General features: G+C 65.7%; 108 protein-coding genes and 2 pseudogenes (2 of these 110 cut by a window edge). 70 read left to right on the top strand and 40 right to left on the bottom strand.

Annotated features, from left to right (window positions below; genetic code table 11):
• Positions 1-939 carry the 5' portion of an MFS transporter gene (locus M1D32_RS19635; RefSeq protein WP_458780268.1) on the bottom strand. 381 nt of this gene lie to the left of the window's left edge, so the window shows 939 of its 1,320 coding nt (coding positions 1-939); its start codon is at positions 937-939; the stop codon falls past the left edge of the window.
• A 232-nt stretch (positions 940-1,171) separates the two neighbouring features.
• Between M1D32_RS19635 and M1D32_RS19630 the strand changes: the two genes are divergently transcribed.
• The 17 genes from M1D32_RS19630 (at position 1,172) to M1D32_RS19550 (ending at position 16,987) form a co-directional block, all read left to right on the top strand.
• A complete protein-coding gene (locus tag M1D32_RS19630; RefSeq protein WP_458780267.1) occupies positions 1,172-1,996 on the top strand; it encodes an IclR family transcriptional regulator in 825 nt (274 codons plus the stop codon).
• A 145-nt stretch (positions 1,997-2,141) separates the two neighbouring features.
• The gene (locus M1D32_RS19625) at positions 2,142-3,023 is read left to right on the top strand and encodes a shikimate dehydrogenase (protein ID WP_458780266.1); all 882 of its coding nucleotides are present in this window, start codon (positions 2,142-2,144) and stop codon (positions 3,021-3,023) included.
• Positions 3,023-4,915, top strand: a complete 1,893-nt coding sequence (locus tag M1D32_RS19620; RefSeq protein WP_458780265.1) for a bifunctional sugar phosphate isomerase/epimerase/4-hydroxyphenylpyruvate dioxygenase family protein — start codon at positions 3,023-3,025, stop codon at positions 4,913-4,915. The genes M1D32_RS19625 and M1D32_RS19620 overlap by 1 nt, the downstream gene beginning before the upstream one ends.
• 41 nt (positions 4,916-4,956) lie before the next feature.
• Entirely contained in the window at positions 4,957-5,829 is an 873-nt protein-coding gene (gene pcaH, locus M1D32_RS19615; protein ID WP_458780264.1) for a protocatechuate 3,4-dioxygenase subunit beta, read from the top strand.
• 4 nt (positions 5,830-5,833) lie between these two features.
• Positions 5,834-6,400: a protocatechuate 3,4-dioxygenase subunit alpha gene (gene pcaG, locus M1D32_RS19610; RefSeq protein ID WP_458780263.1), complete on the top strand. Its 567-nt coding sequence runs from the start codon at positions 5,834-5,836 to the stop codon at positions 6,398-6,400.
• 23 nt (positions 6,401-6,423) lie between these two features.
• Complete coding sequence (locus M1D32_RS19605) at positions 6,424-7,902, top strand: lyase family protein (RefSeq protein WP_458782241.1); 1,479 nt, start codon at positions 6,424-6,426, stop codon at positions 7,900-7,902.
• Entirely contained in the window at positions 7,895-8,713 is an 819-nt protein-coding gene (locus tag M1D32_RS19600; protein ID WP_458780262.1) for an alpha/beta fold hydrolase, read from the top strand. Before M1D32_RS19605 ends, M1D32_RS19600 begins: the two co-directional genes overlap by 8 nt.
• Positions 8,710-9,162 (top strand): 4-carboxymuconolactone decarboxylase, encoded by a 453-nt coding sequence (gene pcaC / locus M1D32_RS19595; RefSeq protein ID WP_458780261.1) that lies wholly within the window; start codon positions 8,710-8,712, stop codon positions 9,160-9,162. The genes M1D32_RS19600 and pcaC overlap by 4 nt, the downstream gene beginning before the upstream one ends.
• Positions 9,159-10,373, top strand: coding sequence for a thiolase family protein (locus M1D32_RS19590; protein WP_458780260.1), 1,215 nt, complete (start codon positions 9,159-9,161; stop codon positions 10,371-10,373). The genes pcaC and M1D32_RS19590 overlap by 4 nt, the downstream gene beginning before the upstream one ends.
• A gap of 4 nt (positions 10,374-10,377) precedes the next feature.
• Positions 10,378-11,061, top strand: coding sequence for a 3-oxoacid CoA-transferase subunit A (locus tag M1D32_RS19585; RefSeq protein ID WP_458780259.1), 684 nt, complete (start codon positions 10,378-10,380; stop codon positions 11,059-11,061).
• A gap of 1 nt (position 11,062) precedes the next feature.
• On the top strand, positions 11,063-11,737 hold the full coding sequence (locus tag M1D32_RS19580) for a 3-oxoacid CoA-transferase subunit B (protein WP_458780258.1): 675 nt from the start codon (positions 11,063-11,065) through the stop codon (positions 11,735-11,737).
• 23 nt (positions 11,738-11,760) lie between these two features.
• Positions 11,761-12,564 (top strand): IclR family transcriptional regulator domain-containing protein, encoded by an 804-nt coding sequence (locus M1D32_RS19575; protein WP_458780257.1) that lies wholly within the window; start codon positions 11,761-11,763, stop codon positions 12,562-12,564.
• 53 nt (positions 12,565-12,617) lie between these two features.
• Positions 12,618-12,950 (top strand): MmcQ/YjbR family DNA-binding protein, encoded by a 333-nt coding sequence (locus tag M1D32_RS19570; RefSeq protein ID WP_458780256.1) that lies wholly within the window; start codon positions 12,618-12,620, stop codon positions 12,948-12,950.
• Positions 12,951-13,124: 174 nt separating this feature from the next.
• Positions 13,125-14,294, top strand: a complete 1,170-nt coding sequence (locus M1D32_RS19565) for a Re/Si-specific NAD(P)(+) transhydrogenase subunit alpha (RefSeq protein WP_458780255.1) — start codon at positions 13,125-13,127, stop codon at positions 14,292-14,294.
• The gene (locus tag M1D32_RS19560) at positions 14,294-14,614 is read left to right on the top strand and encodes an NAD(P) transhydrogenase subunit alpha part 2 (protein ID WP_458780254.1); all 321 of its coding nucleotides are present in this window, start codon (positions 14,294-14,296) and stop codon (positions 14,612-14,614) included. Before M1D32_RS19565 ends, M1D32_RS19560 begins: the two co-directional genes overlap by 1 nt.
• Positions 14,611-15,984, top strand: a complete 1,374-nt coding sequence (locus M1D32_RS19555) for an NAD(P)(+) transhydrogenase (Re/Si-specific) subunit beta (protein WP_458780253.1) — start codon at positions 14,611-14,613, stop codon at positions 15,982-15,984. The genes M1D32_RS19560 and M1D32_RS19555 overlap by 4 nt, the downstream gene beginning before the upstream one ends.
• An 82-nt stretch (positions 15,985-16,066) precedes the next feature.
• A complete protein-coding gene (locus M1D32_RS19550) occupies positions 16,067-16,987 on the top strand; it encodes a diacylglycerol/lipid kinase family protein (protein ID WP_458780252.1) in 921 nt (306 codons plus the stop codon).
• Here M1D32_RS19550 and M1D32_RS19545 read toward each other — a convergent pair whose 3' ends face one another.
• Positions 16,988-17,827 carry an ACT domain-containing protein gene (locus M1D32_RS19545; RefSeq protein WP_458780251.1) on the bottom strand — a complete coding sequence of 280 codons (840 nt, stop codon included), beginning with the start codon at positions 17,825-17,827 and terminating at the stop codon, positions 16,988-16,990.
• Positions 17,828-17,984: 157 nt separating this feature from the next.
• On the opposite strand from M1D32_RS19545, the gene M1D32_RS19540 reads away from it, so the two are divergent.
• The 3 genes from M1D32_RS19540 (at position 17,985) to M1D32_RS19530 (ending at position 21,178) form a co-directional block, all read left to right on the top strand.
• Entirely contained in the window at positions 17,985-19,052 is a 1,068-nt protein-coding gene (locus tag M1D32_RS19540) for an FUSC family protein (protein WP_458780250.1), read from the top strand.
• A 73-nt stretch (positions 19,053-19,125) separates the two neighbouring features.
• The gene (locus tag M1D32_RS19535; RefSeq protein WP_458782240.1) at positions 19,126-19,869 is read left to right on the top strand and encodes an IclR family transcriptional regulator; all 744 of its coding nucleotides are present in this window, start codon (positions 19,126-19,128) and stop codon (positions 19,867-19,869) included.
• 118 nt (positions 19,870-19,987) lie between these two features.
• The gene (locus tag M1D32_RS19530) at positions 19,988-21,178 is read left to right on the top strand and encodes a 4-hydroxybenzoate 3-monooxygenase (RefSeq protein ID WP_458782239.1); all 1,191 of its coding nucleotides are present in this window, start codon (positions 19,988-19,990) and stop codon (positions 21,176-21,178) included.
• 96 nt (positions 21,179-21,274) lie between these two features.
• Here the strand turns inward: M1D32_RS19530 and M1D32_RS19525 are convergent, their stop codons facing one another.
• Positions 21,275-21,814: a TetR/AcrR family transcriptional regulator gene (locus M1D32_RS19525; protein ID WP_458780249.1), complete on the bottom strand. Its 540-nt coding sequence runs from the start codon at positions 21,812-21,814 to the stop codon at positions 21,275-21,277.
• Positions 21,815-21,868: 54 nt separating this feature from the next.
• Between M1D32_RS19525 and M1D32_RS19520 the strand changes: the two genes are divergently transcribed.
• Positions 21,869-22,924, top strand: coding sequence for an FAD-dependent monooxygenase (locus tag M1D32_RS19520; protein WP_458780248.1), 1,056 nt, complete (start codon positions 21,869-21,871; stop codon positions 22,922-22,924).
• 76 nt (positions 22,925-23,000) lie between these two features.
• Here the strand turns inward: M1D32_RS19520 and M1D32_RS19515 are convergent, their stop codons facing one another.
• Positions 23,001-23,504 (bottom strand): GNAT family N-acetyltransferase, encoded by a 504-nt coding sequence (locus tag M1D32_RS19515; RefSeq protein WP_458780247.1) that lies wholly within the window; start codon positions 23,502-23,504, stop codon positions 23,001-23,003.
• A 145-nt stretch (positions 23,505-23,649) separates the two neighbouring features.
• On the opposite strand from M1D32_RS19515, the gene M1D32_RS19510 reads away from it, so the two are divergent.
• From M1D32_RS19510 to M1D32_RS19500, 3 genes are all read left to right on the top strand, one after another.
• Complete coding sequence (locus tag M1D32_RS19510) at positions 23,650-24,162, top strand: MarR family winged helix-turn-helix transcriptional regulator (RefSeq protein WP_458780246.1); 513 nt, start codon at positions 23,650-23,652, stop codon at positions 24,160-24,162.
• 73 nt (positions 24,163-24,235) lie between these two features.
• Entirely contained in the window at positions 24,236-24,559 is a 324-nt protein-coding gene (locus M1D32_RS19505; protein ID WP_458780245.1) for a hypothetical protein, read from the top strand.
• Complete coding sequence (locus M1D32_RS19500; protein ID WP_458780244.1) at positions 24,556-25,485, top strand: serine/threonine-protein kinase; 930 nt, start codon at positions 24,556-24,558, stop codon at positions 25,483-25,485. Before M1D32_RS19505 ends, M1D32_RS19500 begins: the two co-directional genes overlap by 4 nt.
• Here M1D32_RS19500 and M1D32_RS19495 read toward each other — a convergent pair.
• Positions 25,482-26,156 carry a histidine phosphatase family protein gene (locus M1D32_RS19495; protein WP_458780243.1) on the bottom strand — a complete coding sequence of 225 codons (675 nt, stop codon included), beginning with the start codon at positions 26,154-26,156 and terminating at the stop codon, positions 25,482-25,484. The genes M1D32_RS19500 and M1D32_RS19495 overlap by 4 nt on opposite strands.
• A gap of 103 nt (positions 26,157-26,259) precedes the next feature.
• Positions 26,260-27,702, bottom strand: coding sequence for an adenylosuccinate lyase (gene purB / locus M1D32_RS19490; protein ID WP_458780242.1), 1,443 nt, complete (start codon positions 27,700-27,702; stop codon positions 26,260-26,262).
• A 173-nt stretch (positions 27,703-27,875) separates the two neighbouring features.
• Between purB and M1D32_RS19485 the strand changes: the two genes are divergently transcribed.
• Positions 27,876-28,178, top strand: coding sequence for a hypothetical protein (locus tag M1D32_RS19485; RefSeq protein ID WP_458780241.1), 303 nt, complete (start codon positions 27,876-27,878; stop codon positions 28,176-28,178).
• Positions 28,154-29,542, top strand: coding sequence for a hypothetical protein (locus M1D32_RS19480; protein ID WP_458780240.1), 1,389 nt, complete (start codon positions 28,154-28,156; stop codon positions 29,540-29,542). Before M1D32_RS19485 ends, M1D32_RS19480 begins: the two co-directional genes overlap by 25 nt.
• A gap of 54 nt (positions 29,543-29,596) precedes the next feature.
• Here M1D32_RS19480 and M1D32_RS19475 read toward each other — a convergent pair whose 3' ends face one another.
• Positions 29,597-30,019 carry a phage holin family protein gene (locus tag M1D32_RS19475; RefSeq protein ID WP_458780239.1) on the bottom strand — a complete coding sequence of 141 codons (423 nt, stop codon included), beginning with the start codon at positions 30,017-30,019 and terminating at the stop codon, positions 29,597-29,599.
• 249 nt (positions 30,020-30,268) lie between these two features.
• On the opposite strand from M1D32_RS19475, the gene M1D32_RS19470 reads away from it, so the two are divergent.
• From M1D32_RS19470 to M1D32_RS19440, 7 genes are all read left to right on the top strand, one after another.
• Positions 30,269-31,639, top strand: a complete 1,371-nt coding sequence (locus tag M1D32_RS19470; protein WP_458780238.1) for a pectate lyase family protein — start codon at positions 30,269-30,271, stop codon at positions 31,637-31,639.
• A complete protein-coding gene (locus M1D32_RS19465; RefSeq protein WP_458780237.1) occupies positions 31,639-33,516 on the top strand; it encodes a pectinesterase family protein in 1,878 nt (625 codons plus the stop codon). The genes M1D32_RS19470 and M1D32_RS19465 overlap by 1 nt, the downstream gene beginning before the upstream one ends.
• A gap of 147 nt (positions 33,517-33,663) precedes the next feature.
• Positions 33,664-34,782: a histidinol-phosphate transaminase gene (locus tag M1D32_RS19460; RefSeq protein WP_458780236.1), complete on the top strand. Its 1,119-nt coding sequence runs from the start codon at positions 33,664-33,666 to the stop codon at positions 34,780-34,782.
• 149 nt (positions 34,783-34,931) lie between these two features.
• On the top strand, positions 34,932-36,209 hold the full coding sequence (pdhA, locus tag M1D32_RS19455; protein ID WP_458780235.1) for a pyruvate dehydrogenase (acetyl-transferring) E1 component subunit alpha: 1,278 nt from the start codon (positions 34,932-34,934) through the stop codon (positions 36,207-36,209).
• A complete protein-coding gene (locus M1D32_RS19450; RefSeq protein WP_458780234.1) occupies positions 36,209-37,189 on the top strand; it encodes an alpha-ketoacid dehydrogenase subunit beta in 981 nt (326 codons plus the stop codon). The genes pdhA and M1D32_RS19450 overlap by 1 nt, the downstream gene beginning before the upstream one ends.
• A 75-nt stretch (positions 37,190-37,264) precedes the next feature.
• Positions 37,265-38,776, top strand: coding sequence for a dihydrolipoamide acetyltransferase family protein (locus tag M1D32_RS19445; protein WP_458780233.1), 1,512 nt, complete (start codon positions 37,265-37,267; stop codon positions 38,774-38,776).
• 12 nt (positions 38,777-38,788) lie between these two features.
• Positions 38,789-39,406, top strand: a complete 618-nt coding sequence (locus tag M1D32_RS19440) for a phosphatase PAP2 family protein (RefSeq protein WP_458780232.1) — start codon at positions 38,789-38,791, stop codon at positions 39,404-39,406.
• A 13-nt stretch (positions 39,407-39,419) separates the two neighbouring features.
• On the opposite strand, the gene M1D32_RS19435 is transcribed toward M1D32_RS19440, so the two are convergent.
• The 6 genes from M1D32_RS19435 to M1D32_RS19410 all read right to left on the bottom strand — a co-directional run bounded on the left by M1D32_RS19435 (position 39,420) and on the right by M1D32_RS19410 (position 44,626).
• Positions 39,420-39,755, bottom strand: coding sequence for a hypothetical protein (locus tag M1D32_RS19435; RefSeq protein ID WP_458780231.1), 336 nt, complete (start codon positions 39,753-39,755; stop codon positions 39,420-39,422).
• Positions 39,756-39,911: 156 nt separating this feature from the next.
• The gene (locus tag M1D32_RS19430; protein WP_091419548.1) at positions 39,912-40,340 is read right to left on the bottom strand and encodes a universal stress protein; all 429 of its coding nucleotides are present in this window, start codon (positions 40,338-40,340) and stop codon (positions 39,912-39,914) included.
• A gap of 49 nt (positions 40,341-40,389) precedes the next feature.
• Positions 40,390-41,682: an aminotransferase-like domain-containing protein gene (locus M1D32_RS19425; protein ID WP_458780230.1), complete on the bottom strand. Its 1,293-nt coding sequence runs from the start codon at positions 41,680-41,682 to the stop codon at positions 40,390-40,392.
• A gap of 73 nt (positions 41,683-41,755) precedes the next feature.
• Positions 41,756-42,511: a GerMN domain-containing protein gene (locus M1D32_RS19420; protein ID WP_458780229.1), complete on the bottom strand. Its 756-nt coding sequence runs from the start codon at positions 42,509-42,511 to the stop codon at positions 41,756-41,758.
• Positions 42,512-42,680: 169 nt separating this feature from the next.
• Positions 42,681-43,925, bottom strand: coding sequence for a non-homologous end-joining DNA ligase (gene ligD / locus M1D32_RS19415; RefSeq protein ID WP_458780228.1), 1,245 nt, complete (start codon positions 43,923-43,925; stop codon positions 42,681-42,683).
• A gap of 143 nt (positions 43,926-44,068) precedes the next feature.
• A complete protein-coding gene (locus M1D32_RS19410) occupies positions 44,069-44,626 on the bottom strand; it encodes an NAD(P)H-dependent oxidoreductase (RefSeq protein ID WP_458780227.1) in 558 nt (185 codons plus the stop codon).
• A gap of 126 nt (positions 44,627-44,752) precedes the next feature.
• Between M1D32_RS19410 and M1D32_RS19405 the strand changes: the two genes are divergently transcribed.
• From M1D32_RS19405 to M1D32_RS19380, 6 genes are all read left to right on the top strand, one after another.
• Complete coding sequence (locus M1D32_RS19405; RefSeq protein ID WP_458780226.1) at positions 44,753-45,361, top strand: TetR/AcrR family transcriptional regulator; 609 nt, start codon at positions 44,753-44,755, stop codon at positions 45,359-45,361.
• A 348-nt stretch (positions 45,362-45,709) separates the two neighbouring features.
• The gene (locus M1D32_RS19400; RefSeq protein WP_458780225.1) at positions 45,710-46,693 is read left to right on the top strand and encodes an ABC transporter permease; all 984 of its coding nucleotides are present in this window, start codon (positions 45,710-45,712) and stop codon (positions 46,691-46,693) included.
• A 2-nt stretch (positions 46,694-46,695) separates the two neighbouring features.
• The gene (locus tag M1D32_RS19395) at positions 46,696-47,685 is read left to right on the top strand and encodes an ABC transporter permease (RefSeq protein ID WP_458780224.1); all 990 of its coding nucleotides are present in this window, start codon (positions 46,696-46,698) and stop codon (positions 47,683-47,685) included.
• The gene (locus M1D32_RS19390; RefSeq protein WP_458780223.1) at positions 47,682-49,916 is read left to right on the top strand and encodes an ABC transporter ATP-binding protein; all 2,235 of its coding nucleotides are present in this window, start codon (positions 47,682-47,684) and stop codon (positions 49,914-49,916) included. Before M1D32_RS19395 ends, M1D32_RS19390 begins: the two co-directional genes overlap by 4 nt.
• Positions 49,917-49,968: 52 nt before the next feature.
• Entirely contained in the window at positions 49,969-51,690 is a 1,722-nt protein-coding gene (locus M1D32_RS19385; protein ID WP_458780222.1) for an ABC transporter family substrate-binding protein, read from the top strand.
• A gap of 206 nt (positions 51,691-51,896) precedes the next feature.
• Positions 51,897-52,964: a Gfo/Idh/MocA family protein gene (locus M1D32_RS19380; RefSeq protein ID WP_458780221.1), complete on the top strand. Its 1,068-nt coding sequence runs from the start codon at positions 51,897-51,899 to the stop codon at positions 52,962-52,964.
• On the opposite strand, the gene ald is transcribed toward M1D32_RS19380, so the two are convergent.
• The gene (gene ald, locus M1D32_RS19375; protein WP_458782238.1) at positions 52,961-54,079 is read right to left on the bottom strand and encodes an alanine dehydrogenase; all 1,119 of its coding nucleotides are present in this window, start codon (positions 54,077-54,079) and stop codon (positions 52,961-52,963) included. The two genes, M1D32_RS19380 and ald, sit on opposite strands and share 4 nt — an antisense overlap.
• A gap of 232 nt (positions 54,080-54,311) precedes the next feature.
• Between ald and M1D32_RS19370 the strand changes: the two genes are divergently transcribed.
• Entirely contained in the window at positions 54,312-55,529 is a 1,218-nt protein-coding gene (locus M1D32_RS19370) for a PucR family transcriptional regulator (protein ID WP_458780220.1), read from the top strand.
• Between the two features lie 66 nt (positions 55,530-55,595).
• Here the strand turns inward: M1D32_RS19370 and M1D32_RS19365 are convergent, their stop codons facing one another.
• Positions 55,596-56,048, bottom strand: a complete 453-nt coding sequence (locus tag M1D32_RS19365) for a helix-turn-helix domain-containing protein (protein ID WP_458780219.1) — start codon at positions 56,046-56,048, stop codon at positions 55,596-55,598.
• A 101-nt stretch (positions 56,049-56,149) separates the two neighbouring features.
• On the opposite strand from M1D32_RS19365, the gene M1D32_RS19360 reads away from it, so the two are divergent.
• A complete protein-coding gene (locus tag M1D32_RS19360) occupies positions 56,150-56,932 on the top strand; it encodes an alpha/beta fold hydrolase (RefSeq protein ID WP_458780218.1) in 783 nt (260 codons plus the stop codon).
• Between the two features lie 34 nt (positions 56,933-56,966).
• On the opposite strand, the gene ptsP is transcribed toward M1D32_RS19360, so the two are convergent.
• Complete coding sequence (gene ptsP / locus M1D32_RS19355; RefSeq protein ID WP_458780217.1) at positions 56,967-58,652, bottom strand: phosphoenolpyruvate--protein phosphotransferase; 1,686 nt, start codon at positions 58,650-58,652, stop codon at positions 56,967-56,969.
• Positions 58,653-58,814: 162 nt separating this feature from the next.
• On the opposite strand from ptsP, the gene M1D32_RS19350 reads away from it, so the two are divergent.
• The 9 genes from M1D32_RS19350 to M1D32_RS19310 all read left to right on the top strand — a co-directional run bounded on the left by M1D32_RS19350 (position 58,815) and on the right by M1D32_RS19310 (position 68,385).
• Positions 58,815-59,543, top strand: a complete 729-nt coding sequence (locus M1D32_RS19350; RefSeq protein ID WP_458780216.1) for a TetR/AcrR family transcriptional regulator — start codon at positions 58,815-58,817, stop codon at positions 59,541-59,543.
• Positions 59,544-59,625: 82 nt separating this feature from the next.
• The gene (locus M1D32_RS19345) at positions 59,626-61,710 is read left to right on the top strand and encodes a PTS mannitol transporter subunit IICBA (protein ID WP_458780215.1); all 2,085 of its coding nucleotides are present in this window, start codon (positions 59,626-59,628) and stop codon (positions 61,708-61,710) included.
• Positions 61,710-62,873, top strand: coding sequence for a mannitol-1-phosphate 5-dehydrogenase (locus M1D32_RS19340; protein WP_458780214.1), 1,164 nt, complete (start codon positions 61,710-61,712; stop codon positions 62,871-62,873). The genes M1D32_RS19345 and M1D32_RS19340 overlap by 1 nt, the downstream gene beginning before the upstream one ends.
• A gap of 207 nt (positions 62,874-63,080) precedes the next feature.
• Positions 63,081-64,028 (top strand): siderophore ABC transporter substrate-binding protein, encoded by a 948-nt coding sequence (locus tag M1D32_RS19335; protein ID WP_458780213.1) that lies wholly within the window; start codon positions 63,081-63,083, stop codon positions 64,026-64,028.
• 26 nt (positions 64,029-64,054) lie between these two features.
• Positions 64,055-65,062 carry an ABC transporter permease gene (locus M1D32_RS19330; protein ID WP_458780212.1) on the top strand — a complete coding sequence of 336 codons (1,008 nt, stop codon included), beginning with the start codon at positions 64,055-64,057 and terminating at the stop codon, positions 65,060-65,062.
• A complete protein-coding gene (locus M1D32_RS19325) occupies positions 65,055-66,101 on the top strand; it encodes an iron chelate uptake ABC transporter family permease subunit (protein ID WP_458780211.1) in 1,047 nt (348 codons plus the stop codon). The genes M1D32_RS19330 and M1D32_RS19325 overlap by 8 nt, the downstream gene beginning before the upstream one ends.
• A gap of 40 nt (positions 66,102-66,141) precedes the next feature.
• Positions 66,142-66,900 carry an iron ABC transporter ATP-binding protein gene (locus M1D32_RS19320; RefSeq protein WP_458780210.1) on the top strand — a complete coding sequence of 253 codons (759 nt, stop codon included), beginning with the start codon at positions 66,142-66,144 and terminating at the stop codon, positions 66,898-66,900.
• 310 nt (positions 66,901-67,210) lie between these two features.
• A complete protein-coding gene (locus M1D32_RS19315; RefSeq protein WP_458780209.1) occupies positions 67,211-67,534 on the top strand; it encodes a helix-turn-helix domain-containing protein in 324 nt (107 codons plus the stop codon).
• 50 nt (positions 67,535-67,584) lie between these two features.
• Positions 67,585-68,385, top strand: coding sequence for an IS3 family transposase (locus tag M1D32_RS19310; protein WP_458780208.1), 801 nt, complete (start codon positions 67,585-67,587; stop codon positions 68,383-68,385).
• A 226-nt stretch (positions 68,386-68,611) separates the two neighbouring features.
• On the opposite strand, the gene M1D32_RS19305 is transcribed toward M1D32_RS19310, so the two are convergent.
• From M1D32_RS19305 to rraA, 3 genes are all read right to left on the bottom strand, one after another.
• Positions 68,612-70,051 carry a sugar porter family MFS transporter gene (locus M1D32_RS19305; protein ID WP_458780207.1) on the bottom strand — a complete coding sequence of 480 codons (1,440 nt, stop codon included), beginning with the start codon at positions 70,049-70,051 and terminating at the stop codon, positions 68,612-68,614.
• 211 nt (positions 70,052-70,262) lie between these two features.
• Positions 70,263-71,915, bottom strand: a complete 1,653-nt coding sequence (locus M1D32_RS19300; protein WP_458780206.1) for an MDR family MFS transporter — start codon at positions 71,913-71,915, stop codon at positions 70,263-70,265.
• A gap of 103 nt (positions 71,916-72,018) precedes the next feature.
• Positions 72,019-72,516 (bottom strand): ribonuclease E activity regulator RraA, encoded by a 498-nt coding sequence (gene rraA / locus M1D32_RS19295; protein WP_458780205.1) that lies wholly within the window; start codon positions 72,514-72,516, stop codon positions 72,019-72,021.
• A gap of 122 nt (positions 72,517-72,638) precedes the next feature.
• Here rraA and M1D32_RS19290 point away from each other — a divergent pair, with 122 nt between their 5' ends.
• The 5 genes from M1D32_RS19290 (at position 72,639) to M1D32_RS19270 (ending at position 77,165) form a co-directional block, all read left to right on the top strand.
• Entirely contained in the window at positions 72,639-73,925 is a 1,287-nt protein-coding gene (locus M1D32_RS19290) for an MFS transporter (protein ID WP_458780204.1), read from the top strand.
• 137 nt (positions 73,926-74,062) lie between these two features.
• Complete coding sequence (locus tag M1D32_RS19285; protein ID WP_458780203.1) at positions 74,063-74,671, top strand: TetR/AcrR family transcriptional regulator; 609 nt, start codon at positions 74,063-74,065, stop codon at positions 74,669-74,671.
• Positions 74,672-74,954: 283 nt separating this feature from the next.
• Positions 74,955-76,154: an NAD(P)-dependent malic enzyme gene (locus M1D32_RS19280; protein WP_458780202.1), complete on the top strand. Its 1,200-nt coding sequence runs from the start codon at positions 74,955-74,957 to the stop codon at positions 76,152-76,154.
• A gap of 94 nt (positions 76,155-76,248) precedes the next feature.
• On the top strand, positions 76,249-76,749 hold the full coding sequence (locus tag M1D32_RS19275) for a DUF456 domain-containing protein (protein ID WP_458780201.1): 501 nt from the start codon (positions 76,249-76,251) through the stop codon (positions 76,747-76,749).
• A 41-nt stretch (positions 76,750-76,790) separates the two neighbouring features.
• Positions 76,791-77,165 carry a nuclear transport factor 2 family protein gene (locus M1D32_RS19270; protein WP_458780200.1) on the top strand — a complete coding sequence of 125 codons (375 nt, stop codon included), beginning with the start codon at positions 76,791-76,793 and terminating at the stop codon, positions 77,163-77,165.
• Position 77,166: 1 nt separating this feature from the next.
• Here the strand turns inward: M1D32_RS19270 and M1D32_RS19265 are convergent, their stop codons facing one another.
• Entirely contained in the window at positions 77,167-77,373 is a 207-nt protein-coding gene (locus tag M1D32_RS19265) for a hypothetical protein (RefSeq protein ID WP_458780199.1), read from the bottom strand.
• A 150-nt stretch (positions 77,374-77,523) separates the two neighbouring features.
• On the opposite strand from M1D32_RS19265, the gene M1D32_RS19260 reads away from it, so the two are divergent.
• Positions 77,524-78,501: a hypothetical protein gene (locus M1D32_RS19260; protein WP_458780198.1), complete on the top strand. Its 978-nt coding sequence runs from the start codon at positions 77,524-77,526 to the stop codon at positions 78,499-78,501.
• Here the strand turns inward: M1D32_RS19260 and M1D32_RS19255 are convergent.
• Positions 78,498-79,162, bottom strand: a pseudogene (locus tag M1D32_RS19255) (LysE family translocator). The gene M1D32_RS19260 and the pseudogene M1D32_RS19255 sit on opposite strands and share 4 nt — an antisense overlap.
• 105 nt (positions 79,163-79,267) lie before the next feature.
• Between M1D32_RS19255 and M1D32_RS19250 the strand changes: the two are divergent.
• The gene (locus M1D32_RS19250) at positions 79,268-79,723 is read left to right on the top strand and encodes an Lrp/AsnC family transcriptional regulator (protein ID WP_458780197.1); all 456 of its coding nucleotides are present in this window, start codon (positions 79,268-79,270) and stop codon (positions 79,721-79,723) included.
• A 3-nt stretch (positions 79,724-79,726) separates the two neighbouring features.
• Here M1D32_RS19250 and M1D32_RS19245 read toward each other — a convergent pair whose 3' ends face one another.
• Positions 79,727-80,194 carry an Lrp/AsnC family transcriptional regulator gene (locus M1D32_RS19245; protein ID WP_458780196.1) on the bottom strand — a complete coding sequence of 156 codons (468 nt, stop codon included), beginning with the start codon at positions 80,192-80,194 and terminating at the stop codon, positions 79,727-79,729.
• Between the two features lie 332 nt (positions 80,195-80,526).
• Here M1D32_RS19245 and gluQRS point away from each other — a divergent pair, with 332 nt between their 5' ends.
• The 3 genes from gluQRS (at position 80,527) to M1D32_RS19230 (ending at position 82,436) form a co-directional block, all read left to right on the top strand.
• Positions 80,527-81,423 carry a tRNA glutamyl-Q(34) synthetase GluQRS gene (gene gluQRS, locus M1D32_RS19240; RefSeq protein ID WP_458780195.1) on the top strand — a complete coding sequence of 299 codons (897 nt, stop codon included), beginning with the start codon at positions 80,527-80,529 and terminating at the stop codon, positions 81,421-81,423.
• Positions 81,424-81,519: 96 nt separating this feature from the next.
• The gene (locus tag M1D32_RS19235) at positions 81,520-81,720 is read left to right on the top strand and encodes an AsnC family protein (protein WP_458780194.1); all 201 of its coding nucleotides are present in this window, start codon (positions 81,520-81,522) and stop codon (positions 81,718-81,720) included.
• A 62-nt stretch (positions 81,721-81,782) separates the two neighbouring features.
• Positions 81,783-82,436: an HD domain-containing protein gene (locus M1D32_RS19230; protein WP_458780193.1), complete on the top strand. Its 654-nt coding sequence runs from the start codon at positions 81,783-81,785 to the stop codon at positions 82,434-82,436.
• Here M1D32_RS19230 and M1D32_RS19225 read toward each other — a convergent pair.
• From M1D32_RS19225 to M1D32_RS19215, 3 genes are all read right to left on the bottom strand, one after another.
• Entirely contained in the window at positions 82,414-83,673 is a 1,260-nt protein-coding gene (locus M1D32_RS19225) for a low temperature requirement protein A (RefSeq protein WP_458780192.1), read from the bottom strand. The genes M1D32_RS19230 and M1D32_RS19225 overlap by 23 nt on opposite strands.
• An 18-nt stretch (positions 83,674-83,691) precedes the next feature.
• Positions 83,692-85,008 (bottom strand): ATP-binding protein, encoded by a 1,317-nt coding sequence (locus M1D32_RS19220; protein WP_430230616.1) that lies wholly within the window; start codon positions 85,006-85,008, stop codon positions 83,692-83,694.
• A gap of 149 nt (positions 85,009-85,157) precedes the next feature.
• Complete coding sequence (locus M1D32_RS19215) at positions 85,158-85,649, bottom strand: universal stress protein (RefSeq protein WP_458780191.1); 492 nt, start codon at positions 85,647-85,649, stop codon at positions 85,158-85,160.
• A 135-nt stretch (positions 85,650-85,784) separates the two neighbouring features.
• Between M1D32_RS19215 and ggt the strand changes: the two genes are divergently transcribed.
• Positions 85,785-87,623 carry a gamma-glutamyltransferase gene (gene ggt / locus M1D32_RS19210; RefSeq protein ID WP_458780190.1) on the top strand — a complete coding sequence of 613 codons (1,839 nt, stop codon included), beginning with the start codon at positions 85,785-85,787 and terminating at the stop codon, positions 87,621-87,623.
• A gap of 92 nt (positions 87,624-87,715) precedes the next feature.
• Here the strand turns inward: ggt and M1D32_RS19205 are convergent, their stop codons facing one another.
• From M1D32_RS19205 to M1D32_RS19190, 4 genes are read right to left on the bottom strand one after another with little or no spacing between them, the layout of a single operon-like run.
• Positions 87,716-89,227, bottom strand: coding sequence for an amino acid permease (locus M1D32_RS19205; protein ID WP_458780189.1), 1,512 nt, complete (start codon positions 89,225-89,227; stop codon positions 87,716-87,718).
• Positions 89,228-89,239: 12 nt separating this feature from the next.
• Positions 89,240-90,685: an aspartate ammonia-lyase gene (locus M1D32_RS19200; protein WP_458780188.1), complete on the bottom strand. Its 1,446-nt coding sequence runs from the start codon at positions 90,683-90,685 to the stop codon at positions 89,240-89,242.
• 7 nt (positions 90,686-90,692) lie between these two features.
• A complete protein-coding gene (locus M1D32_RS19195; RefSeq protein ID WP_458780187.1) occupies positions 90,693-91,748 on the bottom strand; it encodes an asparaginase in 1,056 nt (351 codons plus the stop codon).
• A gap of 26 nt (positions 91,749-91,774) precedes the next feature.
• Positions 91,775-92,482: a FadR/GntR family transcriptional regulator gene (locus tag M1D32_RS19190; RefSeq protein WP_458780186.1), complete on the bottom strand. Its 708-nt coding sequence runs from the start codon at positions 92,480-92,482 to the stop codon at positions 91,775-91,777.
• Positions 92,483-92,634: 152 nt separating this feature from the next.
• Between M1D32_RS19190 and M1D32_RS19185 the strand changes: the two genes are divergently transcribed.
• Together M1D32_RS19185 and M1D32_RS19180 are read left to right on the top strand one after the other, a co-directional pair.
• Positions 92,635-92,907, top strand: coding sequence for a type II toxin-antitoxin system Y4mF family antitoxin (locus M1D32_RS19185; RefSeq protein ID WP_458780185.1), 273 nt, complete (start codon positions 92,635-92,637; stop codon positions 92,905-92,907).
• Positions 92,904-94,154, top strand: coding sequence for a type II toxin-antitoxin system HipA family toxin (locus M1D32_RS19180; RefSeq protein WP_458780184.1), 1,251 nt, complete (start codon positions 92,904-92,906; stop codon positions 94,152-94,154). Before M1D32_RS19185 ends, M1D32_RS19180 begins: the two co-directional genes overlap by 4 nt.
• Before the next feature lie 18 nt (positions 94,155-94,172).
• On the opposite strand, the pseudogene M1D32_RS19175 reads toward M1D32_RS19180, so the two are convergent.
• Positions 94,173-95,104, bottom strand: a pseudogene (locus M1D32_RS19175) (hypothetical protein).
• Between the two features lie 13 nt (positions 95,105-95,117).
• Entirely contained in the window at positions 95,118-95,735 is a 618-nt protein-coding gene (locus M1D32_RS19170) for a uracil-DNA glycosylase family protein (protein ID WP_458780183.1), read from the bottom strand.
• Positions 95,736-95,917: 182 nt separating this feature from the next.
• Between M1D32_RS19170 and M1D32_RS19165 the strand changes: the two genes are divergently transcribed.
• The gene (locus M1D32_RS19165; RefSeq protein ID WP_458780182.1) at positions 95,918-96,424 is read left to right on the top strand and encodes a hypothetical protein; all 507 of its coding nucleotides are present in this window, start codon (positions 95,918-95,920) and stop codon (positions 96,422-96,424) included.
• Between the two features lie 34 nt (positions 96,425-96,458).
• Here M1D32_RS19165 and M1D32_RS19160 read toward each other — a convergent pair whose 3' ends face one another.
• From M1D32_RS19160 to M1D32_RS19140, 5 genes are all read right to left on the bottom strand, one after another.
• Positions 96,459-96,839: an RNA-binding S4 domain-containing protein gene (locus tag M1D32_RS19160; protein ID WP_458780181.1), complete on the bottom strand. Its 381-nt coding sequence runs from the start codon at positions 96,837-96,839 to the stop codon at positions 96,459-96,461.
• Between the two features lie 136 nt (positions 96,840-96,975).
• Positions 96,976-98,103, bottom strand: coding sequence for a sulfite oxidase (locus M1D32_RS19155; protein ID WP_458780180.1), 1,128 nt, complete (start codon positions 98,101-98,103; stop codon positions 96,976-96,978).
• 134 nt (positions 98,104-98,237) lie between these two features.
• Entirely contained in the window at positions 98,238-99,035 is a 798-nt protein-coding gene (locus M1D32_RS19150) for an SDR family oxidoreductase (protein ID WP_458782237.1), read from the bottom strand.
• Between the two features lie 66 nt (positions 99,036-99,101).
• Positions 99,102-100,106 carry an aldo/keto reductase family protein gene (locus M1D32_RS19145; protein ID WP_458780179.1) on the bottom strand — a complete coding sequence of 335 codons (1,005 nt, stop codon included), beginning with the start codon at positions 100,104-100,106 and terminating at the stop codon, positions 99,102-99,104.
• A gap of 27 nt (positions 100,107-100,133) precedes the next feature.
• Positions 100,134-100,925 carry a hypothetical protein gene (locus tag M1D32_RS19140; RefSeq protein ID WP_458780178.1) on the bottom strand — a complete coding sequence of 264 codons (792 nt, stop codon included), beginning with the start codon at positions 100,923-100,925 and terminating at the stop codon, positions 100,134-100,136.
• Positions 100,926-101,151: 226 nt separating this feature from the next.
• Between M1D32_RS19140 and M1D32_RS19135 the strand changes: the two genes are divergently transcribed.
• Positions 101,152-101,550 (top strand): YchJ family protein, encoded by a 399-nt coding sequence (locus tag M1D32_RS19135; protein ID WP_458780177.1) that lies wholly within the window; start codon positions 101,152-101,154, stop codon positions 101,548-101,550.
• On the opposite strand, the gene M1D32_RS19130 is transcribed toward M1D32_RS19135, so the two are convergent.
• The 3 genes from M1D32_RS19130 to M1D32_RS19120 form a co-directional block, all read right to left on the bottom strand.
• Positions 101,551-102,390, bottom strand: coding sequence for a hypothetical protein (locus M1D32_RS19130; protein WP_458780176.1), 840 nt, complete (start codon positions 102,388-102,390; stop codon positions 101,551-101,553).
• Positions 102,391-102,454: 64 nt separating this feature from the next.
• Positions 102,455-104,494, bottom strand: coding sequence for an acyl-CoA dehydrogenase family protein (locus M1D32_RS19125; protein WP_458780175.1), 2,040 nt, complete (start codon positions 104,492-104,494; stop codon positions 102,455-102,457).
• Between the two features lie 57 nt (positions 104,495-104,551).
• Positions 104,552-104,854: a hypothetical protein gene (locus tag M1D32_RS19120; RefSeq protein WP_458780174.1), complete on the bottom strand. Its 303-nt coding sequence runs from the start codon at positions 104,852-104,854 to the stop codon at positions 104,552-104,554.
• Positions 104,855-105,088: 234 nt separating this feature from the next.
• On the opposite strand from M1D32_RS19120, the gene M1D32_RS19115 reads away from it, so the two are divergent.
• The 4 genes from M1D32_RS19115 (at position 105,089) to M1D32_RS19100 (ending at position 111,754) form a co-directional block, all read left to right on the top strand.
• Positions 105,089-106,537 carry a DUF3375 family protein gene (locus tag M1D32_RS19115; protein WP_458780173.1) on the top strand — a complete coding sequence of 483 codons (1,449 nt, stop codon included), beginning with the start codon at positions 105,089-105,091 and terminating at the stop codon, positions 106,535-106,537.
• A gap of 1 nt (position 106,538) precedes the next feature.
• Positions 106,539-107,396 carry a DUF4194 domain-containing protein gene (locus tag M1D32_RS19110; RefSeq protein ID WP_458780172.1) on the top strand — a complete coding sequence of 286 codons (858 nt, stop codon included), beginning with the start codon at positions 106,539-106,541 and terminating at the stop codon, positions 107,394-107,396.
• On the top strand, positions 107,393-110,872 hold the full coding sequence (locus tag M1D32_RS19105) for an ATP-binding protein (RefSeq protein ID WP_458780171.1): 3,480 nt from the start codon (positions 107,393-107,395) through the stop codon (positions 110,870-110,872). Before M1D32_RS19110 ends, M1D32_RS19105 begins: the two co-directional genes overlap by 4 nt.
• Positions 110,873-111,067: 195 nt before the next feature.
• Complete coding sequence (locus M1D32_RS19100) at positions 111,068-111,754, top strand: hypothetical protein (protein WP_458780170.1); 687 nt, start codon at positions 111,068-111,070, stop codon at positions 111,752-111,754.
• A gap of 48 nt (positions 111,755-111,802) precedes the next feature.
• On the opposite strand, the gene M1D32_RS19095 is transcribed toward M1D32_RS19100, so the two are convergent.
• On the bottom strand, positions 111,803-112,297 hold the full coding sequence (locus tag M1D32_RS19095; RefSeq protein ID WP_458780169.1) for an FBP domain-containing protein: 495 nt from the start codon (positions 112,295-112,297) through the stop codon (positions 111,803-111,805).
• 359 nt (positions 112,298-112,656) lie between these two features.
• Between M1D32_RS19095 and M1D32_RS19090 the strand changes: the two genes are divergently transcribed.
• Positions 112,657-112,931, top strand: partial view of an iron-siderophore ABC transporter substrate-binding protein gene (locus tag M1D32_RS19090; protein ID WP_458780168.1) — the start only. Its footprint extends 817 nt past the window's final position; 275 of the gene's 1,092 nt are visible here — the first part of the coding sequence; its start codon is at positions 112,657-112,659; its stop codon lies off the right edge, out of view.

Raw genomic sequence — 112,931 nt, 5'->3', positions numbered from 1 at the left:
GAAGACGGGCTTGCGGCCGATCTTGTCCGCCAGCATGCCGAACAGCGGCTGGGTGCCGAGTGCCACGAGGTTGGCGCCCACTACCAGCCACAGGGTGGTGGTGCCGTCCACGCCGGCCACGGTTTTGGCGTAGCTGATGGCGAGGGTGCCAAAGACGGTGGATACGGCGGCGATGAAAGCGCAGCAGATGACCCGGAGGACGTCGCGCCAGTGGCCCTTGAGCAGGTCCGCGACGGGGAGCTTGGAGATCTGGGCTGTCTTCTGGGCTTCCTCGAACGCCGGCGGCTCGTGCAGCGTGCGGCGGATAAAGAATGCGACGACCACCACCACGGCGCTCAGCCAGAAGGGGATCCGCCAGCCGATGCCGTACTTGATCTCGTCCGGAAGGGCAAGCACGGGGATAAAGACGAGGGCGGCGAGGATCTGGCCGCCCTGTGTGCCGGTGAGGGTCCAGGAGGTGAAGAAGGAGCGGCGGTTGTCCGGGGCGTGTTCCAGCGTCATGGAAGAGGCGCCCGCCTGCTCGCCCGCGGCCGACAGGCCCTGGCAGAGCCGGGCAAGCACCAGCAGTGCCGGAGCCCACCAGCCAACGGTGTTGAAGTCCGGGAGGCAGCCGATCAGGAAGGTGGAGGCGCCCATCAGGAGGAGGGTGAACATCAGGACCTTCCGCCGGCCCACCCGGTCACCGAAGTGGCCCAAAATGACGGCGCCCACAGGACGTGCAACGTACGCGAAACCAAAGGTGGCAAAGGACATGATGGCCGCGTTGGCGTCAGCATCCGGGAAGAAGACCGTGGGGAAGATCAGGGCGGCGGCGGAACCGAAGATGAAGAAGTCGTAGTATTCGACGGCGCTGCCCAGGAAGCTGGCGAGGGCTGCCTTCTTCGGCGTCCCGGCCGGGGCAGCGATGCCTGGCTCGGCGGACGGAAGTATCTGGCTCATGAAGTTCCTTTGATGTGACGACATTGTCGCGGATGGATCAGGGGCTCGCAGCCGGCGCTGCCAGGGGTGGTGGCCTGGCGCTGCACGGCTGGAGGTGCGGGAAAAACCCTGACAGTAGCCACATTGTGGGAGCTACTTGTGCGATACAGCAATAGTGGCTGTGAGGGCAGTCACTTGTCAAGAAAATGATCGTCATCTAGCAATAGCTCTCACATTGTGGCAACATCGAGGTATGAGTGTGAACCAAGGCACAGCAGACGATAACGTTGCCGCTGAAGAAAACTCCCCGAAGGCGGGGCGGTCCGACCGCACTGACATGGTGGGCAAGGCCCTGGGTCTCCTGGTCCTGCTCGGTGATGAACCGCGCGGCGCCAGCGCTGCGGAGATCTCCCGGCGGGCCCAGCTGCCCTTCAGCACCACCTACCGCCTCCTGGGCTCCCTCACCAGGGACGGCTTCGTGGACTACGAGGCCGAGGGCCGCCGGTACCACCTGGGCCTGCGGATTTTCCAGCTGGGCCAACGGGTCTCGAATCACCACGGCTTCGCCGGGACAGCCATGCCGGTCCTCCGGCGCGTAACCGAGCAGACGGGGGAGGCCACTATCCTCAGCGTCCGCGACGGGCACCACCACCTCACCGTGAACAAGGTGGACGGTCCCCAGATGTTCCGCGTGACCAGCGACCCCGGGCACCTCGGCTCACTCTCCACCACCGCCGTGGGCAAGGCATTGGTGGCGTTCGCCGACGACTCCGAGCGTGAAAAGCTCCTGGCCGAACTGCCGCTCGAGCCGCTCACGCCAAAGTCCATCACCGACAGGGACGCCTTCCGTGCGGAAATCGAGCTGATCCGGCGCCGCGGGTTCGCGGTGATGGATGAGGAAAACGAAACCGGCATGCGTGCCGTTGCGGTCCCGCTCTTGAACGACCAGGGCCACGCGTTCGCCTCCCTGGCCACCGCGGTTCCCGTCTTCCGCCTGAGCCTTGAGGACCTGGAAGCGCACGTCCCCCTGCTGCAGGACGCGGCCGCCGAACTTGCGGCCAGGCTGCCGCAGCGGTAGCGGAAGCGGCCAACCGTAGCCGCTTCGCGTTTCGCGTTCGTATGCCGAACAGTAGTGCGGAAAGAGAACAAATGATGTACCGTAATTTCCATCACCCGGCAGCACGCTCGCAGCCGCCGGGTGCCGTATCAAAGGAGCTGCACGGATGAGTAATCGAACTGAGTCCTACCTGGTGGGACTGGTCGGCGATGGCGTGATGCCGTCACTCACCCCGCCCATGCACGAACGCGAAGGTGATGTTCAGGGCCTGCGGTACCTTTACCGCCCCATCGACCTGCTGGAACTGGGCCTTCCGGGCGAATCCGTGGGGCAGCTGCTGCAGAGTGCACGCAGCCTCGGCTTCAACGGCCTGAACATCACCCACCCCTGCAAGCAGCTGGTCCTGCAGCACCTGGATGACGTGTCTCCGGACGCCTTGCGGCTTGGTGCCGTCAACACCGTGGTGATCCAGGATGGCCGGTTCCTCGGCCACAACACGGACTTCTCCGGTTTCGCCGCCGCCCTCGCTTCCGGCCTTCCCGGTGCCCGCCTGGACCGCGTAGTTCAGCTCGGGGCAGGCGGGGCGGGCTCCGCCGTCGCCTATGCCCTGCTGACCGCCGGGGTCCGCCACCTGGACCTCGTGGACATGGACGCTGCCCGCGGCGCAGCCCGGGCGAAGGAACTGGCCGGCTTCTTCCCGGACAGCACGGTTACGGCGCGTACGACGGCGGAGCTGCCGCAGCTCATGCCGCTGGCCGACGGCCTGGTGCACTGCACCCCGGTGGGCATGGCTGCCCACCCCGGCGTCCCGCTGGACCTTGGGCTGCTGGAATCCCGGCACTGGGTGGCGGATATCGTCTACCGCCCCATTGACACCGAACTCGTCCGCGGTGCCCGTGCCAAAGGCTGCGAAGTCCTGGACGGCGGCCGCATGGCGGTGGGCCAAGCAGCGGACGCCTTCCGGATCTTCACCGGCCTCGAACCCGACCCGGACCGCATGCGGTCGCACTTCCTGGAGCTCGTCGCAGCCGAGGAGGTGGCTGCCTGATGCGCACCGGAATCGCCACTGTCTGCCTGTCCGGGACCCTGAAGGAAAAGATGCAGGCCTGCGCCATTGCGGGGTTCGACGGCATCGAGATCTTCGAGCAGGACCTGGTCACCTCGCCCCTGGTTCCCGAGGACGTGCGCACCATGGCCGCCGACCTTGGCCTGGGACTGGACCTTTACCAGCCGTTCCGGGACTTCGACGGCGTGACGCCGGACCTGCTCAAGGCGAACCTCCGGCGGGCGGAGGCCAAGTTCAAGCTGATGTCCCGGCTGGGCATGGATACCATCCTGGTTTGCTCCAACGTTGCCACCGCCACCATCGACGATGACGGTCTCCGCGCCTCGCAGCTCGCCGAGCTCGCGGAGCTGGCCGGGGACCACGGCGTCAAGGTCGCCTACGAGGCCCTGGCCTGGGGCAAGTACGTCAATGACTACGAGCACGCGTACCGCTTGGTGGAGATGGTGGACCACCCCAACTTCGGCACCTGCCTGGACTCGTTCCACATCCTGTCCAGGGACTGGGACACCGCCCCCATCGAGAAGCTCAACCCGGAGAAGATCTTCTTCGTCCAGGTTGCCGACGCCCCCAAACTCTCCATGGACGTGCTCTCCTGGAGCCGCCACTACCGTGTGTTCCCCGGTGAGGGCCAGTTCGAGCTCGCGAAATTCATGGGCCATGTGGTCCGCGCCGGCTACACCGGGCCGGTCTCCCTTGAGGTCTTCAACGACGTCTTCCGCCAGTCCGACGTCGAACGCACCGCCGTGGACGCCATGCGCTCACTCATCTGGCTGGAGGAACAGAGCGCCAAGTGGCTCGCCTCCGCGGCGGAAGCCGAAGGCGCCCGCAGCGCCGCCTCCCGCCGTCGTTATCCCATGGAACTGGCCACGCTGCCCAAGGTGAGCGAACCGGCCGGGTTCAACTTCGCCGAAGTGAAAGCCGACGACACCGCCCGGCTGGAGAAACTCCTGGGCCAGCTCGGCTTCGCCTTCGAAGGCCGCCACCGCACCAAAAACGTCCAGTTGTGGACCATGGGCCAGGCCCGCGTCATCATCAACGAACAGGCGGCGTCACACACCGAGCCGGCGATCGCCGCCCTGGGGTTCGACGTCGATTCGCCGGTGATTGCCTCCGCCCGGGCCCAGCAGCTCAAGGCGCCGGTGGTCCCACGCAAGGTCCAGGCCGACGAGGAAGTCTTCCAGGGCATCGCCGCCCCGGACTCGACAGAGATCTTCCTGTGCCAGGGCAGCCCTGACGGTACCGCCGCGTGGACTGGCGAATTCGGGCAGGGGGGCGAGTCCGGCGAAGGGCTGGAACACCCGCGGCAGGCAGGAAGTGCGGTCATTGACCACGTGAACCTGGCACAGCCCTGGCAACACTTCGACGAAGCCGTCCTCTTCTACACCAGCGCACTCGCCCTCGAGCCGCAGCCGTTCGCAGAGGTGCCCAGCCCCAGCGGACTGGTGCGCTCGCAGGTCATGCAAACCTCAGACGGCGCGGTGCGGCTGGTCCTGAACCTGGCGCCCAACCAGCAGGCCCCGGCCCAGCAGGCGCACAAGACGTACCAGGAACACATCGCGTTCGCCGTGGACAACCTCGTTTCCGCTGCCCGGTCCGCCCGGGACCGCGGCCTGGAGTTCCTGCAGATTCCGGCCAACTACTACGAGGACCTGGACGCCCGCTTCGACCTTGACCCAGGTTTCCTGGCCACCCTTCAGGAGCTGAACCTCCTGTATGACCGGGACGCCGACGGAGAATTCCTCCATTTCTACACGGCCACGGTGGGCAGTGTCTTCTTCGAGATGGTGGAACGCCGCGGCGCCTACGACGGCTATGGGGCGCCAAACGCTCCCGTGCGCCACGCCGTCCAATACGACTCGCTCCATCGCCCCTAAACCACATCCACACCAGAAACCACCCACGAAAGGAGCCAGCCGTGCCGCAGGACATCAACGCCCAGCTTGAAGCCGACGAGCTCGTACCGGCCGCCGAACCCCACGCAGCGCACCTGCCCCTAAACCGCGCCGTCGAGACCCAGGCTGACCTCAGCGCAGAGATCAATGGCCTGGCCGACGCCTACGCGCGCGCCCTAAAGGACGGCGCCACAGCCGAGACCCAGCCCCGGCTGGACTACCCGCCCTACCGCAGCAGCATTCTGAGGCACCCCACCAAGAGCCTGCACCATGCGGACCCGGAGACCATCGAGCTGTACTCCCCGGCGTTCGGCCACCAGGACGTGCACGCCCTGGAATCGGACCTGACCATCCAGCACAACGGCGAGCCGCAGGGCGAGCGGATCATCGTGGCGGGCAAGGTGCTGGACGGAAACGGCCGCCCGGTGGCAGGCCAGCTGGTGGAGATCTGGCAGGCCAACGCCTCCGGCCGCTACATCCACAAGCGCGACCAGCACCCCGCACCGATCGACCCCAACTTCACGGGCATCGGCCGCTGCATCACCGGCCCCGACGGCTCCTACCGGTTCACCACCATCAAACCCGGCGCCTACCCGTGGAAGAACCACCTCAACGCCTGGCGGCCCGCGCACATCCACTTTTCGCTGTTCGGCACCGAATTCACCCAGCGGATCATCACCCAGATGTACTTCCCCGGCGACCAGCTCTTCCCGCTGGATCCGATTTACCAGACCATCGTGGACCAGGACGCCCGCGACCGGCTGGTGGCCAACTACGACCACAACCTCACCGAGCCGGAGTGGGCGCTTGGCTACAACTGGGACATCGTCCTGACCGGTCCCAAGCGGACGTGGACCGAAAACGAAGCGCTGGGCGCAGAGGGTGACGAGGAATAGGAACATGAGCAACCAGACCACGCAGCTTGTCCCCACCCCCGGCCAGACCGTTGGCCCGTTCTACGGCTACGCGCTGCCCTTCGAGAAGGACAACGAACTCCTGGCCCCCGGCTCGCCCGGATCCATCCGGCTCCAGGGCACCGTGTACGACGGCGCCGGCGAGACCGTTCCGGACGCGATCCTGGAAATCTGGCAGCCCGACGCCGAGGGCAACATCGTCCAGAAGACCGGGTCCCTGGTCCGCGACGGTTACACCTTCACCGGCTGGGGCCGCGGCTCCGTAGGCTACAGCGGGGTGTACACGTTCACCACGGTCAACCCGGGCCCCACCAAGCCGGGCGCCGCGCCGTTCATCTCGGTGGCCATCTTTGCCCGCGGCCTGACCAACCGGCTCTTCACCCGGATCTACCTTCCGGAGAACGAGGAAGCACTGGCCAACGACCCGCTGCTCAGCTCGCTGGACCCCGAGCGCCGCAAGACGCTCATCGCGCGCCGCGATCCCGACGGCGGACTCACCTTTGACATCCGCCTTCAGGGTGAGGGCGAGACAGTCTTCCTGGACTTCCAGTGACTGAGGCGGCCAGCTCAGCGGGCGTGGCCGGTGCTAGCGGAGCCGCCGCTTTCGGTGCGGACGGCGACGTCGGCCTGCTCGGCCCTGTCTCGGCGTCGCCTTTGGTGGCGGCGCTGACGGGGGACAGGGCGGTGCTCGCGGCGATCCTCGCCGTCGAGGCCGGCTGGGCTGCCGTGCTGGAGAAGGCGGGCCTGGCGCCTGCCGGTTCCGCCGCCGTCGTGGCCTCTGCCGCGGAGGCGGGACGCTACGATCCCGCCGATATCGCCCGCCGGGCGCAGGGCGGCGGCAACCCCGTGATCCCGCTCCTGGCCGACCTCCGCAAGCACGTCTCGGCACTCGACGCCGCCAACATCGGGGCCGGTAAAGCGGTCCACGCCTCGCTCACCAGCCAGGACGTGCTGGATACAGCGTTGATGCTGGTGGCCCGGAACACCATCGAGGCACTGCTCGCCGACCTGAAAGGCACGACGACGGCGCTCGCCGCCTTGACGGAGCGCCACGCGGACACGCTGTGCGTGGGCAGGAGCCTGACCCAGCATTCCCTGCCGTTCACGTTAGGGCTCCGGGCGGCCCAGTGGTTCCACGGCGTCGCAGCCGCGGGACGGCAGTTGGAAGGGCTGGCACTTCCGGTCCAGTTCGGCGGTGCTGCCGGTACCCTGGCGGCCGGAACCGTCCTCACCTCCGGCTCGCCGGCAACGCCCTTTAGCCTTGCCGACGCCCTGGCCGCCCAGTTGGGCCTCGCCTCCGCGCGCGCTCCCTGGCACACCAACCGCTTGGTTATCACGTCATTGGGCCATGCCCTCGCAGCCGTGCTGGATGCGTTCGGGAAAATCGCCGCGGATGTCCTGTTCCTGAGCCGGCCGGAGGTCGGCGAGCTGGCCGAACCGCGCGCGGCGGGCCGTGGCGTTTCCTCGGCCATGCCGCAGAAGCAGAACCCGGTGCTGTCGGTGCTGGTACGCAGCGCAGCACTCCAGGCACCCCAGCTGGTGGCCCAACTGCACCTGGCCGCCGCGAACTTCAACGACGAGCGCCCGGACGGCGCCTGGCACAGCGAGTGGCCTGCAGTCCGGCAGCTCTTGGCCCTGGCACTTGGCGCAGCAGGGCACGTTCGGGAGCTCGCCGAGGGGCTGCAGGTTTTCCCGGATGTCATGCGCCGCAACCTGGACCTCGCCGGTCCGCTGCTCCTGGCCGAAGGCGTGGGCGCCGCCGTGGCGCCCCTGCTTGAGGACAAGGACGGCCGCAACGGCAAGCAGCAGCTGCAGGCCGTCGTGGACCAGACCCTGCAGGCACCACCCGCCGAGCAGGCAGCCACGTACCGCAAACTGCTCCGGGAAGCCGTCCCGCCCGGGGCGATTCCCGATCTCCGGCTCGAGGATCTCCTCAGCCCGGCCAGCTACCTGGGCGAGGCCGCCGGGATCGCCCGGCGCATCCTTGCCGCCTACCCGGAATTCCTCCCCACAGCATCTGCAGAAACCGACGCGAACGGAGCCCGCCGTGGCTAAACCTGCCTTGAAAGCCGCCCTCCTGTCGCCCCAGCGGGCCCTGGGCGAGCACCCCCTGCTGGTGGTGGGCCCGTCCCTGGGCACCTCCACCATCCTGTGGAACAGGACCGCAACCCTGCTGGGCAACGACTTCGACGTCGTTGCCTGGGACCTGCCCGGCCATGGGGTCTCACCTGCCGCAACCGAACCGTTCGACGTCGCGGCGTTGGCTGAAGCCGTGGTGGACCTGGTCGACTCCATCGCCCCCGGTGAGTCCTTCCACTACGCCGGCGTCTCCCTCGGCGGCGCCACCGGCCTGCAGCTGGGCATCAAACACGGCGAACGGCTCAAGAGCCTGTCCGTTCAGTGCAGCGGCGCCAAACTCGGCACGCCCGAGGGCTGGCTGGAACGTGCCGAAACCGTCCGCGGCCAGGGCACACCGGTGATGATCCAGGGTTCCGCGCAGCGCTGGTTCGCCCCAGGTTTTATGGACCGCGAGCCAGATCTCAGCAGCAGGCTCCTCCACGCCCTGCGCGACGCCGACCGCTTCAGCTACGCGTTCTGCTGCGAAGCGCTGGCGGCCTTCGACGTCCGTGGGGAACTGGGCAGTATCCGGGTCCCCACGCAGGTGATCGCAGGTGCCCTGGATGGGGTGGCCCCGCCGTCGCTCGCCGAGGAAGTGGCAGCGGGCATTACCGCCGGCGGCGGCACCGCCACCGCCGTCACCCTCGAGGGCGTGGCCCACCTCGCTCCTGCCGAGGCGCCGGCCCACGTTGCCGAGCTGATGCTCGGTCTTCTCTCCTGGGCTGAGTCACGGGGAGCAAGCGCATGAGCGGCCCTCAGCCCGGCGGTGAGCGGCACGGCGTGGTCCAGCCCGGCGCCACCAGCCAGGAAATTTACGACGGCGGCATGAAGGTCCGCCGCGAAGTCCTGGGCGACGCCCACGTGGACCGGGCCAACGCCACCAAGGACGGCTTCACGGAGGACTTCCAGGACATGATCACGCGGATCGCGTGGGGCGGCATCTGGACCCGCCCGGGCCTGACCCGGCAGATGCGCTCCGCCGTCACCATTACCGCGATGGTGGCGCACGGGCACTGGGACGAGCTGGCCATGCACATCCGCGCGGCCCTCACCAACGGCCTCAGCAGGGACGAGATCAAGGAGATCCTGCTGCAGACCGCCATTTACTGCGGGGTCCCCTCCGCCAACACCGCCTTCAAAACGGCCCAGCAGGTGTTCCATGAAATGGACAACACCGGAATGGATACAACCCCATGAACCAGGCTTTTGTGTACGACGCCGTGCGCACCCCTTTCGGGAAGTTCGGCTCCGGCCTCGCCGGTGTCCGCCCGGACGATCTCGCTGCGCACGTCATTAAGGAGTCCGTGAAGCGCGCCCCCGCCCTGGACCCCGAGCGGATCGATGAGGTGGTGTTCGGCAACGCCAACGGCGCCGGCGAGGAGAACCGCAACATCGCCCGGATGGGCACGCTGCTGGCCGGGCTTCCGGTGTCGATTCCCGGGACCACGGTCAACCGGCTCTGCGGCTCTTCCCTGGACGCCGCGATCATCGCCTCCCGCCAGATCAACGCCGGCGATGCCGACCTGGTGCTGGTGGGCGGTGCCGAATCGATGTCCCGGGCCCCGTGGGTGCTGCCCAAAACGGAAAAGCCCTACCCGGCCGGGGACATGACCCTGGCCTCGACCACGCTCGGCTGGCGCCTGGTGAACAAGGCGATGCCGAAGGAGTGGACCATCTCCCTGGGCGAAGCCACCGAGCGGCTCCGCGAGAAGTACGGCGTGACCCGGCAGGCGCAGGACCAGTTCGCCGCCGATTCGCACAACCTGTCCGCCGCCGCCTGGGACGAGGGCTTTTACGACAACCTCGTCGCGCCGGTTCCGGGCACGGACCTGGTCCGGGACGAGGGAATCCGCCCCGGTTCCACTGCGGAGAAACTCGCTGCATTGAAGACGGTGTTCCGGAATGATCCCGAGGGCGCCGAAGTGGGCGGCACGGTCACCGCGGGCAACGCGTCCCCCCTGTCCGACGGCGCCTCCGCGGCCTGGATCGGATCCGAGGGTGCGGCCGGGCTGCTGGGGCTGGAGCCGCTGGCACGCATCGCGGGCCGCGGCGCGCACGGCAATGATCCGCAGTACTTCGGTTTCGCCCCGGTGGAGGCAGCGAACAAGGCCCTGGCGAAGGCCGGGATCGGCTGGGACCAGGTGGGCGCCGTCGAACTCAACGAAGCGTTCGCCGCGCAATCCCTGGCCTGCATTAACGCCTGGGGCATCGATCCCTCCATTGTGAACCGGCACGGCGGCGCCATCGCGATGGGCCACCCGCTGGGTGCTTCCGGCACCCGGATCCTGGGCACCCTTGCCCGGTCGCTGCAGGCCTCGGGTGAGCGCTGGGGTGTCGCCGCGATCTGCATCGGGGTGGGCCAGGGTTTGGCTGTTGTGCTCGAAAACGTGACTGCTCGAAAGGCGTAGGCGAATGCTGAACTTTGTAGATTCGGTCCAGGAGGCCGTGGCCGGAATCAAGGACGGTTCCACCGTGATGATCGGCGGGTTCGGCAACGCCGGGCAGCCGTTCGAACTGATCGATGCGCTGATGGATTGCGGGGCGAAGGACCTGACCGTGGTGAACAACAACGCCGGGCAGGGCGACCAGGGCCTGGCGCTGCTGATCAAGGAAGGCCGGGTGCGGAAAATGATCTGTTCTTTCCCGCGGCAGTCCGATTCCTGGCACTTCGACGCCAAGTACAAGGCCGGCGAGATCGAACTGGAGCTCGTGCCGCAGGGCAACCTGGCCGAGCGGATCCGCGCCGCCGGGGCCGGGATCGGCGGGTTCTTCACCCCCACCGGGTACGGCACCATGCTGGCCGAGGGCAAGGAAACCAGGATCATCGACGGCCGCGGCCAGGTCTTCGAAACGCCCATCCACGCGGACGTCGCCCTGATCAAGGCGCTCAAGGCCGACGGCAAGGGCAACCTCGTCTACCGCAAGACCGCGCGCAATTTCGGCCCCATCATGGCCGCCGCCGCGAAGCACACCATCGTCCAGGTCTCCGAGATCGTCCCCACCGGAAGCCTGGATCCGGAGAACATCGTCACCCCCGGAATTTACGTCAACAGCATTGTCCACGTAACCGGCAGCAGTGCAGAGAAGGTGGCCTGAGATGAGCACCGCAACATCCCTCCAGACCTCGGCGACGGGCATGGGCCGGGACGACCTCGCCCGCCTGGTGGCCCGAGACATCGCCCCGGGATCCTTCGTGAACCTCGGCATCGGCCAGCCCACCCTGGTCTCCAACTACCTCACCGAGGAACAGAACATCACGCTCCACACCGAGAACGGGATGTTGGGCATGGGACCGGAGGCCAAGGGAGACGAGATCGACGGCGACCTCATCAACGCCGGGAAGATCCCTGTCACCGAACTCCCCGGAGCGGCGTACTTCCACCATGCAGACTCCTTCGCGATCATGCGCGGCGGGCACCTGGACATCTGCGTGCTGGGCGCGTTCCAGGTTTCCGCTACCGGCGACCTGGCCAACTGGCACACCGGCGCTCCGGGTGCCATTCCCGCCGTCGGCGGTGCCATGGACCTGGCCACGGGCGCCAAGGACGTCTTCGTGATGATGACCCTGCTCACCCGCGAAGGCGCGTCCAAGATCGTGGAAGCCTGCACCTACCCGCTCACCGGGGTCGGCTGCGTCACCCGCGTGTACACGGACAAGGCGGTCTTCCTCACCGGCCCCGGCGGCGTCACGGTCCGTGAGACCTTCGGCTGCTCCTTGGAGGAGCTGCAGGAGCTGGTGCCCGTCCCGCTGAAGGCAGCCCCGGCGGCCTAAGGCGGGCCCTAGGATTGATAACCATGACCGACGCAGCAGTAGCGGGTGCCCCACAGGCCAGTGACCAGTACGTCCAGTCGCTGGCCCGCGGGCTCGCCGTCATCCGCGCGTTCGATACCGAGCATCCGGTGATGACCCTCACAGAGGTGGCAGCCCGGACTGACCTGACCCGGGCTACGGCGCGGCGCTTCCTGCACACCCTGGTGGAACTGGGCTACGTGCGGACCGACGGCAAGACGTTCGCCCTCACGGCCAAGGTCCTCCAGCTGGGCTACGCGTACCTGTCCGGCTTGTCATTGCCCCAGCTGGCGCAGCCGCACCTTGAGGAGCTCTCGCTGAAGCTGGGGGAGTCCACGTCCGCCGCGGTGCTGGACGGCACGGACATTGCCTACATCGCACGGGTCACCACCCGCCGGATCATGAACGTCGGCATCACCGTGGGCACCCGCTTCCCGGCGTATGCCACCTCCATGGGCAGGGTGCTCCTGGCCGGGCTGCCGCCCGCAGACCTGAAGGCGTACCTGGCGGCTGCGGACATCAAGCCGCTCACCCCGCGCGCCCTGGGAAGCGTCCAGGAGCTGCTGGCCGTCCTGGACACCGTGCGGGCCCAGGGCTGGTGCCTCCTGGATCAGGAGCTGGAACTGGGCCTGATGTCGGTGGCCGCACCGGTCTATGACGGACCCAAAGTGGTGGCCGCCGTAAATGTGTCACTCCAGGCACAGTCCGTGGCGGCCCAGCCGGACCCGGAGGCGTACCTGGCGTCAGTGGCGCAGGAGATCGTGGCGACGGCGAAACTGGTCTCCGCGGACCTCAGCGCCCGGGGCTAACTCCATGGCGCCGGCTCTTGCCCGGCACCGGCCGCGAAGGCAGACTGTGGCACATGGCTACCGAGGATGACGTCCGGAAAGCTGCCCTCGCGCTGCCGGGGGTCACGGAGCGGCCGAGCTGGGGCCAGCCGGCATGGTTCGCCAAAACCCTGATGGCCCGGATCTGGGAGCCCGGGGTCCTCACGGTCAAAACGGAGGAGCGCGAGGCCCTGGCCGGAACCGAACCGGAAACCTACTTCTGGACTCCCCACCACGATCGCTCTTCCCAGCTGGTCCTGGTACGGCTGGACCGGATCGATGCCGAGCTGCTTGAGGAACTGCTGCAGGATTCCTACCGGCTCGCCGGAGGGGAACGCAGCAGCCGCCTGCAGCCGGGGAACCATTAGGTAACTGTTTGCCATCCAAGCCGGCCGCCCTACTCCCGCGGCAGCGGTACGGGCCATAGACTCAAGCCAACTACGTGCAGCAGCGCCGCTCCGCGAAGCCCATGCATCCAGGGAAACCAGGCATGGGCCGGCAGGGCGGCGCTCCCGCACTCGTGCAGCGAGGGGAGTCGGCGGGTGAAAGTGGGCATACCCCGGGAACGCCGTGACGGTGAACGGCGGGTGGCCGCCACACCGGAGACGGTGAAGCAACTGGTGGCGCTGGGCGTGGAAATACTCCTTGAGGCAGGCGCGGGTGCGGCCGCCGGCCACCCGGACGCGGACTACCGCCGGGCCGGAGCGCACATCGTCCCGCAGCTCGACGAATCCCAGCTGGATGTCCTCACGCACGTCCGGCCGCTTGAGCCACAGGCCGCGGGGTCCCTGAAAAGAGGCGCCGTGACGGTAGGCCTCGCCTCGCCGTCGTCCGAACTGCCCACCGTCCAGGCGCTCGCGGACGCCGGCGTCACATCCTTCGCCCTTGAGCTCGTGCCGCGCATCTCCCGCGCCCAGTCCATGGACGCCCTCAGCTCCCAGGCGCTGGTGGCCGGCTACCGCTGCGTCCTGGAGGCGGCCATCCGGTTGCCCCGGTTTTTCCCGCTGTACATGACCGCCGCCGGCACCGTGCCACCCGCCCGCGTCCTGGTACTGGGGGCGGGCGTCGCCGGACTTCAGGCCATTGGCACCGCAAAACGGCTCGGCGCCCGCGTCTTCGCCAACGACATCCGGCCCGCCTCCGCAGATGAAGTGGCCTCCATGGGCGGCACGTTCATCCGGCTGGACCTGGAAACCGCGGAAGCAGCGGGCGGCTACGCCCGCCAGCTCAGTTCCGACGCCGGGACCCGGCAGCGGCAGCTGCTCGCCCCGCACGTGGCCCAGGCCGACGTCCTGATCACGACGGCCGCCGTCCCGGGCAGGCGCGCGCCGCTCCTGGTCACCACTGAGATGGTGCAGGGCATGCGGGCCGGGTCAGTCGTCGTGGACCTGGCTGCCGAGTCCGGCGGCAACGTTGAAGCGGTGGTACCTGGGCAGGACATTCCCGTTCCCACGGCCGACGGCTCCGGCCACGTGACGCTGGTGGGACTGAAGGACGCACCGTCCGCGATGGCGTCGGACGCGTCCCGCTTGTACGCGAAAAACGTCGCCAATCTGCTGGCCCTCATGATCCGGGACGGTGCGCTGGCGCCCGATTTCAGCGACGAGGTGCTGGCGGGCGCCTGCCTGACACACGACGGCTCGGTCCGGCACCAGCCAACAGCCGAACTCCTCGCCGCCAGGACCAGGACCCGGCAGGAAGGGGTTCTGTGATGGACGGGATGAGCCTGCTGACCATCACGGTCCTGGCGGTGTTTGTGGGCTTCGAGGTGGTCTCCAAGGTCTCCAGCACCCTGCACACTCCGCTGATGTCCGGTGCCAACGCCATCCACGGCATCATCCTGGTCGGTGCCATTATCGTGGCTGGCCAGGCAGCTGACCCGTGGGTGCTCGCAGTGGCCCTCCTCGCCGTCGTCCTGGCCACCGCGAACCTTGTGGGAGGTTTTGTGGTGACCGACCGGATGCTGCACATGTTCCATGCGCGCAAACAAGTGGCACGTAAAGAGGGGGCCGGGAAGGTGGAAGGCAGATGAGCCTCCTCGACCCCGTGTGGACATCGCTCCTGTATCTTGCGGCCGCCGTCTTTTTCATCCTGGCGCTGCGCGGCCTCAGCTCACCCCGCACCGCCCGCCGGGGAAACCTCATCGGCGCACTCGGTGCCCTGATCGCCGTCGTCACCGTCTTCCTGTCCTCGCGGCTGGAGAACATCCCGTGGATCCTGTCCGCGATAGTCGTGGGATCAGCGGTGGCTGCGCCTGTGGCCCGGCGGGTCAAAATGACGCAGATGCCGCAACTGGTGGCACTCTTCAACGGCGTGGGTGGCGGTGCTGCGGCGCTGGTGGCGCTCCTGGAACTCAGCCATACGGACGATCCCTGGGTCCGCCTCGCCATTGTGTTCACCCTGCTGGTGGGTGCTGTTTCCTTTGCCGGATCCGGGGTCACCTTCGCAAAGCTGCAGGAACTGATGACCACACGGCCCGTGGTGTTCAAGGGGCTTCCGGCCGTGATGGGAGTGGTGCTGCTCGCGGCGGTGGCCGCCGGCGCAGCCGTCATCCTCACCGGTTCCGCCGCGCTCGCGGTGCTGCTCCTGGTCCTGGGGCTTGCCGCCGGGATCCTGCTGGTGCTGCCCGTGGGCGGCGCGGACGTCCCCATCGTCATCTCGTTGCTGAACGCCTTCACCGGACTGGCCGTGGCGGCGTCGGGTGTTGTGCTGGGCAATGTGCTGCTGGTGGTGGCGGGCACGCTGGTGGGCGCCTCGGGCACCATCCTGACCCGAGCCATGGCGGCGGCAATGGGCCGCAGCGTTGCCGGGATCCTGTTCGGCGCCTTCCGGGGAGGTTCGACGGCGGGATCGACGGCCGTAAGCGAGCGTCCGGTACGCTCTTCCAGCGCTGAGGACGTGGCGGTGCTCCTGGGCTACGCGCAGCGCGTGATCATCGTTCCCGGCTACGGCCTGGCCGTGGCGCAGGGCCAGCACACGGCGGCAGAGTTGGCCCAGGCGCTGGAGGCCCGGGGCATCGAGGTGGACTTTGCCATCCATCCCGTGGCCGGCCGGATGCCCGGGCACATGAACGTGCTCCTGGCCGAAGCCAACGTACCCTACGAATCGCTTAAGGAGATGGGCGAGATCAACCCGCAGTTCAAGACCGCGGATGTTGCGCTGGTGGTAGGTGCCAATGACGTGGTCAACCCGGCGGCCAAGACCTCCTCGGGGTCGCCCATTTACGGCATGCCCATCCTGGAAGTTGCCGATGCCCGGCAGGTGGTGTTCCTGAAACGGTCCATGCGGCCGGGCTTCGCCGGGATCGAGAACGACCTGCTGTACGAACCCCAGACGTCCCTGCTCTTCGGCGACGCCAAGGACTCCCTCGCCCAGGTTCTTGGAGCAGTAAAAACGCTGTAGCCGTCAGGCTGCTGACCTGCCCTCGGCAGTCAGGCTAGTCTTCTTTCAGAAGTAGCCTTTCCATTCGCCACCGAAGGACACCATGACTGCCCACAGCTCCACTGCCCCCCAACGCGCAGCCATCATCATCAATCCGGCCAAGACGGTGGACATCGATGTGCGCGAACTGGCAGCCAAGCACAGCGCCGAAAACGGCTGGGGCGAAACGCTCTGGTTCGAAACCACCAAGGAGGACCCCGGCGTCGGCCAGGCGAAGGAAGCCCTCGCGCAGGGGGCCGACATCGTCATCGCCGGCGGCGGCGACGGGACGGTCCGCTGCGTGGCCGAAGTACTCTCCGGAGGCGATATACCCATGGGCTTGCTTCCCCTGGGCACCGGCAACCTGCTGGCCCGCAACCTCGGCATGGATATCACGGATTACGACGGCGCCATGGCCGGCGCGTTCGCCGGCACCGAGCGGAAGATCGACGTCGTCCGTGCCCGCCGGAGCGACCCCGAGAAGGAGCAGCTCTTCCTGGTAATGGCCGGCGTGGGGTACGACGCCACCATCATGGCCGACACCGACGAGGAGCTGAAGCACAAGGTGGGCTGGCTGGCCTACGTGGATGCAGGCATCCGCAACCTGCCGGGCAAACCTGTCAAGGCAACCATCGTGATTGACGGCCAGCCGGCCGTGCGCCGCGGGGTCCGCAGCGTCATGGTGGGCAACTGCGGCAAGGTCCAGGGCGGCCTGGAGATCTTCCCTGAAGCCAAGATGGATGACGGGTTGCTCGACGTGGCGGTGCTGGCACCCCACCATGGCCGGCTGGGCTGGCTCTCGGTGGTGGCCGGAATGATCGGCAAGGGCCGGGGCAAGGACACCGCAGTGGAGTACTTCCAGGGCAAGACCGTGGAAATCACCTTGGAGCACAATGACGACTACCAGCTGGACGGTGACCACGAGGGGCAGGGCAAGCACGTCCTGATGTCCCTGGACCCGGGCGCCCTGACCATCCGGATGTAACTAGGGGGGCGTGCTGGCAGCCCGCCGGTGCGACAGGATTTCGGCGAGCTCTGCGAGCCGGTGGGCCCGGGCTGATTCCGCCGGCGTGAACGGTTCCCCGGGCCGGGCAAAGATGATGGGGCCGTGCCATGCGGTGGGGATCTTAAGCCGGGTGCCGGCGTCGTCCTTTTCCAGGGCGGCGGCCGCCGGGGTGAGGATCCGCGCCCGGAGCAGCTCCGCCACCGCCAGCGGAAGTTCGTCCGGTGCGTCCGCGATCCGCGCCGCAAGGCTGAGGGCCCTGGTCTGCCCGTCCGCCATGGCCAACGCGGTGGTCGGCCAGACATGCGGGCGTGTCCCGCCGCCGTCGTGCAGCGCGTCCAGGAGCCCGCGCTCGCCAAGGTGCCCCGGGGCTGAGAGGACAAACTCGTCCAACACCCCGTCCGCCACGGGATGCACGTGGATGCTCAGGATGTTGATTCCGCTGCGGGCCAGCGCCTGGGTGACCTTCTGCAGGGAACCGGGCTCGTCGCGCAAGACGGTGCGGGCGCGCCACAGCGCAGGTGCCGCCCCCAGCTTCCTTCGGTGGCGCAGCGCCGGGGCGTGAAGCCAGCCGCGCAGCATCCGGGCAGCTGACGGCTCGGCCACCCAGATCACCAGCACCGTGGCGGTCAGGGTGAGCACCAGGACCTTGGCCACATAGGGCAGGCGGGTTTCGACCACCAGGGCATGCACCAGAAGTTCGACGGGCAGCATCACTGCGACGTTGGCCAGGGTCAGGCGCGCCTTGGGCGGTTCGGGCATCAGGCCGCAGACCTCACAGCTCAAGTCAGCCGCGGGTGTGTTCGGTGCGGTGGGCTTCATGCCTCAAGCATCACGGGGAGCTGTTTCAGCGGTGTTGCCCCGCGGTTCCATTCATGGGAACGCCCGGGCCGGCTTCGGAGCGCCGCGACGTAGGATTTAGCAGGAACGTCAGCGCGGCCGCCCGTCAGAAGTCCACCTGCAGGAAGGCGTTCCTTTCGTGAAGATGCTCGCTGAGATGTTCAGCATTGGTCCCGGCAACAAGGACCACCACCCCGCACTGAGGTGCGCCGTGGGCGTCTTCGTACCGCTCCTCACGCTGGTGCTGCTGGGCCGGCTGGACCTGGCAATCTTCGCGTCCTTCGGCGCGTTCACCGGGATCTACGGCCGCGGCGAACCCCACGGGACAAGGTTCGCTCTGCAACTGCGGGCCGGGCTGCTGATGCTCGCAGTCATTCTCCTTGCCGCCCTGGCGGCGAGGGCGGCGGCGGCCCTTGAACTGGACGGAACCGGCACGGCCTGGCTCCTGGTTCCCGCCACCACCCTGGTGGCAGGCGCCTGCTCGTTGATCATCTCCTGGTGGCGGATGCGTCCGGCCGGCTCGCTGTTCCACATCTTCGCGTTCGCGGCGATCGCTTCCATTCCGAACCAGCCTCCGCTGTGGCAGGCCATGCTCGTGGCCGTCCTCACCACGGTGTTCTGCCTGCTGGTGGGCTTCTCCTCCAGGATCCTCCCCAGCCACCGGACCCCCTGGATCCGGCCAAGGCCCGTCCGCCGCACGCCCAACGAAAAACGGGCCGCCTGGCTGGAGGGCCTCGGCTACCTCGTCGCCGCCGGCCTGGCCGGGACCCTGGCCACCTGGGCCGGCCAGCTCCTGGGCTTCGGGCACAACTACTGGGCCATGGTCGCGGCCGTGGTGCCGCTGGTAGGACACACCACCCGCCACCGCATCCGCCGCGGCGTCCAGCGCATCATCGGCACGGTCCTGGGCCTGGTGATCCTGGCCGGAATCGTACTGCTGAACCTGGAACCCTGGCAGACGGTGCTGGTCATGGCGCTGTGCCAGTTCGGCGCGGAAATGTTCATTATCCGCCAGTACCTGCTGGCCCAGCTTTTCGTCACACCCCTCGCCCTGATTTCCACCCTCCTGGTGGTTCCGTCCCCGCCCGCCATCCTGCTCCGGGACCGCATCATCGAAACGGTGATCGGGGCCGCCGTCGGCATCGCCGTGGTGCTGGCGCCGGAGGTCTGGCGCCGCGTTCATGAACGGACGACGGCGGAAGCCTAGCGGGTGCGCCGACCCGCGCAGGTGCCGCGGCGGTAGGCTTGTAACGTCCCATTGAACGGAAACGGGGTGCGTGGTGGCCAATTCCGCGTCAGGTGATTCGCTGGTGGACAGGATTGTCCGCCTGATCGCTGCCTTCCCCCAGGACGTCCACGCCCTTCAGCTATCGGAACTTGCGGAACGCGCGGGCCTTCCGCTGACCACCACCCACCGGCTGGTCCGCCAGCTCGCCGGCCACGGACTCCTGGATGCCGGACCCGGTGGCACGGTGCGGCCCGGACTTCGGCTATGGGAGCTGGGCAACCGCACCTCTCCCACACTGGCGCTCCGGCAGGCGGCAATGCCGTTTATGGAGGACATCCAGCAGGTCCTCAACCAGAACGTGAACCTGGCGGTGCTTGACGGCTGGGACGCCCTCTTCGTGGAAAGGCTGTCCCGGCGTGGTTCGGTGTCCAACCGGGCCCGGGTGGCAGGCAGGATGCCGGTCCACATTTCTTCTGCCGGACTGGCACTGATGGCCCACCAGGACATGGTCCTCCGGGGGCAGTACCTGGACCAGTTCGCCGACCCTGACGGGAAGGTCAGCCAGGACGATGTCCGCGGGCTGCTGGCCGAAACTGCGCACCAGGGATTCGCCCAGCTGAAGGGCGTGGTGGATCCGGATACCTGGGGGATCGCTGTCCCCGTGCTGAACCGCCGGCAGCGCGCCGTGGCGTCGCTCGGCGTCGTGGTGCCCCTGCGCGAGATGCGCCTGCAGGCGCTGGTGCCGGCGTTGCAGACCGCCGCGCGCGGCATCGCCCGCCACCTGGCCGAATCCTGATACCCCTGCCATTCAACGGAATTAGTGTGCCCGCAGTCACTCCACGTGACGCACACTGGGTGCCAGACCAGCAAACCGGCACCGCCCTGCGGAGCCCGCGATGAAGCGAGACAGCGCCATGGCAGCACGAAAAATCATCACCACCCGGGTGGCCATCATGGGAGCCGGACCTGCCGGGCTGATGCTCTCCCACCTGCTGGCGAACGCCGGTATCGAGTCCACCGTGATCGAGGTCCGCAGCCACAAGGAGATCTCCGAAACCGTCCGCGCCGGCATCCTGGAGCACGGAACCGTCAACATGCTGGTGGACAGCGGTGTCTCGGACCGGGTGCTGCGCGACGGCGACCGGCACGACGGCATCGAACTGCGCTTCAACGGCGAGAGCCACCGCGTCGACTTCAAGGAATTGGTGGGGGAGTCCGTGTGGCTGTACCCGCAGACGGACGTGTTCCTGGACCTCGCCGCGCGCCGGAAGGCAGACGGCGGCGACGTCCGCTACAGCGTCACGGACACCTCCGTCCACGACCTTGAGGGGAAGCCGAAGGTCCGGTTCACCGATGAACAGGGCGTGGACTACGAGATCGAGGCGGACTTCGTGGTGGGTGCTGACGGCTCCCGCAGCCACTGCCGCTTCCAGATCCCGGAAGCGCACCGCAAGTGGTACTTCCACGAATACCCCTTCGCCTGGTTCGGCATCCTGGCCGAAGCCCCGCGCAGTTCCGACGAGCTGATTTACGCAAACTCGGCCAACGGGTTTGCCCTGATTAGCCAGCGCACCGAGACCGTCCAGCGGATGTACTTCCAGTGCGACCCCAAGGAGAACGTTGCCGAGTGGGATGACGACCGGATCTGGGCCGAGTTCCGCAGCCGCGTCAACGGCAACGGCTTCGAGCTGAAGGAGGGACCGGTCATCGAGAAGATGGTCCTGCCGTTCCGGAGCTTCGTCCACACGCCCATGCGCCATGGCAACCTGTTCCTGGCCGGGGACGCCGCACACACCGTGCCGCCCACCGGCGCCAAGGGCCTGAACCTGGCGATCCATGACGTGAAAGTCCTCTTTGAAGGACTCGACAGCCAATACAACTCCCGCTCCGGCCGCCTGCTGGAGTCCTACAGCGACCGGGCCCTTGAGCGGGTATGGAAGGCGCAGCAGTTCTCCTACTGGATGACCACCATGCTGCACACCCCTGCCGACGCCGATGACTTCTCACGGGCCCGGCAGCTCGGCGAACTGCATTCCGTCGTGTCTTCCCGGCACGGCATGGCCTACCTTGCCGAGGCGTACACGGGCTGGCCGGGCCAGGCCTGACAGGTTCCCCGGTCTGACAGGCTCCCAGGCGTACGACGCCGGGCTGGCGCCGCGTCAGGCGGCAGGTCGCCGTCGTGCGCGATACGGAAAGGCGCCTCAGGGGGCCAGCAGCCGCCGGACTGCTGCGGCAATGGCTGCTGCGTCGGGCTGTTCGTCCCGCCTGACCGTGAGCAGGTGGAGCAGGACGCCGTCGCCGTAGTCCGCGAGATCACGGGCGCGGCCGGGCGCATCAGCGATTCCCAGCACGGCGAGGGCCTGTTCGAGGCCGCCCACCAGCCGGAAATGCCCGGCTGTTACTGATTCGGGCTGGTCCAGCGAGAGGGCCAGCCGGGCGCGGGTGAGGCCGGCGTGCCGGCCGGCCAGGGCCAACACCAGGGCGGCCAGTTGGGCTGCCAGCTCCTCAATGTTCTGTGGCGGCCCGACCGGTGCCTGTTCCTGCAGGAGCGCGGCGTCCAGCTCCAGCAGGCGGTCCAGCAGTGCCTCCACCAGCACCGCACGGTTCCGGTAGTAGTTCGAGGTGGTGCCTTGGGGCAGGTGCGCCGCGGCGTCAACGGCCCGGTGGGTCAGTCCCTTCATGCCCTTGTCCGCCACCACCTTCAGGGCGGCATCCATCAGTTCTGTACGGCGGTCAGGCATGGGCCCAGTGTATGACCCCCTTCCCAACTACTACAAAAGTAGTAGAATCGTCCTATGGAAACAGTCTCGATTGTTGGCGGCGGTATTGCAGGCCTGGCTTTGGCCTCGTGCCTGGACCCGGCCCGTTTCGACGTGACCGTTTACGAGAAGCGGCCCGAACTGCCCACCGTTGGTAACGCGCTGGGAATGTGGCCGAACGCCCAACGAGCGCTCGCCCGGATCGGGGTGCTCGAGGAGGCACGCGCCGTCAGTCCCGTGATTGGCAGCGGGTCCCTCCGCAACGGTGCCGGCAAGCCGTGGGTCACTGTCAGCGGCGGGGATATGTTCGCGATTTCCCGGGTTGACCTGCTGCGGCTGCTTGATGCGGCCGTGCCCGGGACGGTGCGCCGGGTAACGGGCAATCTCCAGGCGCTTCCGGCCCATGGCGGCCTGGTAGTAGGGGCGGATGGGGTGCGCAGCATGGTACGCCGGGAGGTGTGGGGTACCCGCACCGCTGCCAGACTCACCCCATACCTGGCTCTTCGCGGAACTCTTCCTTCCCGGGTTGACCCGGATGCAGTCGGAGAGTACTGGGGCCGCGGCGACTTGTTCGGCCTTGCCGCTGCAGAGGATGGATTGTTCTGGTACGCCAGCTACCGGTCCGGGCTTGGGCCCTATGGAATTGACGCTGCGTCAGCCTTGGAGCAGGCCCGGAAGCGCTACGCGGGGCATGCACCAGCCATACGCCAGGTGCTCACTGCCGCTAGGCCTGAGGGCATCCTGGTGCAGCGGATCTGGACAGCTCCCCGTCTCAGGTCCTTCGTCCGGGGCAGGTTTGTGCTCATCGGCGACGCCGCACACGCCATGGCCCCCAGCCTCGGCCGTGGTGCCTGTGAGTCTTTGGTGGACGCGGTAACACTGGCTGACTTCCTCAATACCCTGCCCCAGGATGAGGCACTTCGTGCCTACGACCGACGGCGCCTGCTGCGGACCGGCGCCTTGAGCCTGGCGTCCACGGCGCTCGTGCGCATTGCCCTGGCGGATCGTTCCCAACCGCTGCGTGACGGCCTGCTCAGGCTGGCCCGGCGCTGGAACCAGCGCGCCGCCGTCGGCAGCCCTTCCGCCGGCTGATCAGCATTGGCCGAGGTGAGCCGAGGCGTGCGGGCGGCATTGAGTGCGGCGGATACCCGGCGACCCGACGCTCCTGCTATGCCATGGCAGTATGTGCAGCGCTGCGGGCATCAATGCTCTTGGCGTAGCAGGCGGAGTGCGCAACGCCAACATAGGGGCCGAAATTAGGTACCGGTTCGAAGCCGGAGTTCTGGTAGAAGTTGCGCCCGTCGGGTTGGGCGGAACCGGCCTCGGCCTTGATGCGGGTAATGCCCTGCTTGAAGGCCTCTGCTTCCAGCGCGGCCAGGATGGAGCTGGCCACTCCTGAGCCGCGGGTGTATGGGAGAACGTACAAACGCTTAATCTCCGCCGTGGTTGCGTCGATCATCCGCAGGCCACCGCAGCCCACCGGCTGGCCGGATCCCTTGTCATAGGCCACCAGGAACACGGCGCAGTCAGAGCCCGACGGCGGCGTGCCGGGTTCGTGGTCGGGGGTACCAAAGCGGGCGTCGAGTTCGGCTTGTTGCGCGCGGCGCAGGTCCGCGCCAACCGGGTTGGCCCAATCGACCTGCCGGATGTTCAGGCGCGGGTTGGTCTGCATGTCTGCCTCGATTCGCCGAAGGGATATGCAAAACAAGGATAAGAGTGTGCGGTTACGCCGGTGTTTCTGCCCGGTAAGCACGCGAATAACGCGCCTGCCCCGACTCGCTTGGCTGTCTAGATACCAGCTGATCTAGAATGTTTGTATGCGTTCCACCGGTAATGAAGGCTCTGGATATTGGTACGGCCCCGACGGCCAGCTGGATTACAGCGCCGCAGTACTGAAGTCCCTTCGGGATTATCGGACCGCTGAGACCACCGTCCGGCGTTCTACCCGTGACTCCATGGGCATGGGTGAAACGGACATCCTCGCCCTGCGCTATCTCCTGCGCGCCCATACCGCAGGCGAGGCGACAGCACCAAAGGACCTGAGCCAATTCCTGGGGATTACCAGCGCCTCCACCACCACGCTGATTGACCGGCTTGTGCGGAGCGGGCACGTGCGGCGGGAAGCCCACCCTACGGACAGGCGCTCTGTGGTGGTGGTTCCAACCGTAGAGTCGGACAAGGAAGTCCGGGTAACCCTCGGTGCCATGCACCGCCGCATGATGACGGTTGCTGAAGGCTTGAGCGCCGACGAGGCGCATGTCGTTATTAACTTCCTTCAGCGAATGACTGACGCCTTGCAGGGCGTTGATGAAGAGCGCGGCTCAAAGTAACTAGGACGACTAGCTAGATGGACTAGTAATATGTATGCTTACGATTGATCATGAAATTACTTCGGCTGGAGTCGTGAGTGTGTTGGTAACTTTTACTGAGTTTGGTGCCCTGAGTGCCTGCGCCGACAGGGTGTCGCTGGACAATGCAGGGCAGGTGAACGCCTGGCGCGGCGCCCCTTGGCACTGCGGAACAACCATGGAACTGGTGACGCCTGCTGTGGGGCCGGTCGCCGTCGGCTACACCTTCGAGCCGGAGGACGGTGGTCCCGTCCAGCTTCCTCCCGTCTGGCGCTGCGGCTGCGGCTTTCAGCTCGACGCCTGGATCCGGTCCCCCTACGCTACCCGGGAGCGGTTCACTGATCCCGGAGAAGCCCATACCGCGGCCCTCTCCGCATGAGTTCCGCCGCAACAGCGCCCCTGCAGAAGAGCGCTGCCCTTCCTTCCGGGATCTCCCTGGCGGCGGGCCGCTACCACCTCAGGGAACGCCTGGGCCGGGGCTCACTGGCTGAGGTTTTCCGCGCTGCCGACCTTGCCGGCGGTCCAGATGTTGCCGTCAAGGTCGCCGTTGGCGGCTCCGAAAGGCACTTTGAGAGGATCCGCAATGAAGCAGATGTTCTGGCCGCACTGCAGCACCCCTCCATTATCAGGTTCATAGCCCATGGCGTGATGCCCGCCGGGACGCCACTCGCCGGCTGCCCCTTCCTGGTTGAAGAGCTCGCCCTCGGCCACAGCCTCTCAGAGGCAGCCCGCACCTCCCGGCCCGGCGCCGGCGATGTTGCCGGTTGGGCATCCGGCCTCTTTGGGGCTCTTGCCCATCTGCATGGGCGGGGACTCGTCCACCGTGACATCAAGCCCGCCAACCTGATGCTCAGCGGCCTTCGGAGGAGCCCGGTACGCATCATCGACTTCGGCATCGTGGCTGCCGCCGGCTCGGCTCCGGAGCCGGGGATCTCGTCAGGAACAGTGCACTATATGAGTCCGGAGCAGGCGGCGGGTGGATCAGCCCGGACCTCGTGGGACATCTACGCCATGGGCCTGGTCCTGCTGGAGCTTCTCACAGGGTCCAAAGCCTTTCCCGGCACAGCCATCGAGTCCCTGGTGGCGCGGACCCTTCGGAGCCCGGTCATCCCGGATTCCCTCGGTCCCGGATGGTGCAGCTTTTTGGGCTCCCTTACGGCTATGGACAGTGATGCACGGCCGACGGCGGCTGAGGCGGCCGCTATGGCTGCCCGGCTTGTGCCCCCGGTACCCGTAGTAGAGAGCACCAGCCCGTGCCGAAAAATGGCCGTGTTCCCCGCCCGCCGGATCAGGCAGCTGGTTTAGGGCCCCTCCGCATTCCGTCCGGTAGGGTCCTCCGCTGTGGGATCGGCAAGAGCCAGACCGCCCACCGGGCTGCCGTCCCAGTGGATCAGCCTCCACCCGCTGTCCGGATCACCCTCCAACGCCACAATCCCGGTGTTGGCCAATGCATGTTTCGCTGCAAACTCGTGGTCTGCGTCCTCCGCCCGCCGCCCGGCCCAGGTGCGGATCGCTGCGCCGTGGCTGACAACTGCTGCCGTGGCCTGATCCCCGGATGCACGTTCCATAACCCGGGCGATGGCTGTATCAAACCGCTCGAAGAAGTCGTGGCCGTCAGGTCCGGCAGGCATCCGCTGGTCAAGATCACCGGCGGCCCAGGAAAACACCGTACCCATGTACCGTTTGTGCGACTCGTGGTCGGTCAGTTTTTCCAGTGACCCGGCCTCAATTTCGTGGAGGCCATCCATGACTTCGACGTCGAGGCTGTGCAGTCGGCCCAATGGTGCCGCAGTGATCTGGGTTCGAACCAGGGTGGAGGCATAAAGAGCCTCGATCGGCTCGTTCGCCAACGAACGGGCCAGGGCTTCGGCCTGCCGCTCACCGAGTTCCGTAAGCCCGGGACCGGGGTGGGCAGTGTCCAGCTGGCCAAGCACGTTGCCAGGGGTTTGTCCGTGGCGGATCAGAAGCAACTTCATCCCTCCAGTTTCCCACCCGGAAGCAGGGCGCCGTCCCGGCCGCACGGGGCGCAGGAATGAAGGAGGCGCCAGGCCCTCCCAGGCCCGGCGCCGCCGTCATTCTTTACTTCAGGTGGTCCACCAGCTGGTCCGCAATGCCGGTGTACTTCCCGGGGGTCAGAGCGAGGAGCCGCGCTTCGGCTTCGGGGGAGAGGCCCAGGCCCTGGACGAATTCCTGCATCCGGGCGGCGTCAACACGCTGTCCGCGGGTGAGGTCCTTGAGCCGCTCGTAGGGGTTCTCCATGCCTTCGACGCCGGCGATCGCCTCTGCCCGCATGACCATCTGGATCGCTTCGCCCAGGACTTCCCAGTTGGTGTCCAGGTCTCCGGCCAGCACGTCCTCGGCAACGTCGAGGCGTTCCAGGCCCTTGGCCACGTTGGAGATGGCCAGGAGTGAGTGGCCGAATGCCACGCCGATGTTGCGCTGGCTGGAGGAGTCGGTGAGGTCACGCTGCCAGCGGGAGGTCACGAGCGTGGATCCCAGAACGTCCAGCAGACCGGAGGAGATTTCCAGGTTGGCCTCGGCGTTTTCGAAGCGGATCGGGTTCACCTTGTGCGGCATGGTGGACGAACCCGTGGCGCCGGCCACGGGGATCTGCGCGAAGTAGCCGATGGAGATGTAGCTCCAGATATCCGTGCAGACGTTGTGCAGGATGCGGTTGAAGCGCGCGACGTCGGCGTAGAGCTCAGCCTGCCAGTCGTGGCTTTCGATCTGGGTGGTCAGGGGATTCCAGGTCAGTCCCAGGGCCTCCACGAAGGATTTGGACACCTGCTGCCAGTCCGCACCGGGAACCGACGCAACGTGGGCGGCGTAGGTGCCGGTAGCACCGTTGATTTTGCCCAGGTATTCAGTTTTGGCGATGCGGTCGAGCTGGCGCGTGAGGCGGTGCGCGATGACCGCTAGTTCCTTCCCCAGCGTGGTGGGCGTGGCGGGCTGTCCGTGGGTGCGGGACAGCATGGGGACGGCACGGTTGTCCTGGGCCATCTTGCTGATTTGGGCCACGAGGGCGCGCGCTGCCGGAAGCCACACGTCCTCCACAGCACCCTTGACGCCCAGCGCGTAGGAGAGGTTGTTGATGTCCTCGGAGGTGCAGCCGAAGTGCACCATGGCCGTGAGGTTCTCGATGCCGATGGCCGGGAGGCGCCGGCCGATGTAGTACTCCACAGCCTTTACGTCGTGGACGGTCACCGCTTCGATGTCCGCCAGCTCGGCCACCGATCCGGCGTCGAATTCGGTGACGATGGCACGCAGCTGGTCCTGCTGCGAGGGAGTCAGGGGGCCGGCGCCGGGAAGCACGTTGTTACTGGTCAGGTGGATGAGCCATTCAACTTCCACTGCCACGCGGTCGCGGTTGAGGGCTGCCTCGGACAGGTAATCCACGAGCGGGGCGACGGCGGACTGGTAGCGGCCGTCCAGCGGGCCGAGCGCGATTTTTTCCGGGGACGCGGCGAGGGCCAGGCGTCCTGAGGGCGTACGGGTGTCAGCTGTGGCGGCAGTTTCAGGCATGTGCTGATTCTTTCACGAACTCCTGCGGCGGCTTGAGCCGGTCCCGTGAAAATTACTTGTCCACATAGACGACGGCGGCGGTTGGGCCGGCAGGTTGTCCTCCGTAGCGTTCACTTCAGTACGTCACAGGGCGTGCGTACGGGGCGCTGGGCTGTGCGGGAAGGGGAACGGCAGTGAGCAGTGAGTCGGCAGGCGAAAGCCTGCAACAAGATATGTTGCGCGCTTCCCAGGTGGAGCAGGTGGCCGGCCGCGTGGCCCGTTGCATTGATCACGGAGAAGGCGTCCTGGCAGGCTTCAGGGATATTCAGCTGGTCGATTGGGAGTCGCCGGCCGGCCGTGCTTACCGGGACGCGGTATCGCTGCAGTCTGCTGCCTTGCGGCGCGCCCTTGAGGCGCTCGTTGAAGCAAAGGCTGCTGTGGAGCGGCATGCCCGCGAAACTTTTACCACTGATTGCACTTATCCGGGCAGGCCGTGATGGCCGAAGCTACGCCGTCCGGCAGCGGCTCCATCAAGCTGTACGGTCCCCCTGATGACGGGCCCCTTACCCTCCGTGGCGGTGTGGGCGGCATCAGTTTCCAGCTGGAGGAACTGGCCGGAGGTGCCGCTTTGGTGGATAACCTCGCTGCCAGGCTTTCTGAACTCGAGGTTGAGGTCCGCAGGATCTGGGAGGACCTCGTTCCCTTCCAGGATCTGCCCCGGTGGTCCGGAACCATCGCCCTGAGTGCGGTAGGGGAGTCCGAGCGGAGCCTGCAGGCAGTGCGGACGGAACTGCAGCGGATCAGCAGCCAGGTCCGGGCATGCAAACGGGAGTACGAGCTGGCGGAGTCGCTTGCCGGCGCTACGCGGTGGATGGGCATAGTCAGTCCCACAGATGTCCGCGACTCGGTGGCCAACATGGCAGCTACGCGCTTTCCTGATGACAAAACGATGGAGACCATCACGTCCAGCCTTGGGCTCGCAGCCGCTGATGTAAAGCGGCGGGCTGAGGAGGAAACCCTGGTCTGGGATGCCCTTGAGCGTTCCGGCACCCTCAGCCGTCCGATTGACATTCACTTGGAGGAGACGGTGCCGGTGAGCCTGGACGCTTCCCCGGCCGGTCTGCTGGAACGTATCCGACTTATAGATGCACGCGGTGCCGGCTTTATTGAGGTCGTCGAGATCACCAACGGAGGGGAAAAGGCCTATGTGGTTATGGTCCCCGGCACTCAGCCTGCTTTCGGTGCCGGCGGGGAAAACCCTTTTGATGAAACCGGAGTAGCGGAGGCGATGGTCTACAGCTCGGACGAAATGAGGGTTGCGGCGCTCCAGGCTCTCCATGCCGCGGGCGCCGAGCACGGAGCCCAGGTGGTGGCGGTGGGGTACAGCCAGGGCGGTATCCATGCGATGAATCTGGCTGCGGACCCGAGGTTCCTCCGCGATTACGACCTGCGGTACGTGCTGACTGCCGGCTCCCCGGTTGCCGGCATTAACCCCGTGCCAGGAGTGCAGTCACTGCACCTTGAACATCGCGCCGACTGGGTGCCGGGCTCCGACGGGGCCCCAAATCCGGACACGAGAGACCGCGTGACCGTCTCCCTGAGCAACACACCGAGGGCTGCGGAAGGGGAAGGCGGGATCGGAATAGGCCACACTCTCAGCACTTACCAGGACGGCGCGCGGCTCGCTTCGGCGAGCAACGACCCCTCGCTGGTTGGGTCCACCGCCGCGCTGGGGGCGGTGCTGGGAGCCGGCGGGGCAGCCACCGCTACCCGCTTTTCCCTGGCCCGGACCAAGGCTCCCACGCCAAATCTCCATGCAGCAGACACCCGCAGGCAGGGGCGCGGGTATGGCGGACGCTAGCCGGGCCCGAAGGGTCTTCAGCAGCTGCAGCGCGCTCAGTGCCCAGGAATTCAGCTACCTTCGGGTTCCAGCAATCCGGCCGGCCACCAGTGAGAACAGGGTAATAATGACTGCCGCGAAAACGGCAGTCCAGAAGAAGGAATCGATGGCGAAGTGCACCGGCGTGTAGCTGCTGATCCAGGATGTCAGGTAGAGCATCGCCGCATTGATGACGATAGTGAACAGGCCGAGGGTCAGGATGGTAATGGGCAGCGCGAGGAAGCTCACCAACGGGCGCACCAAGGCGTTCACCAAGCCGAAGATTGCGCCGATGAACAAGTAGGCGAGGACGATCCCAATGGTGTCCGTTCCCTGCGTCACACCGGTTTGTGCCACGGCGTCCGCGGCTGCTGAACTGGAGATCTCCAGCCCCGGGAGGATCCAGCTGGCTACCCAGAGGGCAAGCGCATTGATCAGTACCCGGGCAATCAGTCGCATAACCCAATGGTGGCACACCAACCTGGGGTGCCCTGCTGGGCAGCGCTGCAGCGTCAACCCCGCTCCGGGCGGCCGCGGTCGAGTGACCGCGGGCGGCTCATGACGGATCGCCGAAAGCCTGTGTCAAATATCAACCAACCCTTGACAAGGAGAAAGCGTTTTCCGATAGTTGAGAAATCGCTTTCTGACGCGCTGGCCGTTCGGGGCCGGCGCCGAAGCGTGGTTCATTCCAATGGAGGAAGAGAGATCATGCGCAAGAAGATGCCATTCGCGCCCGTATCGGTCGCCGCGGCCATCGCCGTATCCCTGCTTGCAGCCCCTGCCCATTCGTCAGCATCTCCATCCCCGCAGGCGGATCCAACAGCCCAGACCGCCCGCCAGCCCCTTGAACGCCAAGTTCTACCCGAGAACGATGGCTGGGCGGCCTCGGGAGCCGGCACCACCGGTGGGTCAGCCGCTGCGGGAGACCGGATCTACGACGTCTCCAACAAAGGGCAACTCCTCGCGGCCCTCGCCACGGGCACCGAACCCAAAATCATCCGGGTCCACGGAGACATTGCTGCGAACGCCAGCGCGGACGGCGCACCGATCAGCTGTGAAGACTACGCCAGCGGTACCGGCTACTCGCTGACCCAGTACCTCCATGACTTCGACCCGGCCCGCTACGGAACCGCGAAAAAGCCGGAGGGCGCGCAGGAAAATGCGCGGCGACTGGCCGCAGCCAAGCAGGCCGCTGCCATCCGGTGGGACATCCCCAGCAACACGACGATCATCGGTGCCGGCCCGGACAGCAGCATCACCGGAGCCGCCCTCAGGATCAACAGCGCCGAAAACGTCATCTTCCGGAACCTCACAGTGCGGGACGCCGCCGACTGCTTCCCCTCATGGGATCCCACGGACGGTGCCACCGGCAACTGGAACAGCGAGTACGACCTGCTCCAGATCATCAACGGCTCGAAGCACGTGTGGGTGGACCATTCGCACTTCACTGATGCCCCGAACCTGGACAGCGCCCAGCCCAGCTACTTCGGCCGCCCGTACCAGGTCCACGACGGAGCAGTGGACGTCACTAACGGCTCCGACCTCGTGACGATGTCCTACAACCGGTTCTCCGAGCACGACAAACTCCTGCTCATCGGGTCCACGGATTCGACCAACAGAGGAGACGCCGGCAAGCTGCGGGTGACCATCCACCACAACGTTTTCGAGAACGTCGGCCAGCGCGCACCCCGGGTTCGTTTTGGCCAGGTGGACGTCTACAACAACCACTTCAAGACAACACCTGATTCGGATATCCCGTATGGCTACACCTTCGGTGCAGGTGTTGAGTCGCACCTCCACGCCGAGGCCAATGCCTTCACACTCCCGGCGGACATCCCCGTGCAGTCCCTGATCTCCTACTTCAAGGGGAAGGTCATCACCACCAGCGGAAACGCAGTCAACGGCAAAATCGTCGACCTCCGCGCCGCCTACAACGAAACTGCCCCTGCGGACAGGCAGTTGAGCAGTGACGACACCTGGACGCCAGTACTGCGGACGCACGTCAACGCCGCGCAGGCCGTTCCCGCCCTCCTGGCGGATGCCGTCGGGCCCATTTTCACGGCGGGGGATGCCCGCTGATGAGGTGCTTCCAACCCACGCGCCGCTCGCTGCTGGCCGCTGTGGCCGCCGGGGCCGTCACGGCGGCCGCGGGGCTCGCCGGGCCAGGGGTTGCCCGGTCGGAAGCCGCAGTCCGTGCCGTGGCCGTCCCGCCGCAGGCAAGAACCAGGCCCGTGATCTTCGTGGTGGGCGATTCCACCTCCTCCGCCTACCAGCACTCGGAGCGTCCCCGGGCGGGCTGGGGGCAGGCCCTCCCGCTGCTGTTGGGGCCACAGGCTGACGTCTTTGACTACGCCTGGTCCGGAGCTTCGTCCAAGAGTTTCGCCGACGCCGGCCTGCTGGACGAGGTGGTGGCCTTGCTCCAGCCTGGCGACTTCCTGCTCATCTCGTTCGGGCACAACGACGAGAAGGTGGAGGACCCCGCCAGGGGAACCGATCCGCAGACCACCTTCAAGGAGTACCTGCAGAAGTACATCGACGGTGCCGCCGGCCGTGGCGCGAAGGCCGTACTGGTGACGCCGGTGGAACGCCGCCGGTTCAGCGCCCTTGGCATTGCGCAGGACTCGCACGGCGCGTACGCGCAGGCCGTACGCGAACTTGCGGCGGCCACTGGGACGCCACTGGTGGACCTCACCGCCTCCTCAAAGGATCTCTGGCAGAAACTCGGGGCCGAGGGAACCAAGTCCCACTTCCTCTATGCCACTCCCGGCCAGTATCCGCAGTACCCGCAAGGCGTGACTGACAATACACATTTCCAGGCCGAAGGCGCCCTGGCTGTGGCCAGGCTTGTTGCGTCCGAACTTCGGGCGCAACAGGTGCTGCCCCCTGGGTACTTCCAGCACCTCGATGCCGGGCTGGATGCTCTCACGGGAATCTACTGGCCCAGCGAACGCCCCGTGGACAATCGCACGGTCCTGGACGTGGGCAGGGGCAAGGCGTTCGCGACAGTCCAGGCAGCAGTGGACGCGGTGCCCGCAGGCAGCACCCGCCGTACCCTTATCCGGATCCAGCCGGGCGTCTACCGGGAGGCCATCAGGGTGCCGGCCAACAAGCCAAGAATCTCGTTCCTCGGGTTGGGGGAGAAAGCGGAAGACGTTGTCCTAGTTTACAACAACGCCTCCGGCACTCCGAAGCCGGATGGCACCGGACCCTACGGGACGGGCGGAAGCGCAAGCGTTCGGGTTGACGGGCCAGACTTCACCGCTTCAAACATCACCTTCAGCAATGACTTTGACGAAGCCGCCAACCAGGACATGAAGAACCGCCAGGCGGTGGCGCTGTTCCTGACGGGAGACCGTGCCGTGCTCAACAACGTCCGGTGCCTGGGCAACCAGGACACGCTGCTGGTTGATTCCCCCTCCCGCGGGGTACAGGCGCGCTTCTTCTTTAGCGGCTGCTACATCGAAGGCGACGTGGACTTCATCTTCGGCCGGGGCACTGCAGTCTTCTCCGAAAGTGAAATCCGCTCCCTCAACCGTGGGTCCGAGAGTAACAACGGCTACGTTTCGGCCGGCAGCCTGAATATCGGGATCAAACACGGGTACCTGTTTACCGGCTGCCGCTTTGTGTCGTTCGCCGCTGCCGGTTCAGTCCATTTGGGCCGCCCCTGGCACCCCAGCGGGGACGTGGACGCCATTGCACAGGTACTCGTCCGGGATTCCTGGCTGGGCGCGCATATTTCAGGTGCACCCTGGACGGACATGAGCGGATTCTCGTGGCGGGAAGCGCGCTTTCACGAGTTCAACAACAACGGCCCGGGGTCCCGCATCACCCCGGACAGGCCGCAACTCGAACCGGGAAGGGCGCAGGAGTTCACGCTGGAGGCGTATCTCCGGGGAGCTGACGGCTGGGCTCCCCAGCTGGCGGGCACGCGCTCCGACAGCACTCCCAGGGTGTAGGCCCTCGCAACGGGGACTGGGGAAGAAACAGGTAGCCGGACGGGTCCGCGGTTGGCGGCCCGTCCGGCTGCCCGTTTTACAACGGCAGCCGGGCAGACCCGTCCATGCCGCCTTCCGTCCCGTGGCTGGAGAAGTAGGCTGGTTTGCATGACTTCATCAGATACCCTCGCCGGGGGCATCCAGCCGCGCCCTGTGGTGGCAAAGCTGCCCCGCTACGCCGCCGGCAAACCTCCCGTCACCGTGGACGGACTGACCAGTTTCAAGCTGTCTTCGAACGAAAACCCCTTGCCCCCGATTCCGGCGGTGATCGAGGCGATTGCACGGCAGACGGACTTCAACCGCTACCCTGATCCGCTGAGCAGCAGGCTCCGCACAGAGCTCGCCGCGTTCCTTGATGTTCCCGCCGATGACATCGTCACTGGCGCCGGCAGCCTCGGCGCCCTGAACCAGCTCCTGGCCGCGTTCGCGGGGCGGAACGACGACGGCAAGCCGGACGAAGTCATCTACGCCTGGCGCTCCTTCGAGGCCTACCCCATCAGTGTTGGCCTCTCCGGCGCGGAAGGCGTTCCGGTTCCGCTGGCTGCCGGCGGCCGCCACGACCTCAAGGCCATGGCAGCGGCAGTCACGGCCCGCACCAAGGTGATCCTCCTGTGCACCCCCAACAATCCCACCGGTCCTGCCCTGGCTGCGGCCGAAACAGAGGCGTTTATCCGCTCTGTCCCGTCTGGCGTGGTGGTGGTGATTGACGAGGCATACCAGGAGTTTGTACGGGCGGCGGATGCCGTGGATGGGATCGCGCTGTACCGCAAGTACCCCAACGTTATTGTGCTCCGGACCTTCTCAAAGGCACACGGGCTTGCCGGCCTCCGGGTGGGCTACAGTGTCTCCAATCCTGTGCTGACGCAACACCTACGGGTCGCAGCCACACCCTTCGCCGTGTCGCAGATTGCAGAAACTGCCGCAATTGTTTCGCTGCAGAATTACCCTCAAGTTGTAGAGAGGGTACAAAGACTGGTTGACGAACGGCAACGCGTCACGGCAGGCCTGCGGAGCCTCGGCTGGAATGTTCCAGAGGCCCAGGGAAACTTCGTCTGGCTGGAGCTTGGCGCTGACAGCACCGGGTTTGCCGAACTTGCTGCCACGCAGGCCCTGTCCGTGAGGGCCTTTGCGGGCGAAGGCGTCCGCGTCAGCATCGGGGAGGAAGAAGCCAATACGCGTTTTCTTGCCCTGTGTGCGAACTATACAAAGGCCCCGCGCGGTTCCTAGCACTTAACAAGTAGCTCCGCGGCTACTTACTGAAGATAAAGTTAGGATCAGTAAGCCATTATATATGCCACAGGGGGAATCCATTCCTTTTGGAGCATATATCCCAGCGACATTGCATTGCATCCGGATGCGGCAAGCAAGGAGACGGTATGGGCACACATCTGCCTGCCACCGAGTTCGACGGAACAGCTGTAGACGATCAGCGTGAAGCTGATGCCGAAGCCGTGATGGGAGAGCCTCCGGCGCAGATGGTCCAGCTCCTCGGTTCTGACGGGAAACTGGGTTTTGATCCCGTTTTTTCCGGGTATGCCCAGAAACTGACCCCGGAGAAGCTCCGCGGGCTCTACGCGGACATGGCCGCAATCCGCAGGTTCGACGTCGAAGCCACGGCCTTGCAGCGCCAGGGGCAGTTGGCGCTCTGGGTTCCGTTGACCGGCCAGGAAGCCGCCCAGATCGGTTCGGGCCGGGCCAGCCAGCCGCAGGACTACATCTTTCCCACGTACCGCGAGCATGGCGTGGCCTGGACCCGCAATGTGGACCTGGCCGAGCTGCTGCGCCAGTTCCGCGGCGTCTCCAACGGAGGTTGGAACCCGAAGGACACCAACTTCCACCTCTACACCCTGGTTCTTGCGGCCCAGACGCTCCACGCGGTGGGCTACGCCATGGGCATTCAACGGGACCAGAAGCTCGCTGCCGCCGGTGCCGCGGTTGTCCACTCCGACGGTCAGGACAACGGCGCGGCCGCCCCGGCCGCCGCGGTGATCGCCTACTTCGGCGACGGTGCCAGCTCCGAGGGTGACGTCCACGAGTCCATGGTCTTCGCCTCCTCCTACAACGCGCCGGTGGTTTTCTTCTGCCAGAACAACCACTGGGCCATCTCCGTCCCCACGAACGTGCAAACGCGGGTGCCGTTGTCCAACCGGGCGAAGGGCTATGGCTTCCCCGGCATCCGGGTGGACGGCAACGACGTCATTGCCGTGCACGCCGTCACCGAGTGGGCCCTGGAGCACGCACGCCAGGGCAAGGGCCCCGTCCTGATCGAGGCCTTCACCTACAGGGTTGGTGCACACACGACGGCGGACGACCCCACCAAGTACCGTGAGTCGGCGGAGGAGGACGCCTGGCGCGCCAAGGATCCGCTGATGCGCCTGGAAAAGTACCTGCGCTCCGAAGGCCTGGCCGACGAATCGTTTTTTGCCAAGGTAAAGGCCGACGGCGACGAGCTTGCAGCCTACGTCCGGCGCACCACCCATGACCTGGAAACTCCGGATATCCGCTCCGCCTTCGCCAACACCTACGTGGAAGCCCACCCGCTGGTGGCAGAGGAACTGGCCTGGTTCGAGGAGTACTCAGCGGGCTTTGCAACTGAAGAAGAAGCCGCCCGGCAGGCAGTAGCAGCGCAGGCATCCCAAGAGGCAGGCCACTGATGACCACCATGACCATCGCCAAGGCCATCAACGAGGGCCTTCGCACAGCACTAACCGACAACCCCAAGTCGCTGCTGATGGGTGAAGACATCGGCGCCCTGGGCGGCGTGTACCGCGTGACCGACGGGCTGATCGGCGAGTTCGGCCCGGACCGCGTCGTGGACACCCCGCTGGCCGAATCCGGCATCATCGGCACGGCCATCGGCCTGGCACTGCGCGGCTACACCCCGGTCTGTGAAATCCAGTTCGACGGATTCGTTTTCCCGGGCTTCAACCAGATCACCACCCAGCTGGCCAAGATGCACGCCCGCAGCAACGGCAACCTCACCGTTCCCGTGGTCATCCGCATCCCCTACGGCGGGGGCATCGGCTCCGTGGAGCACCACTCGGAATCTCCCGAAGCGCTCTTCGCCCACACTGCGGGCCTGCGGATCATCACTCCGTCCAACCCGCACGACGCCTACTGGATGATCCAGCAGGCGGTTGACTGCCAGGACCCGGTGATCATTTTCGAGCCCAAACGCCGCTACTGGCTCAAGGGAGAGGTCGACGTCGAGGCCCCCGGCCTGGCGGCCGACCCCTTCAAGGCCCATGTTCTCCGGGCCGGGACGGACGCCACCATCTTGGCATACGGACCGCTGGTGCCCGTGGCGCTTGCTGCGGCGAATGCGGCTGAGGAGGATGGACGCAGTGTTGAGGTCATTGACCTGCGCTCCATCTCGCCCCTTGACTTCGATACCGTCACTGCCTCGGTGAAAAAGACCGGACGGCTTATTGTTGCCCACGAGGCACCCACCTTTGGCGGAATCGGCGGTGAAATCGCTGCCCGGATCAGTGAGCGGGCGTTCCATTCCCTGGAAGCGCCCGTGATCCGCGTGGGCGGCTTCCACATGCCTTATCCCGTTGCCAAGGTGGAGGAAGACTACCTTCCGGACATCGACCGTATCCTCGAGGCGCTGGACCGCGCCCTCTCCTACTGAGCCCTACTGAGCCGCCGCATCCTTTCCGCCCCGCTTCCGTCCAACAGCAGCCGGGCTTCCCGAACCGAGGACACCATGACTCTCAATACGTTCAACCTGCCTGACGTCGGCGAGGGCCTTACCGAGGCGGAAATCGTCTCCTGGAAGGTCAAGCCCGGCGACGCCGTCGCCATCAACGATGTCCTCTGCGAGATCGAGACGGCCAAGTCGATTGTGGAACTGCCCTCGCCGTTTGCCGGCACCGTCAGCGAACTGCTGGTCCCCGAAGGGGTCACCATTGACGTCGGCACCGCCATCATCAGCGTCAGCAGCGAGGTGGCCGGTGATCCCACACCGGCTGACGTCCGTGCTCCCGGGACGCCCGTGCAGCCGCTTTACGGCACGCTTCCGGCGTCCGACGGCGACCCGTCGGAAAGTGCCTTGGCAAGCGGTCCGCTGGTGGGTTCCGGGCCCAAGGCGGACGCCGTCAAGCGCCGTCCGCGGGTTTCGACGGTCTCAACCGCCGGTGGCGCAGCGGGCGCCGTCACGGCTAACGCCCCGGAAGTGGAGCCGGTCCAGCCCCATACCCCTGCTGCCGTGACGGCCGGGCCGGAGAAGGGTGCAGCGGGCGCTGCCAAGGCGGCCCCAACCCACACCAGCGGCGGCGCCGTCGACAACCGTCCAACCTTTGGCGGCACCCTCACAGGCCTGGTGAACAAGGTCCTGGCCAAGCCCCCGGTCCGAAAGATTGCCCGTGACCTTGGCATCGACCTGGCAGACGTGGTGGCCACCGGCTCGCGCGGTGAGGTGACGCGCGAGGACCTGGTCAGTTACCAGGCCCAGCGGGATGCCGAGCTGGACAAGGCTGACGGCTTTTGGGGCAAAGCAGGAAAGCCGCAGGACCAGCGGGTGGAGCGGATCCCCGTCAAGGGCGTCCGCAAGGCCACGGCGAAGGCAATGGTGGACTCGGCGTTCTCGGCACCGCACGTGAGCATCTTCGTGGATGTGGATGCCAGCCGCACCATGGAGTTCGTCAAGAGGCTCAAGGCCTCGCGTGACTTCGAGGGCATCCGGGTATCGCCGCTGCTCATCCTCGCCAAGGCCGTGATCTGGGCAGCTGCCCGGAACCCCAGCGTCAACGCCACCTGGGTGGACAACGGCGAAGGCAGCGCCGAGATCCAGGTCAAGCACTACATGAACCTGGGAATCGCGGCGGCCACCCCGCGCGGCCTGATGGTGCCGAACATCAAAAACGCCCAGGACCTATCCCTGAAGGATCTGGCGCTGGCCCTGAACAACCTGGCCACCACCGCCAGGGCCGGCAAGACCCAGCCAGCGGAAATGCAGGGCGGGACGCTGACCATCACCAACATCGGGGCTCTGGGCATCGACACGGGGACGCCCATCATCAACCCGGGCGAGGTGGCGATCGTTGCCTTCGGAACCATCAAGCAGAAGCCCTGGGTCCTGGACGGTGAAGTGATTCCCCGCTGGATCACCACCCTAGGCGGTTCGTTCGATCACCGCGTGGTGGACGGCGACCTGTCCGCCCGCTTTATGGCCGACGTCGCCGCCATCCTGGAGGAACCGGCGTTGCTGCTGGACTAGGAACTGACAGCAGTGATCGTTAACGCCGATCGTATCCGTGCCAAAAACAGGGCAGCCAGGTGGATCACGGAGGTGTTGCAGCCGCCAGTGGTGGTCAGCGTGCAGTTGTTGGTCAGCCCCCTGACGCAGGCCGGCTTTCCCGGAACGATGGCCTACGGCGCCCTGGCGGCGCTGTTCGTCTGCGTGATCCCGCTGTTCCTGCTGCTGGTCCTGGTGAGGCTGGGCAAAGTTACGGATCACCACGTCAGCGACCGCAAACAGCGGGCGCCCGCCCTGCTGATGGCGCTGGCGTCGATTATTGCCGGGCTGCTGGTGCTGTCTGTGGCGGGAGCCCCGCAGAGCGTGGTGGCCATGGTCCTGGCAGTGGTGGCCGGGGTGGTTGTGCTGGCGGGCGTCAGCCCGTTCTGGAAGATCAGCGGGCACGCCGCCGCCATCTCGTCTTCAGCAGTGATTGCCGTGCTGATGCTCGGAGCCCAGTGGCTTCCGTTGCTGCTGCTTATCCCGGCTGTGGGCTGGTCAAGGGTGGTGCTGCGAGCCCACACCCTGGCGCAGGTAGTTGCCGGTTCACTTTTCGGCGGGATGGTGATGGCCGGTATCTGGTGGGTCCTGCAGGGCTGGATGGTGCCTTAGCCCACCGCGTACATCAGTACGTGGAGTAGACCGAGAGCATTTCGACGGTGGAGGGATCCACCACCGTCCCGAGGGAAACGGCCGCTGCAATCATCAAACCGCTGAGTACGGCACCTGCCGCGCCCAGCGCGGTCAGTAGCTTCCAGTCTTCACGGAGCACGCTGGCCACGGTCTCAGGAAGCTGAAGATCCGGGGCGATCAGGTTCGGTGCGCTGTCCACGGTTCCGTCGTCCAGCAGCGCCACCACCCTGCCGTTGCCGCGGTCGATGCGCATGGAACAGATGTGGTTACCGTGGCGGGCCAGGAGGATGTCGTGGCCTACAAGCTGGCGGCGCTGGAGAGTGATCAATGGAGCCCCTTGATAATCGTGGATGCTGGGTGTCCGCTCCATTGGGGGCTTATCCAATTTTATCGTTGCGCCCAGGGGCTCAGTGGTGTATCGGGCGTGAGAACAGACACTCCCCATAGCGACCTTAACCACCATGGGGAGTGTGCGCGGTAACTTCTAGTCGGCGTCGTAGGTGTTGGCGATGTAAACGTCGCACGGAGCGTTGTGGGCAACGCTGTTCGCCACGCTCCCGAGGACCCGCCCAATGCCCTGCATCCTGCGGTTTCCGACCACGATAATGCGGGCTTCCATCCGCAGCGCCTCCTTGATGAGGGCGTCGGCCGGGCGGCCGCGGGCAGCGGAGTAGGTCACCTTGATGTCCCGGCCCAGGGATTCCGCGACGGTGCGGGCCACATGCTCGGCGGCGTCGGCGTCGGAGACGATCCACTGGTCGCTGCCGCTGCCGAAGACCTCGGTGCGGTCGCTGTCGAAGGCTGAGACGACGTGAAGCGAGGCACCCAGTGCTGCGGCGAGGTCCCGGGCGGACTCCGCTGCCTTCTTGGCTGTACCGCTGCCGTCAACCCCTACAACGATGATTCCGCTCATGTGTTGCTCCTTTGCTTGGTTAATGCGGCATAAGCCAGTGAGCCCAAGGCTACAGTCCGTCGATGGCTTCCCGCAGTACCGGCGCCAGCCGGCGCACGCCCTCCGTGATGGCCTCTGGCGGAACCGCGCTGAAGGCCAGGCGCAGCTTGTTGGACGGCTCGTCCGACGGCGTGAAGGCGGCGCCGGGGATAAACACCACTCCGGCGTCGATTGCCTTGTGCAGCAGCGGGTAGGTGTCCACCCCTTCGGGCAGGGTGACCCAGACGAAGAACCCGCCCTCCGGGCTGGTCCAGCTTGTCCCGGCGGGCATGTGCGCTTCAAGGGCCGCGAGCATTGCGCGGCACCGCTCCGCATACAGTCCACGGTACGTTTCGATTTGGCCCCGCCAGTCGTAGTCGCGCAGATAGGCGGACACCAGCATCTGGTTGAGGGCGGGTGGGCACAGGGTTACAGCTTCGGCCGCCAGGTAGTACCGGCGCTGCAGGTGTTCGGGCACCAGTGCCCAACCGATGCGGAGTCCGGGGGCGAAGATCTTGGAAAACGAGCCCATATAGATCACGTCGGCAGGGTTATCGGCGCGCAGGGGCGGCAGCGGTTCTCCGTCAAAGCGCAGGAGTCCGTAGGGGTTGTCTTCGAGGACGAGGATATTCGCGTTGCGGCATATGTCCACGATCTTCTGCCGGCGGTCCCGGGCGAGGGTAATTCCGGAAGGATTGTTGAAGTTTGGAATGGTGTACAGGAACTTCACGCTCTTGCCCGCGAGCTGCAGTGCGGCGATCTTCGCCTCAAGGAGCTCCGGAACGAGGCCTTCCCCGTCCATCTCCACCGTTTCCACCTGGACCTGGTACGCCTCAAAGGTATTCAGCGCGCCCACATAGGTGGGGTCTTCCACGAGCACCACGTCCCCCGGGTTGCAGAAGACTTTGGTGGCCACGTCCTGGGCGGACTGCGACCCTGCGGTGATCACTACGTTCCGGGGCAGGGCGTCGAGGATGCCCTCGGCGGCCATCACTTCGCAGATCTGGGCTCGCAGCTCTTCGGTGCCTTGGCCGCTGCCGTACTGGAGGGCTGCCAGGCCGTCCTCGGCAATGATGGATGCGGCAGTGGCGGCCAGCCGGTCAAGGGGGAGGGACTGCAGGTACGGACTTCCTCCGGCGAGGGAGACCAGCCCGGGGCGCAGGGAGATATCGAAGACGTCCCGGACGGCGGACTGGCGGATATTGGCGGCGCGCTCTGAGAAGAGTTCCTCATGGCGGTGGGCGGACGTTGCCGCCCGCTCGATGGCATCAATGGCTTCGGCAGGCAGCGTCTGTGCTGCGGCGTCGAGTGTCTCGTGGCTCACATGAATCAGGATACAGCCGGTTGTTGCTGAATAGGCAACACCCGTTGATTCCCGGAGGGCCCGGGCGGTGGGTTCAGTCCTGCCGCAAGGCCTCGGCCAGGCTTCGCCCGTTGATATAGATCTCGGCCCTGATGGCGCCTACGGCAGACACGGCTGTCTGCGTCAGCTGGGCTTCCACCCGCGGAAGGTCGCAGACGCCTCCCATGCTGAGCCTGCCCGCAAGGTACACCGTGACGGTGGTGCCGTCGAAGCTTCCTGAAAGGAACTTCAGGTCCGAGCCCAGGAGAGCGTTGTAGACGTCCGTTGACCCCCGTGGCCCGCCTGCGTCGGCCGGCGAATTCAGCAGTGCCCGAACGGCAGCGGGAAGCGGATCCTCTTCGGCGGACGTGGTGTGGGCTATTCCCACCAGACTGTCATTGCAGCCGAACCGCACGCCGTTGCTTCCGCCGTCGTCCAGGAGCACGTAGTAGGCAGTCACCTTTTGCGGGGCCGCGGCGCTGCCCGAGGGAAGCGGCTCAGGTGAGGCGGGGTCCTCCAGCGGCGGAACTTCCGGCGCGGGTGAAGCCTCGGGCGTGCCGCCCGGGGCAGTCCTGGCGGGCAGGGTGGGGGCACTGCCCTGCGTCTCCCCGGCTGTTCCCTCCGGCGGCGGAGACTGCTGCTCGGGAGCGGGTACGCTAGGCGCGGTCGCCGGACCGGGGGTGGGGCCGGCGTCGACGAGGGGCGCAGAGGAAGGCGGCGGTGTTTGTTGAGGGGGCGGGCTGACACAGCCGGCGGCCCACAGCGGAAGCGCCAGCGCTGATGCCGCCATCACGGCCCGTGCACCCGCCATCCGCCTTCCAGAAATCCGCTTTCTTGCCATCCCTGCACCGCAATCCCGTCCCGGTACGTCCGTGGATTAACGTTACGGCTGGCCTGTCCGGCAGAGAATGTCCGCGAGGTACCGGTTGGGACAAGAGTTGGTCACGGCACCCGAAAACCCACGCGCGGCAGTGCCAGGGTCAGGATGCCGGGCGCCCCGGCCACTCCCTGCCCGCCCAGGGATCGTAGTCGGCAATGAGTTCCTCCTGCGCCGGCCGTTCGGAATCGGGGATGTGCTGCAGGTTCACCCGTACGCGGTACCAGAGCGAACTCGATCCGCGCATCCCGTCCACCAGGACATCCGCAGGGTGCAGGGCGGGGACGAGGTCCGGATGCCGGGACTTCCATTCGTCGAGCGCTGCGAGGGCTTCCGGTTTGGTTTTGGTGCGGGCCACCTCGATCAGGGGCATCACCGACTGCCGGCGGCCGGAACCGTCACCGCTCCGTGGCGCTTTCTCCGCAGGGCCCAACTCGGCCGCCAGTGCGAGGAGTCCATCGAGTTTGCCTACGGCATGGTCGATCCCTGCATGGGGGTCGCCGATGTCCGCGAAGCGCCCGGGTACGGTGCGCACCGTGAACTGCTCGGGACGGGCGGAGCGCACCTCGTCCCAGGACAGCGGTGTTGAGACCCGCGCGTCGGGGAGGGGCCGCACTGAATATGCGGACGCCACTGTGCGGTCCTTGGCGTTCTGGTTGAAGTCGACGAACACGCTCTCGCCGCGCTCCTCCTTCCACCACCGGGCGGTAGCGAGGCCGGGGGCGCGGTTTTCGACTTCGCGGGCCAGGGTCTCGGCTGCGAGCCGCACGTCGCGGTAGGACCAGTGCGGCGCGATGCGCACCAGGATGTGGAGGCCGCGGGAGCCGCTTGTTTTGGGCCAGCCCACCAGTCCCATGTCGTCGAGTACCTCCCGTGCCACATAGGCGACGTCCACGATCTGCGACCAGACCACGCCCGGCATTGGATCGAGGTCCACCCGAAGCTCATCGGGGTGTTCGAGGTCTTCTGCCCGCACGGGGTGTGGATTGAGGTCGAGGCAGCCGAGATTCACTACCCACGCCAGTCCTGCGGCATCCCGGATCACAGCCTCCTCGGCCGACGTGCCGGACGCGTAATGAAGAGTGGCGGTGTCAATGAAGCCAGGGTGGTTCTCGGGCACGCGCTTTTGGAAGAACGGTTCGGCGTCGATGCCCTTCGGGAAGCGCTTGAGCACCATGGGCCGCCCGCCGGCGCCGCGCAGGGCACCATCCGCAACCGAGAGGTAGTACCGCACCAGGTCCAGCTTCGTGAGCCCGGGCCCGGGGAACACCACTTTGTCCGGGCTTGAGACGCGCACTTCCGCGCCGCCGATATCCAGGATCTCAGCCGGGGTCTTCGAGGGGGTCATTCCGTCACGCTAGCAACGATTGAATAGTGCGGCCAGAGTATGGAGGGACGCCGCGTAGCCGGACGTCCGGCGCTTTACAAGTAGGAAGGATTAAACGCAGCGGTGCCCGGCGCTATGTTGCACCGGGCACCGCAGAAGGTTCGTTATGCGGCAGGCTGGGAAGCTGCGAGGGCATCAAACACGCCCTTGATCTGCTCCACGACCTCTGCGTCGTCCTTCGGGTGGATTTCAGCGAAGCGCACCATGGAACCCGGCACTGCGAGCTTGACGTCCTCGAGGACCTGGGCGCCGGCAATTCCTGCTGCCTTGCGGGCCTCGTCCTGGGCCCAGACGCCGCCATACTGGCCGAACGCGGTGCCGACGACGGCGGTGGGCTTACCGGCGAGGGCGCCGGCACCGAACGGGCGGGACAGCCAGTCGATGGCATTCTTCAGTGCTGCCGGCACCGTGCCGTTGTGCTCCGGGGTGACGAGGAGGAGGGTGTCGGCGTCGTTCGCTGCGGCGCGCAGGGCGGCAGCAGCGGGGGGAACCTGGCCTTCGACGTCAATGTCTTCGTTGTAGAACGGAATGTTGCCCAGGTTTTCGTGGATAACGACGTCCACCTGCTCCGGCGCGTTCAGCTGGATCGCTTCGGCCAACTTCTGGTTGGTGGACTCGGCGCGGAGGCTGCCGACGAGGGTGAGTACGGTGTTCTTGGTCATGGGAACTCCTGGGGTAGGGGCGGCGGGAGGGGCCGCCGGCCGGGTAACAGCTGAGGCTTTTCGTGCCTTCGCCCATCTAAACGGACTGCGGTCCGTTTCTTATTCCCCGGGTCTAGAATGTGGAGTGTGAGCTTCATCCCAATGAGCCCCGGGCTGTCACCGGGCGAGGCGGTGGAACGCAGCGATGCCGCACGGAACCGGGAGCGACTGCTCGAGGCAGCCCGCGACCTGATCGGTGAATGCGGGGCAGAAGCGCTGACGATGGACCGCCTCGCGGAGCACGCCGGGGTGGGCAAAGGGACTGTTTTCCGTCGGTTCGGCAGCCGGGCCGGACTCATGCTCACTCTCCTGAGCGAATCGGAGGCCGCCTTTCAGGCGCGCTTTATGTTCGGGCCGCCGCCCCTGGGCCCAGGTGCGCGTGGCTTGGAACGCCTTATTGCTTTCGGCGTGGAACGGATTGCCTACGTGATGGAGTTCGGTGACCTGGCGCTCGCTGCGGAGAACTCCTCCCGGGGCCGATTTGAAGTTCCCGCTGCTGCCCTGTGGCACCGCCATGTCGAGGTGCTGCTCAGGGAGGAGGGGTTCGCAGCAGACCCATGGCTGATGGCGCGCTCCCTGGGTGCCACGCTGGCACCGGACCGGCTCCTCAATTTGGTCCGGGTGCATGGAGTGGATCCGGACCGGCTCAATGACTCGTGGAGGGAGCTTGTCACAAGGATTGTCACCGCCGCTTAAGCTTCGCCGGTCATGTTCTTACCGGCCGTCACTTCAATTTACAAAATTATTCATAACGATCTGATACGGGCATGGGGGTTTGCCCGCAACCAGCCCTTTTTGGGGGGCGGCTTGTGATAGTTTCCTCTGGAATGTGACCCGTGACATAGTCCACAAGGGCTAGGCCTGCAAAGGCTGCGGGTGCCCAGCTATCCGCTGGCAGAGGACCCGATGATGCGGCACAACCCCCGCTGATCCGGGGATAACGGAAGGATCCAGCACGTGATTGTTGATATGCCCAACAGCCTGGCCCGCCTGCTGACACCGCGGGGTCCATCCAGCTGCCGGCGGCGAAGCTGAGCCAGCGCCATGCTCCGGTACCTCGCCAAGCGCGGCATCACGTACGTTTTGATGATCTTCCTGACCACCTCGGCGGGATACTTCCTGGCGGTCAGCTCCCTCAAGCCCGCGCTGCTTGAGCAGGAACGGATCCCCCGGCCCACCCCTGAGCAGGTGGCAAACTCGATGCGCCTCAAGGGCCTGGATCCGGACCTGAGCCCGTGGGAGCGTTACGTGGAATGGCTGACCGCCATCGTTACCCGCTGGGACTGGGGACGCAGCCCCAACGGCGCTTTCATCAACGCCGAGTTCGGGGACCGGGTGTGGATCTCCACCCGGCTCTTCCTGGCGTCCATCATTCTGACGCTCGTCATCGGGGTGGCACTCGGGGTCTATTCGGCAGCGCGCCAGTACAAGTTCCAGGACCGCGCCATCACGTCCTACAGCTACCTCGCCTACATCGTGCCAGCCCCGATCGCATACTTCCTGGTGCAGCTGGGCGCCATCAACATCAACGAAACCGTGGGGGAGCGCATCTTCTTTGTCACGGGCATCTCCACACCCGGGATTGAGCCGGGGTGGGCGCAGTTCGTGGACATGCTCGCGCATTACGCGGTTCCGACCATCGCCATCACGCTGGTGGGTTGGGGTTCCTACCAGATTGCGCAGCGTCAGTACCTCCTGGACAACGTGAACGCCGACTTTGTCCGGACCGCGCGCGCCAAGGGGCTGACCCGGAACCAGGCGATCTCCCGGCACGCACTGCGGGTCTCGTTCATTCCCGTGGCCCAAAGCATCGCCTTCACCATTCCGGCCATCTTTGCCGGCGGCTTCTTTGCGGAGAAGATCTTCGCCTGGCCCGGTGTCGGGTCCTGGAGCATCGACGCCATCTCGCTCCAGGATGTCAACGCCGCCACCGCCACACTGGCTTACGGTTCCGTTATTTTCGCCCTGGGGGCCATCCTGGCGGACTTCGCCACCACCCTCGTTGACCCGAGAGTGCGGGTGCAGTAGCCATGACCAACCTCAACGCCGTCGACCCGGCCGCTGTCGCGCAGGACGCGCACCTGGAAAACGCCGATGTCATCATCGGCAAGAACACCATCATCTTCCGCCGCTTTATGCGCAACAAGACGGCCGTGACGGGCCTTGCCATCTTCCTGGCCCTGACCGTCTTCTCCTTCGTCGGTGGCTATTTCACCACTTGGGACAAGGAGACCATCGATCCCTTCAACATCGGGATGCCTCCCTCGGCCGAGCACTACCTTGGAACGTCCCAGGCAGGCATCGACCTCTACGCCATGACGGTCGAAGGCACCAGGATCTCCATCCTGATCGGCCTGATCGTGGGGCTTGTCTCTGTCCTCATTGCCGCCGTCTACGGGTGCACCATGGCCTACTTCGGCGGCAAAGTGGACAAGGTGATGCTCTTCATCCTTGAAGCGCTCATCATGATGCCCGCGCTGCTGGTGGTTGCGGTAGCCACCAGCGGCGGAGGGGAAGGCCTGAGGCGGAACCTGCCCTCCTGGTTGCTGCTGATCATCGTGCTGCTGGTCTTCAGCTGGATGGGCACGGCCCGGCTGATCCGGTCGCTGTCCATGTCCCTGATGCAGCGGGACTACGTCAAAGCCGCCCAGTACATGGGCGTCCCACCGCGCCGGATCGTCTGGCGGCACCTGGTTCCCAACATCGGCTCCCTGCTGGTGCTGGACATCACCCGAGGCGTCACCGGCGCCATCCTCGCGGAGGTGGCCTTCTCGTTCATCGGCATCGGCATCAAAGTTCCGGACGTCAGCCTGGGCGTGCTTATTGGCGGCGCCACATCCCAGGTACAGACCTTTCCCTGGATGTTCTGGGTGCCGCTGACCGTGATGTTCCTGCTCACAGGTTCGCTGGCCATGATGAACGACGGACTGCGCGACGCCTTCGACCCGAGCTCCAGCTCAAGCGGCAGCGCCAAAAAACGCGGTGCCCTGAAAACCCGTCTTAGGGGGAAGTCCTCATGAGCAGCGAAATTGCCGCCGGGCCCGCGGAACAGCCCCAGTCAACAGTGGAACGGCTGCACGTCGCCGGCCTGCACGCCGCCACGGACGCCGTCCTGTCCGTCCGGGACCTGAACGTCCGCTTCAACACCGAGAACGGCGTAGTCCACGCAGTCCGGGGCGTTGATTTTGACCTCCTGCCCGGGAAGACACTGGGCATCGTGGGCGAATCTGGCTCCGGCAAATCCGTGACGTCCTTGGCCATCATGGGCCTCCTCCCCACCACGGCGGAAATTACCGGGTCCGTCCGGCTCAAAGGCAAGGAGTTGCTGGGCCTCAGCGACAAAGCCATGTGCGAGTACCGCGGCAACGAACTGGCCATGGTCTTCCAGGACCCGCTGTCTTCCCTGACGCCGGTGTACACCGTGGGCACCCAGATCGTGGAAGCACTCACCATCCACAACCCCACGATGAGCAGGCAGGCAAAAGAAGCCCGCGCCGTCGAACTCCTGGCCATGGTGGGCATTCCGAGCCCCAAGGACAGGCTGAAGGCCTTTCCGCATGAGTTCTCGGGCGGCATGCGCCAGCGGGTGATGATCGCCATCGCGATCGCGAACAACCCGCGCGTCCTCATCGCTGATGAGCCGACGACGGCCCTGGACGTCACCATCCAGGCGCAGGTCCTGGAGGTGCTGCATACCGCCCAGGAGGAGACGGGCGCCGCCGTCGTGATGATCACGCACGACCTGGGCGTGGTGGCTGGGATGGCAGACGACATCATGGTGATGTACGCCGGCAAACCGGTGGAGACCGGCGCGGTGGATGACATCTACTACAACCCGCGGATGCCTTACACCATGGGACTCCTTGGCGCCGTGCCGCGCGTCGACGTAGCGGAGAAGTCTTCCCTCGTCCCCATTGAGGGCATACCGCCCAACCTGATCCATACGCCCACTGGCTGTTCGTTCGCGCCCCGCTGTCCCCTGGCAAGCGAGGCGTGCCTCGAGGGCGAGCCGGCGTTGGCGGCTGTACCGGGGAGTGCCCTTCACCGCGCCGCCTGCATCAAGTCCGGGTCCCTGGGCGGCGACGTCGACGTCCACGACGTTTTCTCGGCTCCGCCGGTGGCGGTATCGCGCTTCGATGCCATTCCGCGGGCGGAACGCTCTACGGTCCTGCAGCTCAAGGACGTGCGCAAGCACTTCCCGCTGACCAAGGGTGCCCTGCTGAAGCGCCGGATCGGCACCGTCAAGGCCGTGGACGGTGTCAGCTTCGACATCCGCGAGGGTGAGTGCTTCTCGATCGTGGGCGAGTCCGGTTCCGGAAAGACCACCACCTTGCTGGAGATCATGGAGTTCCACAAGGACCAGGATGGCGAGGTGACGATTGGCGGCATCAGCAACAAACAGGCTGCCGATGCCCGGACCAAAGGTGCCATGCGCCGCGAAATGCAGATGGTCTTCCAGGATCCTACCGGCGCGCTGGATCCACGGTTCACGGTCTACGAGGTGCTCGCCGAGCCGCTCCAGAACGCCGGGATGGACAAGCAGGCCATCAGGAAGCGCATTATGGAACTGATGAAGCTGGTGGGCCTTCAACCGGACCACGTCAACCGGTTCCCCAACCAGTTTTCCGGCGGACAGCGCCAGCGCGTCGGCATTGCCCGTGCCCTGGCCGTGAATCCGAAGCTGGTGGTCCTGGACGAACCCGTCTCCGCGCTCGATGTTTCCGTCCAGGCCGGGGTGATCAACCTCCTGGACAAGCTCCGTGCCGAGCTGGGCCTCAGCTACCTGCTGGTGGCCCACGACCTTTCGGTGGTCCGGCACATCTCCAACCGTGTGGCTGTTATGTACCTGGGCAAGATTGTGGAGATCGGTGAGGTGGACCGGGTGTTCGACAACCCCCGCCACCCCTACACCCGGGCCCTGCTCTCGGCCATCCCGGTACCGGACCCGCAGGTGGAGCGGACCAGGGAGCGGATCATCCTGCGCGGTGACCTGCCCTCCCCGCTGGACGCCCCCAAGGGCTGCAACTTCGCCACCAGGTGCCCCGTCTTCGCGGCCCTGCCGCCTGCGAAACAGGAAAAGTGCCTCACCCTGGAGCCCCCGCTGGAACCGGTGGCGCCCTCGGCAGCGGCCCAGGCCCTCACCGCCCAGCCAGTGCCGGCCCTGGACCAGCGCTTCGCCTGTTTCTTCCCCGACGGGGAACTGGATGAGGACATGCTGGTAGTCCACGAACCGGACCACCATGCACCTTAAGTTTTTTCGACCCATCACCAGCATCACCACCTGCAATAACGAAGGGATCACCATGAGGAAACTGAACAAGATCGGCGGAGCGGCGGCCATTGCTGCTGCTCTGGCGCTGACTGCCTGCGGCGGCGGCGGTGGCGGGGCCACGGGGCCGGAAACGGCGAAGGGACAGGAGGCAGGCAGCGACCTGTCCAAGCTCATCAGCATTAACGAAAAGCCCGCCGCAGATCTTGAACAGGGCGGCAAGGTCACCCTGCCGCTGGGCAACATCGGGCCGGACTTCAACGGCTTCTCGAACAACGGCAACAGCGCCGACAACTCGGCGCTGCAGATTCCCATGAACCCGGTCGCTGTAAACAGCGGCGGCATCGGCGGCTGCTGGAAGGTCGACTTCATTGGCAAGGCCACGCCGAACAAGGACTTCTGCGAGGAGGTCACGAACGAAGTTGAGGACGGCAAGCAGACCATCACCATCAAGGTCAACGAGAAGGCCACCTACAACGACGGCACCCCCATCGACGTCAAGGCCTTCCAGAACACCTGGAACATCCTGAAGAGCCCCGATGCCGGCTACGACATTGTCACGTCCGGTGCCTACGAGTTCGTTGAATCAGTTGAGGCCGGCAGCAGCGACAAGCAAGTCATCGTCAAGACCAGCCAGCCGGTGTACCCGCTGGAGGACCTGTTCTTCGGCCTGATCCACCCCGCCGTCAACACCCCGCAGATCTTCAACGAGGGCTTCAACGGCGAAATGCACCCGGAGTGGATGGCAGGCCCGTTCAAGCTGGACCAGTACGATACCGCAGCCAAGACGGTGACCCTGGTGCCGAACGAGAAGTGGTGGGGCAACAAGCCGGTCCTGGAAAGCGTGGTGTTCCGCCAGCTTGAGACCAGCGCCCAGATCGCTGCCTTCAAGAACGGCGAGATCGACGCGATGTCCGCCAACACCGTCTCCCTGTACAAGCAGTTGGACGGCACCAAAAACTCAGAGGTCCGGCGCGGCCAGCGCCTGTTCGCCGGCGGCTTGAATCTCAACGCCCAGCGCATCACTGACGTGGCCGTCCGCAAGGCGATCTTCGCCGCAGTGGACCGTGAGGCCCTCCGCAAGGTGCGGTTCAACGGACTGAACTGGGAGGAGCCCAGCTCCGGCTCCATGATGCTGTTGCCCTTCTCCGAGTACTACCAGGACAACTACCCCGTGAAGGAAACGGGTGCGGAGGCCGCCAAGAAGGTGCTCACCGATGCCGGCTACACCGCCAACGCCAACGGCATCATGGAGAAGGACGGCAAGCCCGCCGCGTTCAAGATCAGCAACTTCGGCGACGACCAAACGACGCTGGCCGTCGCGCAGACCCTGCAGAAGCAGCTCCAGGCCGGTGGCATGGATGTTGGTATTGACCAGCGGGCCTCGGCCGACTTCGGCAAGGTCCTGGGCTCGCGTGAATTCGACTTGAGCATCTCGGGCTACACCGTAGGCGCGGACGCCACGTCCGCCGTCAAGCAGTACTACGACTCCAAGACCAACGAAAACCAGCTGGGCGATGCCGAGCTGGACAAGAAGATCGCCGATCTGGCGTCCATTGAGGACAACGCCGAGCGCAACAAGGCGGCAATGGAAGTTGAAAAGGAGCACATGGCCAAGTACTACTCCATGGGCGTAGTCTTCAACGGCCCGCAGATCTCCTTCGTCCGCACCGGCCTGGCCAACTACGGTCCGTCCCTGTTCCAGAGCCTTTCCCAGGTTCCGGACTGGACCACCCTCGGCTGGGTAAAGAAGTAACAGCGCAGCCCAGCTGAAGAGCAACTGAATACGGCAATACGGTGAGGCTGGCATCTCCTGGAGCTCAGGGGTGCCGGCCTTCGCCGTGCCCCGCCCGGCTCCCCTTTGCGGAACGCTCTCTCACCTACCGCGGCTTTTTCCCGAACGCTCTCTCACCTTTCGTACCTCGGGGGACCGGCGGACCCGTGCGGGAGTACCGTAGCCCTATGGACTCCGCCGCCCCACGCACCATCCGCACGGCCGTCGTCGGCTACGGCCTGTCCGGCAGCGTCTTTCACGCGCCCTTGATCGGGACGGACGGGCGCTACTCGCTGGACGTCATCGCCACATCCAATGTGGAGCGGCAGAAGGCAGCCACTGCCCGCTACCCCGGCGTGAGGACAGTGCACGACGCCGATGCTGTCCTCGAGCGTGCTGCCGGCCTTGACCTCGTGGTCCTGGGCACCCCGCCGGCCACGCATTACCCGCTCGCCAAGGCAGCGTTGGAGGCCGGCCTGGACGTGGTGGTGGACAAGCCTTTCGCGGTGACCAGCGAGGAAGGGCAGGAGCTTATTGCCCTTGCCCAAGAACTCGGGCGGGTGCTGACGGTCTTCCAGAACAGGCGGTGGGACGGCGACTTCCTGACGCTCCGGAGACTCCTGGCGGCCGATGCCGTGGGGAAAGTCACCAGGTTCGAGTCGCGGTTCGAGCGCTGGTCCCCCGCGATTGCCAAAGCCTGGAAGGCGCACGCCACCGCCGCGGACGGGGGCGGCGTCCTGTTTGACCTTGGCAGTCACCTGATCGACCAGGCGCTCCTGCTGTTCGGTCCCGCGGCTGTGGTCCATGCAGAGCTCAAGGCGCGGCGGGCGGACGAGCGCGCGGATGACGACGTCTTCCTCGTCCTGCGGCACGACACCGGGGTACTGAGCCACCTCACGATGAACATGCTCTGTGCGCAGCAGGGCCCCCGGTTCCGCGTGCTGGGTTCCGTGGGCGGCTTCACCAAAAACGGCGTGGACCCGCAGGAGCCCTACATCGTTGCGGGCGGCAGCCCCCTGGATGCGGAGTACGGCGAGGAGGCGCCGGAGTGGGCAGGGCTCCTGGGCCGCGATGGCCACCTGGACGCCCTCCCCACCGAGCGGGGCGCCTACCCCGAGTTCTACCGGCTCCTGGCGGAGAAAATCCTCGACGGCGGAACGGCCTCAAAGCTGCCGCTCCCGGTAGACCCGGCAGACGCCGTCGAGGTCCTCAAGATTATTCAAAAAGCACGCGAAGTGGCTTCTGTGCGGAGTTAAGCCGTGACCAGTTCGTGCCAGTCCGCTACGAGGGGCAGGTCGTGCGCCTGGGACACGGAGTGGTGGGCCACGTGGCCTGCGGCGATGTTGAGGCCCGCGGCCAGGGCAGGATCGCGGTCAAAGGCGGCCTTGACGCCGAGGTTGGCCAGCGACACGGCGTACCGCAGCGTCACGTTGGTCAGGGCATAGGTGGACGTGTTGGGGACGGCGCCGGGCATGTTGGCCACGCAGTAGAAAATGGTGTTATGGACCTTGTACGTGGGTTCCTGGTGCGTGGTGGGGCGGGTGTCCTCGAAACAGCCGCCCTGGTCAACCGCGATATCCACCAGGACTGAGCCGGGCTTCATGCGGGCCACCAGTTCGTTGGTTACCAGCTTGGGGGCCTTGGCGCCGGGGATGAGGACGGAGCCGATCACCAGGTCGGCGTCCACCACGGACTTTTCGATCTCGTAGGAGTTCGATGCCACCGTTTTGAGCCGACCCTGGTACTGGGCGTCCAGCTCGCGCAGGCGGTTGATGTTGATGTCCATGATGGTGACGTCTGCGCCCAGGCCAAGAGCCATGGCGGCTGCGTTGGTTCCGGCAACGCCGGCACCCAGGACAACCACCTTGGCTGGCCGGACGCCGGGTACGCCGCCCAGCAGCACGCCCTTGCCGCCCGCGGGGGCCATCAGGGATGCGGCGCCCACCTGAACGGAGAGCCGGCCGGCAACCTCGGACATGGGGGCCAGCAGCGGCAGGGTGCGGCCTTCCTGGACCGTTTCGTACGCGATAGCGGTGACGCCGGAGTTGATGAGTTCGCGGGTGAGTTCCGGCTCGGCGGCGAGGTGGAGGTAGGTAAAGAGGATCAGGCCCTTGCGGAAGCGGTGGTACTCGGCCTTGATGGGTTCCTTGACCTTCATCACCATGTCCGCACGTGCCCAGACGTCGTCGGCATCATTGACGATCTCGGCGCCGGCAATGGCGTACTCCTCGTCAGTGATGCCGGAGCCCAGCCCTGCACCGCGTTCCACCAGCACGGTGTGTCCGTGGGTGCGGAATTCGTGGACGCCGGCGGCGGTGATGGCCACCCGGAATTCGTTGTTCTTGATTTCTTTGGGGACACCGATGATCATCGTGGGCTCCAGGTTCTCGGCTGGTAAGCCGGAAAGTGCGGAAAGATTCTGTGTTTCCACGATAAATCCGTTGTGAGCCAGCCGACACGGAGGGCCGGGGACGGGCAAATGGCAACCCGCGCCATTCCGCGGATTTTCCCACGAACCCATCGACAATTGTTCACCGCACGGGCGTCAGGTGTCGCCTCTTGTCCGTTCGTTGGTGCCAGCGGAAAAGCAGTAGTGTTGGGCCATGCAGCAGGGCGTGGAGCAATTGGTCGAGCAGGTGGCCGAGAAGCTTGGCCGGGGCTTGTCCCTGGAGGACCTGGACGGCGTGCTGCTCGCTTACAGCTCCAACCAGTCCCACGCCGACCGTGTCCGCGTAAACTTCCTGCTCAGCAAGAAGGTACCGGCCGATGTCAGCGCCTGGCAGCTGTCCCACGGAATCGCCACTGCCGTCCGCCCCGTGGTGGTTCCCGCAAACCCCCGCCTTGGCATGCTGGGCCGGGTCTGTGTCCCGCTGATGGTCCGCGGTTTCCGCGTGGGTTATCTCTGGGTGCAGCAGGACTCCGTAGAAGAGAGCCCGACGGCGATCCTCACCCAGTTGCCGCGAGTTGCCAATGAAGTGGAGATGCTCTCCGGGCTCCTGCTTGATTCGAACACCGCCGAATCCGAATTCCGGCGGGGGCGTGAGCGGGAATTCCTGTCGGCCTGTGCCGGGGAAGCAAATGCGGTGGCGGCCGTGGCAGGGTGGAAAGAGGTGCAGGGCCGCGGGCCGTGGCAGATGGTCACAGTGCTCGACGCCGATGGATGGGCGGGTGGTCCGGACCCCATCGCCTCAACCCTGATCCACCGCTCGGCAGCGCTTCAGGCAACGGTGGGTGTTGATGCTGCCCTCTTTAGCGCCGGGACGGAGACCCACTCCGTGGTGCTGTTCCGCGAGTCCTCGGGCCGCGCGAACCACGCCCAAGTCCTGGTCCACTACCAGCTTGAGCTGGCCAAGCGGTCCGGGCGGCCGGTCCACCGCATCATCCTGGGGATCAGTGAAGGGTTTGCCCGGCCGCGGGAGCTCGCCGAAGCCTACCGGCAATCCAAGCTTGCCGCGCAGGCTGCTGCGGTCGACCCGCAGCTTGGGGAACTGGTGGACTGCCGGTCCACCGGTGTCTATCAGCTACTGGCCTCCGCCGGGGGAGGGGCAGGCACGTGGGCTGACTCCGGGTCTGTGTACTTCCGCACTCTTGAGGACCACGACCGCAACGGCGAACTGATCCCGGTCCTGGAACTGCTGTACGACAATGACGGTTCCGTCCAGGACGTGGCTGCGAAACTCCACCTGCACCGCAGCAGCATTTACAACCGGCTGGGCCGGATCCGCCAGTTACTGGGCGTGGATCCGCTGAAGGGGATGCCCCGCCTGGAACTCCACGCGGCCCTCAAGATGCGACGCTGGGCTCTCCGGCCCCGGATCTGAGCAGCCAAGGATCTGAAGCAGCGGGGAATCTGAGGCAGCCGCCCCCGAAGCAGGCAGGGCCAGGAGCTACGTGTCCTTGCCGTGGTCCCCGTCAGCCTGGTCCCCGGGTACCAGTTCTCCTTGACCCTGGTCCGCAGCCGCCTTTTTCTGCCGGTCCTTCTTCTGCCCCTCCAGCCACGCCATGATGGCCGCCAGGGGAATCCGCCGGTGGCTGCCGCGGTATTCCACAGGGATCTCGCCGCGGTCGGTCATGTTGCGCAGGTAGGTGTGCGAGATTCCCGCCAGCTCTGCAGCCTTGGACGTGGTCAACATTTCCTCGACGCTGCTGACGGTCACAGCCTCACCGCGGCTGAACCGTTGCAGGAGGTCAACCACGGCGTCGCGCGCCAGGGGTGGAAGGCGGTGGACGGTGCCGTCCACAAAAACGGTGATGTCGTCGCTGCCGGCCAGGGCCTGTTGGAGCTTTACGGCTTCCTCGGGCGGAAGGGCGCCGGCCATCCTGGGAGCAATCAGTGCCATGGGCCCAGCCTACCGGTGGTACCCGGAGTGCCGGTGTCCCCGGCCCGCCGGTGCGTCCCGGTCTGCCGGTGAGCCACGGGCGGCGGCGGTATGCTCGGCTGATGGCATTAACTGGTGGCCGGGACGTCACATCCGGCGGTTTGCAGGGAAGGCTCTATGCCTCCGTCCAACCGGCGGAGATGGGAGCGCGGCCCACCTATGCGCTGCTGCACGGCATCGGTGTCTCCCACCGGTACCTGGCCCGGCTTCACGGGGAACTGGCAAAAGCAGCGGACGTCTACTCTTTCGACCTGCCCGGCTTCGGCAAGGCGTCAAACCCCGGGCGCCAGTTGCAGGTTGAAGAGTTCGCTGCGTTCGTAGGGGACGTCCTGACGGAGGCCGGGGTCCACAATTACGTGCCGGTAGGCCACTCTATGGGTGCCCAGTTCGCAGTGGAACTGGCCCTGCAGGAACCTGAACGGGTGGCCGGTGCCGTGCTGATGGGGCCGGTGGTGGAGACCAGCCGCAAGTCTGTGGCCAGGCAGGCGATGGCACTGACGCGCGACGCCATGTTCAGCGAGTCCCTGGTGTCCAACGCGATCGTCTTCAGTGACTACTTCCGGGCGGGCCCGCGCTGGTACCTGACCGAACTGCCCGTGATGATGGAATACCCCTTGGAGGAACGGCTGGCCGCTGTAAACCAGCCCGTGCTGGTGCTCCGCGGAACCAAGGACCCCATTGCCCGCCGGCCTTGGTGCGTGAACCTTGCAGAGGTGGCACCGAAGGGAACGATGGCAGAGATCCTGGGCCAGGGCCACGTCTTCCAGCACACTGCCCCGGAAATCGCGGCCCAGGCCATCAACGGGTGGGTCCGGGCCGTAAACGGGTTCGACGTAACGGCCTAGCGGGCCCCCGCCGGCAGGGCGGGGGCCGGCAGCCTCAGAGCCCGAGTTCCTCCAAAACTGGCAGCTTTTCGCGCACCCAAGCCCGCGCCTCGGTGGCGCTGGGGGCGGACAGGGCGAGCTTGGCGAGCTGCTGCGCTTCCTCGAGTGTCACCGTCTTCAGCACCGCAGCGACGGCGGCGAGGGAGCGGGCCGTCATGGACAGCGTGCTCACGCCCAGGCCGGTCAGTACGACGGCGAGCGCCGGGTCCGCGGCGGCCTCACCGCAGACGCCCACGGGCTTGTTGCTGCCCTCGGCGCGTGATCCCTCCACCGTCAGCCCCACCAGGCGCAGGACGGCCGGCTGCCAGGGGGTGTTGAGGTTGGCGAGCGGGCCGAGCTGGCGGTCGGCAGCCATGGCGTACTGGGTGAGGTCGTTGGTGCCAAGGCTCGCGAAACCCACTTCGCGGAGGATGGCTTCCGCAGTGAGGGCAGCGGAAGGAACCTCCACCATCACACCGGGGGTCTTGATGCCGGCATCTGCGCACATGGAGGCAAAACGCGCTGCCTCTTCCGCCGTCGAGATCATCGGGGCCATGACCCACACGTCCGCTTCGGACTGCTTTTCCGCCAGCGCGATGGCTTCCAGCTGGCGGTCAAGGACGCCCGGGGTGGTGAAGTCGGTGCGATAGCCGCGGACACCCAGGGCTGGATTGGGTTCGGTGGAGTCGGTGAGGAAGGGGAGCGGCTTGTCGGCGCCGGCGTCGAGCGTGCGCAGGACTACTTTCTTGCCCGGGAAGGCATCAAAGACCTTCTTGTAGGCGAGCGCCTGCTCTTCGACAGATGGCTCGGTATCCCGCTCCAGGAAGCAGAACTCAGTGCGGAACAGGCCCACGCCCTGGGCGCCAAGCTTGGCGGCCGCCTCGGCGTCCTTGCCGCCGCCGACGTTGGCGAGCAGCGGCACGAGGTGACCGTCCGCCGTCGAGCCCGTGCCGCTGAACTCGGCCAGCAACGAAGCCGTGGCCGCCCATGCCTCCGCTGCGGCGCGCAGTGATTCGTCCGGCTCGGAGGTGACCGCGCCGGCGGCACCGTCCAGATACACTTCCGTGCCGTCCGGGAGTTCGTCCACACCAACAGCGGCGACGACGGCGGGAAGGCCGAGGGAACGGGCAATGATGGCGGTGTGGGACTGGGGTCCGCCGCCTGAGGTCACCAGGGCCAGGACCTTGTTCGGGTCCAGGGTTGCGGTGTCGGCCGGAGCCAGGTCTTCAGCCACCAGGACAAAGGGCGTGCTCGACGCCGGGATGCCGGGGGCGGCGACCCCGCGAAGCGCGGCGACGATGCGGGCGCGGACGTCCAGGACGTCGGTGGCGCGCTCGGCCATGTAGCCGCCCAGGTTGTGGAGCATTTCAGAGACTGAGGAGCCGGATTCCCAGATGGCGCGTTCGGCTGATGTGCCGCGTGCAACCAGCTTGGCGGCACCCTTGATCAGCATGGTGTCCTTGGCCATCAGTGCTGTGGCTTCCAGGACGGCCTTACCGTCGCCGGTGGCATGGGCCGCGCGCGCTTTGAGTTCGTCGTGCACGGCCTGGGCCGCCGCCTTCAACGCTGCTGTGGCTTCCTCGGCGGTGGTGCCTGCTGCCAGTTGCTCGCCGGCGGGAGGCTCGCTGATGGGTTTGGGCATCTGCCGGACGGTGCCGATAACGCGGCCTGGACTGACGCCTACTCCTGGGAAGTTCTGCACTGAAGGTCCTCATTCTCTGCCGGTTGCCAGGCCCGCCGATATTGTCCGGCGTCATGCCGGGTCCGCCGGAAGACTGCTACGTCCGGAGGCGGAAAACGTGCCTGAAAAAATTGTATGTGATTCAGTTCATATAGCATTGCTATAGGTGCTAGGGTAGCGGTTATGAGTTTGGATGGCCAGCTTCCCCCCAAGATGCGGCTGCTGCGCGCAGCCGCTGAGCTGCTGGCAAACTCAGCGGGAGCGCCTGTTTCCACCCGCCAGATCACCCAGCTGGCAGGGGTGAGTGCTCCCACGCTGTACCACCACTTCGGTGACAAGGAAGGGTTGTTCGACGCCGTCGTCGCCGCAGGGTTTGAAGAGTATGTTGCGGGCGAAAGGGATTTCGCCCCCTCCGGACAGCCGCTCGAGGATATCCGGAGAATGTGGGACAACCACGTGCAGTTCGGGCTCAACCAGCCGGAGCTGTACTTGGTAATGTTCGGCAATATCCGCCCTGAAAGCCGCCCCGCCATCGTTGCCGATGCCGAGGCGCTGATGGAGGAGATGCTGAATAAGGCAGCGGTGGCAGGCCAGCTGAACGTCCAGCCCAGGGAGGCTGCCAGGTCCATCCTGGCCGCGAACGTGGGCGTGACGCTGATGCTGATCGCGGAGCCCGCCTCCGACCGGAACCTCGAATTGTCCACCAGGACCCGGGACGCCATGATTTTCGCGGTGTCAGCCGAGCCCGCCAGCGGCGCGGCCCCGGGTGACACCGGAAAGTCATCCGTGGTGGTGGCAGCGATCGCCCTGAACGCCGCGCTTCAGGCCTCGCACTCAGACCAGCTCTCCAGCTCGGAACTCAAACTCTTCCTCGAATGGCTTCACCGCATCTCCACCAGCCCGGCCGGCTGAAAAGGGCCACAGTTCCATCAGTACGTCGTCGTAAGTATCGGACCATCCTGCGGAGCAGCGGGAATGACGGTTAGGAAAGCACATGGCAACAGAGACAGTTGCAAAACCCCGCACCAGCGTGCGGGTTGGCGTCCAGAAGTTCGGGACGTTCCTGTCCGGAATGATTATGCCCAACATCGGCGCCTTCATCGCCTGGGGCCTCATCACAGCCCTCTTCATTGAGAAGGGCTGGCTGCCTGTTCCCCAACTGGGTGGCTTCGGCGAGACAAACGGTGTCCCGAACACCGGGCTTGTGGGACCAATGATCACCTACCTGCTGCCGCTGCTGATCGGCTACACCGGCGGCAAGATGGTCTACGACGTCCGCGGCGGCGTGGTGGGTGCCATCGGCACCATGGGCGTGATCGTGGGTGCCGGCATCCCCATGTTCATCGGCGCCATGATCATGGGCCCCCTGGGCGGCTGGACCATGAAGAAGATCGACTCGATCTGGGACGGAAAGATCCGCCCCGGCTTCGAGATGCTGGTCAACAACTTCTCCGCGGGCATCTGGGGCGCCCTGCTGGCCATGCTGGGCTTCTATGCCATTGCTCCGGTGGTCTCTGCCTTCAGCGCGGGCGCCGGCAACGTGGTCCAGTTCCTGGTCAACAACGGCCTGCTGCCGCTGACCAGCATCTTCATCGAGCCGGCCAAGGTCCTCTTCCTCAACAACGCCATCAACCACGGCGTCCTCACCCCGCTGGGCGTCCAGCAGTCCCTGGAACAGGGCAAGTCCATCCTGTTCCTGCTTGAGGCCAACCCCGGCCCCGGCCTGGGCATCCTGCTCGCCTACATGTTCTTCGGTCGCGGCGTCGCCAAGGCTTCCGCCCCCGGTGCCGCCATCATCCACTTCCTGGGCGGCATTCACGAGATCTACTTCCCGTACGTGCTGATGCGCCCGCTGCTGATCCTTGCAGCCATCGCAGGCGGCATGACCGGCATCGCCACCCTGGCCATCACCAACTCCGGCCTGGTGGCGCCGGCCGCCCCAGGTTCTATTTTCGCCGTGCTCGCCCAGACCTCCCGGGACAGCTACATCGGAGTGATCCTCGCGGTCCTGCTGGCCACGGCAGCCTCCTTCCTTGTGGCCTCCATCATCATGAAGACCACCAAGCACAGCGACGAGACGGACCTCAACGACGCCACCTCACGGATGGAACAGATGAAGGGCAAGAAGAGCTCCGTGGCCTCCACCCTGACGGGCGCCGGTGCCGCTGCCGGAGCAGGCGGAGTGGCCGTTATGGCCGGGCCGGTGCGGAACATTGTGTTCGCGTGCGACGCCGGCATGGGCTCCAGTGCCATGGGAGCCTCGGTGCTGCGGAACAAGATCAAGGCGGCAGGCTTCCCGGAGGTGAAGGTCACCAACGCCTCCATCGCCAACCTCAACGACGATTATGACGTTGTGGTCACCCACCAGGACCTCACCGAACGCGCCAAGCCGGCCACGTCCAGCGCCATCCACTATTCCGTCGACAACTTCATGAGCAGCCCCCGCTACGACGAGATCGTGGAACTGGTCAGGGAGAGCAACACGGAGGGCGCCTCAGCAACGGAAGGTCCCGACGCCGGCGCGGGAACGCCGGGCGGAGCGTCCGCATCCGGTCCTGCGACGGGAGCGGCGGCTGGAGCTGCAGCTGGAGGAGCCGCCGGCACCGCCGTCGGAACTTCCGAAATCGAAGCCACAGGGACGGGAACGTCCGAAATCCTGGCCCGGGAGAGCGTAGTGCTCCGCGGAACAGCTACCACCCGTGATGCCGCCATCGACGAAGCCGGCCGCCTCCTGCTGGCCCGCGGCGCGGTGGACGAGGACTACGTCAGGGCCATGCACGAACGGGAGCAGTCGGTGTCCACCTACATGGGCAGCTTCCTGGCCATCCCGCACGGCACCAACGCGGCCAAGGACCACATCCGGAAGTCCGCGGTGTCAGTGATCCGATACCCGGAGGGCATCGACTGGAACGGCAAGCAGGTCAAGTTTGTGGTGGGTGTCGCCGGCATCAACAACGAACACCTGCACATCCTGTCCTCCATCGCAAAGGTCTTCACCAATAAGGAACAGGTGGCCCGGCTGGAGGCTGCCACGTCAGAGGACGAGGTCCTGGAGCTCTTCGGAAAGGTCAACGCATAGTGAAGGCGGTACATTTCGGGGCCGGAAACATCGGGCGCGGCTTTGTGGGCCTGCTCCTGCACAACGCCGGTTATGAGGTGGTGTTCGCCGACGTGGCGGAGGAGCTCATCGCCCAGCTCGCCAAGGCGGAGAGCTATGCCGTGCACGAAGTGGGGGAGAACCCCGCGGTGCGGACGGTGAACAACTTCCGCGCGTTGAATTCCACCACGCAGGAGGCCGAGCTCGTTGCAGAAATTGCGACGGCGGACATCGTCACCACCGCGGTGGGCCCGCACATCCTGAAGTTCGTGGCGCCGGTGATTGCCAGGGGCATCATTGCAAGGGGGGCAGAGCTGGTTCCGCTGCAGGTCATGGCCTGTGAGAATGCCATCAACGCCACCGACATCCTGGCCAAGGAAGTGGCTTCCCAGCCGGGGGCCGCCGCCGGGGCGCTGGATGGCAAAGCGGTGTTCGCGAACACTGCAGTAGACCGAATTGTGCCAAACCAGGAAGCCGGTCAGGGCTTGGATGTCACGGTGGAGACGTTCTACGAGTGGGTTATCGACCGCACGGCTTTTGCCGGTGCCGCCCCCGAGATCCCGGGTGCGACGTTTGTGGACGACCTCTCGCCGTATATCGAGCGGAAGCTGTTCACGGTGAACACCGGGCACGCGTCGGCGGCCTACTTCGGGTTCGAGGCGGGCCTGGAGAAGATTTCTGACGCCATGGCAGACCAGGACGTTGCCGAGGACGTCCGGGCGGTGCTGGAGGAGACCAAGCAACTCCTGGTCTCCAAGCACGGTTTCAGTAACGATGAGCAGGAAGCGTACGTCCAGAAGATCCTGGTCCGGTTCTCCAACCCGTACCTGCCGGACACGGTGAACCGGGTGGGGCGTGCCCCGCTGCGGAAGCTGAGCCGGCACGAGCGGTTCATCGGCCCGGCTGCGGAACTCGCTGAACGCGGGGTGGTGCCTGAGGCACTTCTGGGAGCCATTGCCGCTGCCCTGCGCTTCAACGATCCCGCTGATACCGAGGCAACAGAGCTCGCCGGGATCCTCGCTTCGGCCAGCCCGGCCGACGCCACGGCGAGGATCACAGGCCTGGAGCCCGCCCACCCGTTGTTCGACGCCGTCTCCACCCTGGTGGAGGAACGCCAGGCGGAGCTCGCCCAGGCCCCCGCCTAAACGCTCTCTTACTTCCTGCGGGTATTTCGCCAACCCTCCTGCAATCACGACGCCGGCACTCACCCAAGTGCCGGCGTCGTGCTGTGTGATCTCTCCCACTTATGACCCAATACTGCTACTCCCGTTTTGAAGTTAGCCTTTCCTTACTTATAGGCTCTGGGTCATTAGGCAACGAAGTTGTGACGTATTACCCGAGCGGAGAAAAACGTGAAGAAGAGGCTGTCAAGCTACCTGGGGGCACTTGCGGCGGGAGCGGCGCTTTTCACCGTCACCGCTTGCGGAGGAAGCGCGACGGCGACTCCCGCTGACCAGGCAGCCAGCATCACCGTGGAGCACGCCCAGGGCAGCACCGCCAACATCCCTGTGAACCCGGAGAAGGTTTTCACGTTCGACCTCGGTGTCCTGGACACGCTGGATGCCCTGGGCGTTGAGCCCGCAGGAGTGCCGGAAGCCTCCTACCCGGAGGCGCTTAGCAAGTACGCAGACGCGAAGTACAGCAAGATCGGTTCGCTGAAGGAGCCCGACTTCGAGGCCGTCAGCGCCGGCGACCCGGACCTCATCATCATCTCCGGCCGCACCGCGGGAGCATATGAGGAACTGAGCAAGATCGCCCCCACCATCGATCTGTCCATCGATGCTGCCCAGCCGATGGAGAGCTTCAAGGCGCAGACCGAAAAGCTGGGAACCATCTTCGACAAGGCAGCGGAAGTGGAAGAAAAGCTCGCCGCAGTGGACGCCACCATCTCCGACACGAAGGCCAAGGCCGCCGACGCCGGCAAGGGCTTGATCGTCCTGACCTCCGGCGGAGAGTTGACCGCTTACGGCGCCGGCTCGCGCTTCGGCATCATCCATGACGTCCTGGGCGTCCCCACGGCAGCAGACGTCAAGGTTGACGGCAGCCACGGTGAGGCAATCTCCTTCGAATACATCAAGCAGGCCAACCCGGACATCCTGTACGTCATCAACCGCGACACGGCGGTGGGTAGTGAAGCTTCCGCTGCCAACCCCATCCTGGACAACGAACTCGTCCAGTCCACGAATGCCGCCAAGAACAACAAGGTAGTCAACCTTGACCCCGCCGGCTGGTACGTCGTGGGTTACGGCCTGAACAACGTCAAGGCAATGGTGGACGCCGTCGCCGAGTCCGTGGCCTAACGCCACCCAACTGAGCACCAAGCTCCATGACCGCCACCGCCGTGCGCCCGCTTGCGCCGGCAGCCCGCAGCCAGGCCCGCCATAATGCAGGCCTGGCTGCGGGCGCAGTTGCCGTCCTTGCCATTGCGGCCACCAGCATGTTCGTGGGCGTCAGCGACGTCGCACTTCCGGCCCTCCTCTCGGGCGAACCGGCCACGGTGGAGGTTTTCTGGATTTCCCGTGTCCCACGGACCCTCGCCGTGGTGCTCGCCGGCATGGCGGTGGCTGTCGCCGGTTTGATCATGCAGCTCATGGCCAGGAACCGCTTCGTGGAGCCCTCAACGGTGGGAACGGTGGAGTCCGCCACCCTGGGGATCCTGGTGGTCACCGTCTTCGCCCCGCAGGCCCCGGTGCTGGCCAAGATGCTGGTGGCCAGCACCTTCGCCATGCTGGGAACCGCGCTCTTTTTGGCCATCCTGCGGCGGCTCCCGGCCCGCAACACCCTGCTCATACCGCTGGTGGGAATCATGCTGGGCGGGGTGATTGCTGCCGTCACCACGTTCTTCGCCTACCGTTATGACCTGCTGCAGACCCTCAGCAACTGGATGATCGGCGACTTCTCGGGGGTCCTCCGGGGCCGGTACGAGCTGCTCTGGATCGTCGCTGTCCTGATGCTGCTGGGCCTCCTCGCCGCCGACCGTTTCACCGTGGCGGGAATGGGCCAGGACTTCACCACCAACCTGGGGCTCAACTACGGCCGGACCATGCGGCTGGGACTGGTCATCGTCTCGTTGATCTCGGCGGTGGTGGTCACCACAGTGGGCGCCGTCCCCTTCCTGGGACTCGTGGTGCCCAACATCGTGTCCCTCATCTTTGGCGACAACCTGCGCCGGGCCGTGCCGTGGACCGCGCTGTTCGGCGCCGCCTTCGTGCTGGTGTGCGACATCATCGGCCGGACCATCCGCTACCCCTACGAGGTCCCCGTGGGAATGGTGATGTCCGTGCTGGGCGCTATTCTCTTCCTCGGCCTGATCCTGAGGAAGCGCAATGCGTGAGACCACAACGCTGCTGCCACCCGCCAAGAAGCCTGCTGTGCAAGGGCAGGCCGCGGCGGCGGCGCACAAGCTCAAAGCCGCCATCCGTAATGCCTCGCCCCGCCTGGTGGTGGGGGTCCTGTTGACGGCCGCTGCCGCCGTCGTCTGCCTTTTCCTGTTCTTCGAACTTAAAGGCAACATCGGCTACATCCTGCCGCGCCGAGCCATCAAGGTGGCTGCGATGCTGCTGGTGGCCGTTGCCGTAGGGGTCTCCACGCTCCTGTTCCAGACCGTCACGGCCAATCGGATCCTGACGCCCTCCATCATGGGCTTCGATGCGCTGTACATCCTGGTGCAGACGGCGATGGCGTTCACGCTGGGGGCCAACGCGGTGGTGGCCGCCCCGCCCACGCTGCAGTTCGGCGCTGAAGTGCTGCTGATGGTGGTGTTCAGTGCGCTGCTGTACCGCTGGATGTTCACCGGCGCCACCCGCTCCCTCCACCTGCTCCTGCTGGTGGGGGTGATCCTGGGCAGCCTGTTCCGCGGCCTGTCCTCCCTGCTGCAGCGGCTGATGGAGCCGAGCGAATTCATCATCCTCCAGGACCTGTTTTTCGCCAGTTTCAACAACGTGGATCCAGCGCTGCTGGGCGTGTCCGCGGTCATCGTTGGTGTTGTCTGTGGTGTTGTCTGGCGGGCGCGCCACACGCTGGACGTGCTGGCGCTGGGGCGCGACGTGGCCATCAACGTGGGTGTTGACCATCGGAAAGTGGTGATGCGGGTTCTTCTGGGGTGCTCGCTGCTGGTGGCGGTGTCCACAGCGCTGGTGGGGCCCGTGACGTTCTTTGGGCTGCTGGTGGTGAGCCTGGGTTATCAGTTGTGCCGCGGCTTCAGCCATGCCTGGCTGTTGCCCATCGTGGTGCTGATCGGCGCTGTCGCCCTGGTGGGCGGGCAGCTGGTCCTGGAAAAGGTGTTCGGTTTCAGCACCGCCCTGAGCGTGGTCATCGAATTCGCCGGCGGCATCCTGTTCCTTTACCTCCTCCTGAAAGGCTCCCTGAAATGACCTGCCCCCGTCCTGGCGCCGCAACCATGGAAACGCTGCCATGATCGACGTCCGGAACGTCTCCAAGAGCTACGGCGGGCAGGCGGTCCTCGACGACGTCAGCTGCGTGATCCCCGAGGGCGGCATTACCTCGATCATCGGCCCCAACGGTGCCGGCAAATCCACCCTGCTCTCGCTGATCAGCCGGCTGCAGCCGCTTGAGGCAGGTACTGTCTCCGTGGCCGGGCTGGATATCGCCGCCACGGACAGCCGGGAATTGGCGCGCACCATGGCCATCCTGCGGCAGGAAAACCACCTCACCATGCGGCTGACGGTTCGGGACCTTGTGGCGTTTGGCCGGTTTCCGCACTCCGGCGGCCGGCCCACGGTGGAGGACCTCGCCAAGGTGGAGGAAGCCATCGCCAACTTGGACCTGACACCCATGGCCGACAAATTCGTGGATGAGCTCTCCGGTGGCCAGCGCCAGCGGGCCTTCATTGCCATGGTGCTGGCGCAGGACACCCGGTACCTGCTCCTCGACGAGCCGTTGAACAACCTGGACATGAAGCACTCGGTGGAGATGATGCGGCTCCTGCGCCGGCTCGCTGACGAGTTCGGGAAAACGATCGTCCTGGTGGTCCACGACATCAACTTCGCGTCCTGCTACTCGGACACCATCCTGGCCATGAAGGACGGGCGGCTGGTCCACCAGGGCAGCCCCCGCCAGATCATGCAGCAGGCCATGCTCCGCGACGTCTACGACATCGACATCCGCATCGAGGATATCGACGGCAACCGGATCGGCGTCTACTTCGCCTGACTCTTCCCAACGCTCTCTCACTTGATGTGGCCTTTCCGGCAACGCTCTCTCACTTGACGTGGGTTTTCCCGCAACGCTCTCTCACCTTTGAACTGCTCCCCGGAAGTTGGACTGAGAAATTCAGTTCCGACTTCCGGGGAGCAGTTTTATGCGTGCAAGTAGTTCATTATCTGAGGCGCAGCGTGAGGCGGCTGTAGCGTTGTTTGAGAGGGGTATCGGGTATCGGGCGGTGGCTCGGTTGCTGGATGCGCCTTGGGTGCCGGTCAGGGCACTGTATGGGCGGTGGAGGATTCATGGGCAAGGAGTGCTGGTGAGCAGGCCGGTGAAGTCATACTCTTTCGAGTTCAAGCTGGCCTTGGTGCAGCGGTTCCTCGCGGGCGAGCCCGGTCCGGATCTGGCAGTGGAGGCTGGTTTGGCCTCCCGTGAGCTGCTGCAAAAGTGGGTCCGGGCGTATCGTCTGGAGGGTGAGGACGGGTTGCGGCCAAAGCCCAAAGGCAGACCGCGGAAACCTGATGCCCTGCCGCCAGCGGAACTGCCCGAGCTTGAGCGGTTGCGGCGGGAGAACGAGCGGCTGCGCGCCCAGGTGGCGTACCTGGGAAAACTGCGGGCCTTGAGGGAACAGGGACGACGGTAAAGGTTCAGGCCGTCGTTGCCCTCAAGGCTGACTATCCGCTTGGTGTCCTGTTGGACGTCGCCGGGCTGGCCCGATCCACGTTCTTCTATCACCAGCTCCGGCTCCATGGGCCCGATCCGAAAGAGAAGCTCAAAGCGGCGGTCACGGAGATCTTCGAAATGAACCATGGCCGGTACGGGCATCGGCGGGTCCATACGGAGCTACTCAAGCAAGGGTGGACGGTCGCGAAGAAGACCGTGCTGAAGCTGATGCAGGCACTCGGGTTGGCCTGCAAGGTCCGGCGCAGGAAGCGCTACAACTCCTACCAGGGCGACCAGGGCGCGGTAGCGCCCAACGTGCTGAAGCGGGAATTCGAGGCTGATGCACCGAACCAGAAGTGGGTAACCGACGTGACGGAGTTTCGCGTCGGTGACCGGAAGCTTTACCTCTCACCGGTCATGGACCTCTTCGACCGGCAGATCATTTCTTACTCGCTGGGCTTGTCCCCGAACCTGGCGCTCACCAACGATTCACTGCGTGAGGCCCTGACCTGCCTGCAGCCGGGTCAGCAGCCGCTGGTGCACTCGGACCAAGGTTTCCAATACCGCCATGCCTCCTGGCGCACCCTCATCGAGAACGCCGGCGGGGTCCAATCCATGTCCCGCAAGGGCAATTGCTACGACAACGCCGTCATGGAGAACTTCTTCGGCCACCTGAAGGAAGAACTCTTCCACCGCGTCCGATTCCTCAACACCGATGCACTGGCAGCTGCAATAGAGGAATACATCCACTGGTACAACAACAAAAGAATCTCCACAAAGCTCAAGGGCCTGAGCCCGGCGCAATACCGGGCCCAGACCCTTGCAGCCTAGAATCCCATTTAGCCAGTCCAACTAACGGGGACCAGTTCACCTTCCGCCTTCGCCACCTCAGAGCGGGTGATCCCTGTGGCCGTGGCCGGGAAAAGCAAACCCTCCCGCACTAGAAAACATGAGGGAGGGGCGGCCGTTGAGCTATCAAAGGTGAAGGAGCGTTCGGTGAAAGGCCCGGTTAAGTGAGAGAGCGTTGCGTGAAAACCCCCGTTAGGTGAGAGAGCGTCTAGCCCTTGGCCGAGCCTTTCGCCACAAACAGCGTCTCCGCCTGCTCCAGGGACATCCCGTTAGTTTCCGGCACTTTGAACATCACAAAGAAGAACGACGCCGCCGCGAACAATGCGTACATGGCGTAGGTCAGCGGGAGCGAACCGGCGGCCATGACCGGGAAGCTGAGCGTGATGGCGAAGTTCGCCACCCACTGCGCGGCGGCGGCAAGGCCAAGGGCACGGGCACGGATCCGCGACGGGAAGATTTCGCCCAAAAGCACCCACACCAGCGGGCCCCAGGACGCGCCGAAGCTGACCACAAACACGTTGGCAGCCACCAGGGCCACCGGGCCCCAGGCTCCGGGCAGGGAAATCTCGGTGCCGGATCCAACAGCCGAGGAGAACGCCAGGGCCATGGCAGCCAGGGACACGGCCATACCTACCGAGCCCGCCAGCAGGATGGGCCGGCGGCCGATCCGGTCCACCAGTGCGATGGCCACGAGGGTTACCAGGATATTGGTGACGGAGGTGGCCACGGAGATGGTGAGTGAATCCTTTTCCTGGAAGCCCACCGCCTTCCACAGCGTAGTGGAGTAGTAGAAGATCACGTTGATGCCCACGAACTGCTGCAGCACGGACAGGATGATGCCCACCCAGACCACCGCCTGCAGTCCGAAGGTCTTGCCGCGGAGCGAGCCTTTCTGGCCGGCCAGCTTGTCCTCTTCGATGGCTTCCCGGATTTCCCGGATGTGGCGGTCGGTGTCCTCGGCCGGCGCAATCGAGTCAAAGACTTCGCGGGCTTCGTCCTCCTTCCCCAGGAACACCAGGAACCGCGGCGATTCCGGAAGGGTGTACGCCACCCAGCCGTAGACCACTGCGGGCAGGGCGGCCGCCAGGAACATCCAGCGCCAGGCCTCAATACCCAGCCAGAAGGCCTGGTCGGCGCCGCCGGCGCTGGTGGCAAACAGCGCGTCCGAGAGCAGCGCCGCAAAAATGCCTGTGGTGATGGCGAGCTGCTGCAGCGATGCGAGGCGGCCGCGGACCTTGCGCGGGGAAATTTCGGAAATGTAGGCGGGGGCGATGACCGAGGCAAGGCCGATGCCCAGCCCGCCCACCAGGCGCCAGAAGATCAGGTCCCAGACGCTGAAGGCGAACCCGGTGCCGAGGGCGCTCACGAGGAAGAGCAGCGCACCCAGCTTCATGGCGGGGATTCGTCCGTACCTGTCTGCGACCTTTCCGGCCAGGTACGCCCCGGCAGCACAGCCCAGCAGGGCGATGGCCACGGCGAAGCCTGTAACAGCCTCGGACAGCGCGAACTCGTCCTTCATGGCATCCACTGCGCCGTTCACCACGGACGAGTCAAAGCCGAACAGGAATCCGCCCACCGCACCTGCGAGCGCCAGCCAGATCACCCGCCGCGGTATCTGGGCGGTTGTCTGCTCCCGTGCAGTGGGCATGGCTCTCCCTTGGTTTGGGGGTTCGGTGGATGCGGTGCGGACGTCGTCGGCTGCGGAACCGGCCACCTGGCCGGCGCACACGCGCTACACAGTGTTCCACGGCACCGCGGACTGTTCCAGTCGGGGCACCAGAAGCCTGCCTGCCCCGAAACAGCAGACGACGACGGCGGGAGGTGCCGGCGTCGTCCGCTGACCACGGGTGGCGGGCAGGTCAGTGAACTGCGGCGGGCTCCTGCGGGGCTGCCTTGGAGTCCGTGAGCTTCTTGTTGGGCAGCGCGAAGCTGATCAGGAAGGCGATGCCCGTAAGCACGGCCGCCGTGAGCATTACGGTGTCGATCGCGTAGGCGAAGCCCTCCGTGATGGGACGGGTCAGCGTGCTGTTTGCGGTGTGGAGCCAGCTGGTGTCATTGAGGGACTCGTTGGACGCCCCGTCCCGGAAGAATTCGTACAGCTTGGCATTGGCGGGGTCTGCGGCCACAGCGGGATCCTGCAGGACTGCCTGGTACTCCGGGCTTCCCATCGCGGACTTCATGGTGTCGGCGATCCGGGTGGCCGCCAGGCTGAACAGCATGGAGATGAAAACAGCGGTGCCCACCGCACCGCCCATGGAACGGAAGAACGCGGCAGAGGAAGTGCCTACGCCCATGTCGCGGCGCGGCACGGACACCTGCATGGCGAGGGTGAGGGGCTGCATGCAGAAGCCAAGGCCCATGCCGAAGAACACCGCGATGACCCCGGGAACCCACAGGCCGGTGTCCACGCCCAGGGACAGGCCCATCACCAGGGCGGCGGCTGTGAGGACGGCCGTGCCCATGATGGGGAAGATCCGGTAGGTGCCCGAGGCTGAAATGGTGCGGCCGGCCGTGATGGAGCCGGTCAGGATGCCGACGGTGAAGGTGATCATCATCAGGCCGGCCTCGGTGGGCGTGAGGCCCTTGACCAGCTGCAGGTACATCGGGAGCATGGCGATGGCTCCGAACATGCCGATGCCGATGATGAAGTTCAGCAGCGATGACAGGCCGAAGGTCGCGTTCCGGAAGAGCCGCAGCGGGATCAGCGCGTAGTCGCCGGCACGCTTCTCGGCGAGCAGGAACCAGACAATGCCCACCACGCCCAGGCCATAGCAGAGGAAGGAGTTAAGGGACGCCCAGCCCCAGCTGCGCCCCTGCTCCGCCACCAGCAACAGCGGCACGATCGCCAGGGTGATGGCCGCTGCGCCCCAGTAGTCAATCTTCTGCTTTACGTGCTTCGCCGGCAGGTGCAGGAACAGGAACACCACTGCCAATGCGGCCAAGCCGATGGGCAGGTTGATAAAGAACACCCAGCGCCAGCCCTCGAACCCCAGGATGTTGGCGGAACCGGCAAAAGCGCCGCCCACCACAGGGCCAAGCACCGAGGAGACGCCGAACACGGACATGAAGTAGCCCTGGTACTTGGCCCGGTCCTTAAGTGAGACGATGTCGCCGATGATGGTCAGGGCGAGGGCCAGCAGGCCTCCGGCCCCGAGGCCCTGGACGCCGCGCGCCAGTGCCAGTTCGGTCATGGAGTGGACCGATCCTGCGTAGAGGGACCCCGCCAGGAAAATCACGATGGCTGTCAGGTACAGCGGGCGGCGGCCGAAGATGTCGCTGAGCTTGCCGTACAGCGGGGTGCTCACAGTGGACGTAACGAGGTACGCGGTGGTGGCCCAGGCCTGGAGCGAGAGCCCGTCCAGGTCGTTGGCGATGGTGTAGATGGACGTGGACACGATGGTCTGGTCCAGCGATGCCAGGAACATGCCCAGCATCAGGCCCACCATCACGGTGACGATTTGGCGCGGGGTCAGGGTTTCTCCTGCGGCGCGCGCGGCAGTGGGTTTGGGCATGGGTGCTCCAGGGGAAGGAAGAAGTCAGGCGCGGATAGTTGCTTTCAGTAACTATGTTACGCCCAGGCCTATTCCCGGGGAGCAGGTATTTCTGCTTGCGGGGCTAGCGCTCCACCAGGATTCCATCCGGGTCGCACCAGATCATGGCCCCGGTCCGGATGGTCACGCCGTCGATCACCACGTCCACATCAACCTCGCCGGCGCTGGCCTTGGCGCTCTTCTTCGGGTTGCTGCCGAGGGCCTTCACGCCGAGGTCCAGCCCGGCGATCGCCTCGCGGTCCCGGATTGCTCCATTGATAACGACGCCGGCCCAGCCGTTCGCCACGGCGCTTTCGGCGATCATGTCCCCCATCAAGGCCGTCCCGAGGGAGCCGCCGCCGTCCACCACCAGCACCTTGCCGTGGCCCGGGGTTGCCAGGGTGGACTTCACCAGGCCGTTGTCCTGGAAGCAGCGGATGGTCCGGACCGGGCCGCTGAAGTGTGAACGCCCGCCGAGGGACTGGAACTGCAGCGATACCGAGGCCAGTTCGTCGCCGCGCTCGTCGTAGAGGTCTGCGGTGTTGACGGCGGTGCTTTCCGCCGGAGTGGACGCTGCGCTCATGGTTCTCCTCGATGCTGGGCTGACGCCACGGATGGTCCGTCCGCCGCATGGCAAGGCGGCACGGTAACGCCCACGATAGTCTGATTCCGTCGCTGATCAGCCGTAGCCGGGGGAACAAAATCATGAGCCTGTCCGATACTCCCGCACCCTTGGACCCCGGCGCCGGACCCGGCGGTCCGGCCGCGGCGCTGGCCGAGCCAACGCAAAAAGTCACGGCCCGCTGGGTCACTGGCCTGGTTCTCGTGAACGTGGGCATCAACGCGGCGTTCTTCGGCCCCATCAACGTCTTCATCGGACAGCAGGCCATCAGCATTGATGCGCCCAGCAAGGAAGCCATCCTGTCGCTGGTGACGGCGTGCGGGGCCGCGGTGTCCCTGGTGGCCAACCCGCTCTTTGGCGCACTCTCGGACCGGACCACCTCCCGCTTCGGCCGCCGGGCCCCCTGGGTGCTGGCGGGTGCAGTGCTGGCCACTGCCGCTCTGCTGGCGATGTCCGTATCGGGCGCCGTTGCCCTGATGGTGCTCTTCTGGTGCCTGGTCCAGCTCGGTGCCAATGCGGCCTACGCGGCCATCACGGCGGCGGTTCCGGACCGTGTGCCCGTGGTCCAGCGCGGCGGCGTGGGTGGATTGGCGGCCATGGGCCAAACGCTGGGTATCCTGACCGGCGCGGTCTTCGGCGCCGTGGTGGCCGGCAACTTCCTGGTGGGGTATTGGCTCTGCGCGGGAGCCTTGCTGCTGTCCGTGGTGCCGTATCTTTTCCATCGCAACGATCTCGTCCTGCCCAAGGACGCCCGTCCGGCGTTCCGGCTTAGGGCGTTCGCCCGCGGTTTCTGGATCAGCCCACGGCTCTATCCGGACTTCGGCTGGGCCTGGCTCACCCGTTTCCTGGTGAACGTCGGCAACCAGCTGACCATCGTCTACCTGCTCTTTTTCCTGCGCGACATCCTCAAGTACGAAAACCCGGAAGGGGGTGTCCTGATCCTTACCGGCATCTACGCCGTGATGGTGATGATCACCGCGGTGATAGCGGGACCTTGGAGTGACAGGGTGGGCCGGCGCAAGCCCTTCGTTATAGGTTCATCCGCAACCATTGCCATGGCCGGGGTGATCATGGCGTTCTTCCCGGTGTGGCCCGGGGCGCTGGCCGGCGCGGCAGTCCTGGGAATTGGCTTCGGAGCGTACCTCGCGGTGGACTTCGCGCTGCTGACCCAGGTCCTGCCGTTTGCCGCCGACCGGGGCAAAGATATGGGCGTTATCAATGTGGCCAACTCGCTGCCCCAGGTAGTGGCCCCGGCCCTGGCATTCATCTCCGTGAAGTTCCTGGGCGGGTACGTCACGCTGTTCATTACCGCAGCCGTCATCGGGTTGTTGGGGGCTGTTTTCGTGGTGAAAATCAAGGGTGTGGACTGACCGGCTGAAGCCGGAAGCTAAGTGCCCTGACTAATTACGGCACAGTACTGTGCCGTATAGTTGAGCCGGACTGCAGGCGGTTCGGGATGGGGACGCTCCTGGCTGCTGCACCATAGGAACACAACCCCGGAATGCTGATGCCCGAGACTATTTCAGACCATCCGCCCATGGCCGCACGGCCGTCCGCTCCTCGCCAACGGCTCCGCTATACCCGCATTCTGGAGTCCGCGGCAGGGTTTGCCCGGAAGGGGCTGGACTCCGTGGAACTCACTGAGGTAGCGGCCAAAGCTGATGTGCCGCTGGGCACGCTGTACCGGTATTTTCCGTCCCCCACCCATCTCATTCTTGCCCTCTACCGCCATCAGCTCGACGAGTTGCAGGGCGGGGCGCGGAGCGTCCCTGCCCGTTTCCGCGGCCGCGCGCTGGCGGGACTTGTCATGGAGATCTTCCATATGCGGGTCATGCAGCCCGCCGTGGAGCAGTGCCTGAGCCGGGGGGTCTACCTTCCGGACCGCGACACCACGGTACTCCTGCGCGAGATCGACGCGCTGAGCGAAAAGCTTGTGGCGGCCGCGTCCGGCGATGCCACGGCGGCGAGGGTGCTCCTGCTGACGGTCACTGGTCTGGTCCAGTCCGTCCGGAACCGCCGCCTTTCACTCTTCGAGGCCGAGGAGGACCTGAAAAAGGCCTGCGCACGGCTTGCTCCCTCCAACGAAGGCAGCTACACACTCCATCAAAGCGCGTAATCGGTCTAGACCAATTGCCCATTAAATCCGGCTTATTCCGGTGACGTAGGTCACGAAGGCGCATGCAAAATCGTTTTGGCACCAATCCGGTCAGTCAAATCGCCCGGAAGCTCCTTCCGCCGCTGCCTACCATGGTCGAAATGGAGCCGCAGGGCGCATCCCCGAAGCTCCTTCCCAGACCCGCCACCCTTGGGTTTCCCGCCCGCACCACTTCCGCCCCAGGTCCTTTCGGACCCGGGCCCCATGTGCCGTGTGCCCACGGCGAGCACCAGGAGACAACGACGTGTCCATTGACGCAATTGCAGCCACTGACAATTCCGCAGCCACCGCGCTAAGCGAAGCCGAGATCTTCGACGCCCACCAGGGCGGCAAGCTCTCCATCGCCAGCACCGTCCCGCTGTCCAACAAGCGCGACCTGTCCATCGCTTACACCCCCGGAGTGGCCGAGGTCAGTCGGGCCATCCATGCCAATCCCGAACTCGCCCGCACCCTGACATGGGCCCAGCGCCTGGTGGTCGTCGTGAGTGACGGCACGGCTGTCCTGGGGCTGGGCAACATCGGCGCGAGCGCTTCCCTGCCCGTGATGGAGGGCAAGTCCGCCCTGTTCAAGACCTTCGGCGACCTGGACTCCATTCCGCTGGTGCTCAACACCACGGACGTGGACGAAATCGTGGAAACCCTGGTTCGCCTGCGCCCCAGCTTCGGTGCAGTCAACCTCGAGGACATCTCCGCTCCCCGCTGCTTCGAGCTTGAGGAAAAGCTCATCGAAGCGCTGGACTGCCCCGTGATGCACGATGACCAGCACGGCACCGCCGTCGTTGCCCTCGCCGCGCTGACCAACGCCGCCAAGGTGACCGGCCGAACACTGGACAGCCTCCGTGTGGTGGTCTCCGGCGCAGGGGCCGCGGGCATCGCCGTCGCCGAAATCCTGTTGGCCGCCGGCATTACCGATGTGGTCCTGCTGGATTCCCGCGGCATCATCAACAGCAGCCGTACGGATCTCGCCGCGGACCTGGCCAGCAAGAAGGCCGACATCGCCGGGCGCAGCAACCCCCGCAGCCTCGAAGGCGGCCCCGCGGAGGCCCTGGCCGGGGCGGACGTCTTTATTGGCGTCTCCTCCTCGAAGCTGGACGAGGAACACCTGGCCCTGATGAACCAGGACGCCATCGTTTTCGCCCTCTCCAACCCGGACCCCGAGGTGCTGCCGGAGGTCGCCGTAAAGTATGCCGCTGTGGTGGCCACCGGCCGGAGCGACTTTCCCAACCAGATCAACAACGTGTTGGCCTTCCCGGGTATCTTCCGCGGCGCACTGGACGCGGGGGCCCGCCGCATCACCCCCGCCATGAAGCTGGCAGCGGCGTATGCCATCGCGGAGCTCGCGGCGGAGGACCTCGCCGCCGACTACATCGTGCCCAGCCCGCTGGACCCCCGGGTTGCCCCGGCCGTCACCGCCGCTGTCGCTGCCGCCGTGGAAGCGGAGTAGCGCCTTTCCCACGCCGGAATGACGACGGCGGTGCCTCCCCTTCGCGGAGGCACCGCCGTCGTGGGCTCCGTGCCCCCAACCATAGACTGGGTCCATGAACTCGGAGACCGTGGTGACCGTCCTGTGCGGCCTGGCAATCGTTGTAGGCGTGGCCGGCACCGTCATCCCCGTACTTCCGGGCAGCATCCTGATCGGAGCAAGCCTGCTGGCATGGGCCATCTGGGGCGGAGCGGGCACGGCGGGCTGGGTGGTCTTCGCCATCGCCATGGTATTCGTGGTTGCCGGTATGGCGGCGGGCGCCGTCCTCACGGGCAGGAAGCTCAAGGAACACGCCATTCCCAGCAGGAGCATCGCCGCCGCACTGGTTACGGGTGTGGTGGGAATGTTCATCATTCCCGTGGTGGGGCTCTTCATCGGTTTCGCTGCCGGCCTCCTGCTCAGCGAGTTCCTCCGCACCCGGAACATCAGTACGGCGGCGACCTCCAGCTGGGCCGCCCTTAAAGCAACCGGGCTGGGCATGCTCGCCGAGTTCGGACTGGCGTGCCTGGCCGGGAGCACCTGGGTGGTCGGTGTGTGGATCGCCGCTAACAGCTAAAGCGCTTGCGGGCCGGATGCGCCAGGGCGTACAACGGCACCATGACTGAGCAAACTCCAATCCGTGGGCATGTTCAGGCCTGGATGGACAAGTACCAGGCCGCGTGGACCAGCAATAAGCCCGAGGACATCCGTGCTCTCTTCACTGCTGATGCACGGTACGAGACAGGGCCCCACGACCCCCAGGCATGGCAGGGCCAGGATGGCATCGTCGACGGCTGGCTCGCCGCCCGGGATGAACCGGGCGACTGGACCTTCAGCTGGGAGCTGCTGGGTGCGGACGGTAACACCGCCTTTATCCAGGGCGTCACCACCTATTCGGGCGAACGCCCCACCTACGACAACCTGTGGGTCCTGCGCCTCGACCCGTCCGGCCGGGCTTCCGCTTTCACCGAGTGGTTTATGGAAAGGCCCTGACCTAGAGGCCCAGTCCTCCCAGTTTGTCCCCGAGGCCGCCGGGAAGCTTCCCCAACAGATCGGCGGGGTTGATGCCCAGCTTCGACAGAAGCCCGGCGTGCTGGTCGGTGTCCACCTGGTCCGGCAGCTCGGACTCGGCTTGGGCGGCCTTGTCGTTGTCTCCCTGGTTCCTGAGGAGTTCGAGGATCTGCGTCTTGTCGATTTGCATGGCACTCTCCTTTGCTGATGACGGACTGCTAAGGGTGCCTACCACCCTCCCGGAAATCTTCTCCTGGGACAAGGGCAGGCGCGCCGCGTCACCAGAGATGCGCTTTCAGTGCCTGCCCCGGCTGCCGGAAGTCCCGGTTAGCATGGAAAGATGACCGCCGGGGATGCTGCACCGATTTATTGGGACAGGCGCGATCTCACGCCCTTCGGCCAGCCCCTGTTGCGCACGCCTGTCCACGACCTCGCCGGCGGAGTGGGCGGCCTGCTGACGGGTGTGCTCGGTGGCCGCAACCCGGCATTGCTCTCTGTGGACGGGGAGGTTCCGCGGTTGAAGCGGATGCTGCCCAAGCCGGCCAGGGCGGTGCATGAGGCGGTCTTCACGAGCCGCCAGCCCGAACAGCTGATCACGCTGGCGCGCGCCTACCCCGGATGGGCTGGCCTCTGCTACCTCATGTCCGGGCTGCTGGTCTACAAGCAGGGCGGCTACCTGCGCGCCTCGGAGCTCCTCCAGCGTGGGCTGACCACCAGGAATGAAGACGAAGCCAACCGCTATTCGTCCACCTACCTCACCAGGATCGTCACCCGCATTGAACTTGCCGAGCGCGTGGAGATCCCTGTCCTGTTCAGCGAGGAGTCGGTGTTCCTGGCCCTGGCTCACTCGTTCCGGGAGACGGGGCGCACAGAGGCGGCGCTGGACGCCCTGTCCGGGCTGCCGCCGTCGCTCCCCATGGCCTTGGCGCGCTGCTCGCTGGCGTTGACCCTCGGCCGGAGCCGGACAGTGATCGACTGGACCGACGGCCTGCTCAACGCGGACGATCTCTCTGCCGCACTGTTGCTGGTGCGTGCCCGGGCTCTGCGGCGGGAGGGCCGGCTGGATGCGGCGAACCAGGCGCTCGCAGAGGTGTTGCGGCGGCGGAAGACGCACCTGACCCTGCGGAACGACGCACTCACGGACCGGGCGCTGCTGCTCCTTGATTCCAGCCGAAGGTCACTCAATCCGAGGGACTGGGGAAGGCGGCACGAGGATCCGGTGCCGCAGCGGGAGATCGCAGCGCCCGTTCCCATCCGCAAGGACGAGGAGATGCGCCGGATATGGGAACAGGACTGGAAGAAGCTCAGCGACGATTAGTTTGCTGGCCATCTTCCGGTGAGCCGGGCCCCGGAGAACAAGGGCAGGAGCTGATCGCCGAGCAGAACGGCGCCGAGCACCACCATGATCACCCCGCTGGCCAAGGTCACTGTCCGCGCAGCTCCCGGCCGGCTTTGCAGCAGGGTTCGGGACAGCAGGGCGACGGCGGTGTACACGAGCCCTGCTAGGAGCACAAAGGTCATGCCCAGCAGTCCGGACTGCACCGGGACGGGCAAGGACGCCTCTGCGCTCACGAACTGGGGAACGAGCGCCACGTAGAAGAGCAGGCCCTTGGGGTTGATGCCGCTGGTGCCCATGCCCTGCAGGAAGGACCGGAGCCGTGTGCTGCCGTCATTGCCGGCTCCGGCCGAGAAGCTGGCTGCGCGCCAGGAGCGAAGCGTGCTCACCCCAGCCACATCAAGTACCCGGCGCCGGCCAGGGTAATCCAGCCAAGGACGCCGGGCATTCCCGTGAGAAGCGCGGCAAGCCCCGCTACCAGTAAGACCGTGTGGAGGACGTATCCGCCGCAGAGCCCTGCCACTGCGGGCACAAAGCTGCGCTGCCTCAACCCGGCAGCAATGGAGTATGCCCAGTCCACGCCGGGCGTGCAGGCCAAGGCCGCGGCCACCAGCACAAAGGCCAAAAACAGCTCCGGGTTCATCATCTCTCCTGCCAAGTGGTCCGTCAGGAGAAACCCTAGATACTTTTTGCCCGGAAGTGCTGTCCTATTTCGCCGACCTAGGGGCTCCGGCGGTAAGATCCTTGCGTGATAGACCATATTGACAGAAGTATCTTGCGCCATGTCAAAGAGGACGGCCGGATCACCGCCACCGCACTTGCCGGCAAGGTCGGTTTGACCGTTGCCCCTTGCCACCGGCGGCTGCGCGATCTGGAGCAAACTGGCGTGATCCGGGGCTATCGGGCCGACATCGACCCATCGGCCGTGGGGCTGGGGTTCGAGGCGATCGTGTTTGTTACCTTGCGGCAGGTGGACCGCGCCACCATGGAGGTTTTCGAAAACCGGGTGGCGGACAACCCCAACATCGTGGAGGCGCAGCGGCTTTTCGGTTCGCCCGACTACCTCCTGAAGGTTATCGCCGAGGACCTGCCGGCCTACCAGCGCTTTTACGACGCCGAACTCACGTCCTTGCCGGGCGTGGAACGGCTGACCTCCACCCTGGTCATGAAGAACCTGAAGTCCAACGCGGGTCCGCCGGTCTAGCGGTCAGGTGTTCAGCAGCCCGGTAGTGCGGTACGGGATGACCTCGCGGAGGAACATGCTCGTGGAAGTCCGCACGATGCCCGGGCAAAGCCTGATTTCCTCTGAGACCCGGTAGAGGTCGTCCGGACTGGTGGCGACCACGCGGATCAGCAGGTCGGTATCCCCGGCAGGCGCGTGGCATTCGAGCACCTCCGGAATCTTGCGGAGCGCGGCAATGGCCTCGTTGAGGTGGCTCTGGTCCAGTTCGGCGCTCACGGAAGCGGCAACCCCGCGTCCCAGTGCGGCGGGAAGCACCCTGCTGCTGTTGGGACGCAGGGCTCCGGACGCCGTCATCCGTTCCAGCCTGCTCTGCACCGTACCGCGGGCCAGGCCCAGGCGTTGGGCCAGCACCATGATGGGAACCCGGGGGTCATCATCCAGGCCCTGCAAAATGCGCTTGTCGGTGGCGTCCAGTTCCTGCAATGTGATCATTTCCTGTCGGTGCCGCCGGCGGTAATTAGTCAGACTGATCAACCGGCTCATTGCTTGTTGTCCCAACTGTAGGGTGTCTGCTCAAATAGTGGCAACGAAGGCAAAAGCTACCGCTGATACCCTCAGGCTGACAGGCCTCCCGGCACACCCACCGGAAACTGGACACCGCTTCCCGCAAGGAGGCCGCCGCTGATTGACACTTGTTCACACCACGGTCATTCTGCAAACACGGCAAGAGCCCCTGAGCCACCCGCGTCGGATTCCCGATGCCGGTAGCTGAGGGGCTCTTGTATTGTCCCGGCACACCTTCCCTTCCCGCATAGGGTTGACCCATGACCTCTGCAGGCCGCTTTGCCCCCAGCCCCTCCGGCGACCTCCATGTAGGGAATCTCCGGACGGCGCTCCTTGCCTGGCTGTTCGCCCGCTCCACCGGCAGGAAGTTCCTGCTCCGCGTGGAAGACCTTGACCGCGCACGCGCCGGTGCTGAAGCCGGGCAATTGCGGGACCTGGAGGCTCTCGGTGTCACCTGGGACGGCGACGTGGTGCGCCAGACTGCACGTGGCCCCCTCTACGCTGAGGCGATCTCCCGTTTGGAGGCTGCCGGACTAACCTACGAGTGCTTCTGCACCCGACGGGAAATCCAGGAGGCCCCGTCTGCTCCGCATGCGCCCCAGGGCGCGTATCCGGGCACCTGCCGGCACCTCGGTCCCGCTGAGCTGGAGTTCAAGCGCTCCACCCGGCGCGCGGCGATCCGGCTGCGCGCCGGCGTCGCGCAGTTCACCGTCCGCGACCTGCTTCACGGGTCCTATGCCGGTGTGGTGGATGACTTTGTGCTGCGGCGTAACGACGGTGTCACCGCCTACAACCTTGCAGTGGTAGTGGACGATGCGGAGCAGGGTGTCGACCAGGTGGTCCGTGGCGACGACCTCCTCCCGTCCACTCCCCGGCAGGCCTACCTTGCCTCGCTGCTGAATATTCCCACCCCGGAATATGCGCACGTTCCCCTCGTGGTGAATTCCGACGGCGTCCGGCTGGCAAAGCGGGACGGCGCGGTGACGCTGGGGGACCTTGCGGAAGCGGGAAGCCCTGCCCCTGCGGTGCGGGACGGGCTGCTGGAGTCCTTGGGGCTGCCGGCAGGTTCACTTGAGAACGCTTTGGCGGCGTTTGACCCGTCCACGCTGCCGCTGGAGCCATGGGTATGGAGCGGTATGGAGGCTGCCCGGCGCTGATTCCCCTGTCCCCAAAAGGCGTGCCTGGATCCTTCGTCAACTTTTGTTGACAACCCTCCATGCGTCAACTAAGGTTGACGCATGGAGGTGGACCGCATGAAGACCCTTGTGGGATCAATGGATGGCATGGGGCCGGCAGAGGCCCTCCACGCTGTCGCTGAGCTGCAGAAGGAAGTGAGCCGGACCGAATCATCGCTCGTCCGGAGCGCACGGCAGGCCGGATTGTCCTGGGAAGCCATTGCGCTGTGCTTGGGAGTCAGTAAGCAGGCAGTCCATCGGAAATACGGTAAGCAGTAGCTGCCCGGGACAATTGAGTCCGCGGTTGAGCCACAGCAGCCGGGTCAGCCTACGCTTAGGACATGTCAGACCAGCATGCCGCGGAGCAAAGCCCGGCGCCAAAGTTCACGGTAGAGACAGCCAAGGTCCTTGCCGAGGTGGCCCACAACCGGCAGAAGGACAAGCTGAAGCGACCGTACCGGGAACACGTCCTCGCCGTAGGCGACGCCTTGGCCGACTTTGATGACGACATCCGGATCGCCGGGTATCTGCACGACATTGCGGAAGACACTCCGATAACCCGCCAGGCATTGCTGGACATGGGCGTGTCCGAGCGGGCTGTGGAAATCATCGAACGCGTCACCAACCGGCTGCACGAATACCCGGACGACTATCAGGCGGGGATCCGCGAAATCGCTGAGCACCATGATGCGGCATTGGTCAAGATCGCCGACAACGCCCACAACTCGCTGCCCGAAAGGGTCCAGGCGTTGGCGGAGAAGTGGCCGGACAAGCCGCCCGTCACCAAGTACCGCGACGCCCGTCCGGTGTTGTACGCCGCCGTCGAAGTGGAGGAGGTCCGGAAGATCCTCGCGCGGGTGAACCCGTGGTTGTTGGAGGAACTGGACAATCAGCTGGACGAGGAAGACACGACGGACTACGAGAACCTGTCCTACGGGGAGTCGGACGCCGCTGGTGGGACGGCCCTCGACGCTAGGACGGGCGGGCCCGAGTAGCCTCCGCTTCCAGCTTTTCCAAAGCCCGGTCCAGCCGGCCGGAGCCGTGGAGCTCATCAATGACGATCGGAACGGCGAGTGCCAGCACGATCACCAGCAGGCATACCGGGACTGACACGCCGGCCGCAGCAAGTCCCACCGAAGCTGCCAGCGCGCCGAGCACCCCGACGGTGACGGCTATGACGTGCCGGTCACGGCCCATCATGGTGCTGTACAGCCACGTCAACGACGCCTTGAAGAGTGCCACCGGAATGGCGATACTGGCCACGGCCGCGGCGGCACTGATGTGTGCCTCATGGTCAATGTAGTACGCCGCCACGTGCAGGCCGGCCCCGGTGGCGGCGATCGCGGCGAACACGGGAATGTGGCCGTAGCCGAAGAGGAATGAGCGGTGCCGGCGCAGGTGCAGCGCGCGTCCTGCGGGCAGCATGAAGTAGATCCACCACATTCCGAACGCCAGCGCTGTTCCGCCGAAGCCCACAAGCGCAGCGTCCACGCTCCAGCCGTGGTTGGCTACGATGGCGCGGAGGGTTTCGATGGCGCCGATGAGGCATTCTCCCAGGGCGATGATCGCGAGGAGCCCATACCGCTCGGCGATATGGTGGGCGTGCCAGGGCGTCCTGGCGTTGCGTTCGGCCGCGTAGGGCGTGGCCATTTCCAGTGCTATCAAGGGCACAGTCAGGAGGATGGTGGTGAGCACGTCCGCCTTGAAGACGGCGACGGCTATCCATCCAAGTTGGACCAGGGCGAGGTACTTGGCGTAGCGCATGCAGGTTTGACGGCGGGCGGGGTCCTGCTTTGCTGCCCGCAACCATTGGGCAACCAGCGCCAGCCGCATGATGACGTAGCCGCTCACGATGACCCCGTTGTTCACGTACCCGCCTGCCACGATGGAGTGGAACATGGGCTCGATACCCATGGCGAGGATCAGGACGCCGACAATCTGGACCATGGTGACTACCCGGAAGATCCAGTCATCGGTGTCGTAGGCGCTGGCGAACCAGGTGAAGTTGATCCACGCCCAGACCACGGCGAACATCGCAAAAGAGAACCCCAGCAGGCCCGCACCGAAACGCGCTTCGGCAATCTCATGGGCAAACTGGCTCCCCGCCACCCCAAAGGCGATCACGAACGTCAGGTCGAAAAAGAGTTCCAGCGGCGTGGCGGCCCGGTGTTTTTCATGCGGATCGCGGCCGCCCATGCGCGCCATGGCATGCCGGAGGGGATTGGAGGACATGCATAAAACGTTACTTCCTTAAACGCGGCCCAGGGCATCGATGTCCTCCAGAAAGTCCTGGTGCACTTCCGCGCTGACGGTGGTGCGGGTGTCACCGATGGCGTCCAGATAATCCTGGGTGGAGGGCCCCTTCCGCACCGCCTCCCGGACCGAAAGTGTGCCGCCGGAAGCGAGCCCGCCGTCGTCGTACACAGCCTTCTCAAGGGCGCGCTGGGAGGCGCTGCGGGCGGCGTACTCGATGTCTGCGGGGGAGAAGCCCTCGGTTTTTTCCACCAGCAGTTCCACATCCACGTCATCCACCACCGGGGCAGGGATGAAACGCTGCCACATGGCCTCGCGGGCCTGCCGGTCGGGAAGGCCGATGGGGATGACGTAGTCGAACCGGCCGTGGCGCAGGAACGCCGAGTCCAGGGCACGGATGAAGTTGGTGGCGCACACCAGCAGGCGTCCGGGCTGTTCCCGGAAGGCCGGGATGATCTTGAGCAGCTCGTTCGTGACGCCCTGCAGCGGCGAGGGCGGCTCGCCCGAGCGCTGGGAGGCGATTTCTTCCACCTCGTCGATGAACACGACAGCGTGCTCAAGCTCTGCGATCTCCAGGAAGGTCTCGCGGAGCGCTCCGGCCAGGCCCTGCGGGTCAGCGGCCAGCCGGGAGGGAAACACCTCCACGAAGGGCCACTCCAGGCGGGAGGCGATGGCCTTGGCGAAGGTGGTTTTGCCGGTGCCGGGCGGGCCGAAGAGCACCACGGCGCGGGGCGGAACGACGCCGAATTCGTCCGCGAGATCGGCCTCCGCCAGGGGGAGGACCAGGCGGCGTTCCAGCAGTTCCTTCTCCTTGCGCATGCCGGCCACGTTTTCCCACAGGTCGCGGGCCAGCACGCGCCCGCCCAGCTGGCCCAGCGCGCCGAGTTCCTGCCGCTGGACGGGGATGGTCCGCTCGAAGTACCGGAGGTTTTTCTTCAGGGCAAAGCCTCGGCCCAGGAACGCCTCCACGCGGGTTTCCGACTCCGGCATAAGCGCAGAGAGCTTGTTCAGCCCGTGCGGTGCCATCCGGTTTTCGACGGCGGCCAGCAGCGAGGTGCCAATCCCGCGGCCGCGGTATTCAGGCAGCGTGGCGAGGAAAACGATCCAGCCCTGGTCGTGGGCGGCGCGTCCGACGGCGGCCCCCACCACCTGTTCTCCCTGCACCGCCACCACGGCGTGGTCCTTTTCGCACGATGCAAGGACTTCGGACAGCGCGTACACGGGTTCGACATTGTGGGACTTGAGGGTCTCCCAAAGGTGCAGTATTCCGTCCAGGTCCGCTGAGTGGAAGTCCCTGATCCGCCAGTTGGTCATGCTGTCTCCCGGATGGTTCGTCGTTGAACTGCTCGCTTAGTGCCAACCCTGCGGGCATCGGCGCCAGGGGGCACTCTGCTGAGCATAGGGGATCGGCCCCCCGTCGGGAGGTGCAGGGGCGTTGCGTTACGCCAGGATGGTTCGGGCGGCTAGAGCTTCGCGGCGCCCCTGCCCTTGGAGCCTCTCCAGAGATGGTGGGGGCGGTGGTTGCTGTCGGCATGCACTACCAGGACAGGGCAGGCGGCGTGCGAAACGCACGCTGCGCTCACCGAGCCAAGGTGCATGCCGATGAAGCCGCCGTGCCCGCGGCGCCCCACCACCAGGAGTGCGGCTTCGGCGCCTGCCTCGACCAGTTTGGCCGGCGCGGGGCCGCGGACTATAGCCTGAGTGATCTCTACGGGGGCATCAGGTCCGAACGCTTTGCCGACAGCTTCGGCCAGGGTTTGCCGCGCGGCTGCTTCAAATGCGTCGAAGTCGGGCGGAACATAACCGGCGTAGATTTGCGGGAAATCCCAGCAGGCCACAGCATGGATCCGCGCGTTAAGTGCGGGCGCCAGCCGGGCTGCGAATCGCAGGGCCTGCACCGAGGAATCGGAGCCGTCCACACCTACAACAATTTTTGGTTCCTGGTCGCTCATCATGGTCCTCCTTGACCGGTAGGCGTGGACACGTCCCATGGCAGCTGACGGGGCCAAGGACAAACAGCAGCCGTTGAGAGTATATGGGGCGAGGAGTAGCCTGTGACACACCTCACTCGAACCCATTCAGGAGCAACCATGCCACATCTGGGACGCCGGGTCGCTGCCATCACGGCAGCGCTGGCGATGAGCGTGACCACTGGAGCATTAGTAAGTCCGGCCTCCGCCCATCCGCGGCAGACCGACAAGACCCCCACCGCGACCGGGTACGCCGGCGCCGTCAGTACCGTGGACCCGGAAGCCTCCGCGGCGGCCATCGAAGTCCTCCGAAAGGGCGGCAACGCCGTTGATGCCGCTGTCGCCGCAGCAGCCACCCTGGGCGTCACCGAGCCCTACAGCGCCGGAATCGGCGGCGGCGGTTACTTTGTGTACTACGACGCGAAGAAGGGCAAGGTCAGCACCATTGACGGCCGGGAGACTGCCCCCGCGGCAATGCCCACGAACGCGTTTGTGAATCCGGCCACCGGCCAGCCCTACACCTTCACTCCCGATCTGGTCACCAGCGGGGTTTCGGTAGGCGTCCCCGGCACGCCAGCCACCTGGGAGCGTGCGCTCGAACGGTGGGGCACCATGAGCCTTGCGGAAACCTTGAAGCCGGCCATCAAGGTGGCTAACCGCGGCTTTGTGGTTGACGAGACGTTCCGCCAGCAGACAGATGACAACGACGAGCGCTTCAGGGCATTCCCCGCCACCACCGAGCTTTTCCTCCCCGGAGGCCAGCTTCCAGTGGTCGGTTCGATCCTCAGGAACCATGATCTGGCAGAGACCTACCGTCTTCTGGCCCGGCATGGCACGGACGCCTTCTACACTGGTCCCCTCGCCGAGGAGATTGCGCAGACGGTGCAGAACCCGCCCAAGAGCCCGACGACTACCCTGCCCGTTCCTGTCGGATTCATGACTACTGAAGACCTGGCGAAGTACCGTGCGCTGGACCAGGACCCCACCCATGTGGAATACCGCGGCTATGACGTCTACGGCATGGCGCCTTCCAGCAGCGGCGGCACCACCGTGGGCGAGGCCCTGAATATCCTGGAAGTCTTTGACCTTCCCGCCTTGAAGGCAAACACGCCGGCTGTCCTGCACCACTACCTGGAAGCAAGCGCGCTCGCTTTCGCAGACCGCGGCAAGTACGTCGGCGACCCGGCATTTGTGGATGTTCCCACTAACGCGCTACTGGACCAGGTGTTCGCCAAGGAACGGGCTTGCGAAATCAATCCCACTACTGCAGCAATCAAGCCAGTCGCGGCGGGGGATGTGATGTCCTACGACGGCGTCTGCCCCGTGGCACCCGCCGTGCTCGCGGACGAAAAGGATACGGAGAACATTTCCACCACCAACCTCACGGTCTCCGATAAGTGGGGCAACGTGGTGGAGTACACGCTCACCATCGAGCAGACCGGCGGATCCGGAATTGTGGTTCCTGGCCGCGGTTTCATCCTGAACAACGAGCTGACGGACTTCTCCACGGTCTACAGCGCAACCGATCCGAACCGGATCGAGCCGAACAAGCGTCCGCGCTCGTCCATGTCGCCAACCATCGTGCTGAAGGACGGCGAACCGTTCCTCGCCCTTGGGTCGCCGGGCGGTTCGACCATCATCACCACTGTCCTGCAGACTCTCGTCAACCGGATTGACCTCGGGATGAGCATAGAGGAAGCCCTGGCGGCTCCAAGGGCCTCCCAGCGGAACACCGCCAAGGTTACTGCGGAACCGGCATTCATTGCTGCTCCCTATGGGCAGGAACTTATCTCCCGGTATAGGCATGAGATGGCTCCTGCCGGAGATGCATTCACATCCGCTGCCGAGATCGGCGCAGCCACGGCCATCGAGTTCCTCCCCGACGGAAGGGCAGTGGCCGCGGCCGAACCGGTGAGGCGCGGCGGCGGGTCCGCGATGGTGGTCAAACCGTCACCCTAGCCCCCCGACAGCAAGCTGAATAACGACGGCGGCACCCCAGGTTCCGGAATTTCAGAACCTGGGGTGCCGCCGTCGTACGCGGTGGAGCGGGACTACTTCTTGAAGGTGTCTGCCGGCGGGTTGGCGATGACGGGGGCGGTGCCGGTGTAGCCGTCGCGGGTTTGGGCGATCTGGTTAATGCGTTTGCGGCAGGCGTACCAGCCGAAGACCATCAGGATGGAGGCGATGGCGGTGACGAGCATGGTCAGGGGGGATTCGATGAAGACCATGATCAGCACGCCCAGGAGGAAGAGCAGGGAGAGGTAGCCGGTGTAGGGGGCGCCGAACATGCGGAAGGAGGGGCGTTTGAGCCAGCCTTTGTTGGCCCAGCGGTGGAGTTGGATCTGGCACAGGACGATGGTGGCCCAGGTCATGATGATGCCCACGGAGGCGACGTTGAGGACGATTTCGAAGGCGTCGGCCGGGACGAGGTAGTTCAGCGGGATGCCCAGGAGGGAGACGCCGGCGGTAATGGCGATTCCGCCGTAGGGGACGCCTGCTTTGTTCATCCGGGACGCAAACTTGGGGGCGGAGCCGTTGACGGACATGGAGCGCAGGATCCGGCCGGTGGAGTAGAGCCCGGCGTTGAGGGAGGACAGGGCGGCGGTGAGGACCACGAGGTTCATGATGACGTCCACCCCCTGGATGCCGATGGAGCCGAAGAACGTCACGAAGGGGCTGACGCCCTTTTCGTAGGAGGTGTAGGGCAGCAGCAGGGCCAGCAGGATCACGGAGCCGACGTAGAACACCGCGATGCGGAAGACCACGGAGTTGATGGCCTTGGGCATGATTTTTTCGGGGTTTTCGGTTTCGCCGGCGGCGGTGCCGACCAGTTCGATGGAGGCGTAGGCGAACAGGACGCCCTGCATGAGGATGATCATGGGCAGCAGGCCGTTGGGGAAGATCCCACCGTTATCGGAGATGAGGCTGAAGCCGACCTGCTGGCCGTCCACGGGGGTGCCGAAGATGACGAAGTAGGTGCCGACGATGAGGAACACGACCAGGGCTGCGACCTTGATCAGGGCGAACCAGAATTCCATTTCGCCAAAGACCTTGACCGAGACGAGGTTCAGGGCCAGGACGACGACGAGGGCGATCAGGGCCCAGGCCCATTGCGGGACGGCTGCCATCCAGGGGATGTAGTTGCCGAAGAAGTTCATGTACAGGGCCGCCGCGGTGATGTCCACGATGGTGGTGGTGGCCCAGTTGATCCAGTAGAACCAGCCGGAAACGAAAGCTGCTTTTTCCCCGAAGAATTCCCGGGCGTAGGAGACGAAGGATCCGGAGGAGGGGCGGTGGAGGACCAGTTCGCCCAGGGCGCGCAGGATCAGGAACGCGAAGAACCCGCAGACCGCGTAGGCGATGACCAGGGATGGGCCTGCGGCGTTGAGCCGGCCGCCGGCGCCCAGGAACAGGCCGGTGCCGATCGCGCCGCCGATGGCGATCATCTGGATTTGCCGCGGCTTGAGGTTCTTGTGGTAGCCCTTGTCCTCGGCATGCAACGCCGGTTCAGAAGCATGCGCCTGCGGCGGCACAGTGTGGTCTGTGATGGGGGGATTTGTCATGGGGAGGTCCTTCTAGGATGCCGTTGGATTCGGGGCCGGAACCGGTTTGCTGAGGTTGGCCAGGCGTTCGGGGCTGAGGAGTTCCTGCAGTTGGGTGCTGGTGAGGAGTCCGTGTTCGAGGACGAGTTCGGCCACGCCTTTGCCGGTGGCGAGCGCTTCCTGCGCGATGGCGGTTGCGGTGGCGTAGCCCAGGTGGGGATTCAGGGCTGTGACCAGGCCGATGGACTGCTCCACGGTGAGGCGGAGGTGTTCCGTGTTGGCAGTGATGCCCCGGATGCAGCGGGCCGTAAGGGTGCGGCACGCGGCTTCCAGGTGGGAGATGCTCTTGTGGAGGCTGTGGACGATGACGGGTTCGAAGGCGTTGAGCTGGAGCTGACCCGCTTCGGCGGCCATGGTGATGGTGACGTCGTTGCCGATGACTTCGTAGGCAACCTGGGAGACCACTTCCGGGATCACCGGGTTGATCTTGCCGGGCATGATGGAGGAACCGGACTGCACGGCCGGCAGGTTGATCTCGCCGAACCCGGCGCGCGGGCCGGAGGAGAGCAGGCGGAGGTCGTTGCAGATCTTGGAGAGCTTCACGGCCACGCGCTTCAGCACTCCGGAGAGGTGGACGAAGGCGCCCACATCCTGGGTGGCTTCGATGAGGTCCGGGGCGGTGACCAGCGGGAGGCCGGTGATGTCCGCGAGGTGCCGGCAGGCTGCCTCGGCATAGCCCAGGGGTGCGTTCAGGCCCGTGCCGATGGCGGTTGCGCCGAGGTTGATTTCGTGGATCAGCAGGTCGGCTTCGGCAAGACGGAGCCGGTCCTCGCCGATGGTGATGGCGTAGGTGCCGAACTCCTGGCCCAAAGTCATGGGCACGGCGTCCTGCAGCTGGGTGCGGCCCATCTTGACCACCGTGCGGAACTCCAGCGCCTTTGATGCGCAGGCTTCCTCGAGTTCGGCCAAGGCGTCCAGCAGCTCCCGGGCGGCAAAGATGGTGCCCAGCTTTACTGCCGTTGGGTAGACGTCATTAGTGGACTGGGACAGGTTCACGTGGTCGTTGGGGTGCAGGCGGGCGTAGTCCCCCTTGGGGTGGCCCAGGATCTCCAGCGCCCGGTTGGCGATGACCTCGTTGGCGTTCATGTTCGACGACGTTCCGGCGCCGCCCTGGATGACATCCACCACGAACTGGTCGGCAAGCCGGCCGTCCAGGATGTCCTGGCACGCCCGCTCGATGGCGTCGGAGCGTTCGGCGTCCAGCAGCCCGAGCTCGCGGTTGGTGCGGGCCGCGGCAAGCTTGACTGCTGCCAGGCCCCGGACCAGGTGCATGTTGGATGAGAGCTTCTGGCCGGTAATGGGGAAGTTCTCCACCGCCCGGAGGGTGTGCACGCCCCAGTAGGCGTCGGCGGGGACGTCGCGGTCTCCGAGCAGGTCGTGTTCGGACCGGACGGGCGCTTCGCTGTTGATCGTGGTCATGGGGTCCTTACAGGGCTTCGTTGACGGGTATGGACATTGATGATTGGGGCAGGAAGTCGGCAGCCTGCAGCAGGCCCACCTGGTGGCCGCCGCCGAGCACGGGTGCGGTGGCGATTGAAGAGAGCGGCGCGGTGTCCACACCCAGCGCCTCGAGGAGTTTGACTGTGGCTGGCATCCGGGCGCGGTCGCCGCCGTCGGAAATCTTTACGGCAACGGCGCGGCCATCAGCAAGACCCACGAGCTGCACGCCTTCGAAGCCGTCCTTGGCCACTGAGCCCGGGAGCAGGCGCATCAGCGCGGTGACGTCGCGGCCGTCCCCGGCCACCATGTCCGGGTGCCGCTGCATGGCGAGCCCGACGGCGGCTTCCGCGCTTTGTGAAGCCGGTGCGCCGTCGTCGTCCGCGGCAGTCTTCGCAATCACAGCGAAGGCACGGGCCATGCCCTGCAGCGTGAGGGCAAACAGCGGGGTGCCGCAGCCGTCGGTGCTGACGGCGAATGGTTCCTCGTCTGTCAGGTCCAGGACGGTCTTGGCAACCAACTGCTGCAGCGGGTGGGAGGGGTCCAGGTAGCCTTTGACCGGCCAGCCATTGATGGTGCAGGTGGCAACCATCGCGGCATGCTTGCCCGAGCAGTTTTGGGTGAGCTGGGTGGAGCGGCCCCCGTTGCGCAGCCACTCCTCCCGCTCGCCCGGACCGTAGGGGAGGTCCCTGCTGTTTTCGAAGTCGCTGACGTTGAGCCCGTGCTGTTCGAGGATGCGCAGGGCTCCTTGGCGGTGTTTTGCGCCGCCCGAGTGGCTTGCGGCGGCCAGGGCGAGGAGCTCAGCCGGCAGCTCGAGGCCGGCGCGCACCATTGCTACGGCCTGAAGCGGCTTGAGCGAGGACCGGGGATAAAACGGCGCCAGGGGAGCACCCACGGCCGCCACTGCCGTGCCGTCAGCTTCGAGTGCGATAGCGGACCCGTAGTGGACGCTCTCCACCAGTCCGTCGCGGGTGGCAGTGACCAACGGCGTGTGCTGCGGGAGGGCGGCAGCACTGAGGGCAGGTGAAAGTGCAGGGGAGAGCATGGATTCCTTGGCTGGATGGGCTGGAGCTAGTTGTTCAGGATGGATTCGAGGGCCACACCGACAGCGTGCAGGTGGTGGGCCATGGCCGCCCGTGCTTCCTCGGCCGAGCCTGCCTCGATGGCGGCCAGGATGTCCTGGTGTTCGATGTCTGAGGCATGCTGCCGGTCCGCCACCATGTTCAGGGTTTCGGACTGATGGGCCAGGGCACCACGGATGTCCGCCACCACGCTGGCGAATACCTTGTTGCCGCTGGCTCGGGCGATGGCGGCATGGAAGCTTGAGTCCAGGGATACCCAGGACTCCGGGTCGGTTTCGGTGGCCATCGCGGCCACGATGTGGCGGAGAGTTTCCAGCTCTTCGTCACTGCGGCGTTCCGCGGCCAGTCCGGCTGCGGGTACTTCGATGTGCGGGCGGGCTTCGGTGAGGTCCCGGGCTGAATACTGGCCCAAAGTGAGATCGTTGGCCACTTTGTCCGCTACGACGAACGTGCCCTTGCCCGTTTTGGTGACGGTGAGGCCAAGGGCAGTGCAGGAGCGGAGCGCCTCCCGGATCACTGACCGGCTTACCCCGTACTGCTGGGAAAGCGTGGCCTCCGAGCTCAGTTTGCTGCCCACTGCCAGCCGCCCCGACTCGATGTCCTGCCGGATGGCGTTAAACACCGCTTCGGCAGCACTAAGCCGCGCGAGCGGAGTGGCTGCAGGCTGTCCTGCTGTCCGGCTGTCTGACAGGTTCACGCCTTAAATATGGCAGGGGTCACAGCAGGTGTCAATGCGGGGGGCGGTTCTACCCCTTCCGGCACGATCGTTCCGGATGCACCCTGTGAAGGGTTATCGGTCCGCTGTAGACTCGGCAACGGGTATGTATCGGAACGTTCGTACCGAAGGAGGTGGCTGTCGGATTGTCCTTCTCTCAGTACCTTGGGGCAGAAGTCCGGGCCAGGCGAACCGCCCTCCGTCTGACGCAGCATGATCTCGCCCAACTGGCCGGGGTCTCTGAGCGGTTCGTGCGATTTGTGGAACAGGGGAAGTCCAGCGTTCAGCTGGACTCACTTCTGTCGCTGCTTGGGACGCTTGGCCTGGAGCTGCAGTTAGTTACACGGACACGTACAGCCGCCCCATACGACAGGACGGCGGCAGCTGGCCACCGGGAGCAGAGGTGAGGCACCGCATCGCCGATATCTACAAGGCAGGTGTCCTCGCCGCCCGGCTTGAGCGGCACGACGGCGGCACCAGGTTCAGCTACCTGGCGAGCTACCTCAGCACCGGGGGACCCGCCGTCGCCACCTCCCTGCCGCTCGCGAGCGAACCTGTATTGTCCAGTGCGGGGGCCGCTCCGCCCTATTTCACCGGGCTGCTGCCCGAGGGCCGCCGCCTTAACGCCCTGCGTCGATCGATCAAGACCAGCGCGGACGACGACCTGTCCCTTCTGATCGCGGCGGGCGGCAATCCGGTGGGAGACGTCCAAATTGTCGGCCATGGGGAACCCTTGAACCCTGATGACCACGCGGTCCGCCTGGATCCACGCAGGCCTGTTGATTTCGATGAATTGCTCGGCGACCCGGACCTGATTGATCCGGTAGCCCTGGCCGGTGTGCAGGACAAGTTGTCAGCCGGAATGATTTCCGTACCGGTGGGCAGCACGGGGCGCCAGTTCATCCTGAAGCTCAACGCGCCGGAGTTCCCGCATGTGGTGGAGAACGAGTACGTCATGTTCCGCTACGCCGCCAGGCTTCGGATTCCACTGAGCCGCGTCCAGCTGATCCGGGATGTTGCCGGCCGGCCGGGGCTGTTGGTGGAGCGCTTCGACCGCATGCCGGTCCCGGCGGCAGGGCCTGATGCCGTGCGGCGCCTTGCCGTGGAGGACGGGGCGCAGGTGCTGAGGCTCTACCCGGCGGACAAGTACAACGTGGGGTACGGCCAGGTGTGCCACGCGCTCGCGGACTACTGCTCGGCACCGCTCCCCGCCCTTCGAAACCTGGCGATCCAGGCCGCCTACGCATGGCTGACAGGCAACGGAGACCTGCATGCCAAGAACGTCTCCATGGTCCAGCAGCCGCATGGAGAGTGGGTGATCGCACCGGTGTACGACATCCCCTCCACAGTGGTTTACGGCGACAAAACTCTGGCCTTGACCATGGATGGGAAGAGGACCGGGATTTCGCGCCGCCACTTCCTGGGCTGGGCCACAGAACTGGGACTCACCGACCGCGCGGCTGCCCAGGTTCTGGAGATTGCGCTGAAGGCGTCCGGCCCGTTGATCACCGATTTGGAGATTGGTACCGCCTTCCGTGCCTTGAAGGGGCCCGGCCAAAAAGGTAACGACGACGGCGGCTCACCGTTTCCCGACATGGTCACCAGGGCGTGGGTCAAGGAGTTGAAGCACCGCCGGAGGTTAATGGAAGGCTGAGCCGGACGGTGCATGCCCTCATGAGCCCTCGTACCACCGCAGTACGCGCAGAGCGCGGAGGGTGTTCCACCGGCTTGGTTGTCCGTCGCCGTCCTCCAGCGGGAAGTGGACCTTGCCGGGGTGGGTGTTTTCCAGCAGCCACCTGCCGTCCGGTTGTTCCTTCGACCGCAGCACCTCCACCGCCTCTTCGAGGCGTTCGTCGGGGGCGCCGCCGGCGGCGCGGAAGTAGTCCAGCCCGCGAAGGACGTCGTAGAACCAGCGGGTGGGGTAGGAGAGCTGCAGCCAGTCCCGGCTAATGAGCTCGCCCGTGGACTCCCGTCTCAGCAGCCGGCGCTCCAGGAGATACTCCTCCGCGCGGTGCCGCGCCTCCCGCGATTCAGCGGTGCCTCCCGTGCTCCGTTCGTGCTCGAGAAGTCCGTCCAGCACGCAGATGGTGGTGTGGAAGGAGGAGCGGGTGGAGCCTCTCTCGGCCTCACAGTTCCAGCCGCCGTCAGCCAGCTGTTCGCGGGTCAGCCGCTCCACCACCGGGTCCACTTTCTCTCCGAAATACGCCCCGAGTGCCGCGGCCATCCCGTTGATGCACGGTTCCACTTCGCCCTCGAAGAAGGGCTGGTTGCCCTCCTCCCAGCGGCTATGCGCGCGGACCAGCGCGATAGCCTGTCTGGCTTCTCGGCTCGAGGGGTTCAGGCCGAAGTCGCGCAGGAGCAGCAGGCTGTAGGTCGTGGCCGTCCACGGTTGGTTGTCTGGGTCATCGTCAAAGGCGGGCCAGTAGGTACCGCCCGCCCATTGCCGTCTGTGTCCTGCAGGGCGAGAAGCCTGGCGCCCCAGCCGTGGTTCGCTACCCGTTCCCGCTCAGCCTGGATCTCTCCAGGCGAAGCGTCGGCGAGGTCGCTGAGGACCTGCCAGCGAATGGCGGGGTCGGAATCGAGCAGCCAGTCGAGCACGTCGATGCGCGTCACTGGCTCAGAGGTGCTGGATGCCTGCCCGCTGCATCGCGTCCTTATAGATGTCCACGCTCTTGGCCAGAAGCTCTTCCTGCTTCGCCTCGGAGACAGCAAAGGCCCGTCCGCCCAGGGCGGTGGCCTTGTAGACCTTGATACCGCTGTTCTTGAGTGATGAATGGTAGGTCTTCTCGAACAGCGTTAGGAAAGTGGAAGCGTCCGTGCCGTGGGCGATGATTGCCGAAACGCGCGAGTTGATTTTGAGGAACTGGCGGAAGGGGCGCAGGCCGTCGGTTTTTTCCTGCACGCTTAGCGCCGATGGCATCCCGGGATCCCGAACCCACGGATAGGCGTTCCACGGCATCACGTAGCGGGGATCCAGCTCGGCCAGTTCATAGATCTGGGTGGCCCGGCGGGCCGCTTCGTCGTCGTTGTAGTGCGAGACGAAGCCGGATTCGGTGCCCTTTCCAGGGCTGACCTGCAGGCTGACGATCCGGCATTCATCCTCGTCGTGCACCGGGTCGATGTAGGGGACGATGGAACCCGGCTTCTTTTCCATCAGTTCGTCGCAAAGCTGGGTTACCTTCGCGATGTTCGGTTCCTGTAGCAGGGCTTTCTTTTCGTCCCAGTCAATCGTCACGATTTCTCCCTCAGCAGCAAGGCGTCCAGAATCAGGCGTCTTATGCCACTCTACGCTTCCGGGCATGGAGGAGGGCAGGGGATATTGAGGCGCACCACGGCGTTACGCCGCCGTTCCTACTCTTTGGGCACGCTTGAGGGCCTTGGTGCGGCGCAGTAGAAGGCGTGCTGTTCAATATAGGGATGCAGTTCACCAGGAAGGGCCTGAAAGATGACGGCTTTGCGGGCTTCAGGTCGTTTCAGGACCTGGACGCCATGCGGGTCCCGCAGGGTACGGGCGTCTTTGCCGTCATCGTGCCGGAAGGGTTCCAGCGGAAGTTCCTGAAGAAAAGCACCGCCGGGATCTTCAAAAAGAAGGACCCCTCACTCCCGGAACCGGCGCTCGCAGCCGAGTGGGTGGATGCGGCCGCGGTGCTCTATCTGGGGAAAGCCGGTCCCGGCAGCAAAGGCAACCGGGGGCTCCGGCGGCAGATCCAGGAATTCCTGGACTTCGGGCAGGGCAAGCCGCCAGGGCATTGGGACGGCCGCCTGGTCTGGCAACTCAAGGACGCCGGGCAGCTGCTGCTCGCCTGGAAGGAACTGCCCGCCGAAGGCCTGAACAAGGCAGAAGCCGAGTACCACACCGCATTCATCGAGCAGTACGGGCAACTGCCGTTCGCGAACCTGGTGCGGGCACGGGTCAAGCGCTAGCCAAGCCGGTCAACAGGCTCAGGAACAAGCCGGATCATGCCCCGCGGAGGCGTTCCATTTCACGGCGGTCTTTTTTGGTGGGCCGGCCGGCGCCACGGTCGCGCTGCGGCAGGCCCAGCGCCGGGGCAATGGGCCGCGGCGGTGTGTGGTCCGTAAAGCAGTGGGCCGCGGCCTCCGCACCCACGCGCTTGTTGATCAGCCGCCGCACTTCAAGGACACGTTCGTAGCCGGACATCCGCACCGTCACCGTATCGCCGTTGATCAACGTTGCCGAGGCCTTTGCCGGGCTGCCGTTCAGCCGTACATGGCCGGCACGGCACGCGGCAGTGGCCGCAGAGCGGGTCTTGTAGGCCCGGATGGCCCACAACCAAGCATCGATGCGGACGCTGGCGGGGGAGGAAGGAAGACTGGTCATGGTTGGCACCGAGTATAGCCCCGGCAGCCCTGCACCCCGGCCGCCCGGCCGGGAGGCAGGTGTTGCAACCAGGCAACCAGACCTGCCCAACCCTGCCTCTGTACCGGCCTGCTAAGCCCTGCCTCTGCACCTGCGGCTAGTCAACCTTTACGCTGATCCGCTGCACTACGTTGTTGCCCAGTCCCTGGTAGTTCCAGTTCTGCTCCAAGGGCTGGGTGGCGCCGCTGGCATCCGTGGCACGGCAGGCCAGCACATGCTCACCGGGGTCAGCGACCCACGGCAGCGTCCACTTGCGCCACGCGTATCCTCCCGCGGGTTCTTCCAGGTGCGCCGGCAGCCATTTGTCATCGATGCCCACTTCGACAGCAGTCACCGCCGCCTGCCCGGACCAGGCACGGCCCTGCAGCATCACGGGTCCGTGGGGCAGCACCCGCTTGCGGCTGAAGAATTCGGGGATGCCCGGCGGCACCATCAGCGAACGTACCCTGATCCGCGAAACCGGCGTCCCGGCGTCGTCCGCTGAATCCTGGTAGCGGTATGCGACCTGCTGCTGGTAACCCGCGAAGGGGGCAGTGACCACCTCGATGGATTCCAGCCATTTCACGCTGGCCATGCCATACCAGCCGGGGACCACAAGCCGCAGGGGGTAGCCGTGCTGGGGCGGCAGTTCCTGGCCGTTCATTTTGTAGGCGAGTACGACGTCGGCACGCAGCGCTTCCCGGATTGGCAGGCTACGCGCGTAGTGGTGGGGGACGCCGCCCTGGATCCCGGCATCCGCCCCGGTGAAGACCACTTCCACGGCGTTCTGTAGTACCCCCGCCTTGCCGAGGAGGTACGCGAGTGGCACGCCGGTCCAATGTGCGGTGCCCACTCCTTCAAGGACCCAGGGCTGGCTCATGGGCCGGGGTGAAAGGAGCGACCGGCCGTTGCCCGCGCACTCCAGCGTGACGGGAACGGTGATGGCGGGATCCTTCCGCAGCGCCGCCATGCTCAGCTCCAGCGCACGCTCTACCGCGCCGCTGATCCGGAGGTGCCAGGCGGCAGCTTCGATGTCCGGAATGTCGAAGTGCGTGAGGATGTAGTGGAGCCCCGGCGGTGTGACGTCGCGGCGGAGCGCCTCCAGGGGCATGGAGTGGTTGCGGGCTCCCAGCTGGAGTTCCTCCGGAGTGAGCGGGCCGGTTGTGGGCCCGGCCGGCACCGCGGCCGGTTCCCCGGAACCCTCAGCTGGAGGCGTGGACTGCGGGTTGTCCTGGATCTGCTTCATGGCGCTGCGATTCTGCTCGGCGGGGATTATGCAGGGCTGGATGATGCCTTGCCACAGGTTTACGCCCGCCGCGCGGGCACGTCAACGGCTTCCACGGGCGGCACGTCAACGGCCCGCACCGGCGGTGGGGACAACTACAGCTGCGGACGGGTCAGGAACTCCGCCAGGCTGATGGGATCCTGGCCGGTCAGCCCATGCACGTCAGGAGACACTCCCGACAATTCGCCGGCCGCGACAGCCGTATACGTGCTCACCCAGGCGTCCACTTGCCATTGCGGTGCGCCGTAGGATGCGCGGGATGAGTAGGCCTCTTCCACGGTTTCCGGATAGTAGCTGACGGTACGGCCGGTTCCTGCCGTGAGTAGCTCGGCAGCCCGAGACATGGAGAGCTCCTCCGGGCCGGTCAGGCTGTAGGTCATGCCCTTATGGATGGCAGGGTCGCGCAGCACGGCGAGGGCACAGCGGGCAATGTCCTCGCGTGCCACACCGGAAAACGTTCCCTCGCCGGCGGGCCCGCGGATCGCGCCGTCCTCACCGGTCATCAGGGGCAGGAAGTCCAGGTAGAGGTTGTTCCGCAGGAAGGTGAACTCCATCCCGGAAGCCTTGATGTGTTCTTCCGTGGCGTAGTGGTCGCGGGCCAGCGTGAACGTCGAGTCCGGCGCGCAGCGGTAGATGGACGTGTACACAAGGTGTTCCACCCCGGCGTCGGCAGCAGCATCAACGAACGTGAAATGTTCGTCCAACCTGTCCTCCGCCTCCGCGGCGGAAACCATAAACAACACCTTGGCGCCCTCAAGGGCCTGGCGCGCTGCTGCCGAGTCGGAGTACGTGCACACCACCGCCGCAGCGTTCTCCAGCTCGGGGGCGCGCGCTGCGTCCCGCACCAGCAGGCGCTGGGCGGAACCTGCCGCGGCGAGCTTCCGCGCCACCATTCCGCCCAGGCCGCCGGTGGAACCGGTGACGGCGAGGTCCGGCAGTTCCGACGTGGAGTCCACCGGCTAGTGTTCCCGCTTGGAGGGGGACTTCGTCTGCGCAGGATCACGTTCGGCAAGGGAGCCGATGGCGTCGTCAATCTTCTTCAGCACCTCCGGTTCCAGCCTCACCCCTGCCGCCTCCACGCTGTCCGCAATCTGCTCCGGCCGGGACGCACCAATAATGGCCGAAGCCACGTTCGGGTTCTGCAGCACCCAGGCCACGGCAAGCTGCGGCATGGAAAGGCCCGCTTCCTCCGCGATGGGCTTGAGTTCCTGGACCCCGGTCAGGACGTCGTCGCGCATCCAGCGCTCAATCATCTTGGCGCCGCCCTTCTGGTCCGTTGCCCGGCTGCCTTCGGGAGCGGGCTGGCCGGGCAGGTACTTTCCGCTGAGGACGCCCTGGGCCATGGGGGACCAGACAATCTGGGATACGCCCAGCTCCTCGGACGCGGGCACCACCTCAGCCTCGATGACGCGCCACAGCATGGAATACTGCGGCTGGTTGGAGATGAGCTGGAAGCCGAGCTCCTTTGACAGTGCGTGGCCTTCGCGGAGCTGCTCCGCCGTCCACTCGCTGACGCCGATGTACAGTGCCTTGCCCTGCCGGACGATGTCCGCGAACGCCTGCATGGTCTCCTCCAGCGGCGTTTCGAAGTCGTAGCGGTGCGCCTGGTAGAGGTCCACATAATCCGTCTGCAGCCGGCGCAGTGAGCCGTTGATGGATTCCATGATGTGCTTGCGGGAAAGGCCAAGATCGTTCTTGCCCTTGGGCCCGGTGGCGCCAAAGACCTTTGTGAAGATTTCCAGGGACTCGCGGCGCTCGCCCTTCAGGGCTTCGCCGAGGACGGTTTCCGCAGCCGTGTTGGCGTAGACGTCCGCCGTGTCGAAGGTGCTGATGCCTGCATCCAAGGCTGCCCGCACGCACTGGGAAGCGACGTCGTTCTCCACCTGGGAGCCGTGCGTGAGCCAGTTGCCGAAGGTAATTTCCGAGACTTTGAAGCCACTGTTTCCGAGGTATCTGAATTCCATGGGTTTCACGCTAACCCAGATGGTTGCTCAGGGTAAGGGGTGTCTGCCCTTATGTGGGGTGCCCTTGGACGCTGGGCGATCGCCTGCGGTTCCCTTGGCGGCTGAACCTTTCGAAGCGGCACCTTTGACCGCCTGCGGCGGACCCGACAGTGACACCAGCGATCCCGTGTCCAGCGGCGACAGCGGCCGCGGAGCCTGCGTTTTCTTAAACGACCGCGGCACCCGGGCCGGCCCGTGGTTGTCCAGGGCAGACTCCACGAGCGGAGCGACCTCCGCCACCTTGTCGGCAGGAACGCGGGGATCAGGCAGGTCCCGGACTGACAGCTTGATTTCCGGTGTGGCCGCCCGGGCCCGCGCGATTGCCCTGGCGTCGGCCTCAGCAACAGCGGAGGCCCAGTCCCCGGCAAGGACGGGCGGTTCGCGGCGCGCCGCCGTCAGCGCGGGGTGACGCACGACGGCAGTGCGCAGCGCCGAACGCACATGTGCCGGCTTCAGCGCGGAGCGCCAGTCCCGGCGCTGGCGCGTAACTTTCGGTGCTTTGGCGGCGGGCGCGTCCCCTTCAGCGGGACCCGCAGCGGAAACTGAAGCGCCGCCGTCGGGCCCGGCCCGTAAAAGGCCCCCCGGGCGGACCAGCGGGACGCCTTCATTGCGGAAGCGCCTGCCGAACAAGGCCATCAGCGCGACGGCTGCAAGCCGGCCGATCCCCGCGAGCACGAGCGTGATGACCCCCAGCAGGAAGAGGACCAGGAACATCAGGAAAGCCATTCCCACAGTGCCCAAAAAGGTCAGGTTGAGGATGAGCGTATCCGGATTTTCCACGTCATCTCTCCTCTCTGCGGCTGTAAAGCCCGCACCTGCGCCCCTCTGCAGGCAACAGCTCCTTCTCCACCATACGGATTTTTGCTGGGCCATGCCGACGCGTCCAGCGGTGCGTCCCGGGTTGTTTTAAAGCTGTTATGCCCACTGGCAGGCTGGCTGGCGCCTATAGTCGGACGGGGAACTCAAGGCATGCATTGCGCGGCCGGAAGCAGGAAACAGGAGCGCCATGGCGGAGGACACACCAATCACGAACTGCATGTGCCTGTCCGGCGAGGCCTACGCGATGTGCTGCGGACGGTTCCACTCCGGGGAAGCAGAAGCAGCAACGGCAGAACAGCTCATGCGCTCCCGCTACAGCGCGTTTGTGCTCCTGGACGGGCCCTACCTGCTGCGCACCTGGCACCGGGACAAGGCCCCGGCGAGCCTGGATCTTGATCCGGACCTGCAGTGGCGGCGCCTGGACCTTGTTTCCATCAACCGCGGGGGCCCGCTGGACGTCCAGGGGACGGTGGAGTTCAAAGCCTGGTTCCGGCACGGCAAAGAGCGCGGCACGCATCATGAGGTCAGCAGGTTCGTGCGGGAAAGTGGCCGCTGGTTTTACCTGGACGGGGAAGTTTTGGCCTGACTACTCGTCGTCGTAATCCTCGTCAGGAGTGAAGCCGGCCCGGTCCACCTTGCGGTGGAACCGCATGCCTGCCAGCCCGCCCAGCACGGCACCTGCCAGGGCCACCAGAGCCACCACAACAGCAGCGATGATGCTGGTAGTGGTCAACTGCCCTTCATTTATAGGAATGCGCGGGAAGCTGTTGAGGTTGGCCAGCACGTTGAACTGCTGTCCGAACACAAGTCCCATGATGGATACGAGGACAGCCACGATCAGCGCCCAGATCCACACCATAAGGCCTTGCTTGGCACCGTTGAAGCGCGCCATGCGTCCTGCGACGTAACCACCGCAGTAATAGGAGAGGAGCAGGATGACCAGCAGGACGATGATGCCCACCAGGCCAACGGTGCCCTGGTTCTGGGCCGCCTGGTTCACCGCCTCGTTGACGTCGGTGTTGGTGGCAAGGCCCACAGCCGTTCCGGCTGCTGCCACCAGCGCGGTCAGGAGTACGGCCATGCCGGTGGCGGTCAGCCAGCCGAAGAACGCCGAGCCCACCTTGATGCCGCCAAACCGTTCCTTCTCCCGGGCGACGGCGGTCTGCCGGTCGGTCAGGTTCGGATCAACAGCCGGTGCCGAGGCCGCAGGGACATAGTCGCGCTCTGCGGAGGCGCCGTTTGAGCCGGTGCGGTCGGCCGGCACCTGGTCGTAGGTGGAGGTCGGCGTGGCATCCGCTGTGGGCTGCTGGTCGTACGTGCGGGTGGCATCGTCATCAGCCGCGGCGGCACGGTAGCTTCCGCTCCGGTCCGCGTCCTCCCGGGCGCGTCGTGGGGGCAGGTTCTCTGGGTCCGTTGAGCTGCTCATGGCTCAACTCAATCATCGGGACGCGGAGATAGCAAGGATGCTTACTATTTTGTGACCGGTGGCGTCAGCGGTAATTGCGGTGCAGGTTTTCCCTGTGAGAGGCCCCGGGGGAGGCATCCGCGATCCACGGGCCGGTGCCTTCCGACTGGTCCAGTACGCCTGCCTCCAGCCACGTGTAGTCACCGGCGAGGACCTTTCGGGTCAGGCGGTGGTCGGCGTCGTCCGTGTTCCGCCACAGCTGGTCGAAGTACTCGTCGACGCGTACGCGGGCCTGCTCGCAGTACGCCTCCGCGAGCTCGTAGGCGCTCGCGGCCTTTTCGGGAGCAGTGTGAAGCAGCATTTCAGCCCGTGAACAGCATGCCGTCATGGCGAACAGTTCCGCTCCGATGTCCACCACCCGGCCAAGGAATGCCTGCTTGCGTTCCAGCTTTGCCTGCCACCGGCCCATGCCGTAGAACGTCTGCCGGGCGAGGCGCCGGGACGAACGCTCCACGAACCGCAGGTGTTTGGCCAAGCGGCCAAACTCGCCGTAAGAGCGGGGGTCCATGCCGGCGCCGGCCACCAGCTTCGGCAGCCAGCGGGCGTAAAAGCCGGAAGCGCCGACGGCGGCCTTCGCCTTGTCGGACAGGCTCGCGTCCATGGATGCAAGGTCGCCCGCGGCAGCGAGGTGCGCATCCACGGCTTCCCGGGCGATGAGCAGGCGCATAATCTCCGAGGAACCCTCAAAGATCCTGTTGATCCGCAGGTCCCGCAGCTGCTGCTCGGCCGGTACGGCACGTTCACCCCGCGCTGCCAGCGACTCCGCCGTTTCGAAGCCCCGCCCGCCGCGGATCTGTACCAGTTCGTCGGCTATCCGGCAGCTGATCTCCGTCGACCAGAGCTTCGCAAGGGCGGCCTCGATCCGTACGTCCTTCTGGCCGGCGTCGGCAAGTTCGGCGGAGAGCTCGAATACGGCGTCCAGGGCGAAGGCGGACGCGGCGATGAAAGCGATCTTTTTGCCCACGGCCTCGTGCTCGCCCACCGGCCGGCCCCATTGCGTCCGGGCGTTTGACCATTCGCGGGCGATCTTGAGGCTCCAGCGGCCAGCGCCGACGCAAAGGCCCGGGATGGAAAGCCGGCCCGTATTCAGGGTAGTAAGTGCAATCTTCAGGCCCTGGCCCTCCTTGCCCAGCCTGTTGCCCGCCGGGACGCGCACCTGATGGAACCGGGTCACCCCGTTCTCGATGCCCCGCAGTCCCATAAAGGAGTTCCGGTTTTCCACGGTAATGCCCGGTGAGTCCATCTCCACCACAAAGGCGCTGATGCCACCCTTGTGCCTGGTGCCGTCTGCATCAGTGCGTGCCGGCACCACGGCCATGACCACCACCAGTTCGGCAATCACACCATTCGTGGTCCACAGCTTGACGCCGTCCAGCAGGTAAACCTCCCCATCCTCCGTGGGCGTAGCCGTGCTGCCCATCCGTGCTGGATCACTGCCCACGTCAGGCTCCGTCAGGAGGAACGCCGTCACGGCGCCGGCGGCGCAGCGCGGCAGGTACTCACGCTTCTGCCCGGCCGTGCCAAAAACCTTCACCGGCTCGGGCACCCCGATGGACTGATGCGCCGAAAGTAGGGCGCCGAGGCTGGGGTGCACGCTGCCCAGCAGGGCCAACGCCCGGCCGTAGTACACCAGCGACAGGCCCAGGCCGCCGTATTCCTCCGGAATCTTCATCCCGAAGACGCCAAGGTCCGCCAAGCCCTGAAGGTATTCGTCAGGGATCTTCGCCTCGCGCTCGATAATCCGACCGTCCATGGTCCGCGCGTAGTCGGCGAGGCGGGCCATAAACGCCTCACCCCGTTCCACCTCTTCCGGGTCAGGGGTGGGCCAAGGATGGACAAGGCTGAGGTCAAAACTGCCCAGGTAGAGCCCTTTGGCGAAGCTTGGGCGTTCCCAGCCGGTTTCGCGGGCCGCTTCAGCGACGGCCCGGGCCTCATCCGCGGTGACGCTTCCGCCGATCTTGCCTGCCGGGACCGGGGTCTCCTCCGGCGGAGCATCTGTAGCTGCGCTGTCGTTGGTGGAGCCGGCAGGGGTGGTCTTTGAGGGGCTGTCAGTGGCGGAGCTCATGAATTATCTCCTTGGCCGGATAGCTTTCGTAGCCAGGTCCGCCGGGTTGGAGAACCCTCAGCTGTCCCTCAAGATTACCCGCGGGTAGGTTCCTGTGCTAGGGGAGGACTGCCCCTGAAAGTCGGCGGCGGGGTCGAATGCGGTGGCGTGGTGCACCAACCGGTCCCAGCCTGCGTTGATGCCGTGGACCACGGCGAGGAGTGACTTCGAAACCACGGTCCACCCGAGCTTTCCCGTGCCCAGCAGCACCAGCGCCACCAGTCCGGCCGTGAGGACGAAGGCGGCCAGGATAAAGGCGAACACCAATGTGCCCACGAATACCAAGGTGGCGGTTTCCACTGTGCTTAGATCGAACGGCATTAGTCCCCCTGCTGCAACGTTTGCTTTGGTCGAAATCAGTAGCATGAGCGTATGGGCAGACGGCTTGGCCAGCCAGAGCCGCAGCGGGTCAAAGGACCTCTTGATATTGGATCGAAATACTACGGCGAAGTAGGTCACGAACTGGTCGCGGCCGCCTGCGTTAACCTTGTTGTTGGCAGTTTTCCGTTTGAAGCCCTGCCCCGCCCCGCCCCCACAACAGCCCAAGGAGAGTGTGTGCCCCGCTCCGCCAGGTCATCAGCTGACGCCATCAGCGCCCGGCTCCGGGACCTTGAACTCCTCACCAAAGGACCCGCCTGGGCCCTGACCCGATCGGCCCCCTGGGTGATCGCGGTGCTGCAGGCCTCCTTTACCCGCACCAGGCCGCAATTGCCGCTTGAGGAGTTCCACGCCGACGTCGATTCCTTCCTTGAGGAGCTCCGCCGCCAGGAGCCCGGGCTGGGAGGCGGCGCCAACGGGAAGGCCTTTGGAGACGAATGGACGCGCCGGCAGTTCTTGACGCGGCGGAACCAGTCCGGCCAGATCGTTTACGAGGTCACCGAACCGGCCGCGCGTGTGCTGGCCTTCCTCGACAGCCTGTCCAGCGACCGCTCTACCCTGAACGGTTCGCGCCTCGGCACGCTGCTGGGAGACGTCGAGAAGCTCGCCAACGAGACCAATCCGGACCAGAGTGCCCGCCTTGAGTCCTTGGAAGAGGAGATCGAAGAGCGCCAGCAGCTGATCGAAGACATCAGCTCGGGCGAGTTCGACGGCCTGCTGGATGACGACGAGGCAGTTGAAGCTGCTGGAAACATCCTGGACCTCGCCGCCAGCCTGCCCGCCGACTACAAGAAGATGCGTGACCGGATCGAGGAGCTGGTGGGTGATCTCCGCAACCAGATCATCGAGGAGTCGCTGACCAAGGGTGCCACCATGGCGCAGGTGCTGGAGGCCGACAAGCGCCTCCGCCAGAGCCCGGAGGGCAGGACGTTCCGCTCCTTCACGGCCTTCCTCGAGGACCCGCAGCAGCAGCTCAGGTTCCGGTCGGCGATCGGCGAGGTCCTGAGCCGGCAGTTCGCGGACGACCTCTCGCCGGAGGACCGGGAAACCCTCAAGAACCTGGTGGCGGAACTGCGCCAGCAGCACAGCCAGATCCAGCGGATTTACGGCAAGCTCAGCGAAAGCCTCAACACCTACGTTCAAAGCGACGATTTCCGGCAGTCAGTCCGGCTCCGGCAAGTGCTCCGCGAAGCTGAGCAGGCCATCCGGTCACTTCCGTACGAACGGGAACGGCCAGGGCTGGTCCCCGGGCCCGTCCTCTTTAATGCAGGGTTCGAGTCGCTGTCCATGGTGAAGCTCTTCGACCCGGACGAGTTCGCGGCACCGCCAAAACTCGCCGACCCCATTGCCTTCAGCGACTCGGACCGCGTGCGCTCGCCGAGGACCGCCAAGGCCAAGCCGGAGGTCATCCGCTCTGCCATGGCCGGTGCTTCCACCCTTTCCGAGGCGTGGCAGCAGCTGCCGCCGGAAGAGCAGCACATCAACACCATCCGGGCGCTCCTCTCGCACGCCCTGCACGCCGGGGCAGGCTTCGACCGGGACGCCCTGGATGCCCTGAACTTCGAACAGATTGACGGCACCACGCGCAGGGCCTACCTGCCGCTGGTCACCCTCCCGAAGGATTGACATGACTGAAGAGATGACGACGACGGCGGCCCCCAAAGCTGACCCCGGAGATAGCCCGGTGGATGAGGATGGGGGTGTGCCGGTGGAGAGTGGAACCGTGCCCGAGGTAGGCGGCGAGCGCCCATTCACCGGCGCCGTAACCCCCCGCGACACCTTCGTCGACGGCGCCGCCATCTTCCCCGGCGATACCGGCGTGCTGTCCATGAAGGTGCGGCAGGCGCTGGTGAAGCTCCTCAAGGGTCCCTACGTTGACGGCGGCCGGGACGAGAAGCTCTGGACGGTCCTGCTGGACAACCAGGTAATCCTGCGGAGCCGGCTCTCCGAGCTGTTCCTTGCGATGCAGCTGGACCATGAACGGAAGATTGCGGTCCTGCGCCCGGTCAATCCGGACGCCATCGGCGGCAGTACGCGCTCCAGCATCCTGCGGCAGCAGCGGGCGCTCAGCCGGGTGGAGACCATTGTCCTGCTCCGGATGCGCCTGCTGCTGGACCGGCACGTCACTGCGCAGACAGACCCAACGATTACCCGCGAGGAAATCGCCGACCTGGTGACCCATTACCAGCCCGCCGGGCAGCAGGACGCGTTGCGGGACTCGGACGTGGTCACCAGGGCCATCACCAAGCTCCTGGCCCGGCAACTCCTCCTGCCCACGGGCTTTGACGACGTCTACACCATCTCCAACGCCCTGCCCCTGGCCCTCCCCTTCGAAAACATCGGCGACATCCCCGCCCACATAGAAGCCCTGGCGGCAGCAACAACTGATGCCACCGGCACGGAAGCGCTCATAGAGCTCGACCGGGACCCGGTGGTTGAGCCCGCCGGGACCGAGGATGCCACCGAAGCGGAGGATGCCGAGTGAGCATTGCAACCATGCTGCCTTTGGGCGAGCTGACGAACCCGGGGCAGATGCGCCTGGCGCTGGTGCAAGTGGTCAACTGGGGCACGTTCCACGGAGCCCACACGATGCACGTGGACCGGAACGGCACCCTGCTGACGGGTAACTCGGGCGTGGGCAAGAGCACCTTGTTTGACGCCATGCTCCGGGTCTTCGATGCGAGGCCCAGGTCCAACGAGGCCGCGGCCCAGCGCTCGGGCGGTGCGGTGGAGGACAAGCGGACCACCTTCACCTACATGCGCGGCAAGGTAGGCGACAAGGCTGTGGGGGAGGGGTCGGCGAGTGCCTTTCAGCGCCCGGGCGCCACGTGGTCCGCCGTCGCGCTGACGTTCGATAACGCAGCCGGCACCCGGGTGACGGTGTCGGCGCTGTTCGACCTGCCGAAGAACGGCACCGAGTCGAGCGTCGGACGGTTTTATCTCATTGACCACCAGCCGCTGGACCTGGAGGCGCTCGAGGGCATCGCGGACAAGCGGTTTACCAAGGCTGCCCTGGAAACGATTTTTCCGGACGCCCAGGTCTTCGATGTGCACAAAGCGTTCGCCGAGCGCTTCCGCCGGTTGCTGGGCATCAACTCGGACCAGGCCCTCCCGCTCCTGCGCGTTATCCAGGCGGGCAAGGGCCTGGGCGGCAGCGTCAACACCTTCTTCCGGGACCAGGTCCTGGATGCTCCGGCTACTCTCGCAGCGGCGGATGACGTCGTCGAGGAGTTCAGCAACCTGATGTCCATCCGGCAGCGGCTGGAGGACGTCCGGCAGCAGCGGGACCGGCTGGCCCCGGTGCCCGCGTTGAACAGGGAGTACGCGCAGGCGCTGCTGGACGCGAACCGGTTGCGGGACCTCTCCGGCGAAGAATTCGAGGCCTACAAGCAGCAGCTCGCCGTGACGGTCCACGAGAAGATGCTGGCCCGTTTCAAGGAGTTGGCCCAGGCGAAGGCGAAGGAGCTCGGCGCTGAGCGCGGAGTCCGGGACGGCCTGGCCAAGGAGCTGCGCCAGCTGGAGACGGATTACAACAACCAGGGCGGCAACGCCATCTCCGCCATTGAGCAGTCACTGGAAAACGCCCGGGTGGGCCTGAAGCTTCGCCAGCAGGTGGAGGAGGCGGCACGGCAGGCGTTGGCCGACGCCGGCCTCCGGCTTGAGTGGACTGCCGAAGGCTGGGAGCAGGCGCACGAGCAGGCGGCGGCAAGGTCGGCTGAGCTCAAGGATGATTCCCAGGCGTTGCAGGAACTTCGCTTTGAAGCCTTTGACGCCCACGCAACGAAGAAGCGGGAGCTGGCCGCAGCTGAGCAGGAGCTCGTGTCGCTGAAGACGCGCAAGTCGCTGCTGCCGCCGTCGAGCATTGAAAACCGGGCCGCCATCGCCGCAGCCACGGGCATTGCCGAGGACCGGATGCCGTTCGCCGGCGAACTGATGGATCTCGCCGAGGGGGAGGAGAGGTGGCGGCCCGCCGCAGAGCGGGCGCTGCGCAACCTTGCCACCACCCTGCTGGTGCCGGGTGAACACTTCGCGGCGGTGACACGATACCTCAATGGCCACAACGTGCGCGGTGCGCTGCGGGCAGTGGACGTTTCCAAGCCGCTTTCCGGCGGCGCCCTGGCGCTGGAGGACGTGCGCGACGGCGACCTGCTCACCAAGCTGGACATCCTCGCCACGGGCGTGGCGAGCGAAGCGGGGTCCTGGATCCGCGAGCGGATCGCGCTGGACTTCGCCTACCCGTGCGTGGAGGACCCGGACGAGCTGGCTGTACTGGACAGGGGCCTCAGCCTGGGAGGAGTGGTGAAGCGCAACCGGCACACAGTGGAAAAGGACGACCGGTTCACCAGCCGGCAGGATTACGTCCTCGGCTTCGACAACGCCGCCAAGCTCGAGCTCGTTGCCGGCCAGGTGGAGGACCTGCGGCAGGAGGTTGCGAAGGCGGCAGAACTCGCGCAGACCCGCGAGGACTCGCACCAGGGGATGAGCCGGCAGCTCGACGCGCTGCACCGTGTTGCTGAGGATCACCGTCCTTGGGAACAGGTTTCGGCGGCAGTTGCGGCCGACGGGCTTGCCAGGATCGAACAGCGGCTGAAGGACGCCCTGGCAGCGCAAGCAGATCTCGAGCCCCTCCGCGCCACCATCGAAGAAGTGCGGCAGAAGCACCAGTCCAGCACCGAGGCCGCCGCTGTCCTGCAGAGCGAGTACAAGGCATTGGACCGGCAACTGACGGCCGCCGATTCCCTGCTGGAAGCTGCACGGGACCGCTTGGCCGAGGCGCCGCCGTCGGACGCAACGGTCAACGCCCTGGAACCGTACTTTGCCGGTTTCGGTGATGTGGTGGAGATACATGAGCTGGACAACCTCGCCAACCGGGTGCGGACGGCCCTGCTGGGTGAACTGCATGCAGCGGAGTCGCGCGGGCAAACTACTGCCGAACGCCTGACAAGGCTTTTCGACGGTTTCGTCCGCGAGTGGGGCAGCGCCATCTCGGCCGACCATGGCACCACCATCGGCGCCGCCGGTGAGTTTGAGACCCGTTACCACGCGATTGTCAGCGACGGGCTGCCGGCGCAGGAGGCAGAGTTCCGGCAGTTCTTCAACCAGCGCACCCATGAATCCTTCAGCACGCTGCTGCATCTGCTCGATGAGGAACGCCGCTCCATCACCAGCCGTATCCTCCCGCTGAACGGCATTCTCTCGCAGGTCAACTTCCACGAGGGCAGCTTCCTGGAGCTGGATATCAAGCAGACGCTGCCTCCCACCGCCAAGCAGTTCAAGGACGCCATCCAGAACGCCCTCAAGGCGCGGCACACGCGGCCGGCTAAGCCCGAAGGCGGCAGGTCTGACGGCTTGAATGGGGAAAGGGACGACGACGCGGAACTGACCGCCCGCTACAAGTCCCTGGAAACCCTGGTGAAGCGCTTGGGCTCGCAGGCGCCGGAGGACCGGCGGTGGCGGGCGGAGGTGTTGGACGTGCGCGGACACCTGTTCATTCAGTGCAAGGAGCACCGGGAAGTCGCCGGGCCGGCATCGGGCAAAAAGGGCGGGGCGAAGAAAACCGAAGTCTTTATGCACGCGGACACCGGATCCATGTCCGGCGGTGAGCGCCAGCGTTTCACGGCCTTCATCATGGCCGCTGCGCTGAGCTACCAGCTGGGGATCGCGGAGCAGGGCTTCACCACGTACGGGACCGTGATGATGGACGAGGCCTTTGTGCTGGCATCCGAGGAGTTCGCCGGAGCCGGAATCAAGGCACTGCACGAATTCGGGTTCCAGCTGCTGCTGGCTGCACCCGAAAACGTCATCGACCTGTCCCGGCACCTTGGCTCGGTCACCGAGATCCTCCGCGACAAGCGCACCAACCGTTCAGGGGTGTTGACCGCGCCGGTCGTCCGGCCGAGGCCGGGTGAGGAAGGGTCCTGGCGCTCGGAAGCGAACCCTGTGGACATCGTTTTGCGCTAGCCCGTTACCGACGGCCCCGCTTTATAACAAATCGATGGATATATTTCCGGGGAGCTAGTGAAGGGCGTTGTCCCGGTGCCATGCTGGTCGGCATCAAACATTCGCCGTCGTCCTTCCGCCGGGCAGTTGTGGAACGCTGGGGCCTGCCTCTGACGCCTGATGAGTTTGACGGCCTTCCCTTGAAAGGCACCACAAATGCGCCCAGCACGCCGCGCCGCCACCTCCATGGCGCTCACCGCCGTCGCAGCCCTCACCCTCGCCGGCTGTGCGGCCGGCAGCACTGCCCGGGACGGCGGTTCCTCCACCAGCCCTGCCGCCGAGGCAGTCACGCCGAGTCCCCCTGCAGCGATCGTTCCCGCCGCTACCTCTTCTTCCGTTCCCAAGGGGCCGGTGACCTTTACCTTCCCCGACGGCCGGCTATCTTTTGCCCACCCGGAGGGCTGGCGCGTGAAGCATGAACAGGTTTCGGCGTCCCCGGCAGTGGAGACGGCCACCGTCTACGATGCCACCGGCAACGAGCAGATCAACATCTACTACAGCCAGGTCGGTGACGCCACAGGTGGCAATGTCTCCAGGTTCATACTCGAGACGGACCCTGTGCCGGGATTGATCGGGGCTGCGGTTCCCACGCCCAGTTCATCGTTCTATGTTGATCACGCTTTTGGCACTGCTACTTACCGCATGGGGCTCACGGCAGGGTCGCCGGTCTCGCCGGACGGGCAGGTGCAATACGGGCTCATCAAGCTCGGTGACCGCATTCTGACCGCGGACGTGCTGTTCACGGGCCAGCCGTTCGCGAACGACGACGCGGCGAAAGAGTGGTACTGGGGTGGCGAGGGCCGGGAGCTGAAGGCCGTGCTCATGAGCTTTTCCTACCGCTGACCAGCAACAAGAGGAACCCTCCCCGCCGGGGAGGGTTCCTCTTTGCTGTTATTTGGCCCGCACCCGTGCGAGGAACTGGGCAGTCCGGTCCTGCAGGCCCTGGATCTGCCGCAGCACCACGGCCGCCGGGTCCGGATTGATTTCATTGGCCGGCGGTTCCTTCCGCACGTTGCCGCAACAGAGGAAATCGGCGCAGATCAGCGTGCCGACGGTATTGCCGTCGCGGCCGGCCTGTCCGGCGCGCTTCGCCACCCACAGGAGCACGTCCTCCTTGGAAAACACGTCCCGGCACAGCTCGCAGAGTACTGAGCGGTTTTTCCGGGCGCCGCCTTCGGGCGCGCGCAGCATGATTCCGGTGAGGCCTTTGGACTCTGGAACCACCAGATAGCCGCGGAGGGGCATCTTTTCGTCCCGCCACCCCAGGAAGTCAAGGCTCTCCCAGTCGAGGGAGTTGAAATCCTTGGGGAGGGTGAGCTTGGCAGCTTCGGAGCGGCTGGCATTGATGAACGATGATCGGATGTGTTGGGGCGTGACTGATTGCACTGGCTGAACTTTCATAAGAGCTGGAACCCGAAAAGGGTTAAGGAAACGTGGGGTCAGTCATTCCCCGCGGAGCAGGCCGCAACGGCCGCCCCGCTTTCCATGGCAGCGCTGGCCGGGATGGCCTTCTGCGTGCACATCTGTCCCTGTTCTCCCCATGTGAGTCCGTTTGAGTCCGGGGGTCCAGCCGTTGACTCTGGCAGGGACATCCTGCCAAACCGCATCTTCTCTGTCCAAAGCCATTCGGCCCGGAAGAAGTGTGGCGTTCGTCACGAAGGGGAATAAGCTACAGAAACCTTGCGTAATGCGCAGGAGGGTAGGCTAGCCTTACTTAAGTTCGCTTCATTCACTTAAGGAGTTCCGTGACTTCCCCCCTTTTCTCCGGGCCCAGGGCCACCCGCCGCACGCTGTTCAAGTCAGCCGGCAAGGCCACGGCCGTCCTGGCCGCCGCGGCGCTCACCCTCTCCGCCTGCTCCACAGGCCCCGCCTCCTCCACCACCGACGCCAGCGCTTCCAGCTCCAGCAGCTCGCAGTTCCCCGTGACCATCGAGCACGTCTTCGGCGAAACCATCATCGAAAAGCAGCCCACGCGTGTTGCCACCGTCTCATGGGTCAATGACGACGTCGCCATCGCCCT

The organism is Arthrobacter sp. D3-16, from assembly GCF_054408515.1.
This window is presented reverse-complemented; position numbering and strand designations above follow the sequence as displayed.

Coding starts and splice junctions, on each gene's coding strand:
- M1D32_RS19100 (WP_458780170.1), top strand. CDS start 111,068: ATGCGCCCAGCACGCCGCGCCGCCACCTCCATGGCGCTCACCGCCGTC.
- M1D32_RS19525 (WP_458780249.1), bottom strand. CDS start 21,814: ATGCCTGACCGCCGTACAGAACTGATGGATGCCGCCCTGAAGGTGGTG.
- M1D32_RS19465 (WP_458780237.1), top strand. CDS start 31,639: ATGAGGTGCTTCCAACCCACGCGCCGCTCGCTGCTGGCCGCTGTGGCC.
- M1D32_RS19550 (WP_458780252.1), top strand. CDS start 16,067: ATGACTGCCCACAGCTCCACTGCCCCCCAACGCGCAGCCATCATCATC.
- M1D32_RS19400 (WP_458780225.1), top strand. CDS start 45,710: ATGCTCCGGTACCTCGCCAAGCGCGGCATCACGTACGTTTTGATGATC.
- M1D32_RS19495 (WP_458780243.1), bottom strand. CDS start 26,156: ATGAAGTTGCTTCTGATCCGCCACGGACAAACCCCTGGCAACGTGCTT.
- M1D32_RS19195 (WP_458780187.1), bottom strand. CDS start 91,748: ATGCTCTCCCCTGCACTTTCACCTGCCCTCAGTGCTGCCGCCCTCCCG.
- M1D32_RS19235 (WP_458780194.1), top strand. CDS start 81,520: ATGAAGACCCTTGTGGGATCAATGGATGGCATGGGGCCGGCAGAGGCC.
- M1D32_RS19510 (WP_458780246.1), top strand. CDS start 23,650: ATGCGTTCCACCGGTAATGAAGGCTCTGGATATTGGTACGGCCCCGAC.
- M1D32_RS19125 (WP_458780175.1), bottom strand. CDS start 104,494: ATGAGCTCCGCCACTGACAGCCCCTCAAAGACCACCCCTGCCGGCTCC.
- M1D32_RS19630 (WP_458780267.1), top strand. CDS start 1,172: ATGAGTGTGAACCAAGGCACAGCAGACGATAACGTTGCCGCTGAAGAA.
- M1D32_RS19145 (WP_458780179.1), bottom strand. CDS start 100,106: ATGGAATTCAGATACCTCGGAAACAGTGGCTTCAAAGTCTCGGAAATT.
- M1D32_RS19245 (WP_458780196.1), bottom strand. CDS start 80,194: ATGATCACATTGCAGGAACTGGACGCCACCGACAAGCGCATTTTGCAG.
- M1D32_RS19585 (WP_458780259.1), top strand. CDS start 10,378: ATGCTGAACTTTGTAGATTCGGTCCAGGAGGCCGTGGCCGGAATCAAG.
- M1D32_RS19625 (WP_458780266.1), top strand. CDS start 2,142: ATGAGTAATCGAACTGAGTCCTACCTGGTGGGACTGGTCGGCGATGGC.
- M1D32_RS19225 (WP_458780192.1), bottom strand. CDS start 83,673: ATGTCCTCCAATCCCCTCCGGCATGCCATGGCGCGCATGGGCGGCCGC.
- M1D32_RS19530 (WP_458782239.1), top strand. CDS start 19,988: ATGGCAGCACGAAAAATCATCACCACCCGGGTGGCCATCATGGGAGCC.
- pcaG (WP_458780263.1), top strand. CDS start 5,834: ATGAGCAACCAGACCACGCAGCTTGTCCCCACCCCCGGCCAGACCGTT.
- M1D32_RS19370 (WP_458780220.1), top strand. CDS start 54,312: ATGCAGCAGGGCGTGGAGCAATTGGTCGAGCAGGTGGCCGAGAAGCTT.
- M1D32_RS19430 (WP_091419548.1), bottom strand. CDS start 40,340: ATGAGCGGAATCATCGTTGTAGGGGTTGACGGCAGCGGTACAGCCAAG.
- M1D32_RS19220 (WP_430230616.1), bottom strand. CDS start 85,008: ATGACCAACTGGCGGATCAGGGACTTCCACTCAGCGGACCTGGACGGA.
- M1D32_RS19390 (WP_458780223.1), top strand. CDS start 47,682: ATGAGCAGCGAAATTGCCGCCGGGCCCGCGGAACAGCCCCAGTCAACA.
- M1D32_RS19110 (WP_458780172.1), top strand. CDS start 106,539: ATGACTGAAGAGATGACGACGACGGCGGCCCCCAAAGCTGACCCCGGA.
- M1D32_RS19580 (WP_458780258.1), top strand. CDS start 11,063: ATGAGCACCGCAACATCCCTCCAGACCTCGGCGACGGGCATGGGCCGG.
- M1D32_RS19380 (WP_458780221.1), top strand. CDS start 51,897: ATGGACTCCGCCGCCCCACGCACCATCCGCACGGCCGTCGTCGGCTAC.
- M1D32_RS19620 (WP_458780265.1), top strand. CDS start 3,023: ATGCGCACCGGAATCGCCACTGTCTGCCTGTCCGGGACCCTGAAGGAA.
- M1D32_RS19300 (WP_458780206.1), bottom strand. CDS start 71,915: ATGCCCAAACCCACTGCCGCGCGCGCCGCAGGAGAAACCCTGACCCCG.
- M1D32_RS19325 (WP_458780211.1), top strand. CDS start 65,055: ATGCGTGAGACCACAACGCTGCTGCCACCCGCCAAGAAGCCTGCTGTG.
- M1D32_RS19445 (WP_458780233.1), top strand. CDS start 37,265: ATGACTCTCAATACGTTCAACCTGCCTGACGTCGGCGAGGGCCTTACC.
- M1D32_RS19230 (WP_458780193.1), top strand. CDS start 81,783: ATGTCAGACCAGCATGCCGCGGAGCAAAGCCCGGCGCCAAAGTTCACG.
- M1D32_RS19290 (WP_458780204.1), top strand. CDS start 72,639: ATGAGCCTGTCCGATACTCCCGCACCCTTGGACCCCGGCGCCGGACCC.
- M1D32_RS19205 (WP_458780189.1), bottom strand. CDS start 89,227: ATGACAAATCCCCCCATCACAGACCACACTGTGCCGCCGCAGGCGCAT.
- M1D32_RS19330 (WP_458780212.1), top strand. CDS start 64,055: ATGACCGCCACCGCCGTGCGCCCGCTTGCGCCGGCAGCCCGCAGCCAG.
- M1D32_RS19385 (WP_458780222.1), top strand. CDS start 49,969: ATGAGGAAACTGAACAAGATCGGCGGAGCGGCGGCCATTGCTGCTGCT.
- M1D32_RS19320 (WP_458780210.1), top strand. CDS start 66,142: ATGATCGACGTCCGGAACGTCTCCAAGAGCTACGGCGGGCAGGCGGTC.
- M1D32_RS19345 (WP_458780215.1), top strand. CDS start 59,626: ATGGCAACAGAGACAGTTGCAAAACCCCGCACCAGCGTGCGGGTTGGC.
- M1D32_RS19155 (WP_458780180.1), bottom strand. CDS start 98,103: ATGAAGCAGATCCAGGACAACCCGCAGTCCACGCCTCCAGCTGAGGGT.
- M1D32_RS19500 (WP_458780244.1), top strand. CDS start 24,556: ATGAGTTCCGCCGCAACAGCGCCCCTGCAGAAGAGCGCTGCCCTTCCT.
- M1D32_RS19215 (WP_458780191.1), bottom strand. CDS start 85,649: ATGATGAGCGACCAGGAACCAAAAATTGTTGTAGGTGTGGACGGCTCC.
- M1D32_RS19555 (WP_458780253.1), top strand. CDS start 14,611: ATGAGCCTCCTCGACCCCGTGTGGACATCGCTCCTGTATCTTGCGGCC.
- M1D32_RS19515 (WP_458780247.1), bottom strand. CDS start 23,504: ATGCAGACCAACCCGCGCCTGAACATCCGGCAGGTCGATTGGGCCAAC.
- M1D32_RS19120 (WP_458780174.1), bottom strand. CDS start 104,854: ATGCCGTTCGATCTAAGCACAGTGGAAACCGCCACCTTGGTATTCGTG.
- M1D32_RS19305 (WP_458780207.1), bottom strand. CDS start 70,051: ATGCCCACTGCACGGGAGCAGACAACCGCCCAGATACCGCGGCGGGTG.
- M1D32_RS19575 (WP_458780257.1), top strand. CDS start 11,761: ATGACCGACGCAGCAGTAGCGGGTGCCCCACAGGCCAGTGACCAGTAC.
- M1D32_RS19460 (WP_458780236.1), top strand. CDS start 33,664: ATGACTTCATCAGATACCCTCGCCGGGGGCATCCAGCCGCGCCCTGTG.
- M1D32_RS19200 (WP_458780188.1), bottom strand. CDS start 90,685: ATGACCACGATCAACAGCGAAGCGCCCGTCCGGTCCGAACACGACCTG.
- M1D32_RS19365 (WP_458780219.1), bottom strand. CDS start 56,048: ATGGCACTGATTGCTCCCAGGATGGCCGGCGCCCTTCCGCCCGAGGAA.
- M1D32_RS19270 (WP_458780200.1), top strand. CDS start 76,791: ATGACTGAGCAAACTCCAATCCGTGGGCATGTTCAGGCCTGGATGGAC.
- M1D32_RS19150 (WP_458782237.1), bottom strand. CDS start 99,035: ATGGTGGCGCGGAAGCTCGCCGCGGCAGGTTCCGCCCAGCGCCTGCTG.
- M1D32_RS19545 (WP_458780251.1), bottom strand. CDS start 17,827: ATGAAGCCCACCGCACCGAACACACCCGCGGCTGACTTGAGCTGTGAG.
- M1D32_RS19475 (WP_458780239.1), bottom strand. CDS start 30,019: ATGCGACTGATTGCCCGGGTACTGATCAATGCGCTTGCCCTCTGGGTA.
- rraA (WP_458780205.1), bottom strand. CDS start 72,516: ATGAGCGCAGCGTCCACTCCGGCGGAAAGCACCGCCGTCAACACCGCA.
- gluQRS (WP_458780195.1), top strand. CDS start 80,527: ATGACCTCTGCAGGCCGCTTTGCCCCCAGCCCCTCCGGCGACCTCCAT.
- M1D32_RS19260 (WP_458780198.1), top strand. CDS start 77,524: ATGACCGCCGGGGATGCTGCACCGATTTATTGGGACAGGCGCGATCTC.
- M1D32_RS19265 (WP_458780199.1), bottom strand. CDS start 77,373: ATGCAAATCGACAAGACGCAGATCCTCGAACTCCTCAGGAACCAGGGA.
- ald (WP_458782238.1), bottom strand. CDS start 54,079: ATGATCATCGGTGTCCCCAAAGAAATCAAGAACAACGAATTCCGGGTG.
- pcaC (WP_458780261.1), top strand. CDS start 8,710: ATGAGCGGCCCTCAGCCCGGCGGTGAGCGGCACGGCGTGGTCCAGCCC.
- M1D32_RS19350 (WP_458780216.1), top strand. CDS start 58,815: ATGAGTTTGGATGGCCAGCTTCCCCCCAAGATGCGGCTGCTGCGCGCA.
- M1D32_RS19160 (WP_458780181.1), bottom strand. CDS start 96,839: ATGACCAGTCTTCCTTCCTCCCCCGCCAGCGTCCGCATCGATGCTTGG.
- ggt (WP_458780190.1), top strand. CDS start 85,785: ATGCCACATCTGGGACGCCGGGTCGCTGCCATCACGGCAGCGCTGGCG.
- ligD (WP_458780228.1), bottom strand. CDS start 43,925: ATGACCCCCTCGAAGACCCCGGCTGAGATCCTGGATATCGGCGGCGCG.
- M1D32_RS19410 (WP_458780227.1), bottom strand. CDS start 44,626: ATGACCAAGAACACCGTACTCACCCTCGTCGGCAGCCTCCGCGCCGAG.
- M1D32_RS19360 (WP_458780218.1), top strand. CDS start 56,150: ATGGCATTAACTGGTGGCCGGGACGTCACATCCGGCGGTTTGCAGGGA.
- M1D32_RS19570 (WP_458780256.1), top strand. CDS start 12,618: ATGGCTACCGAGGATGACGTCCGGAAAGCTGCCCTCGCGCTGCCGGGG.
- M1D32_RS19395 (WP_458780224.1), top strand. CDS start 46,696: ATGACCAACCTCAACGCCGTCGACCCGGCCGCTGTCGCGCAGGACGCG.
- M1D32_RS19135 (WP_458780177.1), top strand. CDS start 101,152: ATGGCGGAGGACACACCAATCACGAACTGCATGTGCCTGTCCGGCGAG.
- M1D32_RS19520 (WP_458780248.1), top strand. CDS start 21,869: ATGGAAACAGTCTCGATTGTTGGCGGCGGTATTGCAGGCCTGGCTTTG.
- M1D32_RS19450 (WP_458780234.1), top strand. CDS start 36,209: ATGACCACCATGACCATCGCCAAGGCCATCAACGAGGGCCTTCGCACA.
- M1D32_RS19165 (WP_458780182.1), top strand. CDS start 95,918: ATGCAGTTCACCAGGAAGGGCCTGAAAGATGACGGCTTTGCGGGCTTC.
- purB (WP_458780242.1), bottom strand. CDS start 27,702: ATGCCTGAAACTGCCGCCACAGCTGACACCCGTACGCCCTCAGGACGC.
- M1D32_RS19130 (WP_458780176.1), bottom strand. CDS start 102,390: ATGAGCAGCTCAACGGACCCAGAGAACCTGCCCCCACGACGCGCCCGG.
- M1D32_RS19470 (WP_458780238.1), top strand. CDS start 30,269: ATGCGCAAGAAGATGCCATTCGCGCCCGTATCGGTCGCCGCGGCCATC.
- M1D32_RS19560 (WP_458780254.1), top strand. CDS start 14,294: ATGGACGGGATGAGCCTGCTGACCATCACGGTCCTGGCGGTGTTTGTG.
- M1D32_RS19275 (WP_458780201.1), top strand. CDS start 76,249: ATGAACTCGGAGACCGTGGTGACCGTCCTGTGCGGCCTGGCAATCGTT.
- pdhA (WP_458780235.1), top strand. CDS start 34,932: ATGGGCACACATCTGCCTGCCACCGAGTTCGACGGAACAGCTGTAGAC.
- M1D32_RS19590 (WP_458780260.1), top strand. CDS start 9,159: ATGAACCAGGCTTTTGTGTACGACGCCGTGCGCACCCCTTTCGGGAAG.
- M1D32_RS19420 (WP_458780229.1), bottom strand. CDS start 42,511: ATGGCGGGTGCACGGGCCGTGATGGCGGCATCAGCGCTGGCGCTTCCG.
- M1D32_RS19285 (WP_458780203.1), top strand. CDS start 74,063: ATGCCCGAGACTATTTCAGACCATCCGCCCATGGCCGCACGGCCGTCC.